Genomic DNA, 115,343 nt, shown 5'->3' with positions numbered 1-115,343 from the left:
CTGGGGTAACCTGAGCAACGCCGAGCAGGCCGCCCTCAACGCGGGCGACAGCAACGGCTCCAACCGCCTTGCCTTCCTCACGGGCACGCGCACCGATGAAGTGCCCACCAGCACGGGCGTTGCCACCGGTGCGCAGGTATTCAGGGACCGCACCAGCATCCTGGGCGACATCATTGACTCCAGCCCCACGTGGGTAGGTGCGCCCAACGCGCCCTACTCGGCGACCTGGTCGGACTTGCTCTACCCCACCAATACCGCGGCCGAAAATGGTACGGGCGCGCAGACCTATCCGCAATTCACCACGGCTGAAGCCTCACGCTTGAACGTGGTATACGACGGCTCCAACGACGGCTTCATGCACGGCTTTGAAGCAGGCTCGTACAACACCGACGGCACTTACAACAGCGCCAATAACGACGGCAAGGAAGTCGTGGCCTACATGCCCGCAAGCGTGGTGTACAGCATCCACAGCACGACGGCGACCGCCGACTACTCCTCGCCCAACTATTCGCATGAGTATTACACCGACGCCACACCGGGCACGGGCGACCTGTTCTACAGCAACAAATGGCATACCTGGCTGGTGAGCGGCCTGGGCCCGGGCGGCAACGCGATTTTCGCGCTCGACATCACCAACCCCAGCAATTTCTCCTCCAATGCCGGCTCAACCGTGATAGGTGAGTGGGATTCCAGCACGCTCACGTGCACCAATGTGGCGACGAACTGCGGCGCGAATCTGGGCCAGACCTTCGGCACGCCGCAAATCCGCCGCCTGCACGACGGCAACTGGGGGATCATTTTTGGAAACGGCCTGGGCAGCGCCAATGGCCATGCGGGCATCTTCGTGATGGTGATCAGCTCCACCGGCACGGAAAGCGCCCTGTACTACCTCGATACCGGTGTAGGCAGTGCCAGCAATCCCGACGGCATCGCCTTCGTAACCCCCACCGACATGGACGGCGATCACATCACCGACTATGTCTACGCGGGCGACATCTACGGCAATATCTGGCGGTTCGACCTGACCAGCAGCACCGAGAGCAATTGGGCCGCATCGACCTACGGCAACGCGACGCCGACGCCGCTCTTTACCACGCCCGACATCACGACCACATTCACCACGTCAAACGGCACCACCACCTCTTCGACGCCGACCTATAGCACGCCGACCACAACTCAGCAGAAGTCGTTGGCTTTTGGCTCGACCACGAGCGGAAGCACCACGACCACCATCACCAACCAGCCGATCACCACGCAGGTCGTGGTCGTGGCGGTAACGCCTACGAATAACGGCCTGCCACGCGTCATGGTGGAGTTCGGCACCGGCAACGTCGTGCCGCAATCGGTTTCCTCGAGCATCCAGTACGCCGGCGGCCAGCAGACGTTGTATGGCGTATGGGACTGGGACGTGGGGCAAGCAGCACCTACCACGGGATATGCCGGTCTGATCGGCTCGTCCTCGGCACCATCGGCGGTCATCAACTACAGCCAGCTGGTAACGCAAAGCGTCACCGATCAGACCAACGCCACCACGTCCGGCACCGGCCAGGGTTATCGCACGCTTAGCTCCAACGCCGTTTGCTTTGCTGGCACAACCTGTACCACCACCAGCGGCACCACGACCACCACGAGCACCGGCACTGCGTTCGGCTGGCTTCTCAACTTACCCGGCTACAACGGCTTGCCCTCGCCGGGCGTGGGCGGCGTGAACCAGACCGAACAGGTGATCTATAGCCCGATCGAGACCGAAGGCGCGTTCATCGTCAACACCGTGGTGCCGGCCAATAACTCCCCGACCAGTTGTACGGTGGAAGCCGCCCTGGGCTGGACGATGGCCCTCAACCCCGGTACCGGCGGCGCATTGGCCGAGTCGTTCTTCGCCAACAGCAGCGGTCAGTTCGTGACGCTCAATAACGCGGCGGTAGGCGGCATCGCGCTTAATGCCACGGGTAGTCCGTCGGTCGTAACGGCCGCTGGCCTGCCATTCCTGGTCAGCCAGACGTCCACCGGTGCCGGCACGGTCAATCCGATTCAGCCGCCGCTGGGCGGAAAAACCCAACGTCTGACCTGGTTGCAGATCAACTAATACCCACGCGAACGCGCGATGAGACGCAAAAGAGAGCCACAAGCCATGCGAGAAAACATGAACCATCCGCTGCCTCGCGGCAGATATATGTCGGCCACGCACCGCTCGCATGGCTATACGCTGATCGAGTTGATGATCGTGGTCGGCATCGTGGTCATCCTGGCCGCCATCGCGCTGCCCAGCTACACCAGGCAGATTCAGCAATCCCGCCGTACATCGGCAAAAACCGCCCTGCTCGACGTGGCCAGTCGCGAAGAGCGCTACTACGCCGTGAACAATTCCTACACGACGCTGGCCAATCTCGGGTATACCAACCTCAGCGGCAACAATCTGCTTATCCCTAGCGCCAGCCAGGATTACTACAACGTTTCGGTGACGGTGGGCACGCCGACCTCCAGCTACACCGTCACCGCAGTGCCCCAGGGCACGCAGGCGAGTGATACGTGCGGCACCTATACGCTCACCGGCCAGGGCGTGCAGTCGGACAATGGCACTGCTTCCAACTGCTGGTAATGGGCCACCGTCGTCGCCGTTCGCGCTAGCGAACGCGAGCATCCATGTACGTATTGATGGGCCCGATCGCACCACAACATAGAGCCTGAATGCCGCTACGGCTTTCGTGTCACGCCCGGGAGGCGGATAATTGCCGCCCCTCCCCCCAGGCCCCGCATAGGCATGTTCGTACCTGGTCAACGCTGGATTTCCACCGCCGAGCCTGAACTGGGCCTCGGCACCGTCTTGCGCGTCGAAGGACGCGGTGTGCAGGTGCTTTTCGCCAAATCGGGGGTGCTGCGGCCTTATGCGGTGGACTCGGCCCCGCTGGTTCGCGCCGAATTCCGCGCCGGCCAACGCATTGCCGGCAAGGGCATCGCCTTTCTGGTCGAGCGCATCGAGGAACGCGAGGGGCTGCTGGTCTACCGCGGCGAGGGCCGCGAGCTGCACGAAGGGCAGCTGGACGACGAGCAGAGCGTGAGCCAGGCCGATGACCGGCTGGTCGGCGGACGCACCGACGCCGTGCATCACTTCGAATTGCGCGTGGAAGGACTCAAGCGGCGCGCCGATGCGCGGCGCTCGCCCACCTGGGGCCTGGGCGCCGCGCGCATCGGGCTGGTGCCGCACCAGCTGCGCGTGGCCGGGATCGCCGCCTCGCGCCATCCCCCGCGCGTATTGCTGGCCGATGAAGTGGGCCTGGGCAAGACGATCGAGGCGGGCATGATCATGACGCGCCAGATTGCCACCGGTCGCGCCTCGCGCGTACTGGTGCTGCTGCCCGATACGCTGGTCTATCAATGGTTCGTCGAGCTGCTGCGCCGCTTCAACCTGAGCTTCGCCATCTACGACGAAGAACGCTGCGAGGCGGTTGAGCAATCCGACAGCGGCCACAATCCGTTCGAAGACGAACAACTGGTCATCGCCGATTTCGACTTCCTGGAGCACAACCCCAAGCGCGCTTCACAATTGCTTGACGCCCGCTGGGACCTGCTGGTGGTGGACGAGGCCCACCATCTGGCCTGGACACCGGAAGCGGCCAGCCCCCGCTATGCCCTGGTCGAGCAATTGGCCGCGGCCACCCCGGGCGTAATCCTGCTCACCGCCACGCCCGAACAACTGGGGCGCAGCGGGCATTTCGCGCGCCTGCGCCTGCTCGATCCACAGCGCTATCACCATCTGGATACGTACCTGGCCGAGTCGGAACGCTTCCAGTCGCTTTCACGCATTGCCGACAAACTGTTGGAGCGCACGCCGCTGGATGACGAGGAACGGCAGCAGCTGCACAACGCCTTCGACGGCGACACCGCGCTGCAGGCCTGCTTGTCCGATACGGCCAAACCCGAGCACAGCCGCCCATTGCTGGCCGCGCTGATCGATCGCCACGGTACCGGCCGCTCGATGTTTCGAAACCGGCGCGCCGGCATTGGCGGTTTTCCCAAGCGCCTGCCCGAATGGGAGCTGGTCGGCACCGACGGCCTGGACGACAACACCCGCCAGACGCTGCTTGCCGAATTCCACGCCGACATCCAGCAACCCGCGCCGGCGCTGGAGTGGAATTACGCCAACGATCCGCGCATCGACAAGCTGGTCCACCTGCTGGAACGCCACCCGCAGGACAAGTTCCTGTTGATCTGCCGCAGCCAGTCCAAGGTGCTGGCGCTGGAGGAAGCACTGCGCACGCGCACCGGCGCGGGCATCGCCCGCTTCCACGAGGGCTTGGGAATCGTGCAGCGCGACCGCAACGCGGCCTACTTCGCCCAAGCCGACGGCGCACGCCTGCTGATCTGTTCGGAAATCGGTTCGGAAGGCCGCAATTTCCAGTTCGCGCATCGACTGGTGCTGTGGGATCTCCCGCTCGATCCGGATCTCCTGGAACAACGCATCGGCCGCCTGGACCGCATTGGCCAGAAGCACGACATCAACATCCACATCATTGTGGCGGCCGACAGCGCGCACCACGTACTGGCCCGCTGGTACGACGAAGGCGTGGACGCCTTCCGCACCAGCCCGGCCGATGGACGCGAGCTGCTGCGCCGCTTCGGCGACACCCTGGCGCGGCTTGCCACCGAGCACGCGCGCGGCGACGACCAGCGCGACCAGGAATTGGACGTGCTGCTCGCCGAAACACGCGCCAGCCACGAGCAGATGGCCGAACTGATCCGCGCCGGCCGCGACCACCTGCTCGAACTGGCCGCCAGCCGCGACCCGCATGCCGATGCGCTGGCGCAGTCGTTCCGCCGCGAAGACGACGATCCCTCGCGCGATGCGTTCCTGCAGCGTCTGCTCGAATCCTTCGGCATCCACGCCGAAGAACTCGGGGGCAACGTCGTACTGCTGGATCCGCAATACCTGTCCACCGATGCCCTGCCGGGATTCAACGAAGGCCCGCTGTCGGCGACCTTCTCCCGCGAGATCGCACTCGGCCGCGAGGATCTTCCGCTGCTGCGGCTGGACCATCCCATCATGATCGGTGCGCTGGAACTGGCGTTTTCCGGCGAGCGCGGCAACGCGGCCTTCATGGTCGACGATGCCCTGCCCTCGCGCAGTGCGCTGCTGCAGGCCGTGTACGTGCTTGAGTGCGTGGCCGAACGCCAGCTCGATGCCGAACGCTTCCTGCCGACCCAGCCGATCGTGGTGACCATCGATACCAAGCTGGCCGAGCGCGCCGGCTTCCAGCCCAGCGAGCTGGCGTTGCGCCGCGCCGGCGAGCGGAATATCGAAGTGCCGCGCTACCGCAAATTCCTCGCCAAACTGGTGCCGCCGATGCTGGAAAAGGCCGAGGCCGCGGCGGCATTGCGTGCGCAAGCCGGTATCGCCGAGGCCGTGAACGATGCGCGCGACACCCTGGATGCCGAACTCGCGCGCCTGCATGCGCTGCGCGCGGTTAACCCATCGATCAGCGAGGCGGAAATCGCCGGCGTCGAGCAGGAACGCACCACCCTGCTCAACACCCTGCCGCAAGCGCGCCTGCGGCTGGATGCGGTGCGTTTCGTGGTAAGCCCTGACTTCCTGGCGCTGCGCTGAGAGCGCCGCGCCAGCGAGCGCCTATACCATGCTGGCATCGGCATCGGCGAGCGACATGCGACGCCCGATGCCGAACACCACGTACGCCACTGTCAGCAACACGACCCACGCCGCACCCACATACAGCGCCACGCGCGTATCGGGGCTGTAGCCGAGCATCACCACCACGAACAACAGAAACGCCAGGCATGCCACGCTGCTCAGCGGCCAGATACGCAGCGGAAAACCGGTCTTGCCGTAACGCCGACGGAAGCTGAAATGCGCGATCAACACCATGACCCACGTCCACACGGTGTTGAACGACAGGATCGACATCATCGTTGCAAAGATGCTTTGTGGCAGCAGATAGTTGAGCAACACGCCGACCACCAGGCAGGCCAGGCACGCCAGCACGCTACGCGTAGGTACGCCGTGTTCGTTCACCTTGCCAAATAGCGCGGGCGCCTGCCCCTTGTGCGACAGGCTGTACAGCATGCGACTGCCGCTGAAGGTGGTGCTGTTGAAACCTGACAGCGCCGCGGTGATCACCACGAAGTTGATCACGCCCGCGGCCTGATGAATACCGAGCTTGGCAAACGTGGTAACGAACGGGCTGCCCTGCGTACCCAGCTGATTCCACGGATAGATCGCCATGATCACGAACAGCGCGCCGACGTAGAAGATCATGATGCGCCAAAGCACCGAATTGACGGCGCGCGGAATGCTGCGCTCGGGCGAGGCTGCCTCACCGGCTGCCATGCCGATGGTCTCGATGCCGCCGAAGGCGAACACCACGATCGGCAGCGCCAGCACCATGCCCTGCATCCCGTTCGGGAACCAGCCGCCGTGACTCCACAGGTTGCTCAAGCCCAAGGGCTGACCGCCATTGCCCCAGCCCAGCCAGATCATGCTGGCGCCGCCGAGAATCATCAGCACCACGGTCACCACCTTGATCATGGTGAACCAGAATTCCATCTCGCCGTATACGCGCACCGCCATCAGGTTGAGCGTGCCGATCATGACCACGCTGCCGAACACCCAGATCCATTGCGGCAGTTCGGGAAACCACTGCTTCATGTAGATGCCCACGCCCGTGCTCTCGGCCATGCCCACACCCACCATCAGCAGCCAGTAATTCCAGCCCGTGAGGTAGCCGGCAAACGGCCCCAGGTAGCGATGTGCGTAGCTGCTGAAGGAACCGGGGACCGGGTCGTGCACGGCCATTTCCCCCAGTGCGCGCATGATGATGTAGATCATCAGGCCACCGACCATGTAGGCGAAGATCACCGACGGGCCGGCCATCATGATGGAGCTGGCCGAGCCGAGGAAAAGCCCCGTGCCGATGGCCATGCCCAGCGCCATGAAGGTGATGAGGCGCGAGGTCAAGCCGCGCTGCAGATGTTGGGTCATGAGTTAAGCCTGTTTACGTGAAAACGTCGGGGAAATCGCCCGCTAGCGGTTTCGGGCCGCAGCGTCGGATTCACCGCATTAATCGGCGCTTGGGTTTGATCGGAAACTTGCCGCGCCAGTACTCGATCATCAGGAAGCCGCCCAGCATACCGCCCAGGTGCGCAAAATGCGCCACGTCCGCCTGCCGCCCCGTCACCCCCAGCACCAGCTCGACGGCCCCGTAGCCGATCACGAACAACCAGGCCGGGATCGGGATGGGCAGAAAGATCAACATGAGTTTTTCCTGCGGGTAGAGCATGCCAAACGCCAGCAGCAAACCAAAGATGGCGCCGGATGCCCCCAGTGTCGGCGCAAACCCATGCGTGAAGTAATCCACCACGAAAAGCTGTGTCAGCGCAGCGACAATCATGCAAACAAAGTAGTACGCGGTGAAGTTGCGCGGACCGAACGTGCGCTCGATCGTTCCGCCAAACATGTACAGCGCGAACATGTTGAAAAAGATATGCATGTAGCCGCCATGCATGAAGCCGTAGGTAACCAGCTGCCATACCCGGAAGCCGATCGCCACGGTGCTGCCGTCGGCGGTTTGTGCCAGCTGATCGGGCCCCCACGGCCACAAGGCGAAGTGAGCGATCAGCGTGTCGTTCATCACCTGCTGCAACAGGAACACCAAGACATTGGCGATCAGCAGATTGCGGGTGACCGGCGGCAATTGGGTAGGCATGGGAATCTCATCGGGAAGTCGCCGCTAGTATCGGTCACCCCGAGCCATACGAAAAAGGCCACCCGGGGGTGGCCTTTTCATGATGACTGCGGCAGATGGAATCAGCCGCTGTGCGAATCGGTGTCGATCTGCGCCATGGCATCCGGACGGCGGGCGCCCGCGAAGCGCTTCGCCCAATAGCTGTCGGCGAGGCTGTCCACGCGCACCGATTCGCCACGACGGGGGGAGTGGATGAAGTGCCCGTCGCCGGCGTAGATACCCACGTGCGAGATACGGCCGCGGCCATGACGGCCCGCCGTGCGGAAGAACACCAGGTCGCCCGGCTGCATGTCGTTGCGCTTGACGATGCGGCCGACCAGGTACTGCGATGCCGAGTTGGTGGGCAGCTGCAGGCCGATGGCGCGCTCGAACACGTAGCGCACGAAGCCACTGCAATCGAAGCCGGTGGACGGGTCGCGGCCGCCGCGCACGTAACGCACGTTGCGCAGTTGCATGGCCAGGCCGATCAGCGTGTCGCGCAGATCCTGGCCGAGCTTGGCATTGCTGAAATCTGCCAGGTTGCCGGGCTGGCTGGCTGCGGCATCGGCCTTCTTGGCCGGCGCCAGCGCCGCGATGGGCAACTGGGTGGGAAGCGTGGACTGCGCCAGGGTCGGCGCGGGGGTGAAGGCGGCGAGCGGGTCAAGCAACGTGGCGGAAATCTTGGCCGATACCTGGGCCTGGAGGTTGCCGTCGGTGGCAGCGAAGGCCTGGCCGGAAAAACACATGGCAGCGGCAAGCGCGGCGAGTACAAGTCGCGTTTTCAGCATGCGGATGGATCTCTGGGCGGTTACTTATCCGGTCGTCCCCCCTCGGGCGACCGTGACGAAGCAGTGAAGGTAACAAAGCAAACGCCGGCGCATGTTCGGATGAAGTTAACTGAACCCTATCGTTTTAAAAACCGGATTTGGCTGCAGGAAAAATTCAACTATTTGAATTTAAACAATAAAAAATAGATGGCATGGAGATGACGGCCCGAGGCGGCCATTTAATTTTCGAACTTTTACGCAGAATTGAGACCCGGCGCACACGCAATGGTCACACGTCACCGTCATGAACGCCTGCCGAAAATCGCCGTCCCGATCCGCACCTCGGTCGCGCCTTCGGCTATCGCCAACGGAAAATCCGCGCTCATCCCCATCGACAACCGGGGCAAGGCGTGCCCGTCGGCGGCGCATCGGTCGCGCAACTCCCGCAGCTGCCGGAAGCAGGCCCGGATCTCCCCCTCGTCCTCGGAGAGGGTCGCCAGGGTCATCAGGCCGCGTACGCGCAGGGTGGGATAGGCCTGAAGCTGTGCGAGAAAGGCAGGCAGCTCCTGGGCCGGCAGGCCGGACTTGGTGTCCTCGCGCGCCGTCTTCACCTGCACCAGCACATCCAGGTTGCGGCCCAGCGCCTGCAACCGCTGGTGCAGCGCCTGGGCCAGTTCCAACCGGTCCAGCGACTGCACCTCGCTGGCCAGCCTGGCCACGTCCTTGGCCTTGTTGGTCTGCAGGTGGCCAATCACCACCCACGCGATCGAGGCGTCCGCCAGCGCGGCCGCCTTGTCGCGGATCTCCTGCACCTTGTTTTCGCCGAAACGGCGCAGGCCCAGGGCCATCGCGGCACGGACGGCCTCGGGTCCGAAGGTCTTGCTGACCGGCAGCACCTCCACCTCGGCCGGATCGCGCCCTGCGGCGCGGCAGGCCGCATCGACCCGCCGCCGCACGGCCGCCCAGTTGCCGGCCAGCTGCGCCGCGTCGATCAAGCGGACCTCGTCGCCGCCTGCTGGAAATGCCGCGCGATGACTTCGGCGACCACCATCGACACTTTCTTGCCGGTCGGAATGTGGATGAATTCGTTCGGGCCATGGGCGTTGGAGTGCGGCCCCAGCACGCCGGTGATCAGAAACTGCGCCTGCGGGAATTTGCTGCCCAGCATGCCCATGAACGGAATCGAGCCGCCCTCGCCCATGTATGCGGCCGGTGCGCCGAAATACTGCCGGGACGCCTCGGCCACCGCTTCCTCCAGCCAGGGCGACAGCTGCGGGGCGTTCCAGCCGCTGCCGTCTTTCTCCAGCTTGAAATTCACTTTGGCGCCGTACGGCGGATCCTTTTCCAGCAATTGCTTGACGAATTCGCCCGCCTTGGCGCCATCGAGCGTGGGCGGCACGCGCAGGCTGAGTTTTACCGAGGTCTTGGGGCGCAGCACGTTGCCGGCGCTATCCAGCGGCGGCATGCCGTCCACGCCGGTAACCGCCAGCTGCGGCCGCCAGGTGCGGTTGAGGATCAGCTCGCATAGATCTTCCGTCACCGGCCGCATGCCATCCACGAACGGAAACTTGGTGTACACCGCTTGGCCGAGCACGTCGGCCGAGATCCTGGCCTGATCGATGCGCTGCTGCGGGATGTCCGCATACAGCTCCTTGGGCTTGATGCGGCCGGTTTCCGGATCTTCCAGGCGCGAAAGCAGCTCGCGCAGGATGCGGAAACTGGACGGCACCACGCCGGATGCATCGCCTGAGTGCACGCCTTCTTCCAGCACCTGCACGGTCAGTTCGCCGCCGGTCATGCCGCGCAGCGAGGTGGTCAGCCACAGCTGATCGTAATTGCCGCAGCCCGAATCCAGGCACACCACCAGCGAGGGATTGCCGATGCGCGCGGCCAGGTGATCCACGTAGTAAGGCAGATCGTAGCTGCCCGATTCCTCGCAGGCTTCGATCATGATCACACAGCGCGCGTGGGCCATGCCTTGTTCGCGCAACGCAAGCAGCGCGGCGAGCGAACCGAAGATCGCGTAGCCGTCGTCGGCGCCGCCGCGGCCATAGAGCTTGTCGCCCTTGAGCACTGGCGTCCACGGCCCGAGGCCTTCGGACCAGCCGGTCATTTCCGGCTGCTTGTCCAGGTGGCCGTAGAGCACCACGGTATCGTCGTTCTGTCCCGGCACTTCGATGTAAATCAGCGGCGTGCGCCCTTCCAGCCGCACCACTTCGAGCGTGGCGCCGGGCAGCAGCGGCAGCTTGGTGCGCGCCCACGTTTCCATCAGCTTCACGGCGGCATCCATATGACCGTGCGCCACCCAGTCCTTGTCGAACATCGGGGATTTGTTGGGAATCCGGATGTAATCCATCAACTGGGGCACGATTTCGGTGTCCCACAAATCGCTGATGTAACGGGTAATGCGCGTGGTATCCATGCGGACTCCATCGGGGAGGTCAAAGGCCGATTCTAACAGCCTCGCTTTCCGCTTCGCCGACAGCCGATGCAGTCCAAAGACGACACCAACCCGGGACCTGCATAACCGCCGCGGCAGGCACTGCGCCCACTGTGACGATGCACGGCGGACGGTGCAAAGTGTGTCGCGGCGTTGGGAACGCCGCTCAAATTCGTTACCAGGGAAAAAACCATGTTCAAGAAAATCGCCGCCATCGTCGGTCTGACGCTGGCCACCGGCTGGTCCGCCTTCGCCGCCACACCCGTCAACATCAACACGGCAGACGCCGAAACCATCGCCCATGCCCTGGACGGCATCGGGCTGGCCAAGGCCAAGGCCATCGTCGCATTCCGCGACGAGCACGGCCCGTTCAAGAACATCGACGACCTGGGCCAGGTCAAGGGTATCGGCAAGGCGACGCTGGAGCGCAACCACGACGCCATCCTGCTCTCCGGCGAAGGTGCCAAGGCCGACACCGTCCCGGCCAAGCCCAAGCGCGCCAAGAAAGCCAAGCCGGCGGCCGAGGCGGCGGGCGAATAAGGCGGCAGTCCACGCGGTGCGGTCCATTTTGGGCCGTACCGCAGTACACTCGCGCGCTGGCTCCGCCGTCCGCGACTTGAAACCCGCCGCCATGATCGTTCCGCGCTACCGCATCGACGCTTCCCGCATCAACGGCGCTGGCAAGGGCCTGTTCCTGGAAGAGCCGGTCGGCGCCGGGCGTATCATCATCGCGCCGGACGCCATCGACAAGACCTATGGGCTGGCCCAGCTGCTGGCCCAACCCAGCCTGATGTACGCCAGCGCCCGCTGGTTCGAAGACCGTTACACCATCTCTACCGACTGGCCCGACGAATGTTTCGTCAACCACAGTTTCGAGCCTAGCGGGCTATGGCACCTGGGTTTTGTGTTCGCGCCACGCGAACTGCCCGCCGGCACCGAGGTCACCGTGGACTACCGCCACCTGCTTCCCCCCGGCCATGCCGAGGACTTTATCGACACGGCCACTGGTGAGAAAATAGTGGGTCTGTCCTGGTACGAGAGTCTGATGACGACGACCCGCGCACTGGCCCATGTGCTGGATGGCGCGAGCTTCAATGGCTGATCGGACATGATCGAGATCCCTACCCTCCAAACCCCTCGCCTGCGCCTTACCGCGCTGACCGAACGCCATTTCGACGACTATGCCGCGATGCTCGCCGATCCGGAAAGCACGCGCTGGATCGGCGACGGCATGCCGCTGGACCGCACCAATGCCTGGCGCTCGCTGGCCATGCTGATCGGCCACTGGCAACTGCGCGGCTATGGCATGTGGGCGCTGGAACTGAAGTCCAGCGGCGAATTCATCGGCCGCGCGGGGCTGCTCCATCCGGAAGGCTGGCCCGACGTCGAACTGGGCTGGATGGTCAAGCCCGAACACCGCCATCACGGCTACGCCACCGAAGCCGGCGCCGCCGTGCTGGAATTCGCGTGGGAACACCTGCACATGCAACGCGTGATCAGCATGGTGCGCGTGGGCAACGATGCCTCGGACCGCGTCGCCGAGCGGCTGGGCGGTGAGCACATCGAAGACATCGACTTCTTTGGCAGCGACACCCACGTGTTTGCCTACTACCCGCCGCACCGCGAGTCCCGCCGCGCCTTCGCATGAGCGCGCTGCGCCTGGTGGATGCCGCATCGCTGTGCACGCAGCCGTGGGCCAATGGCGCCGGCACCACCACCGTCATTGCCAGCGAACCGGACCACGCCCAATGGCAGTGGCGCCTAAGCATTGCCGAGATCGCCCAGGAAGCGCCGTTCTCAAGCTTCCCCGACACGCGCCGGCTGTTTGTGCCGCTCGACGCGCCGATCCAGTTGCGTTTCGACGACTCGCATACGACAAATCTGCTGCGCCTGGCGGTTGCCCGCTTCGATGGCGCCAATGCGCCATACGCCCTGCTGCCGGAAGGCCCCACGCGCGCCTTCAATCTGATGCTGCGCGGCGTGGCACAAGGCGAGCTGATCGCCAGGCCCTTGAATGGCGGCATGTGGTTGCCGTTGCGCGCGGGATGGCGATGGTTTGTGCATGTGCTCGGCGGCCACGCCCATATCGATGCGAACGGCGAGCAGCTTGCCGCCGAAGGCGGCGCCAACGTCTGGATCGACGCGCAACCGGGCGAACGCGTGCGCATCGAAGGCGGTGGCGAGCTGGTCTTGGTCCAGCTCGCCACCAGCTACTGAGCTTATCGATACTCCGCCTGCGGCCTTGAGCCTGGAACGATCGAACGGGCCACTTCGGCCAGCGCGAACAGGCGTGCCGTGCGCATCCAGCCAATCGCCACCACGATCAGCTGGCTCAGCACCAGCGCGATCAGGAAGCCAAAGCCGAACGCCGTGACGTGAATGCGCGCCACCGCAAACAGCGACGCCAGCAGCAAGCCGACCAGCGTCACCACCAGGTAGAACAACAACGTCGACAACGGACGCGTGAACAGCTGCCGGAAGCCGCGTCCGAATGCGCGCGTGGCCGAGCGCAAGCCGGTGTCGGCAATGAACGCCGAGCGCATCGACTCCACGATCGACTGCACCAGCACAAACACGATCAGCAACACCCAGTGCACGATGCTGTGATAGGTATCCACCTGGGATTCGAGCACCGCTTTTTCCGCGTGTTTTTCCGCAAGGTGCGACGCCAGGCCGAACACCGCCGCCAGTACGCCATACAGCAGCACCGACCACAGCATCACGCGGAACATCCGGCCGTATTCGACGAAGCCGTTCTGCAACAACGCGCCGAAGCCCAACCGGCGGCCGGCGCGGCCGCTGCCCACGATCATGCCGTTCAGGAACGGCGACAGCAGCAAGCTCAGCAACACGCCAAGCAGCATCGCCGCGGTCAGCCACTGTGGATGCTCGAACAGGTTCAACGCCACGTCGGTAAACATCAGGTCGTTGAAATGCTGTGCCCACTGGACCGAATGCACCGAGGTATCGAGCACGCCCCCCAGCATCTTCCACAACGGCAACGCCACTACCGTTGCCGGGATCAGCATGATCAGCATCCACAGCAGCAGCAGGCGCCATTGCACGGCCGCGATCATGCTGGAGAACAGGGCGCCCACGCCCATGGAACGAGACATGTTGTTGGCCATCACAGTGTCTCCAGCATCGAGTAGAAGGTCTGCAGCACGGCGGCCGCATCGGCCGTCCAGCGCTTGGAGGCTGCGCTGTCGGGCTTGGTCGTCAAGCTGTCGTTGAGCTTGTCGCGATCAAGCAAATTGTGCTGATCCGGATCGAGTTCGGCCGACACGACCTTGCTGGGCTTGATGAAATCGAAGCGTACCCAGCGGCGATCGTCGTTCCAGGTTACGTCTTCGTGCGTGCCGTCCTCGAACGTCACCCGCAGCACTTCCGGCGCCGGGACGCCATCGCGCGTCACAGTAACCGTGCTGTGCCAGGGGAAGGGGCCGGGCGCGCCCGGTTTCGCGTCGGGATGAGCCTTCTTCCAGTCGCTGCGTTGCGTGTCGATCTGCTTGGCCAGATCGTCGCCGTCCACTACCACCTGCTTGCCGTCCTTCCAGCTCACGCCGGCCTGCGGCAGCACTTCGTGCGAGTCGATGTCCGCCACCTTGTCGTCCATGGACGCGGTGCCGTAGACGTACTCGTTGAAAATCGCATCGACATCCTTGGCGTCGCCGGAGCTGTCGATCAGCGCCGCGCGGAAGTCGGCTACGGACGGATGACGGAACCGCCAGCGCTGGTAATAAAGACGGAAGGCGCGCTCAAGCGCAGGCTTGCCCAGGCGCTCTTCCAGATCGTGCATGGCGGTGGCGGTACGCGAATAGACCGTACCGTAGCTGGTACCGGAGAGCCGATCCCAACTGTTCTGCGCCAAGGGATCGGAGGGGTGAGCCAGCGTGGCGGTGGCGCGCTCGAACACGAAGCCTCTGATGTGCGGCGTGATGCCCAGCCACTTGGTGAACCGCCCGGCAAGCACCAGATCCTGGTTGCGTTCGCGCAGCATGCGGTTGTCCCAATATTCGTTGAGGCCCTCGTCGAGCATGGGCTCTTCGAATTCATTGGAAGCGAGGATGCCGTAGAAATAACCGTGCCCGAATTCGTGGATGTTCACGAAGTCGCTCAGCATCTGCGTGTAGGTATCGGGCTCGACGTACTGGTAGCCTTCGGAGGTGAAGAAGGTCGGATACTCCATGCCACCGGCTTCTTCGGCGTTGTAAGGCGGAATCACCGCGGTCAGCGTTTCGTACGGATAGGGGCCGAGCGTCCTGGAGAAATAGCCGATCGCATCGATGCTCGATTTCAAGGTCGGCGCGGCGGTGGCCTCGTATTCCGGCGGATAGATCACGCGCACGGAAACCTTCGGGCTGCCCGGTCCTTCATAGGTGCCGTCAAGCGTCTTGAAACCCTTGGCGGCCACCCAGGCGAAATCGTGCACGTCGCCCTGCACGAAGTGATAAGTGGTCTTGCCGTCTTTCTGCTCCGGCGTGCCCTGCAGCTTGCCCACCGCACCCACGGTGTAGTCGCTGGGCACGGTCAGGTGCACGTCGTACAGGCCGAAGTCGGCATAAAACTCGCTGTTGAAGTGGAACTCGTGCACGTTCCAGCGCACTTGCGTGGCACCGCGTTCGCCGGGCAGTTCCAGCACGCCGATCTTGGGGAACCATTGCCCGACCAGGTTGAAATCGCCCCACCAGCCCGTGCGCTCCACGACGCGCGGCAACTGGCTGAGGAAGTCGATGTCCAGGGCGAGCGTACCGCCCGCGGGCACCGGCTGCGCCAGGTCGATGCGTACCACGGTCTGGTCCGTGGCCGGACCGCCATCGGGGTGCACGTAGCTCCATGCCAGGTCAGTGCCGTTCTGCTTCACTTGCTGCAGGCGGACCCAGCCCCATTGGCCTTTTTCCAGCTCCGCGTTGCCGCGCGAGGAACCATGCGCGGTCAGCACCTTGCGCTCGGTGAAGAACGTGCTGCCTTCGTTCTGGAAGGCGTTGAGGTACATGTGGAAGTAGACGCTGCGCACTTCGCGGTCGCTGCGATTGCGCCAGGTCATGTGCTCTTTGCCGGTCACCGCATGCTTGAGGGCATCAAGTTCGGCATCGATGTTGTAGCTCACCACGCGATCGGAGAGCGTGGCCTCGTTGCCGGTGCGTTCGCCGCCCCACGCGCTAGCCGAACTCTGTTGCGTAATGATGGTGTCGTGCGCGGGCGCGAACGGAATGTCCTGCTGCGCCTGCGCACTCGTCGCCGCGGACGCGGGCTGTGTCTGGGCCGCCGGTGCCTTCGCCTGCGCGCCGGCCTGGCATGACCACAACATCACTACTGCGGCGAGCCACGGCCCGCCCCTTCCCCATGCAAACCTCATCGTGTGTCTCCCCTCGAGATGATGGCGATGATTGTCGAGCCTGAGGCAAGCCTGCCGGGGGAACATCAGCCATAGGTCACGACCTTCCCCACAAGGGCATGCATGAAGATTCGCCATCCTTGCGGCGGCCTGTCATGAACACCGCAGCGGCCTGCTGGCCCCATACCTTACCTGCCCGCCTGGATCTGTGCCTGCTGCAGCGCAAGCGCTAAGCTGCAAGCCCCGAGCAGGCAATACGCGCACAAGGCGCTGGAAGCTTCTGAAATCCATGAAAATAGTGTTTAAGCCCGATGTGCCTGAAGGAGTCGCGAAGCATGCGCATCCTGATTGCTGAAGACGATCCGTCCATCGCCGCCGGCGTGAGCGCGGCCCTGCGCCAGGGCGGCCACGCCGTCGATCACGTCGCCGACGGCGCACGCGCGGATGCCGCACTCAAGGACACGCCCTACGACCTGCTGGTGCTCGACCTGGGCCTGCCCGCGCTCGACGGTAGCGAGGTGCTGCAGCGCGCGCGCCGGCGCGGCAGTGGCCTGCCGGTGCTGGTGATCACCGCGCGCGAAGGCCTGCGCGAACGCGTGCGCATCCTCGATCTAGGCGCGGACGACTACCTGGTCAAGCCGTTCGCCCTGGCCGAATTCGAGGCGCGCGTGCGCGCGCTGTTGCGACGCTATACCACGCAAGGCGCGCCGGAATTGACGCTGGGCCGCCTGCGCCTGGATCTTCCCGGCCATCGCGCCTGGGTGCAGAACACGCCGCTGGAGCTGACCGCGCGCGAATTCGGCCTGCTTGAAGCACTCGCCGCCCGCCCCGATCGCGTCACCAGCCGTGCCCAGCTGATCGAGGCCCTGTGCAGCTGGGACGAAGAGCTCACTGACAACGGCCTGGACATCGCCATCTACCGGCTGCGCCGCAAGCTGGTCGATTCGGGCACGCAGGTGCGCACCATCCGCGGACTGGGCTACCTGCTGGAAGAGGTGAAAGAAGCATGAGCCAGCGCATGCTGTGGCGCAATGAACGCCAAAGCCTGCGCCGGCGCCTGCTGACCACCTTGCTGGTGCCGCTGACGCTGCTGCTGATGTTCAACAGCCTCATCACCTACATCGGCGCACTGATCTACGCCAATCACGTTCACGACAAGGACCTGATCAACGACACCTTGACACTGGTCCAGATGATGGCCCACGAAAGTCCCGATGGCCGCGTCTCCTCGCAGGCGCAGTTCCTGCTGGACTACGAGCCGGAAGGCCGCAACTATTTCAGCGTGTACAGCAGCAAGCACGGATTGATCGCCGGCAATCGGGCCGTGCGGCCACCCAGCGGCATGCCGCGCCACGGCGGCGATCCGCTGCTCTACAACGTGCAGATCGACACGCATGCCCTGCGCGCGGCCAGCATGTTGATGAGCAATCCGCTCGACGCGGGCGATCAACTGGAAGTCACCGTTGCCGAAACGCTGCGCGACCGCCATCAGGAAGCGCGCCAGATTCTGCTGCTTAGCATTCCCGCGCAGACGCTGCTGATCATCGCCGCGTTCCTGCTGGTGTGGTTGGGCGTGCGCACCGGCCTGCGCCAGCTCGACCCGCTGACCGAACAGCTGGCCAATCGCGAACACGACCTGGCGCCGATCGGCGATGCCAACGTGCCGGTCGAAATCCTGCCGCTCACGCGCACCATCGACGGCTTGTTCGGCCGCCTGCGCGGCATGCTCGCCTTGCAGGAGCGCTTCATCGCCGACGCCGCGCATCAGCTGCGCACCCCGCTGGCCGGCCTGAGCGTGCATGCCGAGCGCGCGCGGGCCAGCACCGATCCACAGACGATTGCCGATTCGCTCAACCACATCCAGCGCCTGATCCAGCGCGCCAATCGCACCTCCAGCCAGCTGCTGGCGCTGACGCGCGCGCAAACCGTCGAGCATGAAGCGGGCGATACCGAGCCGCTTAACCTTGCCACCCTCGTGCCCGAACTGGTCGGCCAGCGCGTGCACGAAGGGCTGGCGGCCGGCATCGACTTGGGCTACGACGGCCCTGCCGGCCCGCTATGGATCGACGGCGACCGCCACCGTATCCAGGAAATGCTGGACAACCTGATCGACAACGGCCTGCGCTACGCCGGCAGCGGCAGCCTGATGACCGTCTCGCTCGCGCGCGAACGCGGCGGCATCTGCCTGGCGGTGGAAGACAACGGTCCGGGCGTGCCGGCGGGCTGGATCGAGCGATTGGGCGAACGTTTCTTTCGCGTGCCGGGCGTGCAGGAAGAAGGCAGCGGACTGGGCCTGGCCATCGTGCAGCGCATCGCCCAGTGGCATGGCGGATCGGCGCGCTACATGGCCGGCGGCGAAAGCGGCCTGCGCGTGGAGATCATGCTGCCGGCCGGGTATGCACCGAAAAAAAACGGCGACGCTTGAGCGCCGCCGTGTTTGCCAGCTTCCCCTGCATGGGAACATCGACAAGAATCGTCACCCGCGAACGGACGTCCAGACGTCCGTCGCTGTGGGCTTACATGGCTTTCTTTGCCTTGACGAGCAACTGATCGAGCAGCGCGACGGCCAGATCGATTTCTTCGTGGCTGATATCCAGCGACGGCGCAAAGGTGATCACGTTCTTGTACCAGCCGCCCACGTCCAGCACCAGGCCGATTTTTTTGCCGTTGTGCTGAAGGTCCCCGGCGAGGCCGATATCGACCATCTTATCCAAGAGTGCCTTGTTCGGCGTGAAGCCGTCGTCAGTGCAGATCTCCGCGCGCAGCGCCAGCCCCAGGCCGTCGACGTCGCCGATTTCCTTGTGGCGCTTTTGCAGTTCTTTGAGTGCATCGAGGAAGTGCGAGCCCTTCTCCGCCACCGTCTTTTCGTAGTTCAGCTCGTAGCCCATCTTGATCACTTCCAGCCCAAGGGAGGTACCGAGCGGGTTGGAGTTGAACGTCGAATGGGTGGAGCCCGGCGGGAAGATGGTCGGGTTGATCATCTCCTCGCGCGCCCACAGGCCCGAGAGCGGATTGAGGCCGTTGGTCAACGCCTTGCCGAACACGATGATGTCCGGCGTGACGCCGAAGTGCTCGATCGACCACAGCTTGCCGGTACGCCAAAAGCCCATCTGGATTTCGTCGACCACCATCAGGATGCCGTACTTGTCCAGCACCTTCTTGAGGTCCTTGAAGAAGTTGCGCGGCGGTACGACGTAGCCGCCGGTGCCCTGGATCGGCTCCACGTAGAACGCGGCATATTCGGCCTGATTGACCTTGGGATCCCACACGCCGTTGTATTCAGTCTCGAACAGACGCTCGAACTGGCGCACGCAGGCATCGGAATATTCTTCCGGCGTCATGCCCTTGGGGCGGCGGAACGGATACGGGAACGGAATGAACATCGCGCGCTCGCCGAAGTGACCAAAGCGGCGGCGGTAGCGGTAGCTGGAAGTAATCGAGGAGGCACCGAGCGTGCGGCCGTGATAGCCGCCCTCGAAGGCGAACATCAGGCTCTTGCCGTTCTTGTAGTTGCGCACCAGCTTGAGCGAATCTTCCACCGCCTGCGCACCGCCGACGTTGAAATGCACGCGGCCCTTGAGGCCGAACTTCTGCTGGGCGTCCACCGCGATGGTCTTGGCCAGCTCGATGCGCGTCTGGTGCAGGTACTGGCTGGCCACCTGCGGCAGCACGTCGATCTGACGCTTGAGCGTGTCGTTCAGGCGCTTGTTGCCGTAGCCGAAATTGACCGCCGAGTACCACATCTGCAGGTCCAGGAACGGCACGCCGGCGGTGTCGTACATCCAGCTGCCTTCGCCATGGCGGAAAATCTTCGGCGGATCGACGTAATGCACCGTGTCGCCGAAAGAACTGTACTGCGCTTCGTCGGCCAGCAACTGGGCGTCAGGAATCACGCCTGCTGCGGCGTTCGGATCGTAAGCATTCATGGAAAAAAACTCGAAGGAAAAAACGGATTAGAAGTTGGAGACCGCCGGCAGGACATGCGGCGCGGGCTCGGCCAGCAGACTGCCATCGAGCAGGCGCGGCAGCAGTTCCAGCGCATCCTCAAAGCCGGTGATCGGCACGTAGGGAATGCCCGTCGCCCGGCAATGCTCAATCAGGCGGTGCTTGGCGAAGACGAAATCGACCCGGTCGGCGGCGCAGAAATCGGAGGCGCCATCGCCGATCAGCAAGGTCTTGGCGCCGCCCGTGCGTGCCTGCGCCACGCAGGCGCACTTGCAGGTGCCGCTACGGCAGCCTTCGGCCCGGAAGGGCGAGGTAAGCTGCCATTGACGCGGCGGCGTGGCCGGGGCCAGGTGATTGGCCGCCAGCGGGAGATGATCGAGGCCGTAACGGCCCAGGATGCGGTGAATGGCGTAATCCAGACCGTCGCTGACCACGCGGATGGGCGTGTGCAGCTGCGCGGCGCGTTCGACGAACGCCGGGAAAGCGTGGTCGATCCACAAGCCGTCCAGATGGCTGTCGAGCTCGTCCCGGCGCATGTCCAGCAAGCCGACCTGCCCGCTCATGCACTCACGCGAACCGATGCGACCGGCGCGCCAGTCCTGTTCCAGGGTCTCCCAGCCGGGGCGGCCGAAACGGTCAAGCAGCGAGTCGATCACGTCCTCGACGGAGATGGTGCCGTCAAAGTCGCAGAGGATGTTCCAGGCAGTCACGCACCACTCCAGCATCAAAACGAGGCTCATCTTGGCAAGCACCCCCTTTCGGTCTCCTTTCCGGGAACGCAAGGCTTAGGCAAGCAACCGTAAGTTGTTCCGTAACAAGTAAGCCAAATCGAAGCCTTAACCCGGTATGCTTACGATTTGCACGCTTCATTGACGGTTCTTAAGCCCGTGCACGATGCCGCTTTGCGCCACCCGCTTCGATTTGGCCGTCCGTCGATGGCCGCGCTGCGCCTGCTTGCGGCCCTGGCGCTGACCTTGCTCGCCGGTTGCAGCGCCGCACCGCTGCCGGCCCTGAAGCCTCCGGTACCCCAGGCATGGCGCAACGCGCCCCTTCCCGCGCCGCCCGGCGGCCCGGCGCAACCGGACCTGCACAATTGGTGGCAGGCGTTCAACGATCCGGACCTCAACGCCCTGGTCGAACGCGCGCTGGACGGCAACCTGGATGTCGCCGCCGCCGCCGAACGCCTGCTTGCCGTACGCATCCTTTACGGCCACGCCACCGACAAATACCTGCCGAGCCTGCGCGCGGACACCAACCAAGTGATCCAGCCCGACGCCAGCGCGTCGTATTTCATCGCCGGTTTCGACGCCCTGTGGGAAGTACCGTTTTTCGGCGCCTTGAAAAGCACCCGCCGTCTCGCCAACGGCAACCTGAGCACCGCGCGCGCGCAATGGCAAAGCGCCTACGTCACCCTGGTTGCCGAGGTCGCGCGCTGCTGGATCGAATTGCGCACCGCCCAGCAGCAGGCGCAAGAACTGGCCCAGGTGCGCGATGCCGATCGCGAGAAACTGCGCCTGGTGCAGGTGCGCGCGCAGCTCAAGCTGGCCTCGCCCGCCGACGTCGCCGCTGCCGAATTAGAACTGGCCCGTGCAGAAATAGCGCTGACCGACCCGCAACGCGCGATCGAAGCCAACGCGCAGCAACTGGCCGTGCTGCTGGGCCAGAACGAGCCCGATCCGGCATGGCTGGCCGATGCCGGCGCGCAACCCGAACTGGGCAGCTGGCAACTGACCAGCGCACCCGCCGACCTCCTGCGTACCCGCCCCGAAATCGCCAGCGCCGAGGCCGACGTGCTGCGCGCCGCGGGCGAAGCCGGGCTCAGCCATGCGGACATCTATCCGCATATCGGCCTGGGCAGCTCGCTGGATTGGTCGCTGAACATCCTGCATCACCATACATTCTTCCGTTCCGGCGAAGGCATCTTTTCGGTCGGCCCGGTGGTGGACATGCCCCTGTTCGACTGGGGCATGCGCGTGGCGCAAGCACACGCCAAAGACCACGAGCTGAAAGCGGCGGTGTACGCCTATCGCCAGGCCGTGCTGCAAGGTGTCGCCGAAACGGAAACAGCCATGAGCGACCTGCAGCAACTGCGCCTGCGCGAAGACGCCGCCGAACGCGCCGTGCAGGCATCCGATCGCGATGCAGCGGCGGTGGACGAGCGCCGCGGCCTGGGCCTGAGCAGCACACTGGCGTGGCAGGACGCGCTGATCGCACAGCGCAATGCGCAACTGGAACTGATTTCCGCGCGCGCCGAACGCGATCTCGCCTACGTGTCGCTGTACAAGGCGCTGGGCGGCGCGCCCCTGCCACGGGACAACGTCGCCGCTCACTACGACGCATCCGCACGTCCGAAGGATGCCCGCTGATGGTGGCGCTGGCGCGCAAGACGCTTATCCATGAATGGCGGCGCTTCCTGCCCGCCGTCGTGGCGGTGGGATTCGCCGGCTTGCTGCAATTGTTGCAGGCTGCGCTGGTGCTGGGCATTTTCGGCAGCGCAAGCGTCTATATCACCGGCTCGTCGGCCGACTTGTGGGCCGGCTATCCCGGCACGCAGAGCGTCAATCTGGGCCGCCCCATCAGTGAAGACGTCGCAATGCGGTTGCGCATGGATCCGGATGTCACCCGCGTCGAACCGTTCCGCTGGGTCGATGCCGATTGGCGCGGACCGCGCGATACCGGCGGCGTGTCGGTGTTCGTCTCCGGCATCGATACACGCCCGGACGGCATGATGTTCTCGCGTGCGCTGCCGCCGGCACTGCGCGCGAAATTGAACGAGCCGGGCGCGGTGATCGTGGACAAGGCGGACATCGACAGCCTCGGCGTCAACATCGGCGATACCGCCGCGATCAACGGCCAGCGCGTGCGCGTGGTGGGCGTAAGCAGCGGCCTGCGCGCGCTCGGCGGCGTCAACATCGTTTCCTCGCTGGATACCGCGCGCGTACTCGACCTGGATCCCAACGACGCCGGCATGATGACCTACTTCGTCGCCAAGCTGCGCGATCCTTCCAAGGCCAAGCAGGTTGCCGCGCGCCTGACCGGCTCGAACGCATTCGGCCCCTACACCGTCTGGACGGCCAGGGAATTCGCGCGCCAGTCGCAGCTGTACTGGATGCTCGACACCGGCGCGGGCGCGGGCGTGCTGTTCCTGGCGGGCATCGTGTTCCTGGTCGGCGCGGTGATCACCAGCCAGACCTTGATCGCGGCGGTGATCGGCTCCATCCGCGAATACGCCACGCTCAACGCATTGGGCGTGGGCCGCGGCGCGCTGCGCAAGGTGATCATGGAACAAGCCTTCTGGGTCGGCGCGCTGGGCCTGGTATGCAGCATCGTGATCGGCATCGTGCTGCTGATCATCGCGCGCAATCGCAGCGTACCGATGGAACTTCACCCGCTTACCGCCGCCGTCTGCCTTTCGCTGAGCATGGCGCTGGCGATCGTGTCGGGGCTGGCCGCAATGCGCAGCCTGCGCCGCGCGGACCCGGCGAGCCTGCTGCGATGAACGCGGCCGCTGCCATGCAGGCGCCCTCCTCGCGCACGCCCTCGCTGCAAGCGCGTGGCGTCAGCAAGTCCTTCGTGTCCGGACGCGTCCACAGCAGCGTGCTGCAAGATTTATGGCTGGACGTGCATGCCGGCGAACTGACGCTGATCTCCGGCCCGTCCGGCTGCGGCAAAAGCACACTGCTGGCCATCTTGAGCGGCTTGCAGCCGGCCGACGCGGGCGGCGTGCTCGCGCTCGGCCATGAACTGGGCGGCATGGGCATGCGCGAACTGGAGAACTTCCGCCTGCAACACACCGGCTTCGTGTTCCAAGGCTTCAACTTGTTCCCGGCGCTGAGCGCACTGGAGCAGGTCGAACTGCCGCTGACCTACATGGGCCTGACCAAAGGCATGGCGCGCAAGCGCGCGATCGATTCGCTGGAAGAAGTGGGCCTGGGGCCGCGCATGCGCCTGCGCCCGGCGGAACTTTCCGGCGGCGAAAAGCAGCGCGTGGCGATCGCGCGCGCCCTGGCCAAGCAGCCGGAACTGCTGTTCGCCGACGAACCCACCAGCGCGCTCGACGCAGCCAACGGCCAGACCATCATCGACATCCTGCACCGCATCGCACGCACGCACGGCACCACCGTGCTTTGCGTCAGCCACGATCCGCGCCTGGTCGGCCACGCCGACCGCGTGCTGGCGATGGAAGACGGCCGCATTCTGAGCGACCATGTCCGGCCATCGCCGTCCGGCGCATCCGAGGCCAAGGAGCCCTCCGCATGAATCCGCGTCACCCCCGCTTCGCACTGGCCTTGCTTGCAGCGGCGCTGCTCTGCGGCTGCTCGCAGGACCAGACGTCGGCGGCTAGCCCGGCGGCACCGGCCTATGCGGCCGTGGCGCGCGGACGCATCGATATCGAGGGTGGCCTGCTCAAGCTGACCATGCCTGCCGAAGGCGTCGTCGACAACGTGGACGCACACGAAGGCCAGCACGTGCATAAGGGGCAGCTGCTGGCGCAGCTCAAGCTCGAGCCCGCCAAGCTCGCACTCGACTCGGCGCAGGCCGAGCAGCAACAGGCTGCCGACCAGGCCAGCGCGCTCCAACAGCGCGTGAAATCCGCCGATCTGCGCGCCTCGCGCCTGGAACAAGCCGCCAAAGCCGGTGCCGGCGACGTGCAGAGCGCCGACGATGCACGCGAAAACGCACAACAGGTGCATGCCGAGTGGGAAAACGCCAAAGCCAATACCGCGCTGGCCGCACAGAAAGTTGCCGCTGCGCGCTATCAGCTTGAACTGCGCAGCCTGCGTTCGCCGGTGGATGGCGAAATCGTGCAACGCATGGTGCAACCGGGCGCCACGGTATCGCCGGCGTCGGGCCCCATCTTCGTAGTGCTGCCCGACGCGCCGCGTATCGTGCGCGCCGAGCTCAACGAATCGTTCATTGGCGTCGTGCACCAGGGCATGGCGGCCGAGGTAGACGACGACAGCGGCGCCGGCATGGCGCCATTGCAGGCACATGTGCTGCGCATCGGCGATGTCTTTGGCGCCAGCACGCTGGAAGACGACCCGCAGGTGCGGGCCAACACGCGCACGGTGGAGTGCGTGCTGGCGTTCGATCAACAGCCCTCCACGCCGCTGCGGATCGGCCAGCGCGTGGTGGTGAAGTTCGCGCCGCAACCGGCCGGCACCTCGCACTGATCGCGGCTAACGCATCAGCGGTCGTCGCGCGTCCAGATCAGGCCATCGCTCTCGCGCACCGGAAACCGATGGATCGGCTCGTAAGCCGGCGGACAGGTCGGCTGGCCGGTGCGCAGGTCGAAACGTGCGCCATGGCGCGGGCATTCCACCTCCAACCCGTGGATGTCGCCGCCGGCCAGCTCGCCGCCATCATGCGTGCAGATGTCCTCTACCGCGTACAGGTCGCCGTCGATATTGAACACCGCGATGGCAGTATCGCCATCCCACACCACCTTGAATTCACCGGGCAGCAGATCCGATCGCGTGCCCACTTCGACCCATGTTTCGTTCACGCCGCCGCTCCTGCCGACAAGGCCTTGATAAGCAATTCGAAGCGCAGATCGTCGCGCAGCGGAACACCCACGCGCTCGTCGCCGTACGGAAAGGGCTTGTATTGGCCCGTGCGGCGATAGCCGCGCCGCTCGTACCACGCGATCAGCTCCGCGCGCACGTCGATCACGGTCATGTGCATCGCCGCGCAACGCCAGACCTCGCCGGCCACCCGCTCCGCCTCGGCCAACAGCCGCTTGCCCAGGCCGCCGCGCTGCCACGGCGGATCGACAGCGAACAGACCGAAGTAGGCAACATCGCCCTGGCGCTGGATGTGACAACAGGCGCGCAGCACCCGATCGACCGACGCGAGCAGGATAACGCTGTCAGGCGCGACGAACAGTTGGGAAACCAGTTCCTCATCCGTGCGCCGGCCATCGAGCAGATCGGACTCGGTCGTCCATCCGCGCCGGCCCGACGCGCCGCGATACGCGGATTCGACCAACGCCACGATGGCCGGCACATCGGCCACGCCGGCCATACGAAAATCTGGGGCGATATCGGTAATCATCCCTCGATGATAATCGCCTTGCGCGGCCGGCCATAGATGCCACGCCGCATCGTTGACGCAGGCGCGCGATTGGGCGGAGCTAACGAGTCCGCCGTGAAGGGTGGGATCATCTGGACCGCATGGCTTGCCCGCGCTGGCGCCGGGCACCGGCACTGATCGACGGGATCGCGCTACCCGCCGCGCGCCGTTTCGCTGCAATACCGTGCGAAACGGTCAAAGCAACAGTTTGCGCACCTTGAGCAAGGCCGCGACGAATGCGTCGATTTCTTCGCGCGTGTTGTAGAACGCCAGCGATGCGCGCAGCGTGGCGGGCACGCCGTAGAACTGCATCAGCGGATGCGCACAATGATGGCCCGAGCGCACCGCCACGCCTTCCAGGTCAAGCAGCGTCGCGAGATCCGTCGCTTGCGCGCCTTCGATCAAAAAGGAAATGACCGGCTCTTTTTCCGCCGCTTCGCCGAAGATGCGCAAACCAGGAACCTCGCGCAGGCGTTCGGTGGCGTAAACAAGCAGCTCGTGCTCCCACGCGCGCGTCGCATCGAAGCCCAGCGCCTGGATGTAATCGATGGCGGCGCCGACGCCCGCAAAGCCGGCGATGTTTGGCGTGCCCGCTTCAAACTTGTGCGGCGGTTCGGCGAAGGTGGTGCCGTCCAAACGCACTTCGCGAATCATCTCGCCGCCACCGAAGAACGGCGGCATGGCCTGCAGGTGTTCACGCTTGGCCCACAGCGCGCCGGTGCCGGTGGGCGCCAGCATCTTGTGGCCGGTCAGCGCGTAGAAATCGCAGCCGAGCGCCTGCACGTCCACCGGACGGTGCGGCAGCGCCTGCGAACCATCCACCAGCAACGGGATACCGCGACGGCGGCATTCGCGCGCGATCTCGCGCACGGGGTTGACCGTGCCTAGCACGTTGGAAACATGGGTGACGCAGGCAAGCTTTACGTCCGGCGTCAGCAGCTCGAAGAATTTTTCGACGATCAATTCGCCGCGCTCATTGATCGGCGCCGCTTTCACTGTCGCACCGCTGCGCATCGCCACCAACTGCCACGGCACGATGTTGGCGTGGTGCTCCATCACGGTGGTGAGGATCGTATCGCCGGGCTTGAGGCGCGGCAACGCGTAGCTGTAGGCCACCAGGTTCATCGACTGCGTGGTGCCGGAGGTCAGCACCACTTCGTTGCGCGAACTGGCGTTGATGAAACCGGCCAGCTTATCGCGCGCGCTTTCGTAAGCGGCCGTGGCCTCTTCGCCGAGCTGGTGCACCGCGCGCGCCACGTTCGCATTGTGCTCGCGGTAATGCCGGTCCACCGCCTCGATCACCTGCCGCGGCTTCTGGCTGGTATTGGCGTTATCCAGATACACCAGCGGCTTGCCATGCACCGTACGGCGCAGCAATGGGAAATCCTCGCGCACCCGCTGCACGTCGAAATCGAGGGAAGGCTGGCTGGGCTTGGCGTTCATGGCGGACCGTCTGGATGACAGGTGTGTTACGGCAGGTGCGCGATCAGCGCATGGGAAAAGTGATCGCGCAGGGTTTCGTTCGGCAGCGCCGCAAACACGGCGCGGCAGAACGCGGCGGTGAGCAGCGCCCGTGCCTCGGCCTGCGGCAGGCCGCGCGAACGCAGGTAGAACATCGCGCGCTCGTCGAGCTGGCCGACGGTGGCGCCGTGCGCGGCCTTCACCTCATCGGCATAGATTTCAAGCTCCGGCTTGGTATCGATCTCCGCCAGCGCCGAGAGCAGCAGGTTTTTGTTGCTGAGGCTGGCGTCGCTGCCATCGGCCCCCTCGGCCACCACGATCGCACCGCGGAACACGCCGCGCGAGCGTTCGTCGGCGACACCGCGCCACACCGATTCGGAGGCGGTGTCCAGGGCCTGGTGCCGGATCGAAAGCTGCGTATCCACGTGCTGGCGTCCGCGCAACACGAACACGCCGCGCGTATCGATGCGTGCCCCGTCGCCGCGAAGTTCCGCATGCAGATCGTGGCGTACCAGCGCGCCGCCCAGTTCCAGCGCATACAGCGCCGCCTGCGACTTGGCGCCCAGGCGCAGGCTGCTGCGGCGGATCAGCGTGCTCTCTTCGGCGGCGCTCTGCAGCAGCACGTGCTGCAGCTGTGCACCGTCATGCACGACGATATCGCCGACCAGCGTGCCAAGGTGCTTGTTCTGGGTGGTGGCCAGGTGATGTTCGACCAGGTTGAGCTGCGCGCCTTCACCCAGCTCGATCACGTTGCGCACGTGCCAGGCCAGCTCGCCCTGCGCGGGCGCGCCCACGAAACACAACTGCACGGGCTTGCCGATGCGCGCGCCGGCCGCCACGCGCAATACCACGCCCTCGCCCGCCATCGCCGCATTGAGCTGGGCGAATACGTCGCCGGTCTCGCGGTAATGCCGGCTGAGCGCGAAGCGCAGCGGTTCGGGATCACGCTCCAACACTTGCGACAACGGCTGCAGGGTGAGGCCCGCCGGCAATGCATCCAGGCGTGACAGATCGGCCCGGAACACGCCGTTGACGAACACCAGGCGCGGGCCTTCCACGCCCGGCAACACCAGCGTATGCGGATCGACGGCGTGCTTGGCGGCCGCGGCGTCGCCCAACGCGAAACGGCGTTGACCGAGCGCACGCAGCGTCGTGTATTTCCATGCCTCGGCACGGGTATCGGGCAACCCCGCGGCAACGAAGGCTTCCAGGTTTTCGCGCCGCGCGGCATCCAGCCAGGCGTGCCCGCTACCGGGCAGGCGCAGGTTCGCCGCGTCGCGCAGCCCTTCGATGAAGGGTAGCGAAGCCGGTGACTGGCTCATGCACGTGCCCCGGCAGCCGGCGCCGGATCGCGCTCGGCGACCCATGCATAACCGTGTTCTTCCAGCTTCAGCGCCAGCGTTTTGTCGCCGCTTTCGACAATGCGGCCATCCGCCAGCACGTGCACGAAATCGGGCTCGATGTAATCGAGCAGACGCTGATAGTGGGTAATCACCAGGAACGCGCGCTCAGGCGAACGCAGCGCGTTCACGCCTTGCGCGACCTGCTTGAGCGCATCGATGTCCAGCCCCGAATCGGTTTCGTCCAGAATGGCCAGCTTCGGTTCCAGCACGGCCATCTGGAAAATTTCGTTGCGCTTTTTTTCGCCGCCCGAGAAACCCTCGTTGACGGCACGATGCAGCAGCTCGTCGGAGATCTGCATGATCTTGAGCTTCTCGCGCACCAGCTTGAGAAACTGCATGGAATCCAGCTCTGCCTCGCTACGTTGCTTGCGCTGTGCGTTGAGCGCGGCACGCAGGAAATAGGTGTTGTTCACGCCGGGAATTTCCACCGGATACTGGAAGGCGAGAAACACCCCGGCGGCGGCCCGCTCTTCCGGCTCCAGCGCCAGCAGATCGCGCCCTTCGAAGACGACCGAACCTTCGGTGACTTCATAACCGTCGCGACCGGACAGCACGTTGCCCAGGGTCGACTTGCCGGCCCCATTGGGCCCCATGATGGCGTGCACTTCGCCCGGCTTCACGGTAAGCGAAAGCCCCTTGAGGATGTCTTTGCCCTCGACGCGGGCGTGCAGGTTTTCGATCTTCAGCATGGCGATAGATTTGGCTTTAAGGACGTCAATGAGTGTTCGGTACGATGAGAGGATGCTTGACGAGCTCGGCGCAGGGTGCCGAATCGCGCTCTCCATACGCCGTGCCGCGCAGGTATTCGCACAGGCGAGCGGTGCGCTCGCGTTCCAGGCTTGCTTGATAAAATGCGTACGCAGCGGGATAAGCGGTGCCGCGCTCGGCGCCCTCGCCGTCTTCGATGGCAAAGCGCGCCTTGAGGTCCGCATCGCGATAGGACAGCCACTGGCGTTGCGACTGCCGCAGCTTGTCGAGCATGACCGGATAAGCTGCCCATTTCTTGAGCACGGCCTGATAGGTCGCGTTGAGTTCCTTATCCGCCGCCGATACCGCGTCTTGCGCGCACTGGTTCATGTCCGCCTGGGTGTCGGCCTTGGCGCAGTAACGGTCCACGATCTGTTGATCGGACGGCGGCTGGTCCGCTTGCACGGCACAGGCGATCAGCAGCATGCATGCCGCCAACAGGGTTTTCATCCCACCGCCCCTTCCAGCGAGATTTCGAGCAGCTTCTTCGCCTCGACCGCAAATTCCATCGGCAGCTCGCGGAACACCTGCTTGCAGAAACCGTCGACGATCATCGACACGGCGTCTTCTTCGCCAATGCCGCGGGCGCGGCAGTAGAACAGCTGGTCGTCGGAGATCTTGGAGGTGGTCGCCTCGTGCTCGACGATGGCGCTGGGGTTTTTCACTTCCATGTAGGGAAAGGTGTGCGCGCCGCACTTCTTGCCGATCAACAGCGAATCGCACTGCGTGTAGTTGCGCGCACCTTCGGCGCCCTTCTCCACTTTTACCAGGCCGCGATAACTGTTGGAGCTGCGGCCGGCACTGATGCCCTTGGACACGATCTTGGATTTGGTGCCCTTGCCGATGTGGATCATCTTGGTGCCGGTATCGGCCTGCTGGCGATGGTGGGTCAGCGCCACGGAATAGAACTCGCCCACCGAACGATCGCCGCGCAGCACGCAGCTGGGGTATTTCCAGGTGATGGCCGAACCGGTTTCCACCTGCGTCCAGGAAATTTTCGCATCGTCGCCGCGGCAATCGCCGCGCTTGGTAACGAAGTTGTAGATGCCGCCGCGGCCTTCCTCGTCGCCCGGATACCAGTTCTGCACGGTCGAATACTTGATCTGCGCTTTTTCCAGCGCGACCAGCTCCACCACGGCCGCGTGCAGCTGGTTCTCATCGCGCATCGGCGCGGTGCAGCCTTCGAGGTAGGACACGTAGGCGCCGTCTTCGGCGATGATCAGCGTGCGTTCGAACTGTCCGGTGTGGCCGGCATTGATGCGGAAGTAGGTGGACAGCTCCATCGGGCAGCGCACGCCCTTGGGAATGAACACGAACGAACCGTCGGAAAACACCGCCGAATTCAGCGCGGCAAAGTAGTTGTCGCCCACCGGCACCACGCTGCCGAGGTAGGTTTGCACCAGCTCGGGGTATTCGCGGATGGCCTCGCTCATCGAGCAGAAGATCACGCCCGCGTCGGCCAGCTCCTTGCGGAAGGTGGTGCCCACCGAGACTGAATCGAACACCGCATCGACCGCAACGCCGGCCAGCTTGGCGCGCTCGTGCAGCGGCACGCCGAGCTTGTCGTAGGTTTCCAGCAGTTTCGGATCGACTTCGTCGAGCGATTTGGGGCGATTTTTCGGCGAGGCGTAGTAGCTGATCGCCTGGAAATCGATCGGCCCGATGTTGAGCTTGGCCCAGTGCGGCGCCGGCATGGTGAGCCAGTGGCGATAGGCTTTCAGCCGCCATTGGGTCATCCACTGCGGCTCGCCCTTGAGCGCGGAAAGCTGGCACACGATGTCTTCGGACAACCCCGGCGGCAGGCTGTGCGTTTCGATTTCGGTGACGAAACCGGCGTCGTAGCGACGGCCGAGCGCGGCGGCGACTTCGGCGTTGTCGCGCAGCACGGCGGGGCTATCGTTTTCGATGGTCATGGTGCGGTCCTGCCTTTCAATTCGGTAAGCGCGACGGTGGCCACGGGTGCGTGCGCGGCGGGGCGCAGCATGTCGGCCAGGCTCATCGAGCGCAAAGCGTTGTCCAAGACGTTGTTGATGCGTTGCCAGCTGCCGCGCACGCCGCACTGCTGCTGGCGTTCGCAATGGCCTTCGCTCAAGCTGCATTCGGTCATGCCCAGCGGCCCCTCCATCGCCTCCACGATCTCGGCCACGCTGATGTCCTGCGCCGGGCGCGCCAGGCGATAACCGCCGTTGACGCCGCGGAACGAATCCACCAGCCCGGCATGCCCCAGCGACTTGAGCAACTTGCTGACCGTAGGCAGTTCCAGATGTGCCTGCTCGGCGATGTCGGCCGTGCTGAGCACGGCATCGGGGTGCGCGGCGATGCAGGTCATCACCACCGTGGCGTAATCGGTCAAGCGGCTGACACGGAACATGGGGGAGGCACCGCGTTAATTCAGACCAAAATGGTACAGATTGCGGGCGCGATGGTCAATCCGGCCGGCGTTTGCATGTGCGGTCAATTGCACCAATTCGGTACATCGATTGCACCAAGATAAGCACCGCCGGACCGCACAGGCGTCCGCACGGGTGGCCGCCAATGGCTTGCTGGCGCGCTTTGCCGGGACTGTCCCCGCGCTGGCACGTATTCTGCTGTACCGCAACAAAGCCGTCCATGGGGAGCCTGTACGCATGAAGTGGATTACCGCGATCATCAAGCCCTTTACGCTGGACGACGTCCGCGAAGCCCTCGGCGAGGCCGGGGTGCAGGGCATGACCGTCACCGAGGTCAAGGGCTTCGGCCGCCAGCGCGGCCATACCGAGCTGTATCGCGGCGCCGAGTACGTGGTCGATTTCCTGCCCAAGCTGAAGGTCGAAATCGCGGTGGCGGACGACCAGGCCGACATCGCCATCGAAGCCATCACCCGCGCCGCCCGCACGGGCAAGGTCGGCGACGGCAAGATTTTCGTAAACGACTTGGAACAGGTGATCCGTATCCGCACGCAGGAGGTGGACGCCGATGCGCTTTGAGGGGAGAACCGTTGAAAGGGGAAGGGAACGTCGCATGACAACCACGCACCGCACTGCCGCCCGCCTCGCCACGCTCGTGCTTGGCCTGGCCACCACCCTGCCCGCCTTCGCCCAGGCCACGCCCACGCCCGCGCTCAACAGCGGCGACACCGCCTGGATGATCGTGGCCAGCGCCTTCGTGCTGATGATGACGATCCCCGGTGTCGCGTTGTTCTACGGCGGCATGGTGCGTTCGAAAAACCTGCTGTCGGTGATGATGCAATGCCTGGCCATCACGTCGCTGGTGACGGTGCTGTGGATGGTCTACGGCTACTCGATGGCGTTCAGCACGCAAGGCATGCACGCAGGCGTCACTAACTGGCATTCGATCATCGGTGGCTTCGACCGCGTGATGCTGGCCGGACTCACGCCCAATTCGCTGTACCAGACGGTGCCCGAAAGCGTGTACGTCATGTTCCAGCTGACCTTCGCCATCATCACCCCGGCGCTGATCATCGGCGCTTTCGCCGAGCGCATGAAGTTCAGCGCGATGCTGATTTTCAGCGGGTTGTGGCTGACCTTCGTCTATCTGCCGATCGCACACATGGTGTGGAGCGGCCCGGGCTCGCTGTTGGGCGACCTGGGCGTGCTCGATTTCGCCGGCGGTACGGTAGTGCACATCAACGCGGGCATCGCCGGCCTCGTCGCGTGCCTGGTTGCCGGCAAACGGCGGGGCTATCCGCATACGCATATGCCGCCGCACAACCTCGGTTATACGGTGATTGGCGCAAGCATGCTGTGGCTGGGCTGGTTCGGTTTCAATGCGGGTTCGGCGGTGGCCGCCAACGGCAATGCCGGCATGGCGATGCTGGTCACGCAGATCGCCACCGCCGCCGCGACAATCGGCTGGGTCGCGGTGGAATGGATCATGCACAAGCGCGCCAGCGTGCTGGGCGCGGCCTCCGGCGCCGTGGCGGGGCTGGTCGCGATCACCCCGGCGGCGGGCACGGCGGGACCGGGCGGGGCTCTGATCATCGGCCTGGCGGCCGGTGCGGTGTGTTTCTTCTCCGCCACGCGGCTCAAGCACAAGCTGGGTTATGACGACACGCTCGACGTGTTCGGCGTGCACGCCATCGCCGGCATCATCGGCGCGCTGCTGACCGGTCCGTTCGCCGCGCCGAAGCTGGGTGGTTTCGGCAACGTGACCGAACCGCTGGCGCAACTGTGGATCCAGGCCAAGGGCGTGGGCTTCACGATCGCGTGGAGCGCCTTGTTGACCTGGGGCATCTTGAAGCTGGTGAACCTCATCGTCGGCTTGCGCGTGGAGCCGGAGCAGGAGCAGGTCGGGCTGGATATCGCCGAACATGAGGAACGTGCCTACAACCTCTCCTGATAAGCCGCTTTTCGACGCTCCTCTTGCTTTGCTGGGGAGTGGGAATGGGTAGCTCGGGCTTGCCGCGAGGTTGATGGCTTCACCCCACCCCAGCCCTCCCCTACTGCACGTAGGGGAGGGAGCATCGTGCGTGCAACTTTTCATGATGCTCTGCCTTTCACCCCTCCCCCTGCTTTGCAGGGGGAGGTTGGGAGGGGTGGCTCGGGCTTGCCGCGAGGTTGATGGGCTTCACTTCACCCAACCATCCCCTAATGCACGTAGGGGAGAGCGCATGATGCTGCACAACCATGCGTTTGGCAGGCACAGGCTCTAAGCTTTGCGTGTTTCCGCAACGAATGCCTCCATGCAAAGCACGCACGATCGCGCCACCGCCCGCCTCACCTGGACCCGCACCGCCCTTGGCGACCCTGCACTGACGCTGGCGCCGGCGTCGGCCGACGCAAGCTTCCGCAGCTACTGGCGCACGTATCACGAAGGCCGCAGCTGGATCGTGATGGATTCGCCTCCCACGCAGGAAGATCCGCGCCCATGGCTGGCGATCGGCGAGCGCCTTCGTGCCGCCGGCCTGCATGTTCCGGCGGTGTACAAGACCGATCTGGAGCAAGGCTTCCTGCTTATCGAGGATCTTGGTTCGCGCCTGTATCTGTCGAGCTTGAACGACACCAATGCCGATGCGCTCTACGGCGACGCCATGAACGCCTTGCTGCGCATCCAGAGCCGCATGGATTACGCCGATCTGCCGCCGTTCGACCAGGGCGTGGTGATGCGTGGGCTGGAGGTGATGCCGGAATGGTTTCTCGGCCGGCATCTGAAGCACACGCCCGACCACGCCGAGCAACAGATACTCGACGCCGCGTTCGAGGTGCTGCTGGCAAACATGCTGGAGCAGCCGCGCTGCTTCGTACATCGCGATTTCCACAGCCGCAATCTGTTGATCGTTGAGGACAACAACCCCGGCATCATCGATTTCCAGGGCGCGCTGGCCGGGCCGATCACCTACGACCTCGCTTCGCTGCTGCGCGACGCCTACGTCGCCTGGCCACGCGATCGCGTCCACGCATGGGTGGAATCGTATCGGTTGCGATTGCGGGAGGCGCGCATCCTTGGCGACAACGTCGGCCCGCAACGTTTCCTGCGCTGGTTCGATCTCACCGGCATGCATCGCCATATCCGCGTGCTGGGGCAGTTCTACCGGCTCTGGTACCGGGACGGCAAATCCGGCTATCTGGCCGACGTGCCGCGCGTTTATCACTACGTTGCGTCCGTTGCGCGCAGTTATCCGGAGCTGCACGGACTGGTGGCCTTGCTTGAGCGCCACGCGCAGGACCGCGACCTCACCCAGGTTGCCACCGCATGAGACACGCCCTGATTTTCGCGGCGGGCCTGGGCGAGCGCATGCGGCCGCTCACCGACCGCACGCCCAAACCGCTGCTGCCCGTACGCGGCAAGCCGCTCATCGTGTGGCATCTGGAAAAGCTGGCGGCGATGGACGTGCGTTACGTGGTGATCAACACCTCGCACCTGGCCGAACAATTTCCCGATGTGCTGGGCGATGGTTCGCGCTGGGGCCTGCGCATCCGCTACGCCTATGAAGGCCCGGTTCCGCTGGAAACCGGTGGAGGCATGCTCAACGCGCTGCCGCTGCTGGGGCCGGAGCCGTTCCTGGCGATCAGCGGCGATGTCTGGACCGACGCGGATTTGCGCAAACTGCCGACCGAGCCCAAAGGCCTTGCGCATCTGCTGTTGGTGGACAATCCCGCGCACCACCCCGCCGGCGATTTCGCCCTTGACGATCGGGGATGGCTCACATCCGATGGCGAGCCCAAGCTCACCTACAGCGGCATCGGCGTGTTCCGCCGCGAGCTGCTGGATAACTGGGCATCGCTGGTCGTCAACAACGAGGCAGACGCGCGCAAACCGCCGCGCTTCAAGCTCAGGCCATTGCTGGATCACGCGATCGCGCATGGAAAGGTCGGCGGCCAGCGGCATGCCGGCATCTGGACGGATGTGGGCACACCCGAACGCCTGGCCTCACTGCAGAACGATTGACGCCCGCACCCTGCGCCGTGTCAGGGCGCACCTGAAGGCGGCGGCGAAGACGGCACGGCGGTCACCGTCGCCACGCCCGGCAGCGTACGCGGCGCTGCCGCGGGTGCCGGCGCTGCCGCCACCGATGCATCCTGCGTTGCCGGCGTGCTGGAAGCCTCCTCCTGCGACATCGCCGCATCCTGCGCCTGCTTAGTCATCATGATGATGCTGATGCGGCGATTGATCGGAGCGCTGGGATCGCTCTTGTCGAACGGCACCGAATCGGAAAGCCCCACTATGCGCGCGATCTTGTCCTGCACTAAGCCGCCGCCCAGCAAGGCGCGACGCGCAGCATTGGCGCGATCGGCCGACAGTTCCCAGTTGCTGTAGCCGGCCTCGCCCACGTACGGCGCATCGTCGGTGTGCCCGGAAATGCTGATCTTGTTCGGTGCCTGGTTAATGAAGCCGGCCAGCTCGTGCAAGATCTCCACGGTGTAGGGTTTGAGCATGGCGCTGCCGGTGTCGAACATCGGGCGGTTCTGCTTGTCCACGATCTGGATGCGCAGGCCTTCGGGCGTGATGTCTAGCAGCAATTGATCCTTGAACGGCTCCAGCGCCTGACTCTTTTCAATGGCGGCGTGCAATTGCTTCATCAGGTTTTCCAGGCGCTGCTTTTCCTGCTCGCGCGCCAGCTTTTCCACTTCGGCGGGCGTGGCGGGCGAGCGCGATGCACGCCGGTCCTTGCCGGGGCCATGCGGCATGTCCAGCGCGCCGCCGAGCCGGATCGCGCTGTCGCTGGCGCCGCCGGGGCCTACCTTGCCCGGCGGCGCCATCGTGGCCGTGCCCGGCGTCATGCTCGGATTCTTGAAGTATTCGGCAATCGCCGCGCGCTGCTGCTTATTGCCCACGCCGATCAGCCACATCACCAGGAAGAACGCCATCATCGCCGTTACGAAGTCGGCGTAAGCCACCTTCCATGCGCCGCCGTGATGGCTGTGACGCTTGCGGCGTCCACGGCGAACCACGATCAGCGGGTCGCCGCCATGCTCGTTCACGCCGAAGCTCCCGCGCGCGCGCCCTTGAGGTGTTCTTCGAAATCCTGGAAATTCGGCCGGGTATGCGGCGACAGCGTCTTGCGCGCGAACTCCACCGACACCTTCGGGTTATAGCCGCGCAGGCTCGCCAGCAGGGCAACCTTGACGCACTCGAACGCCTTGCCATCTTCATGCACGCGATTTTCCATCGCCGCGCCCAGCGGCCCGACGAAACCGTAGCAAAGCAGGATGCCCAGAAAGGTGCCCACCAGCGCACCGGCGATGTGTTCGCCGATCTGCGACGTGTCGCCACCGAGCTGCGACATGGTGGTGACGATGCCGAGCACGGCGGCCACGATGCCGAAGCCGGGCAAGGCATCGGCCGTTTTCACCACCGCCAAGGCCGGTGCCTCCGCTTCGTGCTGGTGGGATTCCAACTCCACCTCCAGCAATTGCTCCAGCTCGTGCGGATTCATGTTGCCGCCCACCATCAGGCGCAGGCAGTCGGTGATGAATTCGATCAGCTCGTGCTCTTTCAACAGGCGCGGATAGGCGTTGAAAATCGAACTCGCCTGCGGATCTTCGATATGCGCTTCCAGGCTCATCAAACCTTGCTTGCGGATGAAGCCGAAGATGTCATAGAGCAGCGCGAGCAGATCCACGTAATCCTGCTTGCGGTATTTGGGGCCCTTGAACAAGGCCGCGATGTTGCTCAGCGCGCCCTTCACGATCTTTGAGGAATTGGCCGAAAGGAACGCACCCACGGCACCGCCGCCGATGATCATCAGCTCATTGGGTTGCCATAGCGCAAGAAGCTGTCCGTGCGAGAGCAGATAACCGCCCATCACGCAAGACAACACGACCAGGGATCCAATCAGGACAAGCATGTGAACTCCATTGGGGACACGGCGTCTCTTTGCGCTTATCGACCGTCGATCGGTAAAGTTAAGGATGGATCGCGCTCATCCGGGAAAATGCCGGAGAAGATGGCCTTCGCTGCACGTAAGTGACACGCAGCGTCACATTTGGCGCGCAAAAGTTCATGAAACGTGACCGCGCACACGCAAATAAAAACGGCCCGGATAACCGGGCCGTTAATGACACGCACATGTCGCGGGCGATCAGGGACGGCGCGCCAGCTCCGGATTCTCGCGCGTCACCGGCATCAGGTCTTTCTTCGACACGCCCAGCCACAGCAGGATCGGGCTGGCCACGAAGATCGAGGACAAGGTACCGACCAGGATGCCGATCAGCATCGTGATTGCGAAACCGTGCACCGTGGGACCGCCGAAGAAATACAGAGCCGCCATCGCAATGCTGGTAAACAACGACGTGATGATGGTTCGCGACAACGTGCTGTTGATCGAGCGATTGAGCACTTCTTCCGGATCGGCCTTGCGCGAGGAACGAAACAGTTCGCGGATACGGTCAAACACCACCACCTTGTCGTTGATCGAGTAGCCGATCACCGCCAGCACCGAGGCAAGCACGGTAAGGTCGAATTCGCGCTGCACCAGCGAGATCACGCCCAGCGTCACCAGCACGTCGTGCACTTCGGTGGCCAAGGCGGCAATGGCGAAACGGCGTTCGAAGCGGATCCAGAGATAGATGCCGATGCCGATGATCACGAAGATCGCGGCGGTGACACCGTCGCTGCGCAGCTGTTCGCCTACCTGCGGACCAACGTAGCTGCGCCCGGCGATCTTGGCGTCCGGGCGCGGCGCCTGCAGCGCCTTGGAGACGTCGGCGGCGATCAGGTCCAGGTTGGGCGACTTGCCTTGATCGGTGTAGTGCGTGTCGTCCTTGGGCTGGAAGCGGATCGACACCTGGCGCGTACCGCCCACGCTCTGCACGATGGCGTTGACGATGCCGCCCTTGTCGAGCGCGCTGCGCACCTCTTCCACCACCACGGGCTTGTCATAGGTCACATCGACGCTGACGCCGCCGGTGAAATCCAGGCCGTAGTTAAGGCCGCGCGTTGCCAGCAGCCCGATCGAGACCAGCATCAGCACGACGGCAATGCCAACCGTGAACGTGCGGATGCGCAGGAAGTGGATATTGCTGTTGTGATTGAAAATTTCCATGAATTCCCTCAGAGCCCGAATAGGGTCTTACACCGACAGCGTTTTCAGCTTGCGGCCACCGTGGATCAACGCGGTGATGGCATGCGTGACCGTGACCGAGGTGAACATCGAGGTCAGGATACCGATCAGCAGCGTCACGCCGAAGCCCTTGATCGGGCCCGAGCCCATCGTGGTCAGCGCCAATGCGGCGATAAGGTGGGTGACGTTGGCGTCGAGAATCGTCGCCCACGCCTTCTCGTAGCCGGCGCGGATCGCCGCCAGCGGCGTGGAGCCGTTGCGCAGTTCCTCGCGCACGCGTTCGCAGATCAGCACGTTGGCGTCGATCGCCATGCCCAGCGTCAGCACGATACCGGCAATGCCAGGCATGGTGAGCGTAACGCCGATGGCCGACATCACCGCCACCAGGATCACCAGGTTGAAGAACAGCGCCACGTCGGCCACCAGGCCAAACAGCTTGTAGTAGATCGCCGCGGCCACCAGCACCAGGCCCAGGCCCAGCAGCACGGCCTTCAGACCTTTGTCGATGTTGTCCTGGCCCAGGCTCGGACCGATCACGCCTTCGGAGACGATGTCCATCGACGCCGCCAGCGAACCGCCCTTGAGCATCAGTGCCAGCTCCGAGGCCGCCTTGGAACTTTCAAGGCCGGTGGTCTGGAACTTGTTGCTGAAGACGCCCTGGATGGTGGCGTAGTTGATCACCTGGTAGGTGGTCTTGGGCGTACGTACTTCCTTGCCGTCGACCATCTTGGTGTCGGTGGAGCGCTCGATGTAGACCACCGCCATCGGCTTGCCGACGTTGTCGCGGGTGAAGTCGAGCATCTTGGCGGCGCCAGCCGAATTGAGCGTGACGCTGACCATCGGCGAACCGGTCTGCTGGTCGTTGCCCGAGGCGGCGTCGATCAGCTCGTCGCCGGTGGCGATGGGTGTTTTGCTCACCAGGTATGGCTCACCATGCGTGCCGTAATACAGGTGCGCGTCGGGTGGGATGTTGCCGGTCTTCACCGCATCCTGCACGGCCGGATCGCGGCCGTCGCCCAGGCCCGCCACGTATTCCAGCGTGGCGGTGGCACCGATCACCTTCTTCGCCTCGGCCGGATCTTGTACACCGGCAAGCTCCACCGAGATGTGGTCTTCGCCCTGTGCCTGGATCACCGGCTCGGACACGCCCAGCGCATTGATGCGGTTGCTCAGCGTGGCAAGGTTCTGAGTGATCGCGGCCTTGGCCAGGTCACGCAGCTTGTCCGGCTTGATCACCGCGTTGAGCAGGTAGCGGTCGCCGGTATGGGTGCCGTCGGTGACATTGAGATCGGTGTACTCGGTGGCGATGGCGTCGCTGGCGGCGGAGCGGTCGGCGGCCGAACCCAGCACCACGACCACGCCCTGGCCGCGGGTGGCATTGCGGGCCACCGAAATGAACGGAATTTTCTTCTCTTTCAGCCACGCGGCAATGTCTTGCGTGTAGCGCGTTTCCTGTTTGTCGATGACGTCGTTCTGGTCGACCGCCATCAGGAAGCGCACGCCGCCCTGCAGGTCCAGGCCCAGCGGCATGGAGCGGCCGCCGATGGCGCTGAGCCAGGCCGGCACGGTCGATTGCAGGTTGTAGGCGACGGTGTAGTCGTCACCCAGCAGCGGACGCAGCGTATCGGCGGCATTCTTCTGCTGGTCGCCATTGGCGAAGCCGATCAGCACCAGGTCGCCGCCGCTCTTGTCGTGCTTGATGCTCTCGTCCAGGTACGGGATCTTGGCCGCCTGCAGCGCCGAGGCGATCTTCTGCCGCAAGGCCTGATCGACCGGCGCAGTGTGGCTGGCCGACACCTGCACCGCCGGCTTGGGCAGGTACAGATTGGGCAACGCATACAGAGTGCCGATCACCAGCACGATGGCGACCAGGTAATATCTCCAGCGGGGAAAATCACTCATGCCTTGCATCCGTAATAACCGCAGCGCCAGGCCGCGGGATCGCGTGAATTAATCGAAGGAAGACCGCACCGCATGGCGGAACGGTCAGGACGACTTCAGCGTGCCTTTCGGCAGCACCTGCTGGACCGCGCTTTTCTGCAGCTTGATCTTTACGTTCGGCGCGATCTCCACCGTGATGAAGGTCTCGCCCACGTCGTCCACGCGCCCGGCGATACCGCCGTTGCTGACCACTTCGTCGCCCTTGGCCAGGCCCGCCACCATCTGGCGGTGCTCCTTCTGCCGCTTCATCTGCGGCCGGATCGTCATGAAGTACATCACGCCAAACAGCGCCACCATGAGCAGGATCATGGAAAGGCCGCTGCTGGCGGCACCCGGTGCCGCCTGCGCCAGCACGAAAGTGGTCGGTAAAGTCATTGGTTCGTCCCGCAAGTTATGGCCGCAGCAGGAGTTTTCGCCGCGCACCCGATAAAAAGACCCTGGATTATGCCATGAGTACGGCTTTTTGCGTTTACCCCCACCCCATAAGGAGGGGCCTGCGGAAAGGGGCGCTCAAGCCGCAAGATTTTCGGTTTGTCCGCGAAACAGGCCAAAAGTTCGCCGCCCCCTGCCCCCGCAAGCGGCAAGCCGCCCCCGCAATAGGGACGAAAGGCTATTGGGCGGGGCGGCGGCGTGCGTAGAACCCGTTCACGAAATCGTCCAGCGAGGCGGCGGCGATCGCCCCGCGCAGGCCCGCCATCAGGCGCTGGTAATGGCGCAGGTTGTGGATGGTGGCCAGCTGGCTGCCCAGGATCTCGTTGCAGCGGTCCAGGTGGCGAAGGTAGGCGCGGCTGAAGCCTTGGCTGCAGGCGTAGCAGTCGCAGCCCTCCTCGATCACCCGCGTATCGTTGGCGAACTTGGCATTGCGGATGCGCAACGTGCCTTCGTCGGTGAACAGGAAGCCATTGCGCGCGTTGCGTGTAGGCATGACGCAATCGAACATGTCGATGCCGCGCCGTACCGCTTCCACGATGTCTTCCGGGCGCCCCACCCCCATCAGATAGCGCGGGCGGTCCGGGGGCAGCAGCGGCACGGTCAACTCCAGCGTGTGGTTGCGCTCGGCCTCCGGCTCGCCCACTGCCAGGCCGCCCACCGCGTAACCGTCGAAGCCTATCTGCATCAGCCCTTCGGCCGAGCGCCGACGCAGATGTTCATACACGCTGCCCTGCACGATGCCAAAGAGCGCATTGGGATTTTTCAACTCGTCGAAGGCGCGGCGCGAACGCTCGGCCCAGCGCAAGCTCAGCTCCATCGATTCGGCGGCGACACGTTCGCTCGCCGGATACGGCGTGCATTCGTCGAAGATCATCGCGATGTCCGCATCCAGCACGGTCTGGATGCGCATCGATTCCTCCGGCGAGAGGAACACTTTGGAGCCATCCACCGGCGAGGCAAACGTGACGCCCTGCTCGGTGATCTTGCGCTTGTGGGCCAGCGAGAACACCTGGAAACCGCCCGAATCGGTAAGGATCGGCGCCTTCCAGCCAATGAACTTATGCAGGCCGCCGAACGCCCCTACGACATCCAGGCCCGGCCGCAAAAACAGGTGGAAGGTGTTGCCCAGGATGATTTCGGCACCCACATCCACCAGGTCGCGCGGCGTCATGGCTTTGACCGAGCCATAGGTGCCCACCGGCATGAATGCCGGCGTTTCCACCGTACCGCGGTCGAAAGTGAGACGTCCGCGGCGCGCCGCGCCGTCGGTGGCGAGAAGATCGAAATGCATGGCAGTCATTGACCCATTATCGCGTGTCCGCGGCTTTTTCGCTCTGAAAGCGCAACAGCCGGACCGCGTCAGGGCCCGTGGGGCAGGATCAGCATCGCATCCCCGTAGGAGAAAAATCGGTAGCGCTCCTTCACAGCGTGCGCATATGCCCCCAGCATGAAGTCCCGCCCCGCCAGCGCCGATACCAGCATCAGCAGGGTCGACTGCGGCAGATGGAAGTTGGTAATCAACCCATCGACGCTGGTGATGTGGTAGCCGGGAAAAATGAAGATCTGCGTCTCGCCCGCGAACGGACGCAGCACGCCATCCACCGTGGCGCTTTCCAGCGCGCGCACCACCGTGGTACCCACGGCGATCACGCGTCCCCCGGCGCGGCGCGTGCGGTGAATCTGATCGACCAGCCCCGCGCCGACGTTCAACCACTCCCGATGCATGCGATGGTGCGACAGATCTTCCACCCGCACCGGCTGGAACGTACCCGCGCCGACATGCAGGGTGACGTAGCCGAAATCCACACCTTGCTCGCGCATTTGCGCCAGCAGACCGTCGTCGAAATGCAGTCCGGCGGTCGGCGCCGCCACCGCGCCGGGCTCGCGCGCGTACACCGTCTGGTAGCGCTCAAGATCGCTGGCATCGGCATGCCGCGAGATATACGGCGGCAGCGGCATCTCGCCCAGGCGCAGCAACAGGCGCTCAAGCGGCTCGGGCGATTCGAAGCGCAGATGAAAAAAGCCCTCGTCGCGCCCAAGCACCGTGGCATGGCTGCCATCGGCAAGGACGATGGCCGTACCCACGCGCGGCGTCTTGCTCACCCCTAACTGCACGGTCGCCTCATGCGCGCCCGTCACGCGTTCGATCAGGATTTCCACCGCGCCGCCGCTCGGCTTGCGCCCATACAAGCGCGCCGGCAACACGCGCGTGTCGTTGAACACCAGCAGATCGCCCTTGCGCAGCAGCAAAGGCAATTCGCGGAACATGCGATCGCGCCAGGTGCGCGCAGGCACGTCGAGCAACAGCAGACGACTGGCGCTGCGCTCGGCCAGCGGCGCCTGGGCGATCAGCTCGGGCGGCAGATCGAAGTTGAAATCAGACTTTTTCAAATTTATGCGTCATGGGACGTAATGGGCGATTATCGCGCAATTCTCACGGTGCGGCGAATGACGCCGCATGCAGGTATCTACCTACGGTCCGGCAGCCAACGGCACCGCGCGAGAACGAGACACTTTTCGCCGATCCCGGACATGGCATCGGCGGTCCCGCACATGGATGTGATCCGATATCGCTGCGCAACAACCGTCAATGCCGTATGTGCTGGCCAAAAAATCCAACGTAAACCCACAGGACTGCGTGGATTATTGGCGCAACCTGCAAAAGTCGAAGAATCCCCACATGGAAGACAGGCCGCCCACACGCGCTGCGGTCCAACGCTGCGATGCTGCGACGACGTATCGGCAGCCGGGCGACGCGCTTCAGGCATCACTGATACATACGCTGCTTACCGCGCGTGGGACATCCTGACGAAGATCGCTATTCAATGACATTGAAGCTTGGAAAACCCTTCGCTCCCGACCTCTGACCCACCTATCACAACCAGCCCTTTTGCCGCGCCAGGCGATACGCTTCGATGCGATTGGCCGCACCCAATTTGCCGATGGCTTCGGAAAGATAGTTGCGCACGGTACCGTGCGAGAGATTGAGCTTGGCGGCGATGTCGCCGGCCGACAACCCTTCGCCCGCGAAACGCAATACCTGCCGCTCGCGATCGTTCAACGGATCGGCTTCCGACCACGCCTCCAGCGCCAGTTGCGGATCGATCGAACGGCCGCCGCGATGCACGGTGCGCAATGCTTCGGCGAGATTTTCCGCAGGTGCGTCCTTGAGCAAATAACCCGATACGCCCGCGTCCAGCGCGCGACGCAAAAAGCCCGGCCGCGCGAATGTGGTGACGATGATCGACTTCACCGGCAGTTCGTAACGCTGGATGCGCAGCACCAGCTCCAGCCCGGTAATGCCGGGCATTTCGATGTCCGTCACCAGCACATCAGGCTTCAGCCGCTGCACTTCCCGCCACGCCATTTCACCGTCCGACGCCGAACCCAGCACCTCGATATCGGATTCAAGATTGAGCAGCGCCGACAGCGCACCGCGCACCATAGCCTGATCTTCGGCAAGCAGTACGCGGATCATGCGGCGCCTCGCGCGAGCCCTTCGGGTGTGCCGGCGGTTGCACCAGGCGCGTCCTGCGATACGCGGCGCGGCGTGGCCAGCGGAACACTGATGTTGAGTTTTGTTCCATGCTTGGGCGGCGAATCGATGGTGAGCGTTCCGCCCAACGCGCGCACACGTTCGCGCATGCCGCAGATACCGTTGCCTTCGGCGCTTTGGCCGCCGCGACCGTTATCGCAAATCTGCATATCGAGCTTTTCCGCCGCCAGTTCAAATCGCACGTGGGCTTCGGTTGCGCCAGCGTGCCGATGGATATTGGTGACCGCCTCGCGAATGACCAGCGCCAGGCTCCGTTCGATCTCCAACGGCAAGGAAGGCGGCAGCACGCCGTAATCCAAATGCACCGCGGACGATTCCAGCAGCAGGCGCGCCGAAGCCAGTTCGGCCGCAAGATCGGTGGCGCGGATGCCCGTTACCGCCGCACGCACTTCGGCCAACGCGTGGCGGGCGATCCCTTCGGCTTCTTCCAATTCCCGCTTTGCGGCAGCGGCATCCCGGTCGAAAAGCTTGCGCGAAAGCTCCAGCTTCAGCGTGATCAGCGAGAGCGTATGACCGAGCAGATCGTGCAGATCGCGGCCGATGCGCTCGCGTTCGGCCGTGGCCGCAAGGCGGCGCACCTCGTCCTGGGAAAGTTTCAGCGCGGCATTTTTCTTCGATGCGTTGATGCCGACGTTGACCACTGCCGAGATGACGGCCACCATCGCGATCAGATAGGCGATGAGCTGCCATGGTATGCGATTGAACGATGCAACCGCGGCGAACAGCACGCACATCAAAACCACGTTCAGCACATACCTGCGCCAGCCGCAAAAGCTGGCGCGCATCATCACGCAGCCGTAGATGAAATAGCAGCCGCCGGCCCCGCTGTCGAAATGCAAGGTGACCAGGCCCAGCAAGCCGATGGCCCATGCGTAGAACTGCACGGAACGCTGCGAGCGAACGATGCACAACGCATAGAGAAGCATGAAAACCGGATAGGTCACCGCCGTGGTGACCAGCCATTTCGACGTGAAGCCTTCGTCGCTCATCAGCGGGCCGAAGAATATCCAGATCGACCACAACAGATGGACCGCGTCCACCCATGGATTATGGCCTTTGCGGATATTCTCGGCCGCCTCCGAATCAGGCGCCGGCTTCAACCACGCGGGTGCTGGCAAAGAAAAAGGCATGTACGCGAAACTCCCCGGCGCCGACCTGACACCGCCATCCTACGTCAACCGTAGCGGCGCAGGCGACGTGCCGCGACGATAAAAAACACCACGCCGAACCCGACCAGCACAAGCAAGTGATCCATCACGCTGCCATGCTGAATATCCAGGGCGGCCAGGGCGAGCTGATGCAGGTGATAACTGGGCCAGATCGGCGCGATCTGCTGCAGCACCTTGGGCAAGAGTCCGATTGGAATCCAAAGCCCGGACAGGAACGACATCGGCAGATAAACCAGGTTGAGCATGCCCGGCGCGCCCTGCCCCTTGATCAGCGTGCCCACCAGCATGCCAAGCGCGCAGAAGGGCAATACGCCCAGCACGCCGGTCAACAGCAGCAAGCCCGCTTGCGCGGCCGACAGCGTGACGTGCGCCAAAAAGACCCCCATCGCCAGCAGCATGAGAATGACCACCGCCGCGGCCAGCATCGCCATCACCATCTTGCCGAGCAGATAAGCGCCGGGCGGCATCGGCAACGCGCGCTTGTAAGTGAGCAAGCCGCCATCGCGCTCCAGCGCCAGCGAGATGCCGAAGCCGAACAGGCCCGGGCTCATCACGCCGAACACGCCATAGCTGGCGAGCAGGTAACGCGCCGCATCCGCGCCTTCGGACTTGCCCATCACGATGCCAAACAGCAGGTAGAACATGGTGGGAAACAACATGATGGGCAACATGAAGCCCGGGTTGCGCATATAGCGCAGGCATTCGCCACGGATCTCGGCCAGGTACGCACCGGCTAAGCGCGCCGTGCTCATAGGGCCGTCAGCCGCCGGCTTGGACGGTGCATGGATCGTTACGGCATTCATCACGCGGCCTCCTGTTCGACAGCGGTGTCTTGGCGGGTCAGCTCGGTAAATGCTTCGGCCAGGCCCGCACGATGCACTTCCAGTTCGCGCAGCGATGCATCCGCTTCCAGCATGCGGCGCAAGACGTTTTCGGCGGCGTCCGTGCTGATGCGCAGATACGCGCCGGTGCGCTCGGCGGAGGCGACGTGCGGCCACGCCGCAATCATCGCGGGGTCCAGATCGGTAACGCAGCGAATGCGCGTCAGCGGTACCTGCGCGCGCAAGGCATCCACACTGCCTTCGCTCAGCACGCGCCCCTTGCCCAGCACGACCACGCGTTGCGCAAGCGCTTCGGCCTCTTCCAGATAATGCGTGGTCAACACCACCGAGCAGCCTTCGACAACCAGTGCGCGCATCGCCGCCCAGAGCTTTTGCCGCGCATCGATGTCCATGCCCACCGTCGGCTCGTCCAGGAACACGATCTCCGGACGGCCGCACAACGCCAGCGCAAATTGCACGCGCCGCTGCTGGCCGCCCGACAGCTTGCCGTAAGGCCGCCGCAGCAGGTCGGCGATGCCGGCGAGCGCGGCGCTTTCATGCAGCGGGCGCGGATGGGGGTAATAGCTGCTCACCAGGCGCAGCAACTCGCCCACGCGCAGCGTGGGTGGAAGCACCGCGGTCTGCAGCATGACGCCGATGCGGCGGCGTGCGTCGATCTGCTGCGGATCGAGCCCGAACAGCTCGGCGCGGCCGCCATCGGGACGGATCAAACCTAGCAACAGGCCGATGCTGGTGCTTTTGCCGGCCCCGTTGGGCCCTAGCACCGCCAGCAGTTCGCCGCGATGCAACACAAGATCCAGGCCATCGAGCGCGGTGAGCTGGCCGTACCGCTTCACGGCGCCGGAAAGACAGGCTACTACGTCAGTTGTGGGTTTCATGGTGGCCCTCCTTGCACTGCAGCGTAGGCGCGCCCGGGCCGGTTCCCCAGTCGCCTGCGTCAGGCATCGGGCATGACAGCCGTCATCCCGGGGGTACCGGCCACCCCTGCCCGCAGGTTATCCTGATGGGCACACGCCAGCGGTTTTCCCCACGCGGCGCCGTGCGACCGGGCGCCTCGCCCGCGGGCGCCTCCAGCGCCCTTCCAGCACGAAACACATCCTGTCGGCCTGCTTCGCGCTGGGTGCGAGGCGCTGACAAGATTCGAGGAGAGTAGTCATGGGTGTCATCGATCAGCTGCGCGAACTGCGCGAATTTGGCGGCAAGCCACGCACCACCGGCCTTGACGACGCCACCATCGAGCGTATGGCCGCCACCGATCCCTTGCTCGGGCAGGCCGTTGCCGATGCCGTCGCACGCCACCGGGAACTGCGCGCGGAACTGGGCGATTTCCTGAGGCTGGACGAAACCGAGCAACTGGCGCGTGCGCTGGCCGATTTCGTCAACTTCTATCCGGACGATGCCATCAATCCCTACGTGCCCGCCGCCGCGCGCGGTCCGTGGGTGGTTACGCTCAAGGGTGCGGTGGTGCATGACAACGGCGGCTACGGCATGCTCGGCTTCGGCCACAACAACGCGGCCATCGCCGCGGCGCTCGCGCGCCCGCAGGTCATGGCCAACGTGATGACGCCGAGCGTGTCGCAGCTGCGCTTCACACAAGCGCTGAAGGGCGAACTGGGACGTCATCGCGGCGGCAATCCGTACACCCGTTTCCTGTGCCTGAATTCAGGCTCGGAAAGCGTGGGCCTGGCCTGCCGCATCGCCGACGTCAACGCCAAGCTGATGACCGATGCCAACGGCCCATACGCCGGCCGCGTGATCAAGCGCGTCGCGGTGAAAGGCGCTTTCCACGGTCGCACCGACAAGCCGGCGCTGTATTCGGATTCTTCGCGCCGCGCCTACCTCCAGCACTTGGCCAGCTATCGGCATGAAGACACGCTGATCACCGTGGCGCCCTATGACATTGCGCAACTGGAAGCGGTGTTCGCCGAAGCCGACCAGCACGGCTGGTTCATCGAAGCGATGTTCCTGGAGCCGGTGATGGGCGAAGGCGATCCCGGCCGCGCAGTGACCCCGGCGTTCTACCAGGCGGCGCGCGCGCTGACCGAATCGCACGGTTCGCTGCTGCTGGTGGACTCCATCCAGGCCGGCCTGCGCGCGCACGGCGTGCTGTCGCTGATCGACTATCCGGGTTTCGAAAAGCTGGCGCCGCCGGACATGGAAACCTTCTCCAAGGCGCTCAATGCCGGCCAGTATCCGCTGTCGGTGCTGGCGGTAACCGAACGCGTGGCCAACCTGTACCGCAAGGGCATCTACGGCAACACGATGACGGCCAACCCGCGCGCACTGGATGTCGCGGTGGCCACGCTCGATCAGCTCACCGATGGAGTGCGCGCCAACATCCGAGCACGCGGCAAGGAGTTCGTCGACAAGCTCAACGCGCTGAAAGACGAACTCGGCGGCCTGATTACCAAAGTGCAGGGCACGGGCCTACTGTTCTCGTGCGAATTGGCGCCGCAGTTCAAGTGCTACGGCGCGGGCTCCACCGAGGAGTACCTGCGCGAACACGGCATCGGCGTGATCCATGGCGGGGCCAACTCGCTGCGCTTCACTCCGCACTTCAACATCACCAGCCATGAAGTGGACATGGTGATCGCGCACGTGCGCCACGCCCTGCTGGAAGGCCCGCGCAAGAGCCAGGCCCAGGCCGCTTAAGCCTTTTCTCCTGCCCCTTTTGGGGTACGCAGGAGCGCGCACATGGACGTGCCCGGCTTTGAGTAGCCCGCAGCGAACCCAGGCGATGGGGCCATCTTGCGCGGGTCCCCATTGAAGCGCCTTCGGGGAAAAGCGCTCCATGCCGCAGGCCCCGCTCCCCCATCGGTTGATGGGTTTTCCCGTTCCGATACTCCCGCTTTCCCCTGTCATGCGCCCGGCATAGACTGGCCCGGCCGGCACCGCCGCCGGTCACAACTTCAGGAGGAAGCATCATGTCCATGCGTTTGAGCCTGCTCGCCGCCAGTGCTGTCCTGGCCCTGGCCACCACGGTAGCTTTCGCGGGCCCACAGAGCTCCAGTAGCACGGCGGGGCATTCCACCAAGTTGGGCCAGTGCAGCCACGCCAGTGCCGGCAAGACCGGGGCCGACTACAAGAACGCCGTCAACAGCTGCATGAAGGGCGACAAGAGCGCCGCCACGCCGGCCAAGGAAACCCCGCAGCAAAAGATGGCCCGCTGCAGCAAAGCCAATGCCGGCAAGAAGGGTAGCGACTACAAGACCGCCCAAGCCGCCTGCTTGAAGGGTTCCTGAGCCGGGCAACGCCGGCCGTTGCGATATTCATCGGGGGCGTCGCCGGCTGGCGGCGCCCTTTTCGTTTGCCGCTATGCTTGCGGCCTCTCCCTTGAAAACCGGCGCCGCATGAAGATCGTCCAAGTCCGCCATCCACTGATCCAGCACAAACTCGGCCTGATGCGACGCGCCGGCATCAGCACCAAGGAATTTCGCGAACTCGCTTCCGAAGTCGGCTCGCTGCTGACCTACGAAGCCACCAAGGACCTGGAAACCGTCGAAACCCAGATCGAAGGCTGGGCAGGTCCTGTGCGCGTGCAGCAGATCAAGGGCAAGAAGATCACCATCGTGCCGATCCTGCGCGCAGGGCTGGGCATGCTGCCCGGCGTGCTCGAACTGATTCCCGCGGCCAAGGTGAGCGTGGTGGGCCTGCAGCGCGACGAACACACGCTGCAACCGACGACCTACTACGAAAAGCTCACCGGCCGCATGGACGAGCGCATCGCGCTGATTATCGATCCCATGCTAGCCACCGCAGGCACCTTGGTCGCCACCGTGGATATGCTCAAGGCCGCCGGCTGCAAACGCATCAAGGGCTTGTTCCTGGTCGCTGCGCCCGAAGGCCTCGAGCGCATCCAGGCGGCGCATCCGGATATCGAGATCTACACCGCTTCCATCGACGAGCGGCTCAACGAACACGGCTATATCCTGCCGGGACTGGGCGATGCGGGCGACAAGATCTTCGGTACCAAGCAGTTGCCGGCCACGGACTAAAAGCGCGAAGCCTGCGTCACCGACCCCGCGCAAACCTGTCCGTCGCCTCGACCAGCTCGTGCGCGATGCCCGGCTCGAATGCCGAATGCCCTGCATCCGGCACCACGCGCAAATCCGCTTCCGGCCACGCGCGGTGCAGATCCCACGCACTGCGCATCGGACACACCACGTCGTAGCGGCCTTGCACGATCACCGCGGGAATGCGCCGGATTCGATCGACGTTGCGCAGCAGTTGATCGTCATGCTGGAAAAACCCGCCATTCACGAAGTAATGGCACTCGATGCGCGCAAACGCCAGCGCGAATTCGTCCTCGCCGCTGCTGCTGATGTAGGCCTCGTCCTGGTAGAGGAAACTGGTGGCGCCTTCCCACACCGACCACGCACGCGCGGCATCCACGCGCGTGGTCGCATCGGCGCTGGTGAGGCGGCGATGGTAGGCGCTCATCAGATCGCCGCGTTCGACCTCGGGAATGGCGGCGAGAAAGGTTTCCCATGCATCCGGATACAGCGCATCGCAACCTTTCTGGTAGAACCACTCCAGCTCCCAGCGACGCAGCATGAAAATGCCGCGCAATACCAGTTCGCTGACCTTGTCCGGATGTGTCTGCGCATACGCCAGCGCCAGCGTGGAGCCCCACGAACCGCCGAACACCTGCCAGCGGCCGATGCCCAGATGCTCGCGCAGGCGTTCGATGTCGGCGACCAGGTGCCAGGTGGTGTTGTCGGTCAGTTCCGCATGCGGCGTCGATTTGCCGCAACCACGCTGATCGAACAGCACGATGCGATAAACCGCCGGATCGAAGAAACGCCGGCATTTGGCATTGGTGCCGCCGCCCGGTCCGCCATGCAAGAACACGACCGGCTTGCCATGGGGATTGCCGCTCTGCTCGTAGTACAGCGTATGCAAGGGCGAAACCTTGAGTTGCCCGACGTCGTAGGGCTCGATCGCGGGATACAGGCTGCGCTGTTGCTGGGACATGGTTAGGTAGCCGGGGCAAGGGAATGCCCATGGTACGGGGAGTACCGGTGCAACCCAAGCTCGCACCCTTGCTCTGTTTTCCTTGGAGTACTGGGGAAGGGCCGCGCTTGCCGCAACGTGGATGGGTACCCCAGCCAGCTCTCCTGCTTTCGCCCGGAAGCGGGCGTGTGCCCGGTCAGATGAACAGCTTGCCGGGGTTGAGTATCCCGTTCGGATCAAACACCGCTTTGACGCCCCGCATCAGCGCGATCTCCGCCGCGCTGCGGGTGCTTTCCAGATAGGCACGCTTGACCAGGCCGATGCCATGTTCGGCGGAAATACTGCCGCCGTGCCGATGCAAGGTATCGGCAAGCAGCTTGGTCACGCGATCGCATTGCGCGATGAAATCCGCATCGGACAACCCGTCGGGCTTCAAGACGTTGATATGCAGATTGCCGTCGCCGATATGGCCAAACCATACCACTTCGATGTGCGGGTATTCACGCCAAAGCAGCGCCTGGATGTCCTGCAAGAACGCCGGCACCGCGCCGATACGCACCGCAATGTCGTTTTTGTACGGCTTGTGCGCGGCCAGGCTCTCGGTAATGCCTTCGCGCAAACGCCACAATGCCGCCGCCTGCGCATCGCTTTGCGCGATCACGCCATCGCTGATGAGGCCGCGTTCCATGCCCTGCTCGAAGGCCGCCATCGCCGCATCCCGTGCACCTTCGTCCGGCGCGTCGAACTCGGTCACCACGTAGTACGGATGCTCGCCATCGATCGCGCGCTGCGCGCCGTGCGCCAGCACGTGCTTGAGCGCGACGTCGGTGAAAAACTCGAACGCCTGCAGTGAAAGCCGCGCACGGAACAGCGCGAACACTTGCATCAGCGCATCCATGTCCGGCAACGCCAGCAGCATCACCTGGGATACAGGCGGCGGGTCGGTGAGCCGTAGCGTCGCTTCCACTACGATGCCAAGCGTGCCTTCCGACCCAATCATCAGCTGGCGAAGATCGTAGCCGCTGGAGTTCTTGATCAAACCACGGTTGAGGTGAAGCAAATCGCCGTTGCCCGCCACTACCTTGAGCCCGGCGATCCATTCGCGCGTGTTGCCGTGGCGGATCACCCGGATGCCGCCGGCATTGGTAGCGATGTTGCCGCCGATGGAACAAGAACCGCGCGCGGCGAAATCCACCGGATAGATCAGCCCATGCGCACGTGCCGCCTCGTGTACCGCCTCCAGCGCGATCCCCGGCTGCACGGTCAGCGTACGATCCACCGCATCGAAGCCCAGCACGCGATTCATGCGCGACAGGCTCAGCACCAGCTCGCCATGGGCCGCCACTGCGCCGCCGGACAACCCCGTACGCCCGCCCGACGGCACGATGGCGATCTTGTGCTCATTGGCCCATTGCACGACGCCCTGCACCTCCTCGATCGACGCCGGCAGCGCGACCGCCAGGGGCGCCGGGGTCCAGCGCCGGGTCCAATCGCGGCCGTAATGCTCCAGGTCCCCCGCCTCGGTCAGCAGGCGCAGGCCGGGCTGGCGGCGAGAGAGGTCGGCGAGGGCTTGGGCGGTCATGATGGCTCCAGGGCGAAGTCCCCAGCGTGCCAGCGCATGGCTTTTGCGTCTAGGGATGCGCTCACCCATTCTTCGTAGGCGCGTCTGTTCGCAGGCCACAGGACCATCGGCGCCGGCAGACTGGCCGTCTGTCAAGGCGATGGACCGAAGGCGTGCGGACAGACAGAACTGGCCCCGCATGTTGGATTGAAGTGCAGGGGTAATGTCCAGAAGGCCCACAGGCCGTGCCGCGTGGCGCCGGGGGGACTGCCGTCTTGCCAAGCCGTGCGGCATGGCCTGTGGGCTTTGCGGACATCATGCCGCCTGCGAAGAATGGATCAGCGCATCCCTACTGCTGCATCGCGGCAAAATTCTGGCATAGTGTTTGGACTGCCAAACACGGGTCCGCCATGAAGACTTCGTTCCCCAAGCAAGAGATCAAGCTGCTGCTGCTTGAAGGCGTCAGCCGCACAGCCGTGGAAACCTTCCAGCGGGCGGGCTACAGCCAGATCGAGTACCACGCCAAATCGCTGCCTGAGGACGAATTGAAAGCGCGCATCGCCGATGCGCACATCGTGGGCATTCGCTCGCGCACCCATCTGACTGCCGAGGTGCTGGCGCATGCCAAACGCTTGATCGCCGTCGGCTGCTATTGCATTGGCACCAACCAGGTCGACCTGGCAGCGGCACAGGCGATGGGCGTTCCCGTCTTCAATGCGCCCTACTCCAACACGCGCAGTGTGGCGGAGCTGGTCATCGCCGAGGCAATCATGCTGATGCGCGGCATTCCGCAACGCAACGCGCTGTGCCATCGCGGCGGCTGGACCAAGTCGGCGGCCGGGAGTTACGAAGTGCGCGACAAGGTGATCGGCATCGTCGGTTACGGCCACATCGGCACGCAGGTCGGCGTGCTGGCCGAAGGCTTAGGGATGCGCGTCATTTTCCACGACATCGAGTCGAAGCTTTCACTTGGCAACGCGCGCGCCGCCGCCAGCCTGGACGATCTGCTGGAACGCGCCGACGTAGTCACCCTGCACGTGCCTGAAACGCCCTCGACCAAGCTGATGATCGGCAAGAGCGAACTGGACAAGATGCAGAAGGGAGCACTGCTGATCAACGCATCGCGCGGCACGGTGGTCGATATCGATGCGCTGGCCGACGCGCTGCGCACCGAACACCTCGGCGGTGCGGCGATCGACGTGTTCCCGGTGGAGCCCAAAGGCAACGACGATCCATTCGTCTCGCCGCTGATCGGCATGGACAACGTCATCCTGACCCCGCACATCGGCGGCAGCACGCTGGAGGCACAGGACAACATCGGCATCGAGGTCGCCAGCAAGCTGGTGCGCTACAGCGACAATGGCTCGACGCTTTCAGCGGTCAACTTCCCCGAGGTGACGCTACCCGAACACCCGCGCAGCCGCCGCCTGCTGCACATTCACCGCAACGTGCCCGGCGTGCTCTCGCGCATCAACGAACTGTTCTCCGCCGGCAACATGAACATCGACGCGCAGTTCCTGCAGACCAATGCGCAAGTGGGCTACGTGGTGATCGATGTGTCGGCGGACGAACAACAGGCCGCGTCGCTGAAGGACAAACTCGCCGCCATTCCAGGAACGCTGCGCACGCGCGTGCTTTATTGAGCCGGACGCCGTCTCGCCGAGCACTGATATCGGCGGTCATTTAACATTTCACAGGGCAAAAACCGCGAAAAATGCGCGGTTTCTTGCGCCCGGGTTCAAGAAAAGCCGCCGCGCCGCCGATAGTTGATCAACTCGGCACCCTTTTTGAAGCGGTTTTTCCATGAAACTACGTTTCCGCGATTTTCGCATCGCCATCAAACTGACCTTTCTCGGCATCGTCATGCTGGCGGCGACCGTCGCTGTAGGCTACGGCGGCTGGCACGGGCTGGATCGCACGCATGCGCTGCAGGCGCGCTCGGCCGTCACCGCCGCGAAATTCGCTGCCGCGGTGGATACCGCGCGCGTTGCGCAAGTGGATTTCAAAAAGCAGGTACAGGAGTGGAAAGATCTGCTGCTGCGCGGCGCGGACGCCGCATCGTTCAAGAAATACCACGACGCTTTTGGCGATGAGAGCCGGCACGTCGACACCGACCTCGGCGCGCTCAAACAGCAAATGAAAGACCTTGGCCTGAACACGGGCGGCGTAGACCAGGCGATCGCCACGCACGCGGACTTGGGTGCTCGATACCTTGCCGCGATCCAGCACTACGATGCCAATGACGCCAAGAGCGCGCACGTCGTCGATCAACTCGTCGCCGGCATGGACCGCGCACCGACAGCGGCCATCGACGCGCTCGTGGCGGGCATGAAGCGCGAAGCCGAAGCGGCCACCAAGCAAATTGGCACGCAAAGTACCGCCGCTTACCGCGATGCCGGCGTCATGCTGGTATCGGTAGCTGCGTGCGCCATGCTTACCGGCGCGTTTCTGATCTGGGCGCTGGCATACAGCATCACTGCCCCGATCGGCCGCGCCGTGAAAGTGGCGCAGGCCGTCGCGCAGGGCAACCTGTCCACCCTGGTGGCGTCCGACAGCCGCGACGAAACCGGCAAATTGCTGCACGCGCTCGGCGCGATGAACGAACAGCTGCGCAGCGTCGTCAACTCGATTCGCGCAGGCTCCACCGAAATTTCCACGTCCACCCAGCAGATTGCCAGCGGCAATCAGGACCTTTCCGCGCGCACCAGCCAACAGGCAGCCGCGCTGGAAGAAACGGCAGCGTCGATGCAGGAATTTACCGATAGCGTCAACGCCAACGCGACGCGCGCGCATGAAGCGAGCCAGCTGGTTGAATCGGCATCGAACATCGCGCGCCAGAGCAGCACGGCGATGTCCGAAGCCGTGGGCGCCATGACCCAGGTACAAAACGTTGCCGGCCGGATCACCGAAATCACCGACATGATTGATCGCATCGCCACGCAGACGCACATTCTGGCGCTCAATGCATCGGTGGAAGCGGCACGCGCCGGGGAAGCCGGCAAAGGCTTCAACGTGGTCGCGGCCGAAGTGCAGTCGCTGGCCCGCAGCTCGCGCACGGCATCGCGGGAGATCCGCACACTGATCGAGGAATCGGTCACGATCATCGACAGCGGCACGCAGATGATCGGCCGCGCGGAATGGATGGTCGGCAAGCTGTTGGAAGGCGTGGACAACGTCGCGCAGTCGGTCGGCTTGATCGCCGCGCAAAGCGTCGAGCAGGCCAACGGCATTCAACAGGTCAACCGCGCGGTACGGCAGATGGACGAAGTGACCCAGAGCAACGCCGCGCTGGTCGAGGAAGCCGCCGCTGCCGCCAGCACGGTGCAGGTGCGCGCACGCTCGCTGGTGGAGAGCGTGGCGTTCTTCCAGGTCGCTTCATCGAGCGGCGACACCGAGATGGCGAAGGCGGCGTAAGCGTTGCCGCCAACGTTCGCGCGGCCTTCCGACCTGCGCCGGAAGGCCGGTGTCACCGGCTTATTTGCGCGGTTTTACGCTTGCTGCGCGCTTGCCCGTCGCCTTGCCGAATTTGGCCGGTGCGGCCTTTGCCTTCGCTACACCCGGCCGCTTGGTGGCCGGCTTGCGGCGCTTATCCGGCGGCGCATCGTCGTGCAGCGCGTGGCGCCGCTGCACGCGTAGTGCTTCGCGGAAGGCCTGCGCATAACGCTTCAACGCTTCCTTTTGCCCGGCCTCCCCGCCGTCGACGCGCTCCATGTGCTGCTCCATCCGCTGCAGCAGGTCGTAGTCGTGATAGTCACGATACGGCTTCAGATCCAGATCGGCCGGCACCTTGGCAAGCCGCTCGTCGCCGATCGACTTGACGTATTTCTGCATGAAACGATCGTAGGCTTTCCACGTGACGCGATGCGCATGCACCGCGGCTTCTTCGGCGCGCGTGGCAATCTGGTGCGCGTGCAGATAATGCAGGCCGAGCTGGTCGATCAGCGTTTTTTCCACTTCCTCGTGCAAAATCAGGAAGCGGTCCACATCAATGGTGCGGCCGCGGAAGGTGAATGACTTGGGCAGATGCCGATCGATATAGATCGTCTTGCCATCCTGGCTGTAACCGGCGAGGTAGGGAATGTCATGATTCCGGTCCAGCTTCTTTACCCGCCGCAGGATCGCATCGAGCGCGCGGTCGAGCATCAGCGAGGAGATGTACCAGTCCGGCGCCTTCAACTTCACGTGCGGGGCGTCGGGATGACAGTGGTTCGACGGCATGAGCGGATCTCCTGTCGGCACGGGGGAAAACACTGGCACGCAGACTAACGCGTTGCCGTCGCATGCACATGTCCAGGTGGTGCGATGCCGGGAATAAAAAACGCCGAGGCATCCTGCATCCCGATTAAAAAGGGCGCCAAGGCGCCGTTCTGTAGCTTTTCCGAATTAGTCGGATGGCGGGATTCGAACTCACGACCTCTTGCCCCACGCAGGTAGCCAGATGAACATATCCACATGATTCCTATGGAAATCAAGGCGAACTTAGAGCTAAAAAGATGGTGCAAATCGACGCAGCGCGATCAATAACTTGCGGCTCGATAGGATCGAGCGACGCCCCGGAACGTCTGGATTATCATGTACCTCAAGGGGAGGATTCTGCATGGAACAAAAGGGTCGATTGCCGGCGTTGGATAGCATGCGCGCCATTGCGGCGCTGGGCGTGGTCTGCTGGCATTACCGAGGGTACTTTCAGTCCTCCCCATTTGAGACCGTACTGGCACCGTTCTACAAGAACGGGCTGCCGATGGTTGACTTCTTCTTCGCGCTATCGGGCTTCGTACTGGCGAGGACATATTGGACAGATTCCAGACGTCGAGCGATCGGTGCCAATATTGGGCAACGCATCGCTCGCCTCTACCCGCTGCACTTGATCATGCTGCTCGTAATTCTGGCGATCCAGCTGGGGACATCAAACCTGGCTATTCCCTTCGATCCGTTCCGCTTCAATGACGCCTATAACTTCGGCGCGAATCTGCTGCTACTGCAATCGTCTGGTCTGCAACATGGGCTGTTCTCATTCAACCAGCCATCGTGGTCGATATCCACTGAGTTTCTTGTCAACATAGCGTTCCTATGCATGATTGCGTTGCCCCGCCGGCTGTCGCTGATCACGGCAGGCGCCGCAGCTGTCGCATGCATACAGGTCTTTTTGCACCGCAGCTTTTATGACATTGGCTACGCGTGGTGGCATGTGTCTGTGCTCGTGGCGCGAACCGGGGCGGGATTTTTTATCGGCGCCCTCACCTTCAGGCTCTACGAGAACTATCGTGATCGTTTCACCCAAGCGGCATTGTGGAACGCACTGTTTATTGCCTTCGCAATGGCGATGTATGTGTATTTCCATAGCCACAGGCTGAACGGACGCGGCATCGATCTTGCCATCTCACTGATCGGCTTTCCTGCCTCCATCATCGTGGTGCTGATGAGCCCATGGGCATGCCGCGCTCTTTCCATCAGGACATTGGTGTGGCTTGGGGAGCGCTCCTACTCCATCTACATGATCCATTTCTCGCTGATTCTTTGCGCACGAATTGGACAGATCATTCTTGGCGTCGAACCCTCGCGCCCGTTTGCTAGTGACTCAGCTTTTGTAGCCTTCGTGAGCATCGTCATTGCCATCTCGGCCGTGACATATCGCTATATCGAGCTTCCGGGCAAGCGTCTTCTTACCCCGAAACGATCGGCACAAAACAGTTCGCCAAACCTGGACGAGGCTACAGCATGAACTACAACTGGAACTCGACAGAAATTAAAGTCAAAACACCCTTGATCGGCATGACCTACCTTCTCGGCATAGCGAGTCATGCGAACGCATAAACATCGCACCGATGACAATAATGCTTACGAAGCATGGTGCGATTGGCCGATCATCTCGGAAATCAGCATCTATCGGAATACCACTGGAGTCATCTGGACTGAATGCACTGCGATCGCTTCACCATTTCCGAATGGGCAAGCGCACCTGCCCGATGGCATCCATCCTGATGACGCGCTCTATGCCTTTAAAGCAACCCTGAAAATCAGATAGCTCATGCCCTTCCTTGAGCTTGCTGATCCCTTATCGCCAGGAGTGCCGGCGAACACGTAGGCCGTCGCGAAGAATCAAAGTCTACAAACAGCGAAAACAAAGTGAACATAGTGAGGACCCAATCGGGGTCCTTTTTTTACGCATATTCTCCGATGTTGATACTCGCCGCGCTGCCGATGCCTGCACTTGCTGCAGCGGATGCAGGATCATTCGCGTCATAGTCTTCATTACCACTGGAGAGATATCCGCGACCATTGATCGGACTGCTTGAAGTTCGGCTGCCCACGGTCACGGCCATTCCTTGGGTAATGGTCGCGTCGCCATTGCTTCCCTATACATTAGAGGATGTGGATAGCGCGCTGTTGCGCGAGGCGGGCTAGTCGGCGAAGGAAGTGCAGGAGCTGATGACGCATACCAGCGAGACGATGGCCGCCCCTTATTTGGGCGACCATGAGGCGCCACGGACAGATGCTTCGATCGGCATCGCGCTCAAGCATTAGGTGTGGATAAGTGGACGCATAAGGCGGAAATATTCACGCCCATTTGCAAATTGCTGATTTCTTTTCCGAATTGGTCGGGGCGGCGGGATTCGAACCCACGACCCTTTGCCCCCCAGGCAAATGCGCTACCAGGCTGCGCTACGCCCCGACAGTTCGGCAAAGAAAGCGATTATAGCAGTTCCGGCAAGCCCGCCGGTAGGGTTCAGCGACGCAGCAGCGCGAGGACCTCTTCCAGCTCCATGCGCACCTGGCGCACGATCTGGTGCGACATGCTGGCCTCCATCCGCGCCTGAGGGCCTTCCAACCGGGCACGGGCGCCGGTGATGGTGAAGCCTTCGTCGTACAGCAACGAACGGATCTGGCGAATCATCAGCACGTCGTGGCGCTGGTAATAGCGGCGGTTGCCGCGGCGCTTGACCGGGTTGAGCGCAGGAAACTCCTGCTCCCAGTAACGAAGCACGTGAGGCTTCACCCCGCACAGGTCGCTGACTTCACCGATGGTGAAGTAGCGCTTGGCCGGGATGGCAGGCAGCTCGGTGTTATTCCCCTGATCCAGCATAGCCCTCGACTCGCACCTTGAGTTTCTGCCCTGGCCGGAACGTCACCACCCTGCGGGCGGAGATCGGAATCTCCTCGCCCGTCTTGGGGTTGCGACCCGGTCGCTGGTTCTTCTGCCGCAGATCGAAGTTGCCGAATCCGGACAGCTTGACCTGCTCGCCCCTTTCCAACGCTTCGCGGACGACCTCGAAATAGGCGTCCACGAACTCTTTTGCTTCACGTTTGTTAAGGCCTACCTCGAGGAAGAGGCGCTCGGCCATCTCCGCCTTTGTCAGCGCCGCCATCTTACCCTCGCAATTTTGCCTCGCATGACGCCTCCAACGCAGCCACCGCATTTCGAACGCAGCGATCCGCGTCGTCGTCGGTAAGGGTGCGTGAAGCGTCCTGCAAAATCAAGCCCATAGCGAGACTCTTTCGGCCCGCTTCGACCCCTTTGCCGCTGTAACGGTCGAACAGGCGCAGCTCCGCCAGGGCCCCTCCCAGGGTGCCGCGGACGACTTGCTCAATGTGTGACCAACCCACCCGTTCAGGAACATCGACGGCGATATCCCGCCGGACCGCCGGGAAGCGCGCCACCGGCTGGGCCTTGGGCAGGCGGCGGCCCAGCACCGGGTCGAGGGCCAGTTCTAGCACATGGACGTCCGGCCCCAGGTCCAGCGCCTTGGCCAGCTGCGGATGCAGTGCGCCAAGGTAGCCCACGGTGCGGCCGTCGCAGGCTACCCGGGCGCCCCGGCCAGGATGCAGCCATCCGGGCAGGTCGTGGGCATGGACGGACCAGCGCCACGGCTCCCCGCCCCAGGCGATCAGCGCGTCCAGGTCGCCCTTGAGGTCGAAGAAATCCAGCGCTCGGGCGGCTTCGCCCCATTGTTCGGCGTGCGCATTGCCGCTGGCGACGACGGCCAGGCTGGGGGTTTCCTCAGGCGGATCGCCCGCCGCAAACACGCGGCCGAGCTCGAACAGGCGCACGCGCTCCTGCTGGCGCGCCCGATTGTGCGACAGGGCCTGGATCAGGCCCGGCAGCAGAGACGGCCGCATGACCGCCAGGTCGGCCGAAAGCGGATTGGCCAGCGGCACGAGCTTCTCGCCCATGCCCCACTTTTCCAGCAGGGCATGGCTGACGAAAGCCAGGTTGACCGCTTCGTAGTAGCCGCGCGCAGCCATTTGTTCGCGCAAGGGCAGCTCGCCGAGGCGCGCTTCCGGCTCGGTGGACAGCCGCAGCGCCCCGGCGGGGGTGTGGGTGGGGATGTTTTCGTAGCCGTGGATGCGCGCGACTTCTTCGATCAGGTCTTCCTCGCGCTCGATGTCGAAACGGCGGCTGGGCGCGGTGACCCGCCAACCCTCCGCCAGCGGCTCGACCGTCATGCCGAGCGCCGTGAAGATGCGCGTGACTTCCTCATCGGCCACGGTCAGGCCAAGCACGCGAGCCAGCCGCGCACGACGCAACACGATGGACTGGGGCGCGTGCAGATGCTGCGGCAGTGTCACGTCCAACAAGGGGCCGGCCACGCCGCCGGCGACGGCCAGGATCAGCCGGGTGGCGTATTCGATGGCGATGCCCGGCAGCTGCGGGTCGACGCCGCGCTCGAAGCGATGCCCGGCATCGGTGTGCATGCCCAGCTTGCGGCTGCGGCCGATGATGGCCGCGGGAATCCAGTGCGCAGCTTCCAGGAACACGTTGCGGGTGGTGTCGGTAACACGCGTTTCCGCCCCGCCCATGATGCCGCCGAGCGCCACGGCGCGCGCGCCCGTGCCGCCACGGCTGTCGGCGACCACCAGGAAATCCTCGTCCAGCTCGACCGTGCGGCCGTCGAGCAGTGCCAGCGATTCGCCCGCACGCGCCGGACGCACCACGACCTCGCCTTCCAGCGTGTCCTTGTCGAACGCGTGCATCGGCTGGCCCAGCTCAAGCATCACATACTGCGTGACATCGACCAGGAAGCTGATCGGACGCAGGCCGCTGCGACGCAGCCGCTCGGCCATCCATACGGGCGTTGGCACCGTGGCATCCACGTTGTCGATGACGCGGCCGGCAAAGCGCGGCACGCGTGCGCCGGCGTCAAGCACAATCTTCATGGCGGCATCGCTGCCGGCGGGTACGGGTTCGGCGTCGAGCGGCACCACTTGGCCGCCCAGCGCGGCGGCGACGTCAAAAGCGATGCCGCGCACGCTGAAGCAGTCGGCGCGGTTGGGCGTCAGCTTGATCTCGATGCTGGCGTCCGGCAAGCCAAGATAGGCGGCCAGCGGCGTACCGACCGGGGCATCGGCGGGCAGTTCGAGCAGGCCCGATGCGTCCGCATCGATGCCCAGTTCTTTGGCCGAGCACAGCATGCCGAACGATTCCACGCCGCGCAGCTTGGCCGCCTTGATGGCGATGCCGCCGGGGAGCTGCGCCCCCACCGTCGCCAGCGGCACTAGCAGGCCGGCGCGCGCATTGGGCGCGCCGCAGACGATCTGGACCATGCCGTTGCCGGTGTCCACGTCGCACACCTGCAGCCGATCGGCCTGCGGGTGTCTTTGCGCGCTGACGATGCGCGCGACGACCACCCCGTCCAGCGAATCGCCCAGCGCGGCAACGTCTTCCACTTCCAGGCCGATTGCGGTCAGCGTGGCGACCAACTGATCGCGCGGGGCTGACGTGGGCACGTGATGGCGCAGCCAGTTTTCCGAGAATTTCATGCGTGTCGGTTCCTGCTTCGATTACGCCAGTTGCTTGAGGAAGCGCAGGTCGTTCTCAAAGAACGCGCGCAAGTCGGAAACGCCATAGCGCAACATCGCAAAGCGCTCCACGCCAAGGCCGAAGGCGAAGCCGGTGTAGCGCTCCGGATCGATGCCGCAGTTCTTCAGCACGTTCGGATGCACCATGCCGCAGCCGAGCACTTCCAGCCAGCGCGTGGAGCCGTCTTCTGCGTCCCAGCGAATGTCCACCTCGGCACTGGGCTCGGTGAAAGGGAAGTAGCTGGGGCGGAAGCGCATGTCGAAATCGCGCTCGAAGAAGGCGCGGATGAATTGGGCCAGCGTGCCTTTCAGATCGGCGAAGCTGGAGGTTTCGTCCACCAGCAGGCCTTCGATCTGATGGAACATCGGCGAGTGCGTCTGGTCCGAGTCGCTGCGATAGACCTTGCCGGGCGCGATCACGCGGATCGGCGGCTGGCGGCCTTTCATCGAGCGGATCTGCACCGGCGAGGTATGCGTGCGCAGCAGGCGGCCGTCGCCGAAATAGAAGGTGTCGTGCATGGCACGCGCCGGATGGTGCGGCGGGAAATTCAAGGCTTCGAAGTTGTGCCAGTCGTCCTCGATTTCCGGCCCGTCCGCGCGTTGATAGCCCAGCCGCGCGAAGATCGCCGAGATGCGTTCCAGCGCGCGCGTGATCGGATGAATGCCGCCGCGTTCGCCGTTGCGTCCGGGCATGCTGATGTCGAGCTTTTCGGAGGCGAGGCGGCGATCGAGTTCGGCTTGCTCCAGCGTCTGCTTGCGCAGGGCGAGCGCGTCGGCAATGCGCTCTTTCACGCGGTTGACGTCGGCGCCGCGCGCCTTGCGTTCGTCGGGCGAAAGCGCGCCGAGTGCCTTGAGCGCGGCGGTGATGATGCCGCTCTTGCCGAGCAGGCTCACGCGCAACGCGTCGAGGGACTCGAGCGAGTCGGCCTTGTCGATGTCCGCCAGCGCGTGAGCGGCGCGGCTATCCAGGTCTTCCATTGGTGCAGTCCCGGGCAGGTTCATGGAGCGATCCCATTCGCTTTTCATCCCCTTCCCTGCGTGCTGCAGGGGAGGGCCAGGGGGTGAAGCCCTTCAACAGAGCAAGAGCGTTCCCCTTGCCAACCTCCCCCTGCGAGCAGAGGGAGGAGCTGATGCGTTACGAACGATCAACGCAAACAAAAACGGGGAGAAGGCTTAAGGCCTTCTCCCCGCTTGATTCACTTCATTTCGTCAGTGATCGACGATCAAGCGGCCAGACTGGCCTTCGCCTTTTCCGCGATGGCTCCAAACGCCTTGATGTCGTGCACGGCGATGTCAGCCAGCACCTTGCGGTCGACCGTGATGCCGGCCTTGGACAGGCCATTGATCAGGCGGCTGTAGGACAGGCCGAACTGACGGGCCGCCGCATTGATACGCACGATCCACAGGGCGCGGAACTGGCGCTTCTTCTGCTTGCGGCCGATATAGGCGTACTGACCGGCCTTGATGACGGCCTGGTTGGCGACGCGGAAGACCTTGCGACGGGCGTTGTAGTAGCCCTTCGCACGGCCGATGATTTTCTTGTGACGACGACGGGCGGTAACGCCACGCTTTACACGAGCCATGGTTCAGTCCTCCGCCTTAGAGATACGGCAACATGCGTGCTACACCCTTGGTGTCGCATGCCTTGACGTGGTTGGTGGCGCGCAGGTTGCGCTTACGCTTGGTCGACTTCTTGGTCAGAATGTGCGACTTGAACGCATGGCCGGCCTTGAACTTGCCGGACGCGGTTTTGCGAAAACGCTTCGCAGCCGCGCGATTGGTCTTGATCTTGGGCATGGGAATGCTCCTTGATGGGGAAGGCCCTTTTTGATGAGAGCGGCCCCGGTTTCTGACTGATCTGGCGGTGGCCTTGGGGGCCACGCTTTCCGTCCTGCCACGATCGGTTCACGACCCTTCCTTGCGGGTCGAACTGAAAAGTATACGGAAATGCGGGCGGCAACGCCAGCCCGGGTCTACATCCTCGCGGATTTTGCCCTCCCCTGCGAAGCAGGGGGAGGCTGGGAGGGGTAACGCCCTCGCCCCATGGCTGGGCTTCACCCCAACCCTCCCCTGCCGCACGCGGGGGGAGGGAGTTGTTCGCTGAGGATCAAACGGGGGCTTACTTCTTCTTCGGCCCGATCATCATCACCATCTGGCGACCTTCCAGGCGCGGGAAGGATTCGACGATACCGTTCTCGCCCACGTCTTCCTGAATGCGCTTGGCCAGGTCCTGACCGAGATCCTGGTGGGACATCTCGCGGCCACGGAACCGGATGGTGACCTTGACCTTGTCACCCTCCTCCAGGAAGCGAAGCATGTTGCGCAGCTTGATCTGGTAGTCGCCCACGTCCGTGACCGGACGGAACTTCACTTCCTTGATCTCGACCTGCTTCTGCTTCTTCTTGGCCGCCTGGGCCTTCTTCTGGGCTTCGAACTTGAACTTGCCGTAGTCCATGATGCGGCAGACCGGCGGGTCGCCGTTAGGCTGGATCTCGACCAGGTCGAGCCCGGCTTCGTCGGCTGCGCGCAGCGCCTCGTCGCGGGTAAGGATGCCCAGCTGCTCGGAATCCGGTCCGATCACGCGCACGCGGGGGACGCGGATCTCGTGGTTACGACGGTTGCCCTTAGTTTCTGTGGTGGCGATACCACTATCCTCCAGAAGATGTTTTGAATCGGCCGGGCGGCATCAGCGCCGCGTCTCGGCCTCCAGGCGTTCGATGAAGCTGGCAAGCGGCATGCTGCCCAGATCTTCGCCCGAACGGGTACGCACGGAAACAGCGCCCGACTCCTTTTCGCGATCACCGACCACAAGCAGGTAGGGGACTTTCTGTATCGTATGTTCGCGGATTTTATAGCCGACCTTTTCGTTGCGCAAATCCGCCTGCACCCGGAAGCCTTTCTCGACAAGGGTTTGCGTCACCTGCCGGACATAGTCGGACTGCGCGTCGGTAATACTGAAGACCATCGCCTGCACCGGGGCCAGCCAGGCGGGCAGATTGCCCGCGTGGTGTTCGATCAGGATGCCGATGAAGCGCTCCATGGACCCCACAATGGCCCGATGCAGCATCACCGGGTGCCGGCGCTGGCTGTGCTCGTCCACGTACTCCGCCCCCAGGCGCTCGGGCATCATGAAGTCCACCTGCATCGTGCCGACCTGCCAGCCGCGGCCGATGGAGTCCTTCATGTGGTACTCGATCTTCGGGCCGTAGAAGGCGCCCTCGCCCGGCAATTCTTCCCACTGCACGCCAGCGGACCCGAGCGCGGCGCGAAGGGCGTGCTCGGCGCGATCCCACACCTCGTCGCTGCCGATGCGCTTGTCCGGGCGCAGGGCGATCTTCAGGGCAATGTCGTTGAAACCGAAATCGGCATACACCTTCATGGCCTGCCGGTGGAAGGCGGTGACTTCCGATTCGATCTGCTCTTCCGTGCAGAAGACGTGACCGTCGTCCTGGGTGAAGGCGCGCACGCGCATGATGCCGTGCAAGGCACCCGACGGTTCATTGCGGTGGCAACCGCCGAACTCGCCGTAGCGGATCGGCAGGTCGCGGTAGCTGTGCAGGTTGGTGTTGTAGATCTGCACGTGGCCGGGGCAGTTCATCGGCTTGAGCGCATACGTGCGCTTTTCCGACTCCGTGAAGAACATGTTTTCCTGGTAGTTGTCCCAGTGGCCGGACTTCTTCCACAGGCTTACGTCCATGATCTGCGGGCCGCGCACTTCCTGGTAGCCGCTGCTGCGGTACACGCCGCGCACGTATTGCTCCACCGCCTGCCAGATGGCCCAGCCGTTGGGATGCCAGAACACCATGCCCGGCGCCTCTTCCTGCTGGTGGAACAGGTCCAGCGCCTTGCCGATCTTGCGGTGATCGCGCTTTTCGGCCTCTTCCAGCTGATGCAGGTAGGCTTTCAGATCCTTGTCGTTAAGCCAGGCCGTGCCGTAGATACGCGTGAGCATGGCGTTGTTGGAATCGCCGCGCCAATACGCGCCAGCCACCTTCATCAATTTGAACGCGCGCAGTTTGCCGGTGTTGGGTACATGCGGGCCGCGGCAGAGGTCGGTGAACTCGCCCTGCGAATAGAGCGAAAGCTCCTCGTTCGCGGGGATGCTCTGGATGATTTCGGCCTTGTAGTTTTCGCCCAGCCCGCGAAAGAACGCCACCGCGTCGTCGCGCGACTTCACGCTGCGCACGACGGGCAGTTGTTCCTTCACGATTTTTTCCATTTCCGCCTCGATCTTCACCAGATCGTCGGGCGTGAACGGGCGTTCGTAGGCGAAATCGTAATAGAAACCATTGTCGATCACCGGGCCGATCGTGACCTGCGCGCCCGGGAACAGGCGCTGCGCGGCCTGCGCCAGCAGGTGTGCCGTGGAGTGGCGCAGGATCTCCAGCGCCTCCGGGCTTTTCTCGGTGACGATTTCGAGACTGGCGTTGTGCTCGATCGGAAAACTGGCGTCCACCAGCTTGCCATCGACCTTGCCGGCCAGCGTGGCCTTGGCCAGGCCCGCGCCGATGGACGCGGCGACGTCCTGCACCGTAACGGGGTGGTCGAAGGGGCGTTTGCTGCCGTCGGGTAGCGTGATTTCGATCATGGTTGTTTACCTGTCACATCGCCCGGGGGCAAGGTGATTTTCCTGGAGAAACCGGCCATGGATGGCGGTATCGGCTTGCCCTTGCGGATCACGGGCAAAAATAAAGGCGCCACGCGCCCTTGGGTGAAAGCACAAGGCGTGGCGGGCTCAGCGTGGGAAGTGGATAGTTGCCATGTCGCACACTCGACCGGCGCGTGGGCGCGGGCCACCTTGTCTCTTGGGTTCGGGGATAAAAAGCTAATTTAGCGCGACGCCGCTGTCAATTCGCCTGCGACGATCAAACCGGCGCACGGGCGATAGAATACGGCCATTCTTTCCCTGGAAGCTCCCGATGCGCATCCTCGTGACCGGCACCGCCGGGTTTATTGGCGCCACGCTCGCGGAACGATTGCTGGCCCGTGGCGATGAGGTTTTCGGCATCGACAATCACAACAATTATTACGATCCGACGCTGAAGGAAGCGCGCCTGGCCCGTTTCGCCAGCCACCCGCGCTACACCCACCTGCGCGCCGATCTGGCCGATACGGCCGCCATCAACCAGGCGTTCGGCGCTTTCCAGCCGCAGCGCGTGGCCAACCTCGCCGCCCAGGCCGGCGTGCGTTATTCGCTGAAGAATCCAAATGCGTATGTTCAAAGCAACATCGTGGGCTTCGTCAACGTGCTGGAGGCCTGCCGCCACGGCAAGGTGGAACACCTGGTCTACGCCTCGTCCAGCTCCGTCTACGGCGCCAACCGCAAGCTCCCGTTCGCGGTGGAGGACGCCGTCGATCATCCGGTGAGCCTTTACGCGGCGACCAAGAAGGCCAATGAATTGATGGCGCATACCTACAGCCATCTGTATGGCTTGCCGACGACCGGCCTGCGCTTCTTCACCGTATACGGACCGTGGGGGCGCCCGGACATGTCGCCGATCCTGTTCGCCGACCGCATCGTGCGCGGCGAGCCGATCGATGTTTTCAATTACGGCAACCACAGCCGCGATTTCACCTATGTGGACGACATCGTCGAAGGCGTGATCCGTACCATCGATCACGTGGCGCAGCCCGATCCCGCCTACGATCCGTTGAACCCGAACACCGGCACATCGCACGCACCGTACCGTGTGTACAACATCGGCAACGATCAGCCCGTGCAGCTGATGCGCTTCATCGAACTGCTTGAGCAGCATCTTGGCCGCGAAGTCGAGAAACGCCTGCTACCCATGCAAGCCGGCGACGTGCCCGACACCTGGGCGGACGTCTCGGCGCTACGCCGCGATGTGGGGTATGCGCCGAATACGCCGATCGAGGTCGGCGTGAAACGCTTTGCCCAGTGGTATCGCGATTACTATCGCGTCCAAGCGTAAGTGACGCTTCTCACCGTCATTCCGGCCTGCGTCGGAATGCGGTGAAGGAAAAACCGCGTATCCGTCAAAATGGCTTGGCCAGCACAAAGAACAGCACGCCCAGCAACAGCAGCACGGGTAGTTCATTGATCAACCGCAATGCGCGCGCCGAAGGCAACGCACCGCCCTGCTCGCTTTTCTTCAGCAGTCGCCCGGCCCAGATGAAATAGATCAACAGCACGGCAACCAAGGTGAGCTTGGCGTCGATCCAATGCATCGACCCCACGACATTGGGCAAAGCCTGCGGAAACACCCGCCAACCCTGCCACAAAGCCAGCCCCAGCAGAAAGGCGATACCAAATAGATGATGCCCGAACCGGTAAAGGCGACGTCCCATCAAATAAAGCCGCGCCTTCACTGCCGCCTCATCGCCGGCCTCGGCGATATTCACCAGGATCCGCGGCAGGTAGAACACCGCCGACATCCAGGCAATCGCAAACAACAGATGGAACGTCTTGACCCAGAGATAAACCATGCCAAAGCTCCCGATGACGCAAATGAAAACGGCGTACTGCGAAGTACGCTGTTTTATCGAGAATGAGCGGGCGGCACAAGGATCGAATGTCTGACTTCATCCATCGAAACCGTACTGGCAGCTATCTGCCCCATGCGCACGGGCTACGTTGAAGGTTTTGTTCGGCAGAGCACCAGCGACATCACAAGCCGCGATCTGAACAGGCACTGCGCCGTCCTCGGCAAGAAAATCCGCAGCAAGCCCATACAGGTAGACCTATCTGCGAATGTTCGCGATGACCTGCCTTTACGGGATTGGCACGATTGCCGTGCTGCAAGACAAACGCCCTTCCGCGCTCGCCGAATCCGACCATTGGCGCCAGGCAAGCAGCCCCCGCTTTCCACATCAATCAAGTCGACGAACCACTTGCGAAGGCACCCGCCGGCATGGGGGTCTTTCAACTATCGATGTGGGACATTGGCCGATGCCGTAAACAACCTTTAACTGGACGATGCCCTGGCCATGGTCGATGAGCAGATCCACGGTATGCAGATTCGTGCCCTGCAACGTGAAATCGAACTGGAAAAGTCATTTATCGACCAGCACGAGAGATAACCCCTGCGCACACAAACCCTGGTCATGGACAGCCTTCGGCGGCGTCGCTGTTTGTTACACCGCCCATGAAATATCCAGAACGGCTCGCACCTAGGCGGCGAAACGGAGGTGGTAGCCGGAATGATTGGCGCTGGGCACCTCAATGCCCCGTTATCAGGCGATTGGGGGAAGGTCCTTTTTTTTAAAAAAAACCTAAACTGAACAAAAATGGATAGTCCAAAGAGGTCTTCCGACAGAACATCTATAGACTGCTGACCGGTAAGGCTTTTTCCAAGATCATCTTCCGACACAACCATCCATGCCTGTCATCACTGACATGCTCGCCCGCTGGGGTGCCCTGCCCTCTGGAGAGTTTTCCGGTACGTGAGCCAAGAAGTGGGCTCCGAGCGCTCCATGCAGCGAGGCATCAAATCTGAGCCGGATGTGTTGCGTGTGGGTCGCACGACACGCAGCGCCTATGAGCAACACTGGATTCTCGCCGTCTCCAAGTTTCGCGAAACATGCAGCACGTACTTCAGATCTTCCCGTGGACAAAAGTTCGTAGAACAAGTTGTCCGTCATCAACAACCGATGTGACAAGGCCAGCTTGGCCTGTTCAACCATTCCGCAGAGGCATTGGTAGGAAGCGGGTAGCACTATGACCCATCACTGCGTTCACATTGAACGTCGTGAACAAAGGGCATATTTTGTGAACGTTCTCAGGTGCTAGAAACAAAAAAGGAACCCTTGCGGATTCCTTTGAAAGCCTCTGACTAACCGTGCCAAAGTGCTTCTTTAAGCCACTTCCAAGAAAACTCTTAAGAAAACACTGGAAGTGACAGAATTGGTGGGCGGTACAAGGATCGAACTTGTGACCCCTTCCATGTCAAGGAAGTGCTCTACCGCTGAGCTAACCGCCCACAGGCGCCCGGCAAGCCGCGCGAGCCGTGCAGTATACGGGAAGCGGTTGGTTACCGCAAAGCCCGCTCGCGCAGCTGGTGAATCCGGTCGCGCAGGCGTGCGGCCTCCTCGAATTCCAGGTTTTCGGCGTGTTTGCGCATGTCCGCCTCCAGGCGCTTGATGGCGGCGGCGGCCTGATCCGCGTTCAGGTTGGCGTACTCGGCGCCGTCCTCCGCCACCGCCGCGGCACGCCCGCGGACTGACTTGCCGCGCCCGCGCCCCGCCCCTTCGCTGCGGGCGCCTTCCATGATGTCGGCAATGCGCCGCACCACCGACTTGGGCGTGATGCCGTGCGCCTGGTTCCAGGCTTCCTGTTTCTCGCGGCGGCGGCTGGTTTCGTCCATCGCGGCGCGCATCGAACGGGTGATCTCGTCGGCGTAGAGAATGGCTTTGCCGCGCAGGTTGCGTGCGGCGCGGCCGATGGTCTGGATCAGCGAGCCGGTGGAGCGCAGGAAGCCTTCCTTGTCCGCGTCGAGGATCGCCACGAGCGACACCTCGGGCATGTCCAGACCCTCGCGCAGCAGGTTGATGCCGACCAGCACGTCAAACTCGCCCAGGCGCAGGTCGCGGATGATTTCCACGCGTTCCACGGTCTCGATGTCCGAGTGCAAATAGCGCACCTTCACGTCGTGTTCGCTGAGGTACTCGGTGAGGTTTTCGGCCATGCGCTTGGTAAGCGTGGTGACCAGCACGCGGTCGCCCATGGCAATGCGCTTCTTGGCTTCGCCGAGCAAATCGTCCACCTGCGTGCGCACCGGGCGCACCTCCACTAGCGGATCGACCAGGCCGGTGGGGCGCACCACCAGCTCGACGATCGCATCGCCGGATTTTTCCAGTTCGTACTTGCTAGGGGTGGCGGAGACGAAAATCGTGCGCGGCGCGCGGCGCTCCCATTCCTCAAAGCGTAGCGGCCGGTTGTCCATGGCCGAAGGCAGGCGGAAGCCGAATTCGACCAGGGTTTCCTTGCGCGAACGGTCGCCTTTGTACATCGCGCCCAGCTGCGGCACGGTGACGTGCGATTCGTCCACGACCAGCACCGCGTCAGGCGGCAGGTAGTCGAACAGGGTCGGCGGCGGCTCGCCCGCGGCGCGGCGCGTGAGATGGCGCGAGTAGTTCTCGATGCCCTGGCAAAAGCCGACTTCGGCCATCATTTCCACGTCGAAACGCGTGCGCTGGTCCAGGCGCTGCGCCTCCACCAGGCGATTTTCGCGGTAGAGGTATTCCAGGCGCTCCTTCAGTTCTTCCTTGATCGTATCGATCGCGTTCAACACGCTTTCGCGCGTGCTGGCGTAATGCGTGCGCGGATAGACGGTGTAGCGCGGCACTTTGCGGATCGTTTCGCCGGTAAGCGGATCGAACAGCGAAAGGTTTTCCACCTCGCCGTCGAACAGCTCGATGCGCAACGCCTCGGTTTCCGATTCGGCCGGAAATACGTCGATGATCTCGCCACGCACGCGATAGGTACCGCGGCGCAGTTCCATCTCGTTGCGGGTGTACTGCAACTCGGTGAGCTGGCGGATCAGCGCACGCTGCTCGATGCGTTCGCCGCGCGCCAGGATCAGGCGCAACGAGAGATAGTCTTCCGGGTCGCCCAGTCCGTAGATCGCCGACACCGTCGCCACGATCAGGGCGTCCTTGCGCGATAGCAGCGCCTTGGTCGCGGCCAGCCGCATCTGCTCGATGTGATCGTTGATCGAGGCGTCTTTCTCGATATAGGTGTCCGAGGCGACCACGTAGGCTTCGGGCTGGTAGTAGTCGTAGTAGCTGACGAAGTATTCCACCGCGTTGTGCGGAAAGAATTCCTTGAACTCACCGTAGAGCTGCGCGGCCAGCGTCTTGTTCGGCGCCAGCACGATGGTGGGGCGCTGCACCTGCTCGATCACGTTGGCAATCGTGAAGGTTTTGCCCGAACCGGTGACGCCCAGCAGCGTCTGCGCCGCCAGCCCCGCCTCGAAGCCCTCCACCAGACGCTTGATCGCCTCCGGCTGATCGCCGGACGGTTTGTAGGTGGAAACGAGTTCGAAGCGGTCGCGGTCGGTCATGGGCTTAGTCTGCGGGCACCAGGGTGCATTTTAAACTCCGCATGCTGACACGATTTGTCAGCAGAACCGGACACGCCGAGCGTCCCTGCGCCCGTTTGTCGCCCGGATGCGCGCCTCTAACATCCCTCCGATGAACCCCTACCGCATTCACTTTCCCTTTCGCGCTGCGCGGCGTGGTTTCGGGCTGATCGAGCAGATCATGACGCTGGCCGTGCTGGCGGTGCTGGCCGCGATGGCCATTCCCGCGTTCCACCGCATCATGGAACGGCATGAACTGCGCACGGCCCAGACCGACTACATCGCCGCCCTGCAGCACGCGCGCAACCTGGCGGTCAACGAGCAGCGGCAGATGATCTTCTGCCCCAGTCGCGACGGCCTGCGCTGCAACGGCGACGCCGCCTGGTCAGGCGGCTGGCTCATTGGGCGGCATGACCTGGACAACAAGGGACAACCGCTGGGCACGCCGTTGTATACCGGCGGGCATTATTCGGAAAAGATCCTCATCACGGGCAGCGATGCCAAGAAGTACGTCACCTTCAAGACGGATGGCAATGTCGGCAGCAACAACCAGACGCTGACATTCTGCGTGCGTGACCTGCCGCAGCAGGCATTGAAAGTGGTCATTGCGCTGCGTGGCCGCGTGAGGGGCGAAGTGGCGGCCGCCACCGATGCTTCACCGTGCGCCGTGCCGGACTGAACCTTTCACGCTTAAAGCAGCACCGGCCGATCCGGCAGTTCGTCCGGCCGCGACTTGCCATGGCTGGGAAAGTGCCTGGCCAGCAAGGCATGCGTGTCGGCGATGCCGCGCATCGCGCCGGCGCCCCATTTGCCCGCCGCGAAACTCTCGCGCATGGCGTCGCAGATCGAAGTCCATTCGTTGATGTTGACCCGCCGCGCAATGCCGCGGTCGGCGACGATTTCGATGCGGTGCTCGGCCATCAGCACGTACAGCAGTACGCCGCAATTGTGCTCGGTATCCCACACCCGCAACAGGCTGAACACGTCGCGTGCGCGACTGCGCGAATCGACGCCTTCGAGCACGGCATGCGCCGAGAGGCGCGCCTCGATGGCGAAGCGCACCTCGCCCAGATGCAAGTGCTCGCCCGCGCTGATGGCGTTGGTCATCTCGTCGAGCAGTTCGGAGGGAAAGCGTCGATGCAGTTGAAACCAGCCGTCGAAGAGATTGGCGAACAGGCGCCGGATGCGTGTCATGTCACCAGCTCCCCGAGGCGCCGCCGCCACCGAAACTGCCGCCGCCACCGCTGAATCCACCACCACCGCCGCCGCCGAATCCCCCACCGCCAAAGCCGCCGCCGCCGAAACCGCCGCCACCCCAGCCGCCGAATCCGCCCCAGCCGCCACCGCCGATGGAACGCCCTGCGCCGGTCGGCACCAGCATGGCCACGCCCCCCATCAGGGCTCCCAGGATGCCGATGCCCAGCGAAGCCACCAGCCAGCACAGGCCGCCGATCACGATGGCGCCCAGCGGCGCGCGCACGAAGACGCTGGCACGCCCGAAGATGGCGCGCATGAACACCAGCGCAAAGATCGCCAGGAAGAACAAGCCGTGCAGATCCTGGCCCTGCTGCTTCACTTCGTTGCCGTGCACGGGCGGCGGCAGCGGCTCGCCATCGATCAATTGCGTCAATGCGCCAACCGCATCGTGGATGCCGCCGAAGTAATCGTTACTGCGAAACCTGGGTGCGATGTACTCGCGGACGATGCGCGCGCAGGCCGCATCGGGAATCGCCCCTTCCAGGCCATAGCCTACCTCGATGCGCACCTGCCGGTCATTTTTGGCGATGAACAGCAGCACGCCATCGTCCACGCCGTGGCGCCCAAGCTTGTTCGCTTCGGCCACGCGCAGGGAATAATCGTCGATGTCGTCCGGCTGCGTGGTGGGCACCATCAGCACCACCAGCTGCGCGCCTTTGTTTTTTTCCAGGCCGATCAGTTGCGCATCGAGTTGATCGACCTGCTGCGGCGTCAGCGTGCCGGTGAGGTCGGTGACGTGGCGCGTAAGCGTGGGAACCGCCGGCTCGTCGTCGGCGTGCGGCGCCGACCATGGCGACAGCAGTGCTACCGCCACTACCGCCCAAAGGCGCAGCCAGCGCCGCATCATGTCAATGTGCCGACGCGGCGGGCGCGGGACTGGCCGGCTGCGCAGGCGCCGTGCCGGTGCCGAAATCCACGGTAGGCGCCGTGGCAATGGCCTTCTCGTTCTCCACCGAGAAATTGGGCTTGACCTGGTAGCCGAACATCTTGGCGGTGAGATTGTTGGGGAAGGTGCGTATCAGCGAGTTGTACTGCTGCACGGCCTGAATGTAACGGTTGCGCGCCACGGTAATACGGTTCTCGGTGCCTTCCAGCTGCGCCTGCAGGTTCTGGAACAAACCGTCGGCCTTCAGGTTCGGGTAGTTCTCGCTTACGGCCATCAGGCGCGACAGCGCGCCGGTGAGCTGGCCTTGCGCGGCCTGGAACTTGGCGAGCGACTCGGCATCGCCGGCATTGACCTGGATGCTTCCCACGCGCGAGCGCGCGTCGGCCACGTCGCTGAAGACCTTCTCTTCGTGCGCGGCATAACCCTTTACGGTATTGACCAGATTGGGCACCAGGTCCGCCCGGCGCTGGTACTGGTTGAGCACTTCCGACCACTGGGCTTTGACCGCTTCATCCTGCTGCTGGATGGCGTTGTAACCGCATCCGGAAAGCATCAGCGCCAGCAACAACAGCACGGCGACACGCAAGGCGTTCATGGGACGGCTCCAATCCGGTGGAGGCCTCATTGCATCATTCCCGGCAGGGGCGCGCAATCCTGCGCCTGGCCGACCTTGGTTCAACCCAGGAACCTCGGCCCCAGAATCAGCCCCCAGGACAGCACTACTAGCACCAGCAGCAGGAACACGGCCGCCGAGCCCATGTCCTTGGCCCGGCCGGCCAGTTCGTGGAATTCCGGGCTGACCTTGTCGACCACCGCCTCGATCGCCGAATTGAGCAGCTCCACCGACAGCACCAGGATCACCGGCGAGACCAGGGCGATTTTTTCCAGCGCCCCATGCCCCAGCCACAAGCCGACGGGCAGCAGGATGACCGTGAGCATGGCCTCCAGGCGGAAGGAGGCCTCGTGCCGCCAGCCCGCGCGCAGCCCGCTCATCGACCAGCGAAAGGCGCGCCAGAGCTGGCGCGGATCCCCGCGAAATCCGCTACCGGGCATGGATGACGGGCCTTGCCGGGCGGTGGGATACGGCGATTTTCGGCATGGCGGGCGGTGTTTCCGGCGGCGGCAACAGCACGCAATGATGCCACAAGCCGGCGCCGCGCCCAGGCCGGCGCAGGATTTTTCTTGCCGCATTGCAACTTCAAGCTAATGGCGGATGGGTTACCCTTCGGCGAATGTGCCCGCTCCAAGGGCCGCATAAAACAGGTCGTGCGCGGCCACGTAGTACACGTATTCGGACTCATTCATGGCAATTCAGAACCCGCCCGTTTCTCAAACCCGCTCGTTCTACACGGTCTTCCTGATCGAGATGTGGGAGCGCTTCGGCTTCTACGGCATGCAGGTGTTGATGGTCACCTTCATGATGAAGAAGCTGGGCTTCATCGACACCAAGGCCAACCTGGTCTGGGGCGCGGCCGCCGCGCTGATCTACGCCACCCCGGCCATTGGCGGATGGGTCGGCGACAAGCTGCTGGGCACGCGCCGCACCATGCTGATGGGCGCGGTGATCCTGGCCCTCGGCTACGGCCTGCTGTGGATGCCCTCCGATAGCGCTTACGCTACCTACTTCGCGCTTGGCGTGATCGTGGTCGGCAATGGTTTCTTCAAGCCCAACGCCGGCAACCTCGTGCGAAAAATCTACGAGGGCGACGAAACGCGCATCGACAGCGCGTTCACCATTTACTACATGGCGGTGAATGTCGGCTCGATGATCTCGATGACGGCCACGCCGTGGATCCGCGATTACATCGCCGGCAAGTTCGGCGATTCGATGGGCTGGCACACCGCGTTCGGCGCCTGCTCGGTGGGCCTGGTCGCGGGCCTGATCAATTACTCGTTCATGCGCCGCACGCTGTCGCACATCGGCTCGCCCGCCGACGACCGCCCGGTCGACCTCACGCGCCTTGCACTGGTGCTGCTGGCCGGACTTGGCATGGTGTTCGTGTCGGCCTTCATCCTGCAGAGCGAAACGGTCGCCAAGTGGTGCGTGTATGCCGCGGGCATCGTCATCCTGGGCATCTTCGCGCATTTGATTCGCAGCAGCCGTCCCAGCGAGCGCGCCGGCCTGATCGCCGCGCTGGTGCTGACGGTGCAGACCATCTTCTTCTTCATTTTCTACGCGCAGATGGCCACGTCGCTGAACCTGTTCGCGCAGCGCAACGTGGACCTGTCGTTCGACCTGTTCGGCTGGCACATGCTCACCTGGATTCCCGAGCAGTACCAGAACCTCAATGCGATCTGGATCGTGATCCTCAGCCCCGTGCTGGTGTTCATCTACAACACGCTGGGCCGCGTCGGCAAAGATCCTTCGGTCGCCGCCAAGTTCGCCTGGGGCTTCGCCGCGGTGGCGCTGGGCTTTTTCATGTATGGCGTGGGCGCCAAGTGGGCGGTGAACGGCCAGGTGTCGTCCTGGATCATGGTCTGGGGCTATGGCCTGTACTCGCTGGGCGAACTGCTGGTCAGCGGTCTGGGCCTGGCGATGATCGCCCGCTACGTGCCCGCGCGCATGGGTGGCTTCATGATGGGCGCGTACTACGTGGCGGTGGGCGTCTCCCAATACCTGGGCAGCGTGGTGGCGAACATCGCGCACATTCCGGACAACCTCACCGACCCGCTGCAGTCGCTGGCGATTTACACGCACCTGTTCAACATCCTCGGCTTCGTGGGCATCGGCTGCACGGCCGTCGCGCTGTTGATGCTGCCGCTGATGAACCGGCTGTCGGCCAGCCATTCGGATCCGGCCAACAACCACGACCCTCTGCCGGCCGTGCGCAGCGAGGAATTCAACACGCCCTGATCGCCCTGGGATGATCCATTCCACACGCCCGGCATGACGACCGCAACGCTTGCCGGGTGTGCCACGCGGCTGACGTCCAGTGCCGCGCGTGGGTCGCATCGCTGCCATAAGCGCATAAGCAGTGATAACGCGTGCGTAGCGCAAATCAGAGCAGCGCTGGAGCCTTTCGGCCGGCGATCGGCCGCATAATGCGGCCGATCGCCCTACAAAGCCCGCCCCGCCGACCATGTCCCACCATCCGCTCAAGCAACACATCGGCCCCTTTGCGCTGATGCGCACCCTGGCATGGCTGCGCCTGTGCGCCATCGCGGGGCAAAGCGTCGCGGTCTTGGTGTGCTCGTGGTGGATGCGCATCGACATCCCCACCCTGACGCTGCTGCTGGGCATCGACATGCTGGCCGTGTTCGCGGTCTTCGCGGCCTGGCGCATCCGGCAACCGTGGCCGGTGCGCGAATGGGAGGCGGTGTGCCACATCGGCGCGGACACGCTGGTGCTGGGTTATCTGCTGTATTTCACCGGCGGAGCGAACAACCCCTTCATCACCCTGCTGCTGGTGCCGATCGCACTTTGCGCGGCGGCCTTGTCGGTGCGCTCGATCCTGGCCGTGGCCATGCTGGCAGTAGCGGCCTATCTGGTGCTGCTGAACTGGAAAGTGCCGCTGCCGGCACACGAGTGGACCAACCGCGACCACGGCATCACCCTGCTGGTGGCGGGCATGGCGGTCAACTTCGTCATCACCGCCTTGCTGCTGGGCTTCTTCATCAACCGGCTGGCCCGCGCGGTGCACCTGCAGCAGATGGAAGTGCAGCGCGTGCGCGAACGCGCCCTGCGCGACGAGGGCATCCTGGCCATCGCCACCCAGGCCGCCGGCGCCGCGCATGAACTGAACACACCACTGTCCACCATGCGCACGCTGCTGCCGGAACTGCGCCGCGAACATGCTTCCGATACGCTGCTGGACGAAGATCTGTCGCTGCTGGAAGGCCAGGTCGAGCGCTGCCGCACGATCCTGCGCGAAATGGTCGCCTTCGGCCAGGCGCAGCTGTCGCAGGAACCGGAACGCCTGGCCTTGGCCGATTTCCTGCACGGCTGTGTGGAACGCTTCAAACTGCTGCGCCCGGAGGCCGATTTCGAACTCAAGGTGCAGCCCAACCTTCAGCAGTTCGTGCTGCGCACGCCGCCGGGATTGCGCCACGCCCTGCTCAATCTGCTCAACAACGCCTTGGATGCATCGGCATTGCGCGATTCCAACAGCGTGGTACTGGAGGTGCGCAAGGACGGCGGATCGCTGGAGTGGATCGTGCGCGACAAGGGCCCGGGCTTCGACCCGGCGGCCGCCCCCGTAACAATCGGCCGCAGCGATAAACTGAGCGGCCTGGGCATTGGCCTGGCCCTGGCCGAAGCGACCGCCGAACGACTGGCCGGGGAACTGGCCATCGCAAGTAGCGAAAGTGGCACGGAAATGCGCCTGCGCGTGCCGCTGGTGGCGGTCGCGGCACGCTGAACGAGCGAACCTCGCGCATATCCGGCAAAATAGCGCGGCAGATTCGCAGGAAGTGGCAAATGATTGACCCGAACCAGGCTGGTGGCACGCGTCCGCTGTTGATTGTGGACGACGACGACACCTTTGTACGCGTATTGACCAGGGCCTTGACCTCGCGCGGTTTCGACGTCCTCAGCGCGCGCCGTGCCGACGAAGCCCGCGCCCTGGCCCGGCGCCATCAGCCGCGCCATTGCGTGCTCGACCTGAAGCTGGGCGAAGAGAACGGCCTGCGGCTGATTCCCGACCTGCACGAGCTGGTGCCGGACATGCGCATTCTGCTGCTCACCGGCTATGCCTCCATTGCCACCGCGGTCGAAGCGATCAAGCGCGGCGCCCACGACTACCTGTCCAAGCCGGTGGATGCGGATGCCATCGTCCGTGCGCTGCTCGAAGGCGACGTGGCCCAGCAAAGCGAAGACGATGTACTGGACGCACCGGAGGCACCGCTCGCCTTGCGCAGGCTCGAGTGGGAACACATCCAGCGTGTGCTTACCGAAAGCGACGGCAACATCTCCGAAACGGCACGCCGCTTGGGGATGCACCGGCGCACGCTGCAACGCAAGTTGAGCAAACATCCCGTGCGCGAGCGGCCCGAGCAGACAGACTGAATACCCCCAGCAAAATCATGCCCCGCCCGGATGCGCGATAATTGAAAGTCAGCGGTACGGTTGCATAAAAGCGCTCGAGACCCGGTTCTATTGCACGGACACCGCGTCGAGCGTGATATGCAAGACGGACGACGGCTCGCTCGCACGCAATTGCAGTTTCCTAAATCCACTCACTTGCGCGGTTGCGGGAATGGTAAACACCCAGCGCCGGCAACTGTCGTTGTCGGTGTGGCAACTGGCTATGCGCCTTCCACCGGCCCAAAGGTCCACCTGCCTGGCAGCCGATCTGCTGTTGCTGTTGCGGTGAAGGCTCAGTACGACCTGCAACGCGCCCCCAGAGCCCGCAGGCACGAATAGGCTGGCGGTATCGGAAAGCGTCGTGGCATCCCGCGCCGCATCCAATGCGTTCCAGCCGTCGCCCAATAACAAGCGCCCGGTGCTGTGCGCGGCAAATCCACTCTGGAACGGACGCGCGAACGGGGTCGGGACAGCGTCGCCGCGCCGCAAATCCACGGCACCCGACGGCAGCGGGCCTGTCCATCCCGGGGCCAGGACATTCCATCCGTCAAGCTGAAATAAAGCCGACCGATGCGCGTCCGTCGCGGCACGCGCCACGCTCAGCTCGCGGTCATCAAGAATGTACAACGTGGCCGGGTCGAGCTGATCGGCAAGCAAGGCCGATTGCACCTGGCCGGACAAAGACAACAGCCTTCCGTAATCCATGCGCCCCAACTGCACGACATCCGTGCCCATGTGATGGCTGTTTGCGTAGAACGCCAAGGGTGCCAGGGCGTAGCCGTCCGAATAGCCGAAAGGCACCCTTCTGAGCGTCCTGTAGCGTGCGCCTGCCGCATCCCAGAACGCGCCATGCAAACCCGGCAGGCTCTGGGCGGTGCGATCGACCAGCATGGCGCGCATGCTGAAAAAGCTGGCGTGCAGATCCAGGCATTGCAGCAGAACGGCACCGGACAGCAACAACACCTGTCCGCGCCAGGACAGCGCGCGCAACACCACAAAAATCGCTGCCAGCAACACCAGATAGTAGGCCGCCCAGAACAGGCGCCCCGAGCTCTGCAACGGAATGGAAGAAAGCTTCGCCCAGACTTTTTCGGGCAATGGCATGTGCCACTGCATGGCCCCAACCCCGACATTGGGCGTGACCGCGGCCAAAGCCAAGATAACCACCGCCGCCACCAAGGGCCATGTCATGCGCGTTTGGGCGGGCCGGTCGCGACGCATCAGCCGCAGCACGATGGCCGACACCACCAACAGCATGCCCCCCAAGCCCAGATAGTTGAATCCCTCGTCTTCCCCGGGCGCAAGCGGAAAGTTGAAACCGAACCACGACCAGCCCGCCCCGTTCACCGGCGCAAGCACATTCATCTTGTAGTAGCCGAAACCCTGCGCCTGCAGGCCGTGGCTTGAAATCATGAAGAATCCCGCCAACCACGCCGCAAACGCGCAGACGCTCCCCACCGTTGCGCATTCGAACAGACAACGGCGCCGACGCACGGCGGAACTTGTAACGGCTGCGTCGCGGGCCCGCCCATAACGCTGAACCATATCCGCGATCCAGATGGAGGCGGCTATGGCAAACAAATAGGCATGCACCATGAATGCCACGGCCAGCAAAAGTGACCAGCAAGCCACATGCCGCTGCTTATCCGGTCGCAGGTAAAGATAGATCGACGCAAGCACGATCCAATGCCCCACCAGTGCCATATGGCCGCCCAGGCGAAGCAGCATCGGCGGCGCCAACACAAAAAACACCAGACCCAGGGAACGCACTACGTTGCTGGATGTCGCCAGCCCAAGCAGCCGCCATGCAAACAACGCCTGCAGCACGAAGCAGGCCGCCACCCACAAGCCGAAATACTGAAAAGGCGTCGGCAGCCACGAAGCGAGCAGCTTGAACAGCAAGGCAAGTACGGGAATGGAATCGGTGTAATACACCGAGGCGTGCAAACCAACGCCGTACAAGGGATCCGCGCCGGGAGGCCAAGTCCAGGCGGCATTGCGATAAAACGCCCAACCCAGGTAGCTCTGCGCCAGATCGCCGCGTACCAGCCAAGCCACATGGCCCGGCCAAAGCATCACACCGCCGGTCACCAGCAAACAAGCCACCGCACCGATGGCTACCGGGACCAGCCACGCTCCATACTTTCCAAACAACGCTCGTGTGCCGCGCAACGCACGCTCCATCCTTCCCGTTCAACGCCCATTATGCGCTACGACGCCTAACGACGCAGGGAATGGCGCGGCTAATCCTGTTGAGAGGACGACGCCGGCGCGGGCTGGTGATTGGAAGGGTCCGGCTCGTCGTCGTAGATGGCCACGTGCGGCACGCCGTCGGCACCGATCCAGCCGCGATACATGCCTTGCGTGTTGTACGGCATGGCGATGGTGCCGTTGCTATCCAGCGCGATGGCGCCGCCGTTGCCGCCCATCGAGGGAATTTCCTGGTTGATGACTTCGGCGGCGGCACGTTGCAACGGTTCGCCCAGCATCGATACGCGCATGCAGATCTCGTGCGCGGCCACCGTGCGCATGTAGAACTCGCCCCAACCGGTGCCTGAAACCGCACATTGCGCATTGGCGTAGGTGCCCGCGCCGATGATCGGCGAATCGCCGACACGCCCGGCGTGTTTGTCGGTCATGCCGCCGGTTGAGGTGCCGGCAGCAAGGTGGCCCTGGCTGTCCAGCGCCACGGCGCCGACGGTGCCGAAATGCATGGCGGTTTCACGTTCGGCGTGCGGCTTTTTCTCTGCGTCTTCCTTCAGGGCGCGCTGCAGTTGCTGCCAGCGTTCCTCGGTGCGGAAATAGGAGGGGTCTGCGAGTGCGATGCCCTGCTCCTTGGCAAAGGCCTCCGCACCCTCGCCGACCAGCATGACATGCGACGAATGCTCCATCACGGCGCGCGCCAGCAGGATCGGATTTTTCACCCGCTGCACACCCGCGACAGCGCCCGCGCTCAAACTGTCGCCCTCCATCACGGCAGCGTCCATTTCGTTCTTGCCGTCATGCGTAAATACCGAGCCGCGGCCGGCATTGAAGTTGGGGTCGTCCTCCAGCACGGCGATCGCCCTCGTGACCGCGTCGATGGCCGGCTTGCCCGCCTTCAACTGCGCGTAGCCGTCCTGCAGTGCCTTGGTCAGCGCGGCACGCACCGCTTTTTCCTTGGCCGGATTCATGTCGTGCCTGATCACGCCGGCACCGCCGTGAATGACCAGCACGGGCGATGTGGCGTGGCTCATGCATGCCATGGCGAAACTGGTGAGTGCAACCAACCATCGACGGGCCATCCCATCACTCTCCCCGCGGGTATCGTGATGAGAGGAGTATAGCCAGCCACCGTCGCTGCGCAGGGCGATATTTCAGCCGCCCGCCATCGTCTCGAAGCGAACCTGCTTGCCGTGGACGAGGGCAACCTTGCCATCGATCCGGGCGATCAGTTGCAAGGCGTTCTCGACCGGAATCTGCTTGAAGTCGAAGGTGACAGCCTGCTCGTCCAGCGATTGCGGATTGACCAGCACGTAGCCGCCCCTGGATGCGATGTCCTGCGCCACATCGCGCACCCGGCCATCCTTGACCGATTCGGTAATCGTGCCCCGCTCGGCCGACGCCGATGCGGCGCCGCAACCCAAGGTGGGGGTCATCGAAATAGTCAGCGGTGCGGCGGCCGCATCCGCCCCGCCGATCTTTACGCTCAGCGCCTGTCCCCACGCTCCGCGCAACGTCGGCGTCATGCTGGTGCGATGACCGTTCTCGTCCAAAGAGCCGTCCACATGGATCTGCGCCTGACCCTTGCCGGCGGATTTCACCGTGACCGTCATCTGCAAACTGCCTTGGCCATCCTGGCTGGTCATCAACATCGGTTGCGCGCCGTTGGAACAGAGCGTGAAGTTATTCGCCGGCTTGCCGCCCCGGCTTACCGACATGGCCACCTGATAGCTCACCGGCTTTTGCAACACCGGCGTCACCGCGGCATCCTGCGAGGCAGCGTATGCGAAGCCGGCGGCGGCGATCATGCCGGCGGCGATAAACAACGAGCCGGCAAACTTACGACCACGATGGGGTAGCGGTAGTGTCAACATCGCAATGCGCTCCGTAATGGGATGACGTGGCGACCAACTGCAGCCGATGGGCAATTGCAGCGTCGCGGACTGGGTTTTGAGCATGGCGTTGGCATAGCTGCGCCGCAGATGGCCATGTCGGCCCATGACGGCAGCGTCGCACGCCAGTTCCTGGTCGTGGCGAAAGGCGCCCCATCCCAGCCATGCCAGGGGATGGAACCAGAACAGGGCGAGCACGATCTGCGCGCACAGACTCCACCAGCCGTCGCGACGGCGGGCGTGCATCGATTCGTGCGCAAGGATCAGGGTGCGTTCGGCGACGTCGTAGCGCTGGTCGAAATCCGAAGGCAGCACGATGCATGGACGCCATGCCCCGATCAGCGCGGGTCCGACATCGGCATGGCGGGCACGCAACACCGGCCAGCGCAAGGGCCCATCATCGACCTGCCGCGCGTCGCGCAAGCGTGCGCGATAGCGCAACTGCGCAATGGCCGCGCGAGCCAGCAAAAGTAGCGCACCCACCGCCCAGCCCAGCAGCAGCCATGTGCGTCCGTGGACGCCCGTTCCGTCGCCGGCATCCGCCGGGGTTGCGTTTACCGCGCTCGCCAATGTGTTCACCATCGGCGGCAGCACCATGATGCGCAGCGTCTGCGAATGCGGCAGCTGGCTGGCGAGCATCGCAACGGGCAACAGCAGCCACAGCAGGAAGGCGCGTTCGGCGCCGAATACTCGGCGACAATATTTGCGCAAGGCGCCAACGGCGAGCAGGGCGGCAGTAAAGGCCAGCAGCAGAATCCAGCCGCGCCCGATGACGGCGCCCGCGAACGGGTCAAGATTGCTCATCGTCAAGCTCCTGCAGCAGCTTGCGCAGTTCGGCAATGTCTTTCTTGCTGAGCTTGCGCTGTTCGGAAAAGTGCGCAACCAGCGGCGCGACGCGCCCATCGAAGAGCCGGTCCAGCAACCCCTTGCTTTCCTGCGACACGTACTGCTCGCGCGTGAGCCGGGGCCAATACAGATAACGGCGGCCGTCGCGCTCGGCCTTCACCGCCTTCTTGGTCAGCAACCGGTTGAGCAGGGATTTGACCGTCCCTTCCTGCCAATCCTGCTGGGCACCGACCTGGACGAGGATGTCCTCGGCGCTGCGCGGCGCCTGTCGCCACAACACCTCCATGATCACCGCCTCGGCTTCGCTGATTGCCATGACATCACCGTTTACATATGTAAGCGATGATTATGTTTACGCATGTAAACGAATACCGTCAAGTGCCGCCGCATGCGAATGTTTCATCCGGCGATACCGATTCAGGCGTACGCAGGCCGCCGTGCGGCCTTCGCACGGGGTGCCCGGCCACCAATCCGGTATCCTATTGCGCTCCCCCTCCCCTGCATGAAGGCACTCTCATGGACAAGGTTTATGCAAGCGCGGCCCAGGCTCTGGATAGCCTGCTGTTCGATGACATGACCATCGCGGCGGGCGGTTTCGGCCTGTGCGGCATCCCCGAGAACCTGATCGGCGCCCTGCTCGCCGCGGGGACCAAGGGATTGACCATTGTCGGCAACAACGCCGGCGTGGACGATTTCGGCATGGGGCCGCTGCTCAAGACACGCCAGGTCAAGCGCGTATACGCCTCTTATGTGGGCGAGAACAAGGAATTTGAACGCCAGGTGCTGGCCGGTGAACTGGAGTTGCACCTGGTGCCGCAGGGCACGCTGGCCGAAAAGCTGCGCGCCGGCGGCGCGGGCATTCCCGGTTTCTACACGCGCACCGCGTTCGGCACCAAACTGGCCGAGGGCAAGGAAACCAAGCGCTTCGGCGACAAGGAATACGTACTGGAGGAGGCCATCCACGCCGATGTTTCCATCGTCAAGGCATGGAAGGGCGACCGGCTGGGCAACCTGGTGTTTCGCAAGACCGCGCGCAACTTCAACCCGATGATCGCCACCTGCGGCCGTGTCTGCGTGGCCGAAGTGGAGGAACTGGTCGAGGTCGGCGCGCTGGAACCGGACCAGATTCACGTGCCCGGCATCTACGTCGACCGCATCGTGCAAGGCGTGAAGTACGAAAAGCGCATCGAATTCCGCACCGTCGCCGGGGCCAACACCGGCAAGGAAAGCCCGATCCGCATGGCCATGGCGCGCCGCGCCGCCAAGGAGCTGCGCGACGGCTTCTACGTGAACCTGGGGATCGGCATTCCCACCCTGGTCGCCAACTTCATTCCCGCCGGCATGGACGTCACGCTGCAATCGGAAAACGGCCTGCTCGGCATCGGCCCGTTCCCCGATGACGCGCACGTCGATCCGGACCTGATCAACGCAGGCAAGCAGACCATCACCGCCCTGCCCGGATCGAGCTATTTCTCCAGCGCCGAATCTTTCGCGATGATTCGCGGCGGCCATATCGACCTGTCGATTCTCGGCGGCCTGGAAGTCTCCTGCACCGGCGACCTGGCCAACTGGATGGTGCCGGGCAAGATGGTGAAGGGGCCTGGCGGCGCGATGGATCTGGTCAGCGGCGTCAAGCGCGTGGTCGTACTGATGGAACACACCGCCAAGGACGGTTCGCCCAAGATCAGGAACACCTGCGACCTGCCGCTGACCGGCAAACAGGTGGTGGACTTGATCATCACCGACCTGTGCGTGTTCGAAGTCGCCAAGGGCAAAGGCCTGACGCTGATCGAACTGCACGAAGGCGTCACCGTGGATGAGGTGAAGGCCAAGACCGAATGTCCATTCCAGGTGCATCCGTCGTTGCGCTGAGCGGCGTGCGGCTCCCTTACTGCGTGTAAGGGAGCAAGCACTGTTCGGTCAGTGCGGGCGCGCGATCAGCCCGGAACCGGCAACGGCTGCGGGAAGCGGATCTCCGCAATGTAGCGGGTCCCACCGTGCACCTGCAGCTGCAGCGACCACGCAAAACGTTCGCTGATGCGGCGCGCGATGGCGTACTCGAAACCCTGCTGCTCGGGCTCCGCCGGATCGTGGTCGGCGCCGGCGCTGGCCGTTACATTGACCGCACCGGGCAGCACCGTCACCAGCACGGTGCCCTGCCCCGTGTACTGGCTGGCGTGGCGGATGAGCTGCCAGCACAGCACCGCGAACACCCGCTGCGGTCCGTGCAGCGCGAATCGGGCCGGCTCGTCCAGTTGCAGGTCGATGGAATGGCCATGCAGCATTTCGCGTGCGTCGATCAGCTCGTCGCGCAACACGTCGTTGACCACGAATGTCTGTTCGCCCTGGCCGCCGTCGGCTTCGCGCGCCAGGATCAACAGCGCTTCCACCACTGCCTCCATCTCGCGCGCCGCGCGCCGGATGCGTTGCACGGAACGCTGGCCGAATTCGCTCAAGTTGGCTTCGTCGGCCAGCATGTCGGTGGACATCTTGATCACGGTAAGCGGACTGCGCAGCTCATGGCTGGCATCGCGCGTGAAGTTGCGCTCGCGCTCGTTATACCCGGCGATGCGACGTGCAAAGGCATGGAACCCGCGCGTAAGCGTGGCGACATCGGCATCGGTCCTGCGCGAAAAGCCCGACTGCAACAACGCATCCAAGTCGCCCTGCCGCTCGTCCCAGTTGCCGACCATTTGCGCCAGCGCGCTGATCGGCCGCCACACGCGTTGCACCGCCAGCCACGCCAGCGCGCTGACCACCACAATCAGCAGCAACACGGCCCCCGCCGGGGCCACGTTGTAGTAACCCATCAAATAGGCCAGCAGCACCAGCACCAGTTGCACGCCGAAAATCAGCAACAACCGACGTTGGAAACTGCCGCGCGCCGAGCCGGCACGCTGATTGGGAGTGCCCCGAACCGTCATGGATGCATCAAATGGTCAGGCTATATAGCTTGCCGCGGTCGTCTCCGAATCGAGATCGGCCAGTCGGTACCCCGCCGAGTGAATCGTATGCAACAACGCGTGCTCGAAAGGTTTGTCGATGACCCGGCGCAAGTTGTACAGGTGCGAGCGCAAGGTATCCGAATCGGGCAGCGTATCGCCCCAGATTTCGCGCTCGATGTCGCGCCGGCTGACTACCCGCGGCGACTCGCGCATCAGGATCGCCAGCAATTTGAGGCCGATCGGCGAGACGGTCAGCTCCTGCCCGCTGCGCGTGAGCCGCAAGGTGGCGGTATCGAGCGTCATGTCGCCCACGCTAAGGATCTCGCTCGACACCTGGCGGCGGTCGCGGCGAATCAGCGCGCGCAGGCGCGCCTCCAGCTCGCGCACCTCGAAGGGCTTGACCAGGTAGTCGTCGGCACCGGCCTCCAGGCCGACGAGCTTGTCCTCCAGCGTATCGCGCGCGGTCAACATCAGTACCGGGGTGGACTTCTTCGCCTCGTTGCGCAGCTTGCGGCACACGTCCAGGCCGTCGATGCCCGGAAGCATCAGGTCCAGCACGACCACGTCGTAACTGTTGGACACCGCCAGGTGCAGGCCGCTGACGCCATCCTGAGCAAAATCAATGGAGTAGCCGCGACGCTCCAGATATTCGCCAACCATTTCGGCGATCTGGCGGTTGTCTTCGACCAATAGAATCAGTCCGGCATGATCGTCACGTGAACTCATGGTCACCTCGGTCCGCAGCGTTGTCTTCACATTTGTGAAGGCTACTGACTGGGATCGTCATGAGGATGTGAATTCCGCCCAATAAAACTGTAAACACGGCCTCAGTGCAGTAATGGCGACAGTTTCGGCCATACCGTATCGAGCACAATCGGCTCGCCCGCGGCCACCGGGTGCAGGCCGTCTTCCTGCATCAGCGCCGGATTGAGCGCCACCCCTTCCAGCAGGAAGGGCACCAGCGCCGTGTGCTTGTCCCGCGCCAGGTCCGTGTAGATCGCACGCAGGCCATCGCGATACTGCGGGCCGTAGTTCACCGGCAGCTCGATGCCCAGCAGCAGCACCTTGGCGCCGGCGTGCTGGGCGGCATCCACCATCGCGGCCAGATTGCCGCGCAAATCGCCCAACGGCAGCCCACGCAAGCCATCGTTGGCGCCCAGCTCGATCACCACGATACGTGGATGATGCTGTGTCAGCAGGGCCGGCAGGCGGTTGCGTCCGCCGAGCGAGGTTTCGCCGCTGATGCTGGCATTGATCACCGTCCAGCCCGGCTCCATGTTTTCAAGGCGTACTTCCAGCAGATGCACCCAGCCCGCTTCCACGGGAATGTTGTGCGCGGCGGAAAGCGAATCCCCCATTACCAGCACGGTCTTTGACGGCGCCGCCTGCAGCGCTCCGATCCCGCCAAGCAAAATCAGCAAGCCACAAAGGAAACGACGCATGACAGGCAGTTCTCATCCGGTTATCGACGTTCGCGATGTTAGCAAGTCGGTCAATGGCCCCGAAGGGCGGCTGGATATCCTCAGCGACGTCGCGATGCAGGTGAACGGCGGCGAAAGCTTCGCCATCGTGGGCGCCTCCGGGTCGGGCAAGACCACCCTGCTGGGCTTGCTGGCCGGCCTGGACACGCCCACGCGCGGCAGCATCCAGCTCGACGGCCATGCGCTGGAACAACTGGACGAGGAAGCCCGCGCGGACCTCCGCCGCCGGCTGGTGGGCTTCGTGTTCCAGTCCTTTCATCTGCTGCCGGCGCTGACCGCCGAGCAGAACGTGATGCTGCCGCTGGAGCTGGAAGGCAATCGGGCCGCGCGCGAAAAGGCGCGGACCGCACTTGAAGCGGTGGGCCTCGGCCCACGCCGCAGCTATTACCCCGCGCAGCTTTCCGGCGGGGAGCAACAGCGCGTGGCGATCGCGCGGGCCTTCGTGCACAGCCCGCGCGTGCTGTTCGCCGACGAGCCCACCGGCAACCTGGACCGGCGTACCGGGCGGCACGTATGCGACCTGCTGTTTGCCCTGAACCGCGACCATGGCACCACCCTGGTGCTGGTGACGCACGATCTGCCATTGGCCGAACGCTGCGCGCGCTGTGTCCAATTGCAGGAAGGCCGGCTGGAGCCGCTGGCATGAAGATCTGGCTATTGGCCCTGCGCAGCCTGCGGCGCGAATGGCATCTGCCGGAATTGCGCACGCTGGCGCTGTCGCTGGTGCTGGCGGTGGTCGCGCTGGGTGTGGTGGCGACGCTGACTGCACGTATGGAACGCGGCATGCTGGCCAGCGCGGCCGAGCTGATCGGCGGCGACGTGGGCATCTTGGCGCCGCAGCGCGTCCCCGATGCCTTTGCGCTGGCCGGCCGGCAACGCGGATTGGCCACGACGAACACGGCAAGCTTCCCCAGCGTGGCCTTCGCCCAGCAGCAAAGCCAGCTGCTCGACGTACTGGCTACCGATGCCGCCTATCCGCTGCGCGGCACCTTGCTGGTGGCCGACGCACAGGGGCGGCCGGTTGTACGCCATGGTCCGGCGGCGGGCACGGTGCTGCTCGATCATCGCGCGCTGATCGCCTTGCAGCGACGCGTCGGCGATACCGTGCAGGTGGGCGGGCGCGATCTGCGCATCGCGGGCGAACTGTTGCAGCAACCCGATGGCGGCGAACTGGTGGCGATGGCCCCGCGCGCGCTGATGAATCTGGGCGATGCCGAACGGGCGGGCCTGCTCGGCGTGGGCAGCCGCGCCCATCACAGCTTGTTGCTGGCCGGTACGCCGGCCGCGGTGCAGAGCTGGCGCGCCTGGGCGCAATCGGTGGCGTTGCCGCAAGGCGGCGAACTCATCACGCCCGAGCAGACGCAGGAACGGATGCGCAACGCGTTCGACCGTGCCGGCGCGTTCCTGCGCCTCACCGCCTTGCTGTCGGCGCTGCTGTCCGGCGTTGCCATTGCGCTGGCCGCGCAGCGCTACGCGCGGCGCAAGACCAGCGAAGTGTCCCTGTTGCGCGCGCTGGGCACCTCGCGCGCGCGGGTGCTTGCACTGTTGCTGGGCACCCTGGGCGGCGTGGCGTTGCCGGCGGCCCTGATCGGCGTCTTGCTGACGCTGGCGCTGGCGCAAGCGGCATGGGTGTTCGCCAGCCAGATGTTCGCCGGCGTGCCGACGGTGCTGCCGGTACTGCCCTCGCTGGCCGCGGCGGGCATGGGTATCGCCGTGCTGGGGGGCTTCGCCTTGCCGCCGCTGGTGCGGCTTGCCGATATCCCGCCGGTAGCGGTATTCCGCGCCAGCGTCGCGCGGCGGATACGGCGTTTCGACGCTTTGTATCTGATTCCCGCCGTCGTCGCGCTGGCACTGATTTGGAACCTCAGTGGATCGGCCCGGCTCGCCGGCATTCTGGCCGCCAGTCTGCTGGGCGTGGCGGTGGTCGCGGCGCTGCTTGCCGCGTTGCTGCTTTGGATCGCGCGACGCGTCACACCGGGCGGCCATCCCGCGCTGCGCCTGGGCATGGCCGCGCTGGCGCGCCGTCGCGGCTTGAGCATCGTGCAGGCCACGGCGCTGAGCCTTGGCCTGACGGCGCTGCTGCTGCTTGCCATCGTCGCCCCGGCACTGCTCGACGGCTGGCGCCGTGAATTGCCGGCCGACACGCCCAACTGGTTCGTGCTCAATCTGCAGGACGACCAGCGCGCCGATTTCGCCAAGACGCTGGCGCGCATCGGCGCCAACCAGCTGAACATGATGCCGCTGGCGGTGGGCAAGCTCACCGCGATCAACGGCCGGCCGATCGACACGATGCACTTCAAGGACGAGCGCGCCAAGGAATGGTCCGACCGCCAGTTGCGGCTGTCGTGGTCCGACCGGCTGCCGCCTTCGAACACAGTGATCGCCGGCAGCTGGTTCGCGCCTCATCCGCAGGAGGCCCAGGTATCGGTGGATACGATGTGGCGCGACATGTACGCGCTGAAGCTGGGCGACACCATGCGCTTGGATGTGGGCGAAGGCCAGCTCGATGCGCGCGTCACCAGTTTCCGCCATGTCGACTGGACCACTTTCCGCGTCAACTTCTTCCTGCTGGTGGACCCTGCGCATGCCGATGCCTTGCCGCACAGTTGGATCGCCAGTTTCTATCTCGGGCGCGGCAACGCCCAGGCGCTGGCAGGGCTGTCGCGCGACTATCCGAACCTGAGCCTGGTCGATGTCGATGCCTTGCTCGATCGCGTGCGCGACATCGTGCAGCGCGTAACCGGTGCGGTGCGCTGGGTACTGGGTTTTAGCCTGTTGGCCGGCGCACTGGTGCTGGCGGCCGCGCTTGCGACCAGCGGTCAGGAGCGTCGCCATGAAGCGGCCCTGTTGCGCACGCTCGGCGCGCGGCGAGGTCTGCTGCGCATCGCCGCCGCGTGCGAGTTCGCCTTGCTCGGGCTGATCGCGGGAGCGACGGCCTCATTGGGCGCGATGATCGGCGGATGGTGGCTGGGACGCAGCGTGTTCCACATCAAGGATTTCATGCCGCATGCGCTACCGCTGGCACTGGCTGCGCTGGCCGCGGCCCTCGTGGTGATGTTGCTGGGGCTCGCCGGTACGCGCAAGGTGACCCATACCCCACCGATGCGCTTGTTGCGCGCGGAGTAAACAGCGGCAAGGGTGCCTGCGCCTTGAGCGATGAATCGCCGGCAGCGCCTGCCCCGGATTCGACCCCGCGCAGGGCTGGGGACGGGTCGCGCGCTTGCCGCAAGCTTGAAGGGCCTGGCCCGTATCAGCCGTCCCTGCCGGGCCGGTCGCGATGAATGTGCGGTGCGCAGGCTTGGACCAGCGTTCCGCACCTGTTCTCCGAAGCAGGTACGATGCGACTTCCCTTATCGATCAGGACGGCGTATGTACACGCTCTACTATTCCCCCGGCACCGCGAGCATGGTCGTGCATCTGGCCCTGCTGGAAATCGGCGCCGACTACGAGCTGAAGCTGGTCGATATCGAACAAGGCGCGCAGCACGACGCCCAATATCGCAAGCTCAATCCATGCGGCCACGTGCCGACGCTCGTCATCGATGGACAGCCGGTGTGGGAATCGGTGGCGTTGCTCACCATCCTGGCCGAACGCCATCCTCAAGCGAAGCTGATACCGCCCGCCGGCACGCCCGCGCACAACGCCTGGCTGCAGTGGTCGGTGTATCTGAGCAACACGTTGATGTCCAGCTACCGCTTCTGGTTCTACCCGCGGGAGCTGGGCAGCGAGGAACATTCGCCGGCGATTCGCGCAGCGCTGCAAAACAAAATAGAAAAAGTGTGGGACCACCTCGACACCCATCTGTCGGCGCACGGCCCATATATGCTCGGCACGGAGTTTTCGGGTATCGACCTGCTACTGATCATGCTGCTGCGCTGGTCGCGCAACATGCCCCGCCCCGCCACCGAGTGGCCAGCGCTGAAGCGCTTCGCCGAACTGATGCGCGCACGCGAGAGCTGGAAACGGCTTTACGAACTGGAAGGCTTGAGCACGTGGTGATTCCATCCGCGATGCGCCGCCCATGACTGGCGACACCACGCCCGCGCACCGCTGGCGCAACCGCTTGAAGCACGAGTGGTTGCTGCTGCTGTTCACCGCGCTCACCCTGGTGCTGGCGATCGCCGACCCGCAGCCGTTGGCGGCCTATCGGCGATGGCTTCAGCTGCCCACGCTCGCGGGCCTGCTCGGCTTGCTGATCGCGATCCAAGGCATCCGCGACAGCGGCCTCATCCAGCGGTTCGCCGGCATGCTGGTGGCGCGCATGCATTCATTGCGCACCGTCGGCCTGTTGCTGGTCGGCATGACGGCCGTGCTGTCGACGGTACTGACCAACGACGTGAGCCTGTTCCTGATGGTGCCGCTGACCGTGGCGATCGGCAGCCTGTCCAACCTGCCGGTCCTGCGCATGGCGGTGCTGGAAGCCCTGGCGGTGAACGCGGGCTCCACCCTCAGCCCGATCGGCAATCCGCAGAATCTGCTGATTTGGCAATACGGGCGGATTGCGCTGCTGTCGTTCGTGGGCCACATGCTGCCGGCGGCCGGGGTGATGTTTGTGCTGGTCGCGCTGCTGACCTGGCTGTGGCTGCCCAGGGAACGCGTGACCCTGCAGGCACAGAAGCTGGACGGCCACGCGATTTCGGTATCGCTGGCGCTGCTTTCGATCGTCAGCCTGGCGATGATCGTATTGATGATGGAGCGCGGCCATGCACTGCTGGGCGCGCTGCTGCTGATCACGCCGTTTGCGTTGTTTTCCTGGCGCAGCCTGGTGCAGATCGACTGGCTGCTGATGGCCACCTTCGCGATGATTTTTCTCGGGCTCGGCCATTTTGCCGCGCTGCCGATCGTCAACCACGCGATGGACAGGATCGACTTCAACCAGCCGTTGACGCTCTATCTGAGCGGCATCGTCAGTTCGCAGCTGATCAGCAACGTGCCGGCCACGGTGCTGCTGCTTGAGCGTGCGCAAGATCCCATGGCGCTGGCAGTGGCGGTGAATGTCGGCGGTTTCGGCATCGTGATCGGATCGCTGGCCAACCTGATCGCCTTGCGCCTGGCAAAACAGCCGCATGCGATGCGGCTGTTTCACCAGGTTTCCATTCCGTTTTTGCTGATTTGCGCGACGCTGGTGTACGTGGCGATGCGGCTGGTTTGATCAGTCGTCGTCGCGGTCGCGCGGCACGCTCACCCTGCCGGCGATGTTGTTGTGCGACACATCGCCGCTGCCCTTCGCGCCGACGGTCAGATCGCCGCGCACGTTATCGACGTTCAGATCGCCCGAGCCGAGCGTGCCCACGTTGACGCTGCCGTCCACCGTGTCCAGCACCACGTCGCCGGAACCCACGCTGCCGATCTGCACGTTGCCGTGGACGAGGCGTGCCTTCAAATCGCCTGAACCGACCGACCCTGCCTGCAAGCTGCCGACGTCGCTGATCTCGACGTCGCCCGAGCCCGCCGCAACACTGACGGGGCCCGTGATGTGATCGATATGCAGGTCGCCCGAACCGGTCTGCGCATCCAGTCGCGACAAGTTGCTGATGTAGGCGTCGCCGGAACCGGCCGTTACCGTCACGGGCATGTTCGACGGAAGGCGGACCTGCAGGTCGAGGTATTCGTAGCTGATGCCGAACACACCCACATTGAATGTGCGCGACTGGCCGACGTCGACGATCAGCTGGTCGCCTTCGCGGTGCGAAGTGACCTGCAGGTTGTCCAGCGCCGACTGCGAGGACGCACAGGCGCGGCCGTTGAGCTCCAGCGCGGAGGCGCCGCCGTTGCCCATCAGGTGCATGTCGTGGCTGTGCAGTTCGATCTGCACGCCGCGTATGCCGGTCAGGTCTTCGTGCAGGTTTCGCTGCGCCGAATAACGGCACTCGCTGGCCGCGGCGGTCAGCGGAACCAGCACGAGGGGAAGCAACAAAAGAATGCGGCGCATGCAGAATCTCCGGTGAATGTACGGCGGTGAGATGCCGGCCGGGCGCAAAAGGTTGAACCTCCCCAGCCCGGCGCCGATGATCGCCCAAACCGCCCATGCGCCGCCCCTGCCGGTTTGTGCCGGAGCGGGCGGTCAGGAGCCCCGCTCTTGGGCCTTGACCTCTTGCCAGAGGGCTTCCTGCGCAGCCAGGTCCGACGCCGAGAGGGGCTGGCCGCGCTCGCCGGCCAGCGCTTCCATCCGGCGGAACCGGCGCTCGAATTTCGCATTGGCGTGTTTCATGGCGCGGGCGAAATCGACCTTGGCGTGCCGGGCCAGGTTCACCGCCACGAACAGCACGTCGCCGATCTCGTCCTCCAGCCGGGCCGGATCCGCGCCGGCCTCGAACTCGGCCTGCACTTCGGCCAGCTCCTCGTGCAACTTGCCGACCACCGGCCGGTGGTCAGGCCAGTCAAAGCCGACCGTGGCGGCGCGCTGCTGCAGCCTCAGCGCGCGCTGCCATTCGGGCTGGCCGTACGAGATGCCGGCCAACGCGCTGTCGTCGCGCGCTTCGCCCTTGGCCGCGCGCTCGCTGGCCTTGATCGCGTCCCATGCGCGCTTTTGCTCGTCCAGGTCCGCATAGGCGACGTCGCCGAACACGTGTGGATGGCGGCGGCGCATTTTGTCGCTGATCGCATGCGCAACGTCGTCGAAATCGAACAGCCCCTGTTCGCTGGCCATCTGCGCGTGGAACACCACCTGCAACAGCAGATCGCCCAATTCGTCGCGCAGGTCGTGCCAGTCGCGGCGGTCGATGGCATCGGCCACTTCGTAGGCCTCTTCGACCGTGTAGGGCGCGATGGTGCTGAAATCCTGCTTCACATCCCACGGACAGCCGCGCTCGGGATCGCGCAGGCGCGCCATGATCGCCAGCAGGTCCTGCAGGTTGTAGCGAGTGGCTTCGCTCATGGCAGGCCGGCATCGCGCATGCGCGCGGTCCAGTCGATACCGGTGTCGCCTACCGCCAGGAATTCGGGATTGAGCAGCGATTCGCCGCGGTTGTAGCGCAGCGGCCGCCCTTGCAGATCGAGCACGGCGCCGCCGGCTTCTTCCAATACGCATTGCGCCGCGGCGGTGTCCCACTCGCTGGTCGGCCCGCGCCGCAGGTAGGCATCGGCCGCGCCCCGCGCGATAAGGCAGAACTTGAGCGAGGAGCCCAGCGGCTGCAACTGGTAGTCCTCGCCCAGCAGGCGGCGCATGACCGCTTCGGCCATGCCGCCGTGCGAACGGCTGCCGGCCGCCACGGGCGGATGGGCCAACTGACGCGCATAGATGCGCTCCCAGGCGTCATCGGCCTGCGGCTGCCACCACGCGCCGTGTCCGCGCACGGCAGCGAACAGATCGCCGGTCACCGGCGCCAGCACCACGCCCATCACCGGTTCGCCGTTGTCGATCATGGCGATGTTGACGGTGAATTCGCCGTTGCGCTTGACGAATTCGCGCGTACCGTCGAGCGGATCGACCAGCCAGTAGCGCGACCAGCCGCGGCGCGTTTCCCACGGCAGCTGGCTGGCCTCTTCCGACACCAGCGGCAGCATCGGATCGAGCTGCGCCAGGCCGGCGGCGATCACCGTCTGTGCGGCAAGATCGGCGGCGGTGAGCGGCGAGTGATCGTCCTTCACTTCGACATCGAAGTCTTGGCGATAGACGTCCATGATCGCTTCGCCGGCACGGCGCGCCAGCGCGGCGATTTCCAACGACAGCGGATGATCGAAAAGGTCGCTCACGATAGCTGAAGCCGTCCAGCCAGGTATTCGCGCGCCAGGAACAACGCGGCGATGGAGCGGCCTTCGGTGACATCCCCGCGCGCCACCAGCGTATGCAGGTCGGCGAGCTTCCAGGGCACCACTTCCAGCGGTTCGGGCTCGTCGCCCTCCAGGCGTTCGGGGTAAAGATCCTGCGCCAGCACCACGTGCGCCATGTGCGTCATGTACGAGGGCGACAGCGACAGGTTGTGCAGAATCTTAAGTTTGCGCGCGCCGTAGCCCACTTCTTCCTTCAATTCGCGGTCGGCGCCCTGCTCTACCGTTTCGTCGCGATCCAGGCGCCCCTTGGGCAGGCCCAGTTCATAGCGATCCACGCCAGCGCCGTATTCGCGCACCAGCAGCACGGTGTCGTCCTGGAGTATCGGCACGATGATCACCGCGCCCAGGCCGCTGCCCTTCAAGCGCTCGTAGGTGCGGCGTTCGCCGTTGGAAAATTCCAGGTCCAACTGCTCCACGTGCAGGAAGCTGCTGGTGTTGGATTGGCGGGTGGCATGGATGATGGGATAGCGTGGCATCGGAGCATTGTAATGGCTTTTTGCCCACTCCCGGCCCGGGCAACGGCCCGGGCAACGGCTCAGACAAGGGAAAACCGTCGCAGCGCCTGCGCGTGGATGGCCGGGGTACCCGCCAGTACGCTGCGCGTGCCTAGCGTGAGCGCGCCGCCCTCCAGATCGGTGAAGACGCCGCCGGCCTCGCGCACGATCACCGCCAGCGCCGCGACGTCCAGGATGTTCACGTCCGACTCGATCACCAGATCCAGGCCGCCGCGCGCCAGCAGATGGTAGTGGCAGAAATCGCCGTAGCCGCGGATGCGGTTGCTGTCGCGAATCAGTGCCCCCAGCGCCTGCCAGCGCGCATCGCCGGTAAGCGTCTTGACGTTGCCGATGGAGATCGACGTCTGCGCTATGTCGTGGGTCGGCGCCACGTGCACGCGTTCGCCGTTGAACCAGCAGCCGCCGCCCGCGCTCGCCCACATCGTTTCGCCGTACACAGGCGCGCTGGAAACGCCCAACACCAGCTCGCCCCGGTGCATCAATGCGATCTGGGTGGAAAAAAAGGGCGTGCGTCGCACGAAGCTCTTGGTGCCGTCGAGCGGATCGACCAGCCACAGCAAGCCGTCGCGATCGCCATCGAGCCCGAACTCCTCGCCATAGATCGCCGCCCCCGGCAACGCGGGGGCCAGCACGGCGCGAATCGCCTGTTCCGCTTCGCGGTCGGCGACGGTGACGGGCGTGGCGTCGGACTTGATCTCCACTTCCACGCCACGGCGCCAGTAATGGCCGATGACCTCGGCGGCGGCCTCCGCCGCTTCGCGCGCCGCTCTCAGCGCCGCATCCCATTGCTGCTCGTTCATGGATTTCCCGTCGTCTCATTGAAGGCGTTAAGGCCGCCACGATAGCGCAGTTGCACGCCTCCGTCCGGACCGGGCGGCGCCAACGTCTGCAACCAGTGCAAGAGTGCCCGATTGTCGCGGCGCGGCTTCAGATTCACCTGCACGTCCCAGCCGAGCGGACTGAAGGATAGCCGTCCAGCCGTCCGTAAGGGACCGCCTCCATCGTCGTCCAGGCTTGCCCGCAACACGCCATCCCTTCCGCTGATATGAATGGACATGTTGCCCAACGCGATCGCCCCCTTTGCCGTGCGCAACGCCGCCTGCGACCATGTCCCGGCCGCATCCACCTGCAGCGGCCAATAGCCTTGCAGCTGTGCCTGTGCAATGTGCAGCACCAACGTGCCCGCCGGTTGTCCGTGCAGCCATGGCTGCACGCCGAGCAAGGCGGTATCGATGTGAACGGTGACGTCGCGCCACTCGTCCAGATGGGACGACAGGCGCTGCATCCGTCCTTGCAGTTGGAACTGGGGCTGGCGCAGGTCAAGGCCGAGCTGGATGTCACCCCACAGCGCGCGCCGCGAAAGCGTCCAGGCCACGCTGCCCAACTGCGCGCGGCCGGGGACGGACACCCGGCCGGCACGCCCCTGCCACAGCAGGCCGCTGACATCGCTCAGCCGCACGCCCTGCAGGCGCGATTGCAACAGCCACAATGCCAGCCGTGCCGGCATGAACCACACCAGCACAGCCACCGCCAGAACGAGCACGGCCAGGCCGGCCAGTACGCTACGCAGTTGTTTCATCCACTCTTTTCCGCGCCGGGTCACGGTGACGCTTGAGCGGCACCGCCACTGCCCCGATCATAGCCCGATGACCGACCTCACCGAAGCCAACGCCGCCCTCGCCCGGCGCGACCTGCAGCACATCTGGCATCCCTGCACCCAGATGCACGATCACGAACGCGTTCCGATGGTACCCATCGTGCGCGGCGAAGGCCCCTGGCTGATCGATGCCGACGGGCGCCGCTATCTGGATGGCATTAGCTCGTGGTGGACCAACCTGTTCGGCCACGCCAATCCGCGCATCGCGTCGGCGCTCGCGGACCAGGCAAAAACGCTCGAACACGTCATCTTCGCCGGCTTCACGCACCCGCCGGCCATCGCGTTGGCGGAGCAATTGGTCCAGATCACGCCGGCGGGGCTGGACAAAGTGTTCTTTGCCGACAACGGTTCGGCCGCCGTCGAAGTGGCGCTGAAAATGAGCTTCCACTACTGGTTGAACCAAGGGCACGGCGAAAAGACGCGCTTCATCGCCCTGACCGGCAGCTACCACGGCGAAACGCTGGGAGCGCTGTCGGTGAGCGATGTGGCGCTGTACCGCAAAACCTATGCGCCGCTATTGCTCACGCCGATTCTTGCGCCATCGCCCGATGCGTACGAAGGCGAACCTGGCGAGTCGGCCGAGCAGACGGCTATACGCCGATTGGAAGCCATGCGCCTGCTGCTGGAAAGGCATGCGCACGAAACGTGCGCGGTGATCGTCGAGCCGCTGGTGCAATGCGCGGGCGGCATGCGCATGTATCACCCCAGTTATCTCGCCGGCCTGCGCAAGCTCTGCGACCGCTACAACGTGCATTTCATCGCCGATGAAATCGCGGTGGGCTTCGGCCGCACCGGCACGATGTTCGCCTGCGAACAGGCGCAGGTCTCACCCGATTTCATGTGCCTGTCCAAGGGACTCACCGGCGGCACGCTGCCGCTGTCGGTGGTGCTGACGACACAGCACGTCTATGACGCGTTTTATGCCCAATACAGTGCCGGCAAAGCCTTTTTGCACTCGCACAGCTACACCGGCAATCCGCTGGCTTGCCGCGCCGCACTGGAAACGCTGGCGATCTTCCGCGACGAACCGGTGCTGGAGCGCAATCGCACGTTGTCGGCGCACCTTGCCGCGCGCCTTGCGCCCCTGCGCGATCATGCGCACGTGGCCGATGTGCGCCAGTCAGGCATGATCGCCGCGGTGGAACTGGTCGCGGACAAAGCCTCGCGCCGCCCCTTCCCCGCGGACGAGCGGCGCGGCCTGCGTGTGTTCCTGCATGGGCTGCAGCACGGCGCGTTGCTGCGCCCGCTTGGCAACATTGTCTACTTCATGCCGCCTTACGTGGTAAGCGAAAGCGACATCGACCGGCTCGTGGATGTCGCCCTCGAAGGCATCGCATGCGCCGTCAAGCCCTGATGCCTCAGTAGCCGGCTCCGTGAACGGTGATGCTCGGGTCCAGCCTCTCCAGCGCCGGCCCCAGCGTACGCTCGCCGGTGTTGTCGATATCGTCCTTGCTGTAGCTGCGCCCGATCACGGGCAGGCAATGACCCGGCCTGGGCGCAATCGCGCTGCCGGTGTCGAGGATGCAGTTGTGGTCGCCGGGCTTGATCGGCGACGGCCGGGCCTGCGCGCGGGTGGCGGGAGCGGGAGCGGCTGCCGCCGGGCTGGCGCTGGAGTGGCTGCTTTGCGCAGCGGCACCGGTCGTCGCGGCGATACCGGCGCTCAGCAGAACGGCGAGTGGGACGAACCTGGTCATGGGAGCAACCTCCTGCTCGCCAAGCGGGGATGGCGAGCATGCTGTGGACCCTTCCCATGCTGATCCCGCGCGAAGGCGGCCGCAAGACGTCTTTGCGTTGGCCGTGCCCTGCATTCACCTGAATGAACAACCCGCGCAGGCAGGTTGTATCCTCCATGGCGTGTTTGTCAGGGCCTGCTTACATTCTTGGCGTGGCCCGCGTCGCGTTGGAGTGGCCGCCATCCGGGGTCATCGCTCAGTCGTGTACGGACGTACACTCCCTCGCTCTTCCTTGGCTGGCGAGCAAACGGCTCCTGGCGCGCGCCATGCCAAGAGTGTAAACAGGCCCTAGGCATGACCCGTATGCGCACCACTCGCATCCACCTTGACCAACCCTTGTCCGTATCCACCGAAGTGTCGCTGCCGCCGCAAGCGGCCGAGCATGTGGCGCGCGTGCTGCGCATGAACGCGGGCGACACGCTGACCATGTTCAATGGCGACGGCCACGACTATGGCGCAACGCTCGTGGCGGTCGGCAAGCGCGAGGTGCTGGTGCGCATCGACAACCGTGAAGCGGTCGCCAACGAATCGCCGCTGCACCTCACGCTGGCCCAAGGCGTGGCGCGCGGCGAGAAGATGGATCTGATTGTGCAAAAGGCTACGGAACTGGGCGTGGCACGCATCGTCCCGCTGTTTACCGAGCGCTCGGAGGTGAAGCTCGACGCCGCGCGCGCGGAGAAACGCCTGCAACACTGGCGCGCGGTGGCGGCCAGCGCCTGCGAGCAGAGCGGACGCGTGCGCGTGCCGGAAGTGACGCAGGCGCAGGCACTGCCGGCATGGCTGGCGGGGCTTGCCGATGACGACACGCAACGCCTGGCGCTACTGCCGGAGGGTAGCCTGCGCACGCGCGAGGTGCGCTTTGGCTCACCGCGCGGCGTGCTGGTGGTTGGCCCGGAAGGTGGCCTGGGCGAACGCGACGTGGGCGCGTTGCGCGAAGCCGGCTTTCAAGGCCTGCGGCTGGGGCCGCGCATCCTGCGCACGGAAACGGCGGGGCTGGCGGCGCTGGCGGCCTTGCAGACGCTGCATGGGGATTTTTGAGCCCGCCGCATCTTGGCCGTGATCGTCTTTGCTTCGCCGCCAGTCGGGCCCAGGCCCAAGCTGAGGATGTCCGCGCGCGATCAGCTCGCCTGCAGCAACTGGGTGACGTCGCTCTCGATGCCTTCCAGATCCGGAATCATCGCCACATCGTCGCGCACCAGTACCTGCGCCTTCACCCCGCGCGGCAACGGCTTGCCATCGTGCGTGGGGATGATCAGCTCCGCATTGAGCGTGGTCAGGCGCGGAAAGCCCTGGGTGAGCACGGCGACGAACGGCAGCTCGGCGTTTTCGCCAAACGCCTTGAGCACGGCGACGCGCATGGACAATTCGCTATCGCCCTCCGGCGCACCGGCCAGCTTGGTGAACGACACCAGCGGCACGCGCCAGCCGCGCCATGCGATGCGGCCGAGCAACCAGTCCGGAGCGCCGGCCACGGGCTCGGGCGTAGTCAGGGTGATGACTTCGGCGACGGTGGCGTTGGGCAGCAGCAGGCGCAGATCGCCCACCGGCACAAGCACGCAACGGATTTCGCGGGGTAGTGGCTGTTCGCTCATCGGAAGTCCTCGACCAGCCGCACCGCAAGCTCCTGCGGCGAACCGGAAAAACTGGCCAGCCTTTCGGCCAGCACGCCATGCACCATGTCTGCATAGTGATCGTTGATGGACGATTCGACCCACACTTGTCCACCGCGATCGTGAATCGCCTGGGCACCGGCCACCGCATCGGTGGCTTGGCCTGAAAAGACGATCGCCACCGTATCGCGCCCGAACACATTGGCGGCCATGGTGAAACTGCTATCGATGGAAGGAGTCTGCTCGCTGGCTTCGTCGTTCGCCGCGGAAAGCTCCACGCGACCGTCGCGCAGGATGCGCACGTTCTGGCCACGCGGCACCAGCACCACTTCGCCCATTTTCGCGCGCATGCCCGCGGCGGCGACTTTTACCGGCAGCGGGCTCTCTTTGGCCAACGTCTGCGCCAGCTGGTCCGCCGACGTGCTGTTCTGGTGCTGGATCAGCAGAATCGGCAAACGCAGATTGCCCGGCAAGCCTGCCAGGAACGCCGCAAGCGAGGCTTGGCTGTCGCGTGCCGCACCCAGCACAAGCAAGCGCGCGAACGCGGCATCGAGCTCCTCCAGGCGGGTTTCCTGCGGCTCATACTCTTGCCTGGGGGCGATCGCTTCTTCGATCGACACCAACTCAAGCGACATGCTCGGCTCGATGGATTCGTCCACCGGCTCGGCCTCCGGCGCCAGATAGTCCGCCGCGCTCACTTTCTCCACGCCAAAGCGCTTGGCTGGCGTGTCTTGCGATGCGATGGGCGGGCTCAGTTCGCTGTCTTCGACAAATCCCCATTCCGGCGCGGCGGGTGTGGGCGTCTGCTGCGCAAGCGTGGCTTTTTCAATCGCCGGCGGGGTGAAGTCTTCGTCATCCAGCGCGGCCAGCGTCAGATGGTCGATATCGGCATGGAATGCCGGTGCATCGATCTTGATCGGTTGCGGCGCGGGCGATTCCAGTTCGAAGGAGGCTTCGGCATGGATGGCCGCATCGTGGGAGCCGAAGTCGCCATCGTGAAGCTCAGGCAGCGCGTCGTGCTCGCCGTATTTCAAGACGATGCCGTCATCCTCGTCCAGCAAGGGCGCCGATGACGCCACTTCGGCGGGCACATGGACATGCACAGCCTCCTCGTGCACGCCAAAGTCGCCATCGTGCAAGGCGGGCAGCGGATCGTGTTCGCTGTATTTCAGGCCGGAACCGAAATCGTCTTGCGGCGGATCCTCGGCATCGCCGGAGGCCAGCAACGCTTCCAATTCGGCCGCCAGGGTTTCGGTATCGGGGCTGGCTGGGTCGTGCACCAGCGCCACCTCATCGGCCGGATCGGCAACCTGCGAATCGAACGGCTCCAAGGCCGGTGCGTCGGTGGACACCTCGCTCGGCGCCTGCGCCGCCACCGGTTCCGCTTCCACCGGTACGGCGACGGGCGCATCGAACTGCCGCGCGTTATCCGGGCGCGGCGGATCGATGACGTCATAGTCGAGCACCTTCGTCACCAGGTGGCGCGCCCAGCGCGCGCGGTCCCAGCCGTCCAGACTCTTGCTGGCCTGTGCATCGTTGAACACGACCGGCATGTTGCCTGCATCGATCAGCCCGTAGATGCGGTCGAGCGTGGCGTCGTCCACGGCGTCGTCAAGATTGACCACCAGTACGTCTACACCCGCCTGGCGAAGCTGTTGTTCGTCGAAGCTGCTCAGCGGGCCTTCGTGCGCGATCTTCGCGCCGTGCTCGGCCAGCACGGTGCGAAGGTGACCTCCCAACTCCGCGTCGTCGAAAAACAACGCAACGCGCTTGTCACTCATTCACCGGCTCCCCCGCATGCTGCTCGAGGACTTCGCTGATCTGCGTCAACAATTCCGCTTCCTGGTAGGGCTTGCCGAGGTAGCGTTCCACGCCGATGTCGAACGCGCGCTGGCGATGTTTTTCGCCGGTACGGGACGTGATCATGATGATCGGCACGTGGCGGAAGCGCGCGTCGGCCTTCATCTGCGTGGCCAGCTCGAAGCCGTCCATGCGCGGCATTTCGATATCCAGCAGCATCAGGTCGGGGACGCGTTCGTGCAATTTCTCCAGCGCGTCCAGACCGTCCTTGGCGGTTTCCACTTCGTATTCGTGGCGTTCGAGCACGCGGCCGGTGACCTTGCGCATGGTGATCGAATCGTCCACCACCATCACCAGCGGCTTGGTGCGCACGTCCTCGATGACCGGCGCGGTGGTCGCATGCTGCAGGCCTTCGGCCAGGCGCTGTTCGCGGCGGCTGAGGCCATGGCGGACCAGCGGAGCCAGGTCAAGAATCACCAGCACCGAGCCGTCGCCCATGATGGTCGCGCCGAGAATGCCCGGCACCGAACTCACTTGCGGACCGACCGACTTCACCACGATTTCGCGCGAGCCGATCACCGCGTCGATGCGAATGGCCGCGCGCAGGTCGCCCGAACGGGTCAGCAGCAACGGCAGCTGTTCTTCATCGCCCACGTGGCCGGCATTCAAGCCGAGCAGTTCGGCCAGGTCGTGGATGCCAAAGTCCTCGCCGTTGTATTCGAACAGCGGGTTTTCGTCGGCCATCCGGCGCGCCAGTTCGTCCGGCGTGATGCGTGCGACACCCTGCACCGACGTCATCGGAATGGCGAAGGTGGATTCGCCGATGCGCACCAGGATCGCCTGCGTCACCGCGAGGGTGAACGGCAGCCGCAGCACAAAGGTGGTGCCCTGCCCCTGATGCGACTCGATCGCCAGCGAACCGCCCAGCTGCTTGATCTCGTTGGCCACCACGTCCATGCCCACGCCGCGGCCGGCGAGCTGGGTGACGGTGCTGGCGGTGGAGAAGCCGGTCTGGGTGATCAACGCAAGCAACTGGTCGTCGCTCAGGCGCGTTTCCGAGCGCACCAGGCCGCGTTCGATGGCGCGGTTGCGGATCGCCTCGCGGTCCAGGCCGCGACCATCGTCGCTCACGCGCACGACCACCTCGGTCGCCTCGCGCGCCACGCGAATGCGCACGGAGCCTTCTTGGGGCTTGTTGGCCTTGCGACGGTCGTCCGGCGCTTCGATGCCGTGCGCCACGGCGTTGCGCAGCATGTGCTCGAACGGCGCCTTGATGCGGTCGAGCAGGTTGCGGTCCATTTCGCCGTGCGCGCCTTCCACGTATAGCTGGGCGCTCTTGCCTTCTTCCTGAGCGGCCTGGCGCAGCGTGCGGCGCAGGTTCGGCACCATCGTGTCGAACGGCAGCATGCGCGTGCGCAGCAGGCCCTCCTGCAGTTCCGAACTTACGCGCGACTGCTGGATGAGCAGCGTTTCGGCCTGGCGGGTCAGTTCGTCCAGCATGCTCTGGATGGAGACCAAGTCCGATACCGATTCGGCCAGCGCGCGCGAGTATTGCTGCAACTGGGAGAAACGGTCCAGTTCGAGCGGATCGAACACGCCGATGCCCGCTTCGCGGTGCTCGCGCTGGAAGCGCGCGATGATCTGCGCTTCGGTTTCGATTTCGAGCATGCGCAGCTGGCCGCGCAGACGCGACACGGTCTGTTCCAGTTCGACCAGGTTGAAGCGGTAGGCCGAAACCTGCTGCTCCAGGCGCGAACGGTAGATCGCCACTTCGCCCGCGTTATTGACCAGGTTGTCGAGCAGATCCGCGCGTACGCGAATCTGTTCCTGCGAGGTGCGCGCGACTTCTTCCGGCAACGCCTCTTCAGCCGGCAGCAGCGACGGCAGTTCCACCGCCGAGCTCGGTTGCGCCGCCACGGATGCAGGTGCGGCGTAGACGGACTGTTCGGCTTGGGCAGCCGCGGCGTGCTCCTGGTCCGAGCCACCCAGCAGGCGGTCGATCAATGCGCGTGGATAGGCGATGGCCTTGCCCTGCGATACGCGCTGCACCAGGCCGTGCATCTGGTCGAACGCCACTTCGAGCATGCCGATCAGCGGACCGGTGCGTTGCGGATCGATGCCCTGCGAGCGCTCCAGCAAGGTTTCGATGGCGTGGCTCAAATCGCCCACCGGCGTCAGGCCGGCGATGCGCGCGCCGCCCTTGAGCGTATGCAGGGCACGCAGCAGACCCGACATGTGTTCGACTTCGGTCGGCTCGGCGTGCCATCTGGCCAGCAGACCGTCGGCGTCGTCCAGAATCTCGCGCGCCTCTTCGCTGAAGATTTCCAGCAAGTCCGGATCGATGTGGCCAAAGCTCATCAGCTCGCCGATCGGCGCGGTTTCGGCGAACTCCTGCACGGGCTCGGCCGCGACAGGCTCTTCGTGCGGCGCGTGCGCCACCGGCTCGAGCGTTGCCTGGGCTGAGGTTTCTTCGATCGCCGCCTCTTCCATGGAGGCATCTTCGATCGAAGATGCTTCAATCGGCGTTTCTTCGATCAAGCTGTCTTCGGTTGGCGCCTCACTGACGGCCGGCTCTTGGACCTGTTCGTGCGCCAGCTCCTGCGTCAGTTCTTCCAGCGGCAATGCGGCCGGCTCTTCGATGGGCTCGTTGGCGGCAACGAAGGAGACGTGATGCTCCGCCGATGCGGGCTCCTCCTGCGTGGCGGCGGAGAAATGCTCCGGCTCCAGCGCTTCCAGGCTGGCCAGCAACTCGGCAAATTCCTGTTCCTCGCGGCTGGACTCGTGCGCCTGATGCGCTTCATGCGCATCCTGTGCGCCGCCCGCGTCGTGTCCGGCAAGTTCGGCCAGCAGTCCGGCGGTAAAATCGTCGGTGTCGGGTTCTTCGTGCGACGCTGCCTGGTCGATAGAGCCGACGTCGGCGCCATCTTCAACGGCGTCGTGCTGAAGCTGCTCGAACGTGAGGTGTTCGGACGGCGGCGTGTGCTCGACGTGTTCGGGTTCCACCTCGCGCCGCTCGAACACCACGTGCGCCATCTGCGGCTCGGGCTGGTGATCGCGCAATTCGCACAGGCGCGCGATCAGCGTCGACGCATCGGGCAATTGCGGATGCGGCGTGTCGAACTGGGCCATCACCTCGTCCACCACGTCCGCGCTTTGGCGCAGCAGGCGCACGCCTTCCACGGACAGCGGCTGGCCCGCCGCGCGCAAGCGTTTGAGCAGGCTTTCCAGCGGCGAGAGCAGATGGATCAGCAGCGGAATATCGACCATCGCGATCGCACCGTGCAAGGTATGCACGGCGCGCAGCAGGCCATCTTCCACCGGCAATTCGCCGTCGGCGAAGTTCGCGGCGTTGCGGATGGTCTGCAGGTACTGCGCCACTTCGCTGCGCAGGATTTCCAGCAGTACGGGGTCTACCGGCGGCAACACCGGCTCGTGGAAGCTGTCGGCGAACGACAGCTCCAGCGGCTCTTCCGCCGGTTGCGCGGCGGCGACGGAATGATCGGTGTGGGTGGCGACCGGAATCGAGCCGATGGCCGCATCGATGCGCGGCACGCGACGACGCACGGTACGGCGCACCGTCTCCGTGCTGCCGGTGGTCGCGAACTGCTCCACCGTGGCCTGCTCGCCGGCGGCAAGCTGGTCGGCGGCGTGCATGATCGCGCTCAGCGGCGCCGTGGGCAGCTGGCCATCCTTGAGCATCGCCAGCAACTGCGGCAGTGCCTCGATGGCGTGGCCCACCAGGGCCTGCACGCCTTCGTGCGGCTGGATGGTGCCGTCCAGCACGCGGTTGAGCATGTTTTCCACACGCCAGGAGAATTCGCCCAGCACGGCGGCGCCGACCAAGCGGCCGGAGCCCTTCAAGGTGTGGAACGAGCGGCGGATCGGGGTGAGCTCGGTAAGCTGCGCCGGATCGGCCAGCCACGCCTGTTGGGCCTGGCGCAGGTTGTCGATCTCCTCCTGCATTTCTTCCAGGAAGATTTCGCGGATGTCGTCGTCGATGCCTTCGGTGCTGACCTGGAAGCCGGCACTGGCCGCCAGCGGGTCGGCCGCCGACACGCGCTCTTCGATTTCTTCTTCGATTTCGACCCAGTCGCCTTCGTCGCCGCCGGACAACGCCGTGGCGGGTTCGGTTTCGACCAGATGCAGGCCGGTGAGATCGTGCGCCAGCGGCGCCGGCGTTTCGCTGCTGCCGATGAACAGCCCGCTTGCGTCGTCGCCGTGCGCCAGGCTGACCGGCTCGTTGAGCACCGGTACCGGCGCTTCGTGGCGCGCATCGCGTGGCGCCTCGGGCTCGTGCTCGGGCAGCGCCCTGGCCGCCGGCGGCGGCCAATAGCCCAATCCGCCAAGACTATGCTCGGCCACGTCGAGAATATGCTCCAGGCCGCCGCGATGTTCGCGCGCGGCTTCCAGGTAGTACTCCAGCGCGGCCAGTGCGTCGGCAAGCTGGTCCATCTGCGCGCTGCTTGGCACGCGCTGATCCACGCACAGCTCGTTGCCGATGAAGCGACCCACGCCTTCGGCGATCTGCGCCGGGCGCGGCGAGGAGAGCATGCGCATCGCGCCGGCCACCTCGTCCATCAGCGCCGGCAGCGCATCGAGCTGATCGTGCTGCCAGCCCGACTCGACGAAAGCGACGATGCCGTTCTTGACCCTGCCCGTGTTGGCCACCGCCTCGTTCATCAGCGTGGCCAGAATGTGCCGCGCCTCGCTGCGCGGCAGCATCGAGGAGGGTTGTTCCGGGGTGGCTTCGCTTTCTGCGCCCAGGCTTTCAATGTGGTCGTCGAGCGAAGCTTCGACGTAGAGCAGCGCACCGGCGACGTCGAGCAGCGACTCTTCGTCGGGACTGCGCATGCGGTTGGAGATTTCCTCCAGCACGCGGCGCTGTTCGTTGATCACGCGACGCGGCACGTTGAGCGCCAGCATGCCCAGCGTATCGCCGACGCGCTCGAGCACCTCGGCCTGCGCGCTAAGCTGCGCCGGATCGGCGTCGGCCTGGCGCAAGAACAGATCGAGCGCTTCCTTCACGCGCAACAGGTCGTCTTTCAGCGCGCGCGCCACCGAATCGAGCAAGGCGCGGTTGTGGCCGCTCATCGAACCGCGCGCGTGCTCCAGCTCGCCCGCGTCAGGCACCAGGCCATCGAGGTTGTAGGTCTGCGCCAGCTGCAGCATCTGCGGGCTGCGCTGCTTGGACTGCGCGACGATGTAGAGCAGTTTGCGCGCCAGATCGTCGGCGTCGCCGCCCTGCAGGCTTTCTTCGCCCTGCTCGATCAGCTGGCGGATACTGCGGTCGACCCGGCCGATCAGCTGGCGCACTTCGCCCGCATGGCCTTTCAGCATGCCGTGCTCAAGGCCTTCCAGCACACCCGCAGCAATCCACCACAGGCGGCGGCCCGGGATAGTTACGCAGCGTGCGGCGATCGCGCTGAGGGTCTTGCGCATGGCAGGCAGCTGGTCGCCGGCACCTTGGCCGCGGAACCAGGCCAGCATCTGCTGCTGGAAGCGCAGGCGCAGTTCGGCGATCTCGCCTTTGTGGCGCTGCGCATCGGCCGCATTGGCGGCGGCCGGTGCCTGCGGCGGCAGCGGCGCATCGAGATTGGGCGTAAACAGCGCCGATTCGCTTAAAGGTTCCTGATCGCGGCTGGCCCTTAGTTCGTTGAGCAGCGGCAGCAGCACCACCGGTACGTCGCGGTGGCCTCCGGAAAGGCGCTCCAGATAGTCGGGCAACTGCATCAGGCCGCGCATCAGCGCGGCGTAGGCGTCCTCGCGATTGCGCACGTGGTCTTCGAGCAGCGAGATGGAGAGTGTTTCCATCTCCTCGGCCACCATCGCGGCGCCGTAGAGCTCGACCATGCGCAAGGTGCCCTGCACCTGGTGCAGGCTGTCCGCGCACGAGCGCATGACGTCGCGCTCACCAGGGTTGTCGACGTAAGACTCCAGCGCCTGACGGGCAAGCGCAAGGGTCTCGTCAAGCTCCGGCTTGACCCACTGCAGGGTTGTGAAATCGATGTGGTCTTGAAGTCTCATGCGCCCCCCTCAGCGGCTGCGATTGCTTTTTTTCGCATCACGCAACCGTCGAGGTTGCCCTCTTGTTATGGCCCGATGTCAACCCGGCAGCTTGAAGTGCGCCACCGAACGGCGCAGATCGCTTGCCAACTGTGCCAGGTAACCGATCGATTCCGCCGTCTGGCTTGCGCCCTGCGACGTCTGCGAAGTGATTTCCTGGATCGCGTTCATGGATTGGGAAATATCCGTCGCAGCGATGGATTGCTGGCGCGCGGCGGTGGAGATGTTTTGAATCAGTGCCGACAGGTCGTGCGACACGCGTTCGATGTCGCCCAGTGCGCTGCCGGCGTCCTCGGCCTTGCGTGCACCGGCCACCACTTCGGCGGTGGTCTGTTCCATCGAGTTCACCGCTTCGTTGGTGTCGGACTGAATCGTCTGCACCAGCGTTTCGATTCGCTTCGTGGCGCTGGCCGAGCGTTCGGCCAGGCGCTGCACTTCGTCGGCCACCACCGCGAAACCGCGGCCCGCCTCGCCGGCCGATGCGGCCTGGATGGCGGCGTTCAAGGCCAGGATGTTGGTCTGCTCGGCAATGTCGTTGATCAGTTCCACGATCGAGCCGATTTCCTGGGAGGATTCGCCCAGGCGCTTGATACGCTTGGAGGTTTCCTGGATCTGGTCGCGAATGGAGTCCATGCCGGAAATCGTCTCGCGCACCACTTCGGCACCGTGCGAGGCGATCTGCACCGAGCGCTCGGCCACGTCGGCCGATTCGGCGGAGTTCTTGGACACCGTGTCCATGGAACTGGCGATCTGGTTGATGGCGGTGGTTGCCGTGCTGATGCGATGCGCCTGGTTTTGCGCGGCATCGGCCAGATGGCGTGCGGTGGTCTGCGTTTCCTGTGCGGAGGACGACACCTGCTCGGAGGTTTCGTTGATCGTCGTCACCAGGGTGCGCAACTCGTCGATAGCGTAGTTCACCGAGTCGGCGATCGCGCCGGTGATGTCCTCGGACACCGTGGTCTTCACCGTCAGGTCGCCTTCGGCGAGCGAACCCATTTCGTCCAGCAGGCGCATGATCGCCTCCTGGTTGCGCTGGTTGAGTTCGGTACTTTCACGCACGCGGCGACGCTGTTCGTAGAAGATGCTCACGATCAGCACCACCGCGAACAACACCGCGCCGATGGCGGCCAGCACGCCCCACCACACATTGGGGAACAGGCGGCGCTGCGGCATCAGGCGGATCTGGTCGGCCAGGTCGTTGGCGCGCAGCAGCACGTTGGACGAATCGAGCGAAGCCTGGTTGCCGGCGCTTTTCACTTCGGCAATGTTGCTGGCCGCCGCGACGAGCTTGGCGATCGGATCGCTCAGCTTGTCCCAGTCGCCCTGCATCTGCGAAAGGATCTTGCGCGCATTGGCGTCGCCCAGCTGCTGCACGCCCATGCCCTGGTTGCCTTGCAACAGGCCCTTGAGCACTTCGCCGTAGTTCTGCGAGTCGCGCGAGAGGCCGTCGGCGGAAGCCTGTTCGGATTCGCCGCCCTGCAGCACCTCCTGCACGCGGCGCGTCACGCGGTCGGCCAGCAGCATCTGGCGGGAAGCGCCGAGCATTTCGTCCGCGCTGGTGCCCTTGCGCTGCTGCAGGATGTTGACCACCTGCTCCATGTTGGAGTTGAGCAGCGGCAGCTGCTTGGACAGGTCATCGGCATGCTGGGTCGAATCGAGCACGACCTGCTTGTTGGAAAGAATCTTGCCGATATCCCCGTCCAGCGATTTCCACGCATCGGCCAGCTTGGCCACGGAGCGGCCGGTGGCGGTGAGGTTCTTGTCCGCGTAGGGTTTCATGCCCGTCTTGGCGTCGCCGTTGACCAGGCGGTTCACCGCCGAATCGATCGTGTCGCGCGCGTTCTCGAGCTCGGCGAACGAGTCGGGGTTGCCGCCGGACGCTTCCAGCGCGTATTTGGCGGTCTGTTGCGATAGCACCTGGATCTGCGTCGTCAACGCAATCGCCTGCTGGTCTTCACCGCTCTTCGAGATCAGGAGGAAGAAATCCACACCTGCGAAGACGATAAACACTATCAGCAAGACCAGTGGCGCGGTAAACGCTCGCTCCGCGCGGTTGCCCCCTGTCGTGCTCATTCTATTCACCTCACCCGTGTACTACCCGGTTATCAACCGTCGCTTTGTCGCCGAACCCGACCACTCCCGTCGCCGGTCCGACACGTACTTGTTTAGGCCGCCGCCTGACGGAAATCAGGCGCACGCACCAACTTGCCCATGCTGAACAGCGCCAGGTGCTGTCCGTCCACATCCACGCGATCGTCCACGAAGCGGGTCAGGCGCGGATCGTCCTCGGCCTGGGCCTCGCGGCGCTGTTCCATGTCCACTGTGCGCTGGCCGAACACTTCGTCCACCAGCAAGGCGACGTTGCCGCCGCCCTGGCGCACTACCAGCAGGCGTGTGCGCTCGGTGTGCTGGGTGCGCTCGCTGAACAGAAAGCGCGCCATGTCGATGACCGGCATCAGGTTGCCGCGCACGTTGGCCACGCCCAGCAGCCATGGCTTGGTGCCAGGCACGGGCGTCAGCGCCGGCACCGCCAGCAGTTCGTTGATCTCTTCGATACCGCTTACGAACAGGCGGGCGCCTGCGCGGTAGCCGATGCCGCGCCACAAGCCCGGCGCCTCAAGGCGCTCCTGCGTTCCCGACGCATGCGCGAGGGAAAGCCGCTCGTAGCGGGCGAGGATCTCGAACGGGGTCTGGGCGGCTGTCGCTGTCATGCTCACCTCACGCCGCGTTGGGCAAAAGCTCGTCGATGCATGCCAGCAGCTCCTTCTCGTTCACCGGTTTGGTGATGAACGCCTTGGCACCCTGGCGCATGCCCCACACCCGGTCGGTTTCCATCGACTTGGTGGTGATGATCACGATCGGCACGTTCGCGGTGGCCGGGTCGCGCGTAAGCGTACGCGTGGCCTGGAACCCGTTCATGCCCGGCATGATGACGTCCATGATGACAAGGTCGGGCTGGGTGGCGCGCACCCGCTCGATGCCATCTTCGGCGTTGTTTACGGCATCGACGCGATGGCCGGCGCGCTCGAGCAGCGTGGTGAACACGCGCACGTCGGTCGGCGAATCGTCGATGATCAAAATATTGGCCACAGCGCCCCCTTTAGATGCTGCAGTCACTGGTTTTAAACCGTGCTGACATGGCGATGAATGGCACCGAGCAGTTCATCGCGCGTGAACGGCTTGGTGAGATATTGCTCGGCGCCGACGATGCGGCCGCGCGCTTTGTCGAACAGACCGTCCTTCGAGCTCAGCATGATCACCGGCGTGGCTCGGAATTGCGGGTTGTTCTTGATCAGCGCGCAGGTCTGATAACCGTCCAGCCGCGGCATCATGATGTCCACGAAGATGATCGACGGTTTCTGGTCGGAAATCTTGGCCAGCGCCTCGAAGCCATCGACGGCGGTGAGCACGTCGCAGCCTTCCTTCTTAAGCAAGGTTTCCGCCGTGCGGCGGATGGTCTTGGAGTCATCGATCACCATGACCTTCAGACCAGCCAGGCCGTTCGTAGCTACATTCAAGTTCACTTAACCCCCCCTGCTGCCTGCCCCAGGCTCAGGTACGTCATCCGATAAGCAGCAAATGGGCCACGCACCGGACGCGGATGAAAAATTCCTGCTCAACCTTTCTCTTCGGTGTCCGATCTACGTCGGGCACTCCGTCGTTGCTGTTTACTGCCTGAGCGGTCTTCCGTCAAGGAAAAAACGTTGTGGCGGGGGGGCTTATCACCAAAACCGCGAACACAAATGTGAAAGAAGACCCACCGCGGCACCTTCTGACAAACCAGTGTCCCTGCGCTGCCCAATTGCGCCTGCGGACCCTTGTGGCCTCCGACCACCTCGGCGAACATGCACGCCCCACTCGCCAACGGAACCGCCATGCCCCGCTCGGTCGCCGTGCTGATGGATCCCATCGGCAGCATCAAGATCGCCAAGGACACCACCTTCGCCCTGCTGCTGGAAG

The 115,343-nt window shown here is 64.3% G+C and carries 103 protein-coding genes and 2 tRNA genes (1 of these 105 running past the window's edge); 36 read left to right on the top strand and 69 right to left on the bottom strand.

The features are described from left to right. The 3 genes from VME63_RS09865 to rapA form a co-directional block, all read left to right on the top strand. Positions 1-2,086: the 3' portion of a PilC/PilY family type IV pilus protein gene (locus tag VME63_RS09865; protein WP_325432752.1), read on the top strand. Its footprint begins 2,048 nt before the window's first position; the window shows 2,086 of its 4,134 coding nt (coding positions 2,049-4,134); the start codon falls outside the window, past its left edge; its stop codon occupies positions 2,084-2,086. Between the two features lie 57 nt (positions 2,087-2,143). Continuing rightward, positions 2,144-2,599, top strand: a complete 456-nt coding sequence (locus tag VME63_RS09860; protein WP_325432750.1) for a type IV pilin protein — start codon at positions 2,144-2,146, stop codon at positions 2,597-2,599. Positions 2,600-2,761: 162 nt separating this feature from the next. Then, positions 2,762-5,602, top strand: coding sequence for an RNA polymerase-associated protein RapA (rapA, locus tag VME63_RS09855; RefSeq protein ID WP_325432749.1), 2,841 nt, complete (start codon positions 2,762-2,764; stop codon positions 5,600-5,602). 21 nt (positions 5,603-5,623) lie between these two features. Here rapA and VME63_RS09850 read toward each other — a convergent pair whose 3' ends face one another. The 5 genes from VME63_RS09850 to VME63_RS09830 form a co-directional block, all read right to left on the bottom strand. After that, positions 5,624-6,991: an amino acid permease gene (locus tag VME63_RS09850; protein ID WP_325432747.1), complete on the bottom strand. Its 1,368-nt coding sequence runs from the start codon at positions 6,989-6,991 to the stop codon at positions 5,624-5,626. A 70-nt stretch (positions 6,992-7,061) separates the two neighbouring features. After that, positions 7,062-7,715 (bottom strand): rhomboid family intramembrane serine protease, encoded by a 654-nt coding sequence (locus VME63_RS09845; protein WP_325432745.1) that lies wholly within the window; start codon positions 7,713-7,715, stop codon positions 7,062-7,064. Between the two features lie 101 nt (positions 7,716-7,816). Next, positions 7,817-8,521, bottom strand: a complete 705-nt coding sequence (locus VME63_RS09840; protein ID WP_325432743.1) for a C40 family peptidase — start codon at positions 8,519-8,521, stop codon at positions 7,817-7,819. Positions 8,522-8,802: 281 nt separating this feature from the next. After that, the gene (locus VME63_RS09835) at positions 8,803-9,492 is read right to left on the bottom strand and encodes a YggS family pyridoxal phosphate-dependent enzyme (protein ID WP_325432920.1); all 690 of its coding nucleotides are present in this window, start codon (positions 9,490-9,492) and stop codon (positions 8,803-8,805) included. Continuing rightward, complete coding sequence (locus VME63_RS09830; protein ID WP_325432741.1) at positions 9,492-10,922, bottom strand: M20 family metallopeptidase; 1,431 nt, start codon at positions 10,920-10,922, stop codon at positions 9,492-9,494. Before VME63_RS09830 ends, VME63_RS09835 begins: the two co-directional genes overlap by 1 nt. 210 nt (positions 10,923-11,132) lie before the next feature. On the opposite strand from VME63_RS09830, the gene VME63_RS09825 reads away from it, so the two are divergent. The 4 genes from VME63_RS09825 to VME63_RS09810 all read left to right on the top strand — a co-directional run bounded on the left by VME63_RS09825 (position 11,133) and on the right by VME63_RS09810 (position 13,157). Beyond that, positions 11,133-11,480, top strand: coding sequence for a ComEA family DNA-binding protein (locus VME63_RS09825; protein WP_325432739.1), 348 nt, complete (start codon positions 11,133-11,135; stop codon positions 11,478-11,480). 91 nt (positions 11,481-11,571) lie between these two features. Beyond that, a complete protein-coding gene (locus tag VME63_RS09820; RefSeq protein WP_325432737.1) occupies positions 11,572-12,042 on the top strand; it encodes an SET domain-containing protein in 471 nt (156 codons plus the stop codon). 6 nt (positions 12,043-12,048) lie between these two features. After that, on the top strand, positions 12,049-12,588 hold the full coding sequence (locus tag VME63_RS09815; protein ID WP_325432735.1) for a GNAT family N-acetyltransferase: 540 nt from the start codon (positions 12,049-12,051) through the stop codon (positions 12,586-12,588). Next, a complete protein-coding gene (locus tag VME63_RS09810; RefSeq protein WP_325432733.1) occupies positions 12,585-13,157 on the top strand; it encodes a HutD family protein in 573 nt (190 codons plus the stop codon). Before VME63_RS09815 ends, VME63_RS09810 begins: the two co-directional genes overlap by 4 nt. A gap of 2 nt (positions 13,158-13,159) precedes the next feature. Here VME63_RS09810 and VME63_RS09805 read toward each other — a convergent pair whose 3' ends face one another. Both VME63_RS09805 and VME63_RS09800 read right to left on the bottom strand, forming a co-directional pair. Then, positions 13,160-14,056 (bottom strand): hypothetical protein, encoded by an 897-nt coding sequence (locus tag VME63_RS09805; protein WP_325432731.1) that lies wholly within the window; start codon positions 14,054-14,056, stop codon positions 13,160-13,162. Positions 14,057-14,067: 11 nt separating this feature from the next. Beyond that, the gene (locus VME63_RS09800) at positions 14,068-16,251 is read right to left on the bottom strand and encodes a M1 family metallopeptidase (RefSeq protein WP_325432729.1); all 2,184 of its coding nucleotides are present in this window, start codon (positions 16,249-16,251) and stop codon (positions 14,068-14,070) included. Positions 16,252-16,613: 362 nt separating this feature from the next. On the opposite strand from VME63_RS09800, the gene VME63_RS09795 reads away from it, so the two are divergent. Together VME63_RS09795 and VME63_RS09790 are read left to right on the top strand one after the other, a co-directional pair. Continuing rightward, positions 16,614-17,288: a response regulator gene (locus VME63_RS09795; protein WP_325432726.1), complete on the top strand. Its 675-nt coding sequence runs from the start codon at positions 16,614-16,616 to the stop codon at positions 17,286-17,288. Further along, positions 17,285-18,703 carry a sensor histidine kinase gene (locus VME63_RS09790; RefSeq protein ID WP_325432724.1) on the top strand — a complete coding sequence of 473 codons (1,419 nt, stop codon included), beginning with the start codon at positions 17,285-17,287 and terminating at the stop codon, positions 18,701-18,703. The genes VME63_RS09795 and VME63_RS09790 overlap by 4 nt, the downstream gene beginning before the upstream one ends. 91 nt (positions 18,704-18,794) lie before the next feature. Here the strand turns inward: VME63_RS09790 and VME63_RS09785 are convergent, their stop codons facing one another. Together VME63_RS09785 and VME63_RS09780 are read right to left on the bottom strand one after the other, a co-directional pair. Beyond that, complete coding sequence (locus tag VME63_RS09785) at positions 18,795-20,204, bottom strand: aspartate aminotransferase family protein (RefSeq protein ID WP_325432722.1); 1,410 nt, start codon at positions 20,202-20,204, stop codon at positions 18,795-18,797. A gap of 27 nt (positions 20,205-20,231) precedes the next feature. Next, a complete protein-coding gene (locus VME63_RS09780; protein ID WP_325432720.1) occupies positions 20,232-20,963 on the bottom strand; it encodes an HAD-IB family phosphatase in 732 nt (243 codons plus the stop codon). A gap of 162 nt (positions 20,964-21,125) precedes the next feature. Between VME63_RS09780 and VME63_RS09775 the strand changes: the two genes are divergently transcribed. The 4 genes from VME63_RS09775 to VME63_RS09760 are packed head-to-tail and all read left to right on the top strand — an operon-like array spanning position 21,126 to position 25,397. After that, a complete protein-coding gene (locus tag VME63_RS09775) occupies positions 21,126-22,589 on the top strand; it encodes an efflux transporter outer membrane subunit (protein WP_325432718.1) in 1,464 nt (487 codons plus the stop codon). After that, a complete protein-coding gene (locus VME63_RS09770) occupies positions 22,589-23,722 on the top strand; it encodes an ABC transporter permease (RefSeq protein WP_325432716.1) in 1,134 nt (377 codons plus the stop codon). The genes VME63_RS09775 and VME63_RS09770 overlap by 1 nt, the downstream gene beginning before the upstream one ends. 14 nt (positions 23,723-23,736) lie before the next feature. Further along, positions 23,737-24,483: an ABC transporter ATP-binding protein gene (locus VME63_RS09765; protein ID WP_414648239.1), complete on the top strand. Its 747-nt coding sequence runs from the start codon at positions 23,737-23,739 to the stop codon at positions 24,481-24,483. Beyond that, a complete protein-coding gene (locus VME63_RS09760; RefSeq protein WP_325432712.1) occupies positions 24,480-25,397 on the top strand; it encodes an efflux RND transporter periplasmic adaptor subunit in 918 nt (305 codons plus the stop codon). The genes VME63_RS09765 and VME63_RS09760 overlap by 4 nt, the downstream gene beginning before the upstream one ends. 14 nt (positions 25,398-25,411) lie before the next feature. On the opposite strand, the gene VME63_RS09755 is transcribed toward VME63_RS09760, so the two are convergent. From VME63_RS09755 to VME63_RS09720, 8 genes are all read right to left on the bottom strand, one after another. Further along, on the bottom strand, positions 25,412-25,729 hold the full coding sequence (locus tag VME63_RS09755; protein WP_325432710.1) for a non-heme iron oxygenase ferredoxin subunit: 318 nt from the start codon (positions 25,727-25,729) through the stop codon (positions 25,412-25,414). After that, the gene (locus VME63_RS09750) at positions 25,726-26,247 is read right to left on the bottom strand and encodes a GNAT family N-acetyltransferase (RefSeq protein WP_325432709.1); all 522 of its coding nucleotides are present in this window, start codon (positions 26,245-26,247) and stop codon (positions 25,726-25,728) included. Before VME63_RS09750 ends, VME63_RS09755 begins: the two co-directional genes overlap by 4 nt. Before the next feature lie 243 nt (positions 26,248-26,490). Beyond that, positions 26,491-27,738: a cysteine desulfurase gene (locus tag VME63_RS09745; RefSeq protein ID WP_325432707.1), complete on the bottom strand. Its 1,248-nt coding sequence runs from the start codon at positions 27,736-27,738 to the stop codon at positions 26,491-26,493. A gap of 26 nt (positions 27,739-27,764) precedes the next feature. Next, complete coding sequence (gene sufD / locus VME63_RS09740) at positions 27,765-29,078, bottom strand: Fe-S cluster assembly protein SufD (RefSeq protein WP_325432705.1); 1,314 nt, start codon at positions 29,076-29,078, stop codon at positions 27,765-27,767. Further along, positions 29,075-29,944: a Fe-S cluster assembly ATPase SufC gene (gene sufC, locus VME63_RS09735; protein ID WP_414648235.1), complete on the bottom strand. Its 870-nt coding sequence runs from the start codon at positions 29,942-29,944 to the stop codon at positions 29,075-29,077. Before sufC ends, sufD begins: the two co-directional genes overlap by 4 nt. Continuing rightward, complete coding sequence (locus tag VME63_RS09730) at positions 29,874-30,332, bottom strand: lysozyme inhibitor LprI family protein (protein WP_325432701.1); 459 nt, start codon at positions 30,330-30,332, stop codon at positions 29,874-29,876. The genes sufC and VME63_RS09730 overlap by 71 nt, the downstream gene beginning before the upstream one ends. A 20-nt stretch (positions 30,333-30,352) precedes the next feature. Further along, positions 30,353-31,819 (bottom strand): Fe-S cluster assembly protein SufB, encoded by a 1,467-nt coding sequence (gene sufB / locus VME63_RS09725; RefSeq protein ID WP_325432699.1) that lies wholly within the window; start codon positions 31,817-31,819, stop codon positions 30,353-30,355. Beyond that, the gene (locus VME63_RS09720; RefSeq protein ID WP_325432697.1) at positions 31,816-32,277 is read right to left on the bottom strand and encodes an SUF system Fe-S cluster assembly regulator; all 462 of its coding nucleotides are present in this window, start codon (positions 32,275-32,277) and stop codon (positions 31,816-31,818) included. Before VME63_RS09720 ends, sufB begins: the two co-directional genes overlap by 4 nt. A gap of 256 nt (positions 32,278-32,533) precedes the next feature. Between VME63_RS09720 and VME63_RS09715 the strand changes: the two genes are divergently transcribed. The 4 genes from VME63_RS09715 (at position 32,534) to murU (ending at position 36,293) form a co-directional block, all read left to right on the top strand. Next, a complete protein-coding gene (locus VME63_RS09715; RefSeq protein ID WP_325432918.1) occupies positions 32,534-32,872 on the top strand; it encodes a P-II family nitrogen regulator in 339 nt (112 codons plus the stop codon). Between the two features lie 34 nt (positions 32,873-32,906). Further along, entirely contained in the window at positions 32,907-34,244 is a 1,338-nt protein-coding gene (locus VME63_RS09710; protein ID WP_325432695.1) for an ammonium transporter, read from the top strand. Positions 34,245-34,587: 343 nt separating this feature from the next. Then, positions 34,588-35,601 (top strand): aminoglycoside phosphotransferase family protein, encoded by a 1,014-nt coding sequence (locus VME63_RS09705; RefSeq protein ID WP_325432693.1) that lies wholly within the window; start codon positions 34,588-34,590, stop codon positions 35,599-35,601. Next, positions 35,598-36,293, top strand: a complete 696-nt coding sequence (gene murU / locus VME63_RS09700; RefSeq protein WP_325432691.1) for an N-acetylmuramate alpha-1-phosphate uridylyltransferase MurU — start codon at positions 35,598-35,600, stop codon at positions 36,291-36,293. Before VME63_RS09705 ends, murU begins: the two co-directional genes overlap by 4 nt. A 20-nt stretch (positions 36,294-36,313) precedes the next feature. On the opposite strand, the gene motB is transcribed toward murU, so the two are convergent. The 11 genes from motB to VME63_RS09645 form a co-directional block, all read right to left on the bottom strand. After that, positions 36,314-37,327 carry a flagellar motor protein MotB gene (motB, locus tag VME63_RS09695; protein ID WP_325432689.1) on the bottom strand — a complete coding sequence of 338 codons (1,014 nt, stop codon included), beginning with the start codon at positions 37,325-37,327 and terminating at the stop codon, positions 36,314-36,316. Then, on the bottom strand, positions 37,324-38,193 hold the full coding sequence (gene motA / locus VME63_RS09690) for a flagellar motor stator protein MotA (protein WP_325432687.1): 870 nt from the start codon (positions 38,191-38,193) through the stop codon (positions 37,324-37,326). The genes motB and motA overlap by 4 nt, the downstream gene beginning before the upstream one ends. Positions 38,194-38,427: 234 nt before the next feature. Next, positions 38,428-39,390 carry a protein translocase subunit SecF gene (gene secF / locus VME63_RS09685; protein WP_325432685.1) on the bottom strand — a complete coding sequence of 321 codons (963 nt, stop codon included), beginning with the start codon at positions 39,388-39,390 and terminating at the stop codon, positions 38,428-38,430. Positions 39,391-39,417: 27 nt separating this feature from the next. Further along, positions 39,418-41,310: a protein translocase subunit SecD gene (secD, locus tag VME63_RS09680; protein ID WP_325432683.1), complete on the bottom strand. Its 1,893-nt coding sequence runs from the start codon at positions 41,308-41,310 to the stop codon at positions 39,418-39,420. A gap of 84 nt (positions 41,311-41,394) precedes the next feature. Continuing rightward, positions 41,395-41,724 carry a preprotein translocase subunit YajC gene (gene yajC, locus VME63_RS09675; protein ID WP_325432681.1) on the bottom strand — a complete coding sequence of 110 codons (330 nt, stop codon included), beginning with the start codon at positions 41,722-41,724 and terminating at the stop codon, positions 41,395-41,397. Positions 41,725-41,959: 235 nt separating this feature from the next. Further along, positions 41,960-43,081, bottom strand: a complete 1,122-nt coding sequence (gene tgt, locus VME63_RS09670; protein ID WP_325432679.1) for a tRNA guanosine(34) transglycosylase Tgt — start codon at positions 43,079-43,081, stop codon at positions 41,960-41,962. A 59-nt stretch (positions 43,082-43,140) separates the two neighbouring features. Then, positions 43,141-44,172, bottom strand: coding sequence for a tRNA preQ1(34) S-adenosylmethionine ribosyltransferase-isomerase QueA (queA, locus tag VME63_RS09665; protein ID WP_325432677.1), 1,032 nt, complete (start codon positions 44,170-44,172; stop codon positions 43,141-43,143). 484 nt (positions 44,173-44,656) lie between these two features. Beyond that, positions 44,657-45,259, bottom strand: coding sequence for a response regulator transcription factor (locus VME63_RS09660; protein ID WP_325432675.1), 603 nt, complete (start codon positions 45,257-45,259; stop codon positions 44,657-44,659). Then, the gene (locus VME63_RS09655; RefSeq protein ID WP_325432673.1) at positions 45,256-46,467 is read right to left on the bottom strand and encodes a sensor histidine kinase; all 1,212 of its coding nucleotides are present in this window, start codon (positions 46,465-46,467) and stop codon (positions 45,256-45,258) included. The genes VME63_RS09660 and VME63_RS09655 overlap by 4 nt, the downstream gene beginning before the upstream one ends. 44 nt (positions 46,468-46,511) lie before the next feature. Further along, positions 46,512-47,309, bottom strand: coding sequence for an ABC transporter permease (locus VME63_RS09650; RefSeq protein WP_325432671.1), 798 nt, complete (start codon positions 47,307-47,309; stop codon positions 46,512-46,514). Next, a complete protein-coding gene (locus VME63_RS09645) occupies positions 47,309-48,226 on the bottom strand; it encodes an ABC transporter ATP-binding protein (protein ID WP_325432669.1) in 918 nt (305 codons plus the stop codon). Before VME63_RS09645 ends, VME63_RS09650 begins: the two co-directional genes overlap by 1 nt. A gap of 277 nt (positions 48,227-48,503) precedes the next feature. Here VME63_RS09645 and VME63_RS09640 point away from each other — a divergent pair, with 277 nt between their 5' ends. The 3 genes from VME63_RS09640 (at position 48,504) to upp (ending at position 51,343) form a co-directional block, all read left to right on the top strand. Continuing rightward, positions 48,504-50,000, top strand: coding sequence for an aminotransferase class III-fold pyridoxal phosphate-dependent enzyme (locus tag VME63_RS09640; RefSeq protein ID WP_325432667.1), 1,497 nt, complete (start codon positions 48,504-48,506; stop codon positions 49,998-50,000). Between the two features lie 272 nt (positions 50,001-50,272). Next, positions 50,273-50,590: a PsiF family protein gene (locus VME63_RS09635; protein ID WP_325432665.1), complete on the top strand. Its 318-nt coding sequence runs from the start codon at positions 50,273-50,275 to the stop codon at positions 50,588-50,590. 108 nt (positions 50,591-50,698) lie between these two features. Next, entirely contained in the window at positions 50,699-51,343 is a 645-nt protein-coding gene (gene upp, locus VME63_RS09630) for a uracil phosphoribosyltransferase (protein WP_325432663.1), read from the top strand. Between the two features lie 16 nt (positions 51,344-51,359). On the opposite strand, the gene pip is transcribed toward upp, so the two are convergent. Together pip and VME63_RS09620 are read right to left on the bottom strand one after the other, a co-directional pair. Continuing rightward, complete coding sequence (pip, locus tag VME63_RS09625; RefSeq protein ID WP_325432662.1) at positions 51,360-52,322, bottom strand: prolyl aminopeptidase; 963 nt, start codon at positions 52,320-52,322, stop codon at positions 51,360-51,362. A 175-nt stretch (positions 52,323-52,497) separates the two neighbouring features. Then, on the bottom strand, positions 52,498-53,883 hold the full coding sequence (locus VME63_RS09620) for an FAD-binding oxidoreductase (protein ID WP_325432660.1): 1,386 nt from the start codon (positions 53,881-53,883) through the stop codon (positions 52,498-52,500). Between the two features lie 389 nt (positions 53,884-54,272). On the opposite strand from VME63_RS09620, the gene serA reads away from it, so the two are divergent. Continuing rightward, positions 54,273-55,505: a phosphoglycerate dehydrogenase gene (serA, locus tag VME63_RS09615; protein WP_325432658.1), complete on the top strand. Its 1,233-nt coding sequence runs from the start codon at positions 54,273-54,275 to the stop codon at positions 55,503-55,505. A gap of 160 nt (positions 55,506-55,665) precedes the next feature. Next, positions 55,666-57,276: a methyl-accepting chemotaxis protein gene (locus VME63_RS09610; protein WP_325432656.1), complete on the top strand. Its 1,611-nt coding sequence runs from the start codon at positions 55,666-55,668 to the stop codon at positions 57,274-57,276. A gap of 60 nt (positions 57,277-57,336) precedes the next feature. Here the strand turns inward: VME63_RS09610 and VME63_RS09605 are convergent, their stop codons facing one another. Further along, positions 57,337-58,080, bottom strand: coding sequence for a hypothetical protein (locus VME63_RS09605; RefSeq protein ID WP_325432654.1), 744 nt, complete (start codon positions 58,078-58,080; stop codon positions 57,337-57,339). Between the two features lie 379 nt (positions 58,081-58,459). On the opposite strand from VME63_RS09605, the gene VME63_RS09600 reads away from it, so the two are divergent. Beyond that, positions 58,460-59,584, top strand: coding sequence for an acyltransferase (locus VME63_RS09600; protein WP_325432652.1), 1,125 nt, complete (start codon positions 58,460-58,462; stop codon positions 59,582-59,584). A gap of 439 nt (positions 59,585-60,023) precedes the next feature. On the opposite strand, the gene VME63_RS09595 is transcribed toward VME63_RS09600, so the two are convergent. The 10 genes from VME63_RS09595 to thrS form a co-directional block, all read right to left on the bottom strand. Next, entirely contained in the window at positions 60,024-60,179 is a 156-nt protein-coding gene (locus tag VME63_RS09595) for a hypothetical protein (protein ID WP_325432650.1), read from the bottom strand. Between the two features lie 279 nt (positions 60,180-60,458). Further along, positions 60,459-60,535 (bottom strand) — tRNA-Pro (locus VME63_RS09590). Between the two features lie 54 nt (positions 60,536-60,589). Then, on the bottom strand, positions 60,590-60,946 hold the full coding sequence (locus VME63_RS09585; RefSeq protein ID WP_115477489.1) for a MerR family transcriptional regulator: 357 nt from the start codon (positions 60,944-60,946) through the stop codon (positions 60,590-60,592). After that, positions 60,927-61,229 carry an integration host factor subunit alpha gene (gene ihfA, locus VME63_RS09580; protein ID WP_115477488.1) on the bottom strand — a complete coding sequence of 101 codons (303 nt, stop codon included), beginning with the start codon at positions 61,227-61,229 and terminating at the stop codon, positions 60,927-60,929. The genes VME63_RS09585 and ihfA overlap by 20 nt, the downstream gene beginning before the upstream one ends. A gap of 1 nt (position 61,230) precedes the next feature. Beyond that, positions 61,231-63,621 carry a phenylalanine--tRNA ligase subunit beta gene (gene pheT / locus VME63_RS09575; protein WP_325432648.1) on the bottom strand — a complete coding sequence of 797 codons (2,391 nt, stop codon included), beginning with the start codon at positions 63,619-63,621 and terminating at the stop codon, positions 61,231-61,233. 21 nt (positions 63,622-63,642) lie between these two features. Next, on the bottom strand, positions 63,643-64,638 hold the full coding sequence (pheS, locus tag VME63_RS09570; RefSeq protein ID WP_325432916.1) for a phenylalanine--tRNA ligase subunit alpha: 996 nt from the start codon (positions 64,636-64,638) through the stop codon (positions 63,643-63,645). Positions 64,639-64,883: 245 nt separating this feature from the next. Next, the gene (gene rplT, locus VME63_RS09565; protein ID WP_026635108.1) at positions 64,884-65,243 is read right to left on the bottom strand and encodes a 50S ribosomal protein L20; all 360 of its coding nucleotides are present in this window, start codon (positions 65,241-65,243) and stop codon (positions 64,884-64,886) included. 16 nt (positions 65,244-65,259) lie between these two features. Continuing rightward, positions 65,260-65,457 carry a 50S ribosomal protein L35 gene (rpmI, locus tag VME63_RS09560; RefSeq protein ID WP_019467379.1) on the bottom strand — a complete coding sequence of 66 codons (198 nt, stop codon included), beginning with the start codon at positions 65,455-65,457 and terminating at the stop codon, positions 65,260-65,262. Between the two features lie 322 nt (positions 65,458-65,779). Beyond that, positions 65,780-66,304, bottom strand: coding sequence for a translation initiation factor IF-3 (infC, locus tag VME63_RS09555; RefSeq protein ID WP_325432914.1), 525 nt, complete (start codon positions 66,302-66,304; stop codon positions 65,780-65,782). A 42-nt stretch (positions 66,305-66,346) separates the two neighbouring features. Further along, positions 66,347-68,248, bottom strand: coding sequence for a threonine--tRNA ligase (gene thrS, locus VME63_RS09550; RefSeq protein WP_325432645.1), 1,902 nt, complete (start codon positions 68,246-68,248; stop codon positions 66,347-66,349). Between the two features lie 331 nt (positions 68,249-68,579). Here thrS and VME63_RS09545 point away from each other — a divergent pair, with 331 nt between their 5' ends. Beyond that, on the top strand, positions 68,580-69,593 hold the full coding sequence (locus tag VME63_RS09545; RefSeq protein WP_325432643.1) for an NAD-dependent epimerase: 1,014 nt from the start codon (positions 68,580-68,582) through the stop codon (positions 69,591-69,593). A 64-nt stretch (positions 69,594-69,657) separates the two neighbouring features. Here the strand turns inward: VME63_RS09545 and VME63_RS09540 are convergent, their stop codons facing one another. From VME63_RS09540 to uvrB, 3 genes are all read right to left on the bottom strand, one after another. Continuing rightward, positions 69,658-70,107, bottom strand: a complete 450-nt coding sequence (locus VME63_RS09540) for a CopD family protein (protein ID WP_325432641.1) — start codon at positions 70,105-70,107, stop codon at positions 69,658-69,660. Positions 70,108-71,525: 1,418 nt separating this feature from the next. After that, positions 71,526-71,600, bottom strand: a tRNA-Val gene (locus VME63_RS09535). A gap of 51 nt (positions 71,601-71,651) precedes the next feature. Further along, positions 71,652-73,682, bottom strand: coding sequence for an excinuclease ABC subunit UvrB (gene uvrB, locus VME63_RS09530; RefSeq protein ID WP_325432639.1), 2,031 nt, complete (start codon positions 73,680-73,682; stop codon positions 71,652-71,654). Between the two features lie 130 nt (positions 73,683-73,812). Between uvrB and VME63_RS09525 the strand changes: the two genes are divergently transcribed. Further along, a complete protein-coding gene (locus tag VME63_RS09525) occupies positions 73,813-74,379 on the top strand; it encodes a GspH/FimT family pseudopilin (RefSeq protein ID WP_325432637.1) in 567 nt (188 codons plus the stop codon). An 11-nt stretch (positions 74,380-74,390) separates the two neighbouring features. On the opposite strand, the gene VME63_RS09520 is transcribed toward VME63_RS09525, so the two are convergent. The 4 genes from VME63_RS09520 to VME63_RS09505 all read right to left on the bottom strand — a co-directional run bounded on the left by VME63_RS09520 (position 74,391) and on the right by VME63_RS09505 (position 76,896). Then, a complete protein-coding gene (locus VME63_RS09520) occupies positions 74,391-74,894 on the bottom strand; it encodes a TPM domain-containing protein (protein WP_325432635.1) in 504 nt (167 codons plus the stop codon). 1 nt (position 74,895) lies between these two features. Continuing rightward, on the bottom strand, positions 74,896-75,801 hold the full coding sequence (locus tag VME63_RS09515; RefSeq protein WP_325432912.1) for a YgcG family protein: 906 nt from the start codon (positions 75,799-75,801) through the stop codon (positions 74,896-74,898). Between the two features lie 4 nt (positions 75,802-75,805). Continuing rightward, positions 75,806-76,438, bottom strand: a complete 633-nt coding sequence (locus VME63_RS09510) for a LemA family protein (RefSeq protein WP_325432633.1) — start codon at positions 76,436-76,438, stop codon at positions 75,806-75,808. A gap of 80 nt (positions 76,439-76,518) precedes the next feature. Continuing rightward, entirely contained in the window at positions 76,519-76,896 is a 378-nt protein-coding gene (locus VME63_RS09505; protein ID WP_325432631.1) for a diacylglycerol kinase, read from the bottom strand. Positions 76,897-77,146: 250 nt separating this feature from the next. Here VME63_RS09505 and VME63_RS09500 point away from each other — a divergent pair, with 250 nt between their 5' ends. The 3 genes from VME63_RS09500 to VME63_RS09490 all read left to right on the top strand — a co-directional run bounded on the left by VME63_RS09500 (position 77,147) and on the right by VME63_RS09490 (position 80,848). Continuing rightward, positions 77,147-78,697: an oligopeptide:H+ symporter gene (locus tag VME63_RS09500; RefSeq protein ID WP_325432629.1), complete on the top strand. Its 1,551-nt coding sequence runs from the start codon at positions 77,147-77,149 to the stop codon at positions 78,695-78,697. A 226-nt stretch (positions 78,698-78,923) separates the two neighbouring features. After that, positions 78,924-80,201 (top strand): ATP-binding protein, encoded by a 1,278-nt coding sequence (locus tag VME63_RS09495; protein WP_325432627.1) that lies wholly within the window; start codon positions 78,924-78,926, stop codon positions 80,199-80,201. 59 nt (positions 80,202-80,260) lie between these two features. Then, entirely contained in the window at positions 80,261-80,848 is a 588-nt protein-coding gene (locus VME63_RS09490; protein WP_325432625.1) for a response regulator transcription factor, read from the top strand. A gap of 87 nt (positions 80,849-80,935) precedes the next feature. Here VME63_RS09490 and VME63_RS09485 read toward each other — a convergent pair whose 3' ends face one another. The 4 genes from VME63_RS09485 to VME63_RS09470 all read right to left on the bottom strand — a co-directional run bounded on the left by VME63_RS09485 (position 80,936) and on the right by VME63_RS09470 (position 86,122). Next, a complete protein-coding gene (locus tag VME63_RS09485; RefSeq protein ID WP_325432623.1) occupies positions 80,936-83,038 on the bottom strand; it encodes a DUF6311 domain-containing protein in 2,103 nt (700 codons plus the stop codon). A gap of 71 nt (positions 83,039-83,109) precedes the next feature. Then, on the bottom strand, positions 83,110-84,102 hold the full coding sequence (locus tag VME63_RS09480) for an isoaspartyl peptidase/L-asparaginase (protein ID WP_325432621.1): 993 nt from the start codon (positions 84,100-84,102) through the stop codon (positions 83,110-83,112). A 120-nt stretch (positions 84,103-84,222) separates the two neighbouring features. After that, on the bottom strand, positions 84,223-85,764 hold the full coding sequence (locus tag VME63_RS09475; protein ID WP_325432619.1) for a M56 family metallopeptidase: 1,542 nt from the start codon (positions 85,762-85,764) through the stop codon (positions 84,223-84,225). Beyond that, positions 85,751-86,122, bottom strand: coding sequence for a BlaI/MecI/CopY family transcriptional regulator (locus VME63_RS09470; protein ID WP_325432617.1), 372 nt, complete (start codon positions 86,120-86,122; stop codon positions 85,751-85,753). The genes VME63_RS09475 and VME63_RS09470 overlap by 14 nt, the downstream gene beginning before the upstream one ends. A gap of 200 nt (positions 86,123-86,322) precedes the next feature. On the opposite strand from VME63_RS09470, the gene VME63_RS09465 reads away from it, so the two are divergent. Then, a complete protein-coding gene (locus tag VME63_RS09465) occupies positions 86,323-87,678 on the top strand; it encodes a 3-oxoacid CoA-transferase subunit B (protein ID WP_325432615.1) in 1,356 nt (451 codons plus the stop codon). Between the two features lie 65 nt (positions 87,679-87,743). Here VME63_RS09465 and VME63_RS09460 read toward each other — a convergent pair whose 3' ends face one another. From VME63_RS09460 to VME63_RS09450, 3 genes are all read right to left on the bottom strand, one after another. After that, on the bottom strand, positions 87,744-88,730 hold the full coding sequence (locus tag VME63_RS09460) for a HAMP domain-containing sensor histidine kinase (RefSeq protein ID WP_325432614.1): 987 nt from the start codon (positions 88,728-88,730) through the stop codon (positions 87,744-87,746). A gap of 15 nt (positions 88,731-88,745) precedes the next feature. Then, complete coding sequence (locus VME63_RS09455; protein WP_325432612.1) at positions 88,746-89,477, bottom strand: response regulator transcription factor; 732 nt, start codon at positions 89,475-89,477, stop codon at positions 88,746-88,748. A 101-nt stretch (positions 89,478-89,578) separates the two neighbouring features. Continuing rightward, a complete protein-coding gene (locus tag VME63_RS09450) occupies positions 89,579-90,193 on the bottom strand; it encodes an arylesterase (protein ID WP_325432610.1) in 615 nt (204 codons plus the stop codon). Here VME63_RS09450 and VME63_RS09445 point away from each other — a divergent pair. From VME63_RS09445 to VME63_RS09430, 4 genes are all read left to right on the top strand, one after another. Continuing rightward, positions 90,192-90,878 carry an ABC transporter ATP-binding protein gene (locus VME63_RS09445; protein ID WP_325432608.1) on the top strand — a complete coding sequence of 229 codons (687 nt, stop codon included), beginning with the start codon at positions 90,192-90,194 and terminating at the stop codon, positions 90,876-90,878. The two genes, VME63_RS09450 and VME63_RS09445, sit on opposite strands and share 2 nt — an antisense overlap. Next, complete coding sequence (locus tag VME63_RS09440) at positions 90,875-93,358, top strand: ABC transporter permease (RefSeq protein WP_325432606.1); 2,484 nt, start codon at positions 90,875-90,877, stop codon at positions 93,356-93,358. Before VME63_RS09445 ends, VME63_RS09440 begins: the two co-directional genes overlap by 4 nt. Before the next feature lie 243 nt (positions 93,359-93,601). After that, positions 93,602-94,231 carry a glutathione S-transferase family protein gene (locus VME63_RS09435; protein WP_325432604.1) on the top strand — a complete coding sequence of 210 codons (630 nt, stop codon included), beginning with the start codon at positions 93,602-93,604 and terminating at the stop codon, positions 94,229-94,231. 22 nt (positions 94,232-94,253) lie between these two features. Further along, complete coding sequence (locus VME63_RS09430; RefSeq protein ID WP_325432602.1) at positions 94,254-95,384, top strand: SLC13 family permease; 1,131 nt, start codon at positions 94,254-94,256, stop codon at positions 95,382-95,384. Here VME63_RS09430 and VME63_RS09425 read toward each other — a convergent pair whose 3' ends face one another. The 6 genes from VME63_RS09425 to gspN all read right to left on the bottom strand — a co-directional run bounded on the left by VME63_RS09425 (position 95,385) and on the right by gspN (position 100,099). Continuing rightward, positions 95,385-96,164 carry a DUF4097 family beta strand repeat-containing protein gene (locus tag VME63_RS09425; protein WP_325432600.1) on the bottom strand — a complete coding sequence of 260 codons (780 nt, stop codon included), beginning with the start codon at positions 96,162-96,164 and terminating at the stop codon, positions 95,385-95,387. A gap of 132 nt (positions 96,165-96,296) precedes the next feature. After that, complete coding sequence (mazG, locus tag VME63_RS09420; protein ID WP_325432598.1) at positions 96,297-97,109, bottom strand: nucleoside triphosphate pyrophosphohydrolase; 813 nt, start codon at positions 97,107-97,109, stop codon at positions 96,297-96,299. Then, positions 97,106-97,927: a 3'(2'),5'-bisphosphate nucleotidase CysQ gene (cysQ, locus tag VME63_RS09415; protein WP_325432596.1), complete on the bottom strand. Its 822-nt coding sequence runs from the start codon at positions 97,925-97,927 to the stop codon at positions 97,106-97,108. The genes mazG and cysQ overlap by 4 nt, the downstream gene beginning before the upstream one ends. Further along, on the bottom strand, positions 97,924-98,481 hold the full coding sequence (gene nudE / locus VME63_RS09410; RefSeq protein WP_325432594.1) for an ADP compounds hydrolase NudE: 558 nt from the start codon (positions 98,479-98,481) through the stop codon (positions 97,924-97,926). Before nudE ends, cysQ begins: the two co-directional genes overlap by 4 nt. Before the next feature lie 59 nt (positions 98,482-98,540). Then, the gene (locus tag VME63_RS09405) at positions 98,541-99,320 is read right to left on the bottom strand and encodes an inositol monophosphatase family protein (RefSeq protein ID WP_325432591.1); all 780 of its coding nucleotides are present in this window, start codon (positions 99,318-99,320) and stop codon (positions 98,541-98,543) included. Beyond that, on the bottom strand, positions 99,317-100,099 hold the full coding sequence (gene gspN, locus VME63_RS09400) for a type II secretion system protein N (protein WP_325432589.1): 783 nt from the start codon (positions 100,097-100,099) through the stop codon (positions 99,317-99,319). The genes VME63_RS09405 and gspN overlap by 4 nt, the downstream gene beginning before the upstream one ends. Before the next feature lie 67 nt (positions 100,100-100,166). Here gspN and VME63_RS09395 point away from each other — a divergent pair, with 67 nt between their 5' ends. Beyond that, complete coding sequence (locus tag VME63_RS09395; protein WP_325432588.1) at positions 100,167-101,531, top strand: adenosylmethionine--8-amino-7-oxononanoate transaminase; 1,365 nt, start codon at positions 100,167-100,169, stop codon at positions 101,529-101,531. A gap of 4 nt (positions 101,532-101,535) precedes the next feature. On the opposite strand, the gene VME63_RS09390 is transcribed toward VME63_RS09395, so the two are convergent. After that, a complete protein-coding gene (locus VME63_RS09390; protein WP_325432587.1) occupies positions 101,536-101,871 on the bottom strand; it encodes a hypothetical protein in 336 nt (111 codons plus the stop codon). A 342-nt stretch (positions 101,872-102,213) separates the two neighbouring features. On the opposite strand from VME63_RS09390, the gene VME63_RS09385 reads away from it, so the two are divergent. After that, positions 102,214-102,948, top strand: a complete 735-nt coding sequence (locus tag VME63_RS09385; RefSeq protein WP_325432586.1) for a 16S rRNA (uracil(1498)-N(3))-methyltransferase — start codon at positions 102,214-102,216, stop codon at positions 102,946-102,948. A gap of 80 nt (positions 102,949-103,028) precedes the next feature. On the opposite strand, the gene VME63_RS09380 is transcribed toward VME63_RS09385, so the two are convergent. The 7 genes from VME63_RS09380 to pilG form a co-directional block, all read right to left on the bottom strand. After that, entirely contained in the window at positions 103,029-103,502 is a 474-nt protein-coding gene (locus VME63_RS09380) for a chemotaxis protein CheW (protein ID WP_325432584.1), read from the bottom strand. Continuing rightward, positions 103,499-105,301, bottom strand: a complete 1,803-nt coding sequence (locus tag VME63_RS09375; protein WP_325432583.1) for a chemotaxis protein CheB — start codon at positions 105,299-105,301, stop codon at positions 103,499-103,501. Before VME63_RS09375 ends, VME63_RS09380 begins: the two co-directional genes overlap by 4 nt. Continuing rightward, positions 105,294-111,344, bottom strand: a complete 6,051-nt coding sequence (locus VME63_RS09370; RefSeq protein WP_325432581.1) for an Hpt domain-containing protein — start codon at positions 111,342-111,344, stop codon at positions 105,294-105,296. The genes VME63_RS09375 and VME63_RS09370 overlap by 8 nt, the downstream gene beginning before the upstream one ends. A 78-nt stretch (positions 111,345-111,422) precedes the next feature. Continuing rightward, positions 111,423-113,456 carry a methyl-accepting chemotaxis protein gene (locus tag VME63_RS09365; RefSeq protein ID WP_325432579.1) on the bottom strand — a complete coding sequence of 678 codons (2,034 nt, stop codon included), beginning with the start codon at positions 113,454-113,456 and terminating at the stop codon, positions 111,423-111,425. Positions 113,457-113,548: 92 nt separating this feature from the next. After that, positions 113,549-114,094: a chemotaxis protein CheW gene (locus VME63_RS09360; RefSeq protein WP_325432577.1), complete on the bottom strand. Its 546-nt coding sequence runs from the start codon at positions 114,092-114,094 to the stop codon at positions 113,549-113,551. 7 nt (positions 114,095-114,101) lie between these two features. Beyond that, positions 114,102-114,473 carry a response regulator gene (locus VME63_RS09355; RefSeq protein ID WP_115477449.1) on the bottom strand — a complete coding sequence of 124 codons (372 nt, stop codon included), beginning with the start codon at positions 114,471-114,473 and terminating at the stop codon, positions 114,102-114,104. A 32-nt stretch (positions 114,474-114,505) separates the two neighbouring features. After that, positions 114,506-114,862 carry a twitching motility response regulator PilG gene (pilG, locus tag VME63_RS09350; protein ID WP_115477719.1) on the bottom strand — a complete coding sequence of 119 codons (357 nt, stop codon included), beginning with the start codon at positions 114,860-114,862 and terminating at the stop codon, positions 114,506-114,508. A gap of 396 nt (positions 114,863-115,258) precedes the next feature. Here pilG and VME63_RS09345 point away from each other — a divergent pair. Next, positions 115,259-115,343: hypothetical protein (locus VME63_RS09345; protein WP_325432910.1), on the top strand; the 85-nt coding region annotated here is incomplete at its 3' end.

This window comes from Dyella sp., from assembly GCF_035503745.1.
GTDB lineage: Bacteria > Pseudomonadota > Gammaproteobacteria > Xanthomonadales > Rhodanobacteraceae > Dyella_B.
The sequence above is the reverse complement of the archived record's forward strand: the minus strand, read 5'-3'. Positions and strand labels throughout refer to the sequence as shown.

Bases quoted from the DNA above. Each gene is read 5' to 3' on its own strand.
- VME63_RS09860 (WP_325432750.1), top strand. From the start codon at position 2,144: ATGAACCATCCGCTGCCTCGCGGCAGATATATGTCGGCCACGCACCGC.
- rapA (WP_325432749.1), top strand. From the start codon at position 2,762: ATGTTCGTACCTGGTCAACGCTGGATTTCCACCGCCGAGCCTGAACTG.
- VME63_RS09850 (WP_325432747.1), bottom strand. From the start codon at position 6,991: ATGACCCAACATCTGCAGCGCGGCTTGACCTCGCGCCTCATCACCTTC.
- VME63_RS09845 (WP_325432745.1), bottom strand. From the start codon at position 7,715: ATGCCTACCCAATTGCCGCCGGTCACCCGCAATCTGCTGATCGCCAAT.
- VME63_RS09840 (WP_325432743.1), bottom strand. From the start codon at position 8,521: ATGCTGAAAACGCGACTTGTACTCGCCGCGCTTGCCGCTGCCATGTGT.
- VME63_RS09830 (WP_325432741.1), bottom strand. From the start codon at position 10,922: ATGGATACCACGCGCATTACCCGTTACATCAGCGATTTGTGGGACACC.
- VME63_RS09825 (WP_325432739.1), top strand. From the start codon at position 11,133: ATGTTCAAGAAAATCGCCGCCATCGTCGGTCTGACGCTGGCCACCGGC.
- VME63_RS09820 (WP_325432737.1), top strand. From the start codon at position 11,572: ATGATCGTTCCGCGCTACCGCATCGACGCTTCCCGCATCAACGGCGCT.
- VME63_RS09815 (WP_325432735.1), top strand. From the start codon at position 12,049: ATGATCGAGATCCCTACCCTCCAAACCCCTCGCCTGCGCCTTACCGCG.
- VME63_RS09810 (WP_325432733.1), top strand. From the start codon at position 12,585: ATGAGCGCGCTGCGCCTGGTGGATGCCGCATCGCTGTGCACGCAGCCG.
- VME63_RS09805 (WP_325432731.1), bottom strand. From the start codon at position 14,056: ATGTCTCGTTCCATGGGCGTGGGCGCCCTGTTCTCCAGCATGATCGCG.
- VME63_RS09800 (WP_325432729.1), bottom strand. From the start codon at position 16,251: ATGTTGTGGTCATGCCAGGCCGGCGCGCAGGCGAAGGCACCGGCGGCC.
- VME63_RS09795 (WP_325432726.1), top strand. From the start codon at position 16,614: ATGCGCATCCTGATTGCTGAAGACGATCCGTCCATCGCCGCCGGCGTG.
- VME63_RS09790 (WP_325432724.1), top strand. From the start codon at position 17,285: ATGAGCCAGCGCATGCTGTGGCGCAATGAACGCCAAAGCCTGCGCCGG.
- VME63_RS09785 (WP_325432722.1), bottom strand. From the start codon at position 20,204: ATGAATGCTTACGATCCGAACGCCGCAGCAGGCGTGATTCCTGACGCC.
- VME63_RS09780 (WP_325432720.1), bottom strand. From the start codon at position 20,963: ATGAGCCTCGTTTTGATGCTGGAGTGGTGCGTGACTGCCTGGAACATC.
- VME63_RS09770 (WP_325432716.1), top strand. From the start codon at position 22,589: ATGGTGGCGCTGGCGCGCAAGACGCTTATCCATGAATGGCGGCGCTTC.
- VME63_RS09765 (WP_414648239.1), top strand. From the start codon at position 23,737: ATGCAGGCGCCCTCCTCGCGCACGCCCTCGCTGCAAGCGCGTGGCGTC.
- VME63_RS09760 (WP_325432712.1), top strand. From the start codon at position 24,480: ATGAATCCGCGTCACCCCCGCTTCGCACTGGCCTTGCTTGCAGCGGCG.
- VME63_RS09750 (WP_325432709.1), bottom strand. From the start codon at position 26,247: ATGGCCGGCGTGGCCGATGTGCCGGCCATCGTGGCGTTGGTCGAATCC.
- VME63_RS09745 (WP_325432707.1), bottom strand. From the start codon at position 27,738: ATGAACGCCAAGCCCAGCCAGCCTTCCCTCGATTTCGACGTGCAGCGG.
- sufD (WP_325432705.1), bottom strand. From the start codon at position 29,078: ATGAGCCAGTCACCGGCTTCGCTACCCTTCATCGAAGGGCTGCGCGAC.
- sufC (WP_414648235.1), bottom strand. From the start codon at position 29,944: ATGGAGAGCGCGATTCGGCACCCTGCGCCGAGCTCGTCAAGCATCCTC.
- VME63_RS09730 (WP_325432701.1), bottom strand. From the start codon at position 30,332: ATGCTGCTGATCGCCTGTGCCGTGCAAGCGGACCAGCCGCCGTCCGAT.
- sufB (WP_325432699.1), bottom strand. From the start codon at position 31,819: ATGACCATCGAAAACGATAGCCCCGCCGTGCTGCGCGACAACGCCGAA.
- VME63_RS09720 (WP_325432697.1), bottom strand. From the start codon at position 32,277: ATGTTCCGTGTCAGCCGCTTGACCGATTACGCCACGGTGGTGATGACC.
- VME63_RS09715 (WP_325432918.1), top strand. From the start codon at position 32,534: ATGAAGTGGATTACCGCGATCATCAAGCCCTTTACGCTGGACGACGTC.
- VME63_RS09710 (WP_325432695.1), top strand. From the start codon at position 32,907: ATGACAACCACGCACCGCACTGCCGCCCGCCTCGCCACGCTCGTGCTT.
- VME63_RS09705 (WP_325432693.1), top strand. From the start codon at position 34,588: ATGCAAAGCACGCACGATCGCGCCACCGCCCGCCTCACCTGGACCCGC.
- murU (WP_325432691.1), top strand. From the start codon at position 35,598: ATGAGACACGCCCTGATTTTCGCGGCGGGCCTGGGCGAGCGCATGCGG.
- motA (WP_325432687.1), bottom strand. From the start codon at position 38,193: ATGCTTGTCCTGATTGGATCCCTGGTCGTGTTGTCTTGCGTGATGGGC.
- secF (WP_325432685.1), bottom strand. From the start codon at position 39,390: ATGGAAATTTTCAATCACAACAGCAATATCCACTTCCTGCGCATCCGC.
- secD (WP_325432683.1), bottom strand. From the start codon at position 41,310: ATGAGTGATTTTCCCCGCTGGAGATATTACCTGGTCGCCATCGTGCTG.
- yajC (WP_325432681.1), bottom strand. From the start codon at position 41,724: ATGACTTTACCGACCACTTTCGTGCTGGCGCAGGCGGCACCGGGTGCC.
- tgt (WP_325432679.1), bottom strand. From the start codon at position 43,081: ATGACTGCCATGCATTTCGATCTTCTCGCCACCGACGGCGCGGCGCGC.
- VME63_RS09660 (WP_325432675.1), bottom strand. From the start codon at position 45,259: ATGATCCGCGTACTGCTTGCCGAAGATCAGGCTATGGTGCGCGGTGCG.
- VME63_RS09655 (WP_325432673.1), bottom strand. From the start codon at position 46,467: ATGCCTTTTTCTTTGCCAGCACCCGCGTGGTTGAAGCCGGCGCCTGAT.
- VME63_RS09650 (WP_325432671.1), bottom strand. From the start codon at position 47,309: ATGAATGCCGTAACGATCCATGCACCGTCCAAGCCGGCGGCTGACGGC.
- VME63_RS09645 (WP_325432669.1), bottom strand. From the start codon at position 48,226: ATGAAACCCACAACTGACGTAGTAGCCTGTCTTTCCGGCGCCGTGAAG.
- VME63_RS09640 (WP_325432667.1), top strand. From the start codon at position 48,504: ATGGGTGTCATCGATCAGCTGCGCGAACTGCGCGAATTTGGCGGCAAG.
- VME63_RS09635 (WP_325432665.1), top strand. From the start codon at position 50,273: ATGTCCATGCGTTTGAGCCTGCTCGCCGCCAGTGCTGTCCTGGCCCTG.
- upp (WP_325432663.1), top strand. From the start codon at position 50,699: ATGAAGATCGTCCAAGTCCGCCATCCACTGATCCAGCACAAACTCGGC.
- pip (WP_325432662.1), bottom strand. From the start codon at position 52,322: ATGTCCCAGCAACAGCGCAGCCTGTATCCCGCGATCGAGCCCTACGAC.
- VME63_RS09620 (WP_325432660.1), bottom strand. From the start codon at position 53,883: ATGACCGCCCAAGCCCTCGCCGACCTCTCTCGCCGCCAGCCCGGCCTG.
- serA (WP_325432658.1), top strand. From the start codon at position 54,273: ATGAAGACTTCGTTCCCCAAGCAAGAGATCAAGCTGCTGCTGCTTGAA.
- VME63_RS09610 (WP_325432656.1), top strand. From the start codon at position 55,666: ATGAAACTACGTTTCCGCGATTTTCGCATCGCCATCAAACTGACCTTT.
- VME63_RS09605 (WP_325432654.1), bottom strand. From the start codon at position 58,080: ATGCCGTCGAACCACTGTCATCCCGACGCCCCGCACGTGAAGTTGAAG.
- VME63_RS09600 (WP_325432652.1), top strand. From the start codon at position 58,460: ATGGAACAAAAGGGTCGATTGCCGGCGTTGGATAGCATGCGCGCCATT.
- VME63_RS09585 (WP_115477489.1), bottom strand. From the start codon at position 60,946: ATGCTGGATCAGGGGAATAACACCGAGCTGCCTGCCATCCCGGCCAAG.
- ihfA (WP_115477488.1), bottom strand. From the start codon at position 61,229: ATGGCGGCGCTGACAAAGGCGGAGATGGCCGAGCGCCTCTTCCTCGAG.
- pheT (WP_325432648.1), bottom strand. From the start codon at position 63,621: ATGAAATTCTCGGAAAACTGGCTGCGCCATCACGTGCCCACGTCAGCC.
- pheS (WP_325432916.1), bottom strand. From the start codon at position 64,638: ATGGAAGACCTGGATAGCCGCGCCGCTCACGCGCTGGCGGACATCGAC.
- rplT (WP_026635108.1), bottom strand. From the start codon at position 65,243: ATGGCTCGTGTAAAGCGTGGCGTTACCGCCCGTCGTCGTCACAAGAAA.
- rpmI (WP_019467379.1), bottom strand. From the start codon at position 65,457: ATGCCCAAGATCAAGACCAATCGCGCGGCTGCGAAGCGTTTTCGCAAA.
- thrS (WP_325432645.1), bottom strand. From the start codon at position 68,248: ATGATCGAAATCACGCTACCCGACGGCAGCAAACGCCCCTTCGACCAC.
- VME63_RS09545 (WP_325432643.1), top strand. From the start codon at position 68,580: ATGCGCATCCTCGTGACCGGCACCGCCGGGTTTATTGGCGCCACGCTC.
- VME63_RS09540 (WP_325432641.1), bottom strand. From the start codon at position 70,107: ATGGTTTATCTCTGGGTCAAGACGTTCCATCTGTTGTTTGCGATTGCC.
- uvrB (WP_325432639.1), bottom strand. From the start codon at position 73,682: ATGACCGACCGCGACCGCTTCGAACTCGTTTCCACCTACAAACCGTCC.
- VME63_RS09525 (WP_325432637.1), top strand. From the start codon at position 73,813: ATGAACCCCTACCGCATTCACTTTCCCTTTCGCGCTGCGCGGCGTGGT.
- VME63_RS09520 (WP_325432635.1), bottom strand. From the start codon at position 74,894: ATGACACGCATCCGGCGCCTGTTCGCCAATCTCTTCGACGGCTGGTTT.
- VME63_RS09515 (WP_325432912.1), bottom strand. From the start codon at position 75,801: ATGCGGCGCTGGCTGCGCCTTTGGGCGGTAGTGGCGGTAGCACTGCTG.
- VME63_RS09510 (WP_325432633.1), bottom strand. From the start codon at position 76,438: ATGAACGCCTTGCGTGTCGCCGTGCTGTTGTTGCTGGCGCTGATGCTT.
- VME63_RS09505 (WP_325432631.1), bottom strand. From the start codon at position 76,896: ATGCCCGGTAGCGGATTTCGCGGGGATCCGCGCCAGCTCTGGCGCGCC.
- VME63_RS09500 (WP_325432629.1), top strand. From the start codon at position 77,147: ATGGCAATTCAGAACCCGCCCGTTTCTCAAACCCGCTCGTTCTACACG.
- VME63_RS09495 (WP_325432627.1), top strand. From the start codon at position 78,924: ATGTCCCACCATCCGCTCAAGCAACACATCGGCCCCTTTGCGCTGATG.
- VME63_RS09490 (WP_325432625.1), top strand. From the start codon at position 80,261: ATGATTGACCCGAACCAGGCTGGTGGCACGCGTCCGCTGTTGATTGTG.
- VME63_RS09480 (WP_325432621.1), bottom strand. From the start codon at position 84,102: ATGAGCCACGCCACATCGCCCGTGCTGGTCATTCACGGCGGTGCCGGC.
- VME63_RS09475 (WP_325432619.1), bottom strand. From the start codon at position 85,764: ATGAGCAATCTTGACCCGTTCGCGGGCGCCGTCATCGGGCGCGGCTGG.
- VME63_RS09470 (WP_325432617.1), bottom strand. From the start codon at position 86,122: ATGGCAATCAGCGAAGCCGAGGCGGTGATCATGGAGGTGTTGTGGCGA.
- VME63_RS09465 (WP_325432615.1), top strand. From the start codon at position 86,323: ATGGACAAGGTTTATGCAAGCGCGGCCCAGGCTCTGGATAGCCTGCTG.
- VME63_RS09460 (WP_325432614.1), bottom strand. From the start codon at position 88,730: ATGACGGTTCGGGGCACTCCCAATCAGCGTGCCGGCTCGGCGCGCGGC.
- VME63_RS09455 (WP_325432612.1), bottom strand. From the start codon at position 89,477: ATGAGTTCACGTGACGATCATGCCGGACTGATTCTATTGGTCGAAGAC.
- VME63_RS09445 (WP_325432608.1), top strand. From the start codon at position 90,192: ATGACAGGCAGTTCTCATCCGGTTATCGACGTTCGCGATGTTAGCAAG.
- VME63_RS09450 (WP_325432610.1), bottom strand. From the start codon at position 90,193: ATGCGTCGTTTCCTTTGTGGCTTGCTGATTTTGCTTGGCGGGATCGGA.
- VME63_RS09440 (WP_325432606.1), top strand. From the start codon at position 90,875: ATGAAGATCTGGCTATTGGCCCTGCGCAGCCTGCGGCGCGAATGGCAT.
- VME63_RS09435 (WP_325432604.1), top strand. From the start codon at position 93,602: ATGTACACGCTCTACTATTCCCCCGGCACCGCGAGCATGGTCGTGCAT.
- VME63_RS09430 (WP_325432602.1), top strand. From the start codon at position 94,254: ATGACTGGCGACACCACGCCCGCGCACCGCTGGCGCAACCGCTTGAAG.
- VME63_RS09425 (WP_325432600.1), bottom strand. From the start codon at position 96,164: ATGCGCCGCATTCTTTTGTTGCTTCCCCTCGTGCTGGTTCCGCTGACC.
- mazG (WP_325432598.1), bottom strand. From the start codon at position 97,109: ATGAGCGAAGCCACTCGCTACAACCTGCAGGACCTGCTGGCGATCATG.
- nudE (WP_325432594.1), bottom strand. From the start codon at position 98,481: ATGCCACGCTATCCCATCATCCATGCCACCCGCCAATCCAACACCAGC.
- VME63_RS09405 (WP_325432591.1), bottom strand. From the start codon at position 99,320: ATGAACGAGCAGCAATGGGATGCGGCGCTGAGAGCGGCGCGCGAAGCG.
- gspN (WP_325432589.1), bottom strand. From the start codon at position 100,099: ATGAAACAACTGCGTAGCGTACTGGCCGGCCTGGCCGTGCTCGTTCTG.
- VME63_RS09395 (WP_325432588.1), top strand. From the start codon at position 100,167: ATGACCGACCTCACCGAAGCCAACGCCGCCCTCGCCCGGCGCGACCTG.
- VME63_RS09390 (WP_325432587.1), bottom strand. From the start codon at position 101,871: ATGACCAGGTTCGTCCCACTCGCCGTTCTGCTGAGCGCCGGTATCGCC.
- VME63_RS09385 (WP_325432586.1), top strand. From the start codon at position 102,214: ATGCGCACCACTCGCATCCACCTTGACCAACCCTTGTCCGTATCCACC.
- VME63_RS09380 (WP_325432584.1), bottom strand. From the start codon at position 103,502: ATGAGCGAACAGCCACTACCCCGCGAAATCCGTTGCGTGCTTGTGCCG.
- VME63_RS09375 (WP_325432583.1), bottom strand. From the start codon at position 105,301: ATGAGTGACAAGCGCGTTGCGTTGTTTTTCGACGACGCGGAGTTGGGA.
- VME63_RS09370 (WP_325432581.1), bottom strand. From the start codon at position 111,344: ATGAGACTTCAAGACCACATCGATTTCACAACCCTGCAGTGGGTCAAG.
- VME63_RS09365 (WP_325432579.1), bottom strand. From the start codon at position 113,456: ATGAGCACGACAGGGGGCAACCGCGCGGAGCGAGCGTTTACCGCGCCA.
- VME63_RS09360 (WP_325432577.1), bottom strand. From the start codon at position 114,094: ATGACAGCGACAGCCGCCCAGACCCCGTTCGAGATCCTCGCCCGCTAC.
- pilG (WP_115477719.1), bottom strand. From the start codon at position 114,862: ATGGTGATCGATGACTCCAAGACCATCCGCCGCACGGCGGAAACCTTG.